The following is a 115,343-nucleotide window of genomic DNA, read 5'->3' on the forward strand; positions in this document are numbered from 1 at the left end:
TTTACCTTTCTTCTCAACCGTTAATAAGCCTTCTTTGATACCGTAGTAAGGAATTGCATGAACAAGATCACGTAATGTGATACCTGGCTGCATTTCACCTTTAAAGCGAACCAAAATAGACTCAGGCATATCAAGTGGCATAACACCTGTTGCTGCTGCGAATGCTACTGCACCTGAACCCGCTGGGAACGAAATACCTAATGGGAAACGAGTATGTGAATCACCACCAGTACCTACGGTATCTGGTAATAACATACGGTTTAACCACGAGTGAATTACACCGTCACCAGGGCGAAGTGAAACACCGCCACGGTTCATGATGAAATCAGGAAGCGTATGGTGCGTGTTTACGTCAATTGGTTTAGGGTAAGCAGAGGTATGACAGAATGACTGCATTGTTAAATCTGCAGAGAAACCTAAACATGCTAAGTCTTTAAGTTCATCACGTGTCATAGGACCAGTAGTATCTTGCGAACCTACAGTAGTCATTTTAGGCTCACAGTATTGGCCTGGGCGAATACCGGCTACGTTACATGCTTTACCAACCATTTTTTGCGCTAGTGTAAAGCCTTTGTCTGACTCTTCAGTCACTGCTGGTACTTTAAATACATCAGTAGCACCTAAACCTAAAGATGTACGTGCTTTGTCTGTTAAACCACGACCAATGATAAGTGGAATACGACCACCAGCACGAACTTCATCAAGGATTACGTCAGACTTAAGTTCGAAAGTAGAGATAACATCATCAGTACCATGGCGTTTAACAACACCTTCGTATGGGTAAATATCAATTTGATCACCCATGTTGAACTCGTCAACATTTAATTCGATTGGTAATGCGCCAGAATCTTCCATTGTGTTAAAGAAGATAGGTGCTATTTTGTTACCTAAACATACACCACCAACACGTTTGTTTGGTACAAATGGGATATCATCACCCATAAACCAAAGCACAGAGTTAGTAGCAGACTTACGAGAAGAACCAGTACCTACAACGTCACCTACATAAGCAAGTGGTAAGCCTTTAGTTTTTAATTCTTCAAGCTGTACGATAGGACCTACTTCACCTGCTTTATCTGGGTTTATGCCATCACGCTCATTTTTTAGCATTGCCAAAGCATGAAGTGGGATATCAGGACGTGACCATGCATCTGGTGCAGGTGATAAGTCATCGGTGTTTGTTTCACCCGTTACTTTAAATACAGTAACAGAGATTTTTTCAGCTACTGCTGGCTTATTTGTAAACCATTCAGCTGCAGCCCAAGATTCGATAATTTGCTTAGCAAACGCATTGCCTGCTTTGGCTTTTTCTTCTACGTCGTAGAAAGCATCAAACATAAGTAATGTGTTTGAAAGGCCTTTTACTACGATTGGCGCTAATGATTCGTCATCAAGTAGGTCAATCATTGGCGCGATGTTGTATCCGCCTAGCATTGTTCCTAATAATTCAGCTGCTTTTTCTTTAGAGATAAGAGAAGTAGTCGCTTCACCTTTAGCTACAGCGGCTAGGAAGCCTGCTTTGATATAAGCAGCGTCATCAACACCTGGTGGTACACGATTGATTAATAAATCTAAAATGAATTCTTCTTCACCTGCCGGTGGGTTTTTTATTAATTCAATAAGATCAGCAGTTTGCTGAGCATCTAATGGCGCTGGTACGATACCTAACGCGGCACGTTCTTCTACGTGTTTACGATATTCTTGTAGCACAATATTGCCCTCTTGGTGACGTGAAAGTATTCGGTAGCGCTTCATGCGCACTTGTTACCCAATACTTATAGTATTCTAACGCGTAATTATAAAGCTTTTATAGATAGATGAAAATCCATCCAGTTACACAACTGATTATACCGACTATAAACACTATGAATAGTAGTTGCGGGAAATTCTATTCCCATGAATACTTATTAAGTAATAATCATTACTATTTAGGTAGACAAGCATAAATAGCGGCCATAAAAAAACCCAGCATAAGCTGGGTTTTTATAATAAAAATAATCTATTAACGTAAAACTTTTACTGTTTTGATTGTTTTGATGTGCGCTTCAACACGACGATTCTCTGCGTGTGCAGCGGCTGTGTTAGCTTCATTTTTAAGGCGCTCTTCACCTAAACCTACCGTAGTAATGCGGTCAGATGCAATACCGTCAGCTATTAATTGCTTAGCTACCGAATCAGCACGCTTTTTAGATAGCATTTTGTTGTAAGTCGCTTTACCTACTGCTGAAGTATGACCTTCTAAAAGCACTGTTGTATCTGGGTAATCTTTTAAGAAAGATGCAACTTGATCGATGTCGTCTAAGTAACGCTGTGATACAGCAGCTTTGTCGTTAGGGAACGTTACTAATAAGCTCACAGTTACTTCTTTATCTTCATATAAAGTACAACCAGTACCATCAACAGCATCTGTCATTGGTGTATTAGGACACTTGTCATCAGCATCTAAAATATTGTCATTGTCGCTGTCTACTGGCTCAACCATAACTTCAACAACCTCTGGCGCAGGCTGTACCGGCTCAGCAGGCATAGTGTTTTGTCCAAAGAAATAGTTAATACCTAATTTAGCGCCAACATCTGTGTAACCTTTATCAATACCTTGGTATACAGCAGTTTCAACGTTAGCGAATAAGTTGTCAGTAATGAAGTGTCTGTAACCAACACCTGCATTTAAGAACGTGTTGTCATCAACAACGTCCATTGATTTAATACCAACTAAACCGTAGAAAGGACCGCCATCTAAATGGTAAAGCGCATCAATACCAAAACGGCTACCGTCGATGTTGTTACGGTTACCAGCGGCTTTGTCGAATGCATTGAAATCAAGATCTGCATACTCTAAACGAGCACTCCAAAAATCGCTGAAGCGGTAACCCGCTTCAAGACCAAAGCCAGTCGACTCGTTTACGTCAAGACCAGCCTGTGCGCTCATATTTTCCCAAGACGCATCGTAGTAGTCGCCAAATGCGCCAATGTAGAAACCTTCTTGCTTGTCAGCAGCAAAAGTAGATACGCTAGTTGCAGCTAACGCAATTGCAATAGTTAGTGATTTTAATTTCATTGTTTTCTTCCCATTTTAACAACTAATAAATTGTGGCTAATTAAGTACTAGCTCACTAAGTTTTATACAGACTAACTCAACTTTTGTTAATCAATACTTAACGAAAAATAAAGTTTATAATTTTTTTCAATGCGATATAACGATATCCAACAAATCAGTTTAGGTGAAATTTAAAACTTTACCTAGCTAGAAACCAACTAGTTGATCATATAAATCGATAATCTGCAGAAGACACAAAGACAACTCAATCAATTGTTCTTGCTCACAATGAAACTAACTTATCTTTATGTTTAGATAGTAACACCGGAATTTGCTTTGCTCAATCAATGAACATCTCTGTGCTAAAATATCGTTATTTATAATCATTAACTTATCTATTTTTACAACACTTAAGTACCACAAAAAGTTTTATAGTCGGTATCATTTGACGGTACCTCTTGAAATTCGGCCATATCATCGCTGAACAGGTACGGTTTATTAGCTACTTTTACAAAACGGCTCATCAGTTTACTTGAACCAAGCTCATTATATTCAGCTAATATTGTTTCAATTATATGATTTCGCGGAATTATACGTGGATTGGCTGCTCGCATGGTTTTGTAGCTATCGTTACTTGTTCGGCTTTGCCACTTATTCGCCCACTCAATTAATTCTTTTGGAATAGTTGCATTGCCATTCACAAACTCCGTCAGTGCATCAAAAGTATTGGTGTAATCAAGATGATGTGCTTGCAATAATGTTAGTAGCTCAGAAACAAGATCTTTGTCGCCCTCTTTTGCACCAGCCAGGCCTAATTTTTTGCTCCACATTACTGTAAATTGAGTATTAAATTGCTCTGAAAAATGATGTATAACTGGAGTAAGTAATGACACAGCTTTTTCTTCATCATCGCTAATTAATGGGATAAGGCTTTCAGCTAAGCGAGCACAATTCCAACTCGCCATATTTGGCTGATTACCAAAAGAGTAGCGGCCTTGCTTGTCTATAGAGCTAAATACGGTGTCAAAATCAAAGCTATCCATCATTGCACACGGGCCATAATCTATAGTTTCGCCACTTACGAGCGTGTTATCGGTGTTCATAACGCCATGAACAAACCCAACGCGCATCCAATTAATAATCAAGTTCACTTGATTGCTAATGACTGCTGTCAAAAAAGCGATATACCGCTCAGGACCTTCACTCGTTATTTCAGGGTAATGGCGTTTAATTGCTAAATCAGCTAATTTTTTTAATCCCTCAGCATCGCCTTGGGTTGCTAAGTATTGAAACGAGCCAACACGAATATGGCTGCTTGCTAGGCGAGTAACAACAGCCCCTGGTTGAGGCGTATTACGGTAAACCGCTTCGCCGGTACCAACCACAGCCAAACAACGAGTAGTGGGAATACCTAATGCGTGCATAGCTTCACTCATTACGTATTCACGAATAGCAGGGCCTAATGCACATCGCCCATCGCCACCTCTAGAATACGGGGTAGCGCCTGAGCCCTTTAACTGAATGTCCCACAGCTGGTTTTTATCGTCATTTATAGCACCAAGCAAATGCGCTCGCCCATCACCCAAGCGCGGCGAAAAATGACCAAACTGGTGCCCAGAATAACCAAGCGCTACCGACTTTATTTGCTGTGATTCATTGCCTGCAAAGGTACTAGGACGCAGCTGCGGCTCAACACCTATATTAAACTGCTTTGCTAACGCTTCGTTCCACAAAAGCAGTTGCGGAGCTGCAACGCTTGATGGTTGATCTTCTATTGCGAAATTATCTGCTATGTCTGTGTATCTCGGCACTAGTTTCATGGTTAATTTCCTGACTGTTGACGTATACCTACGCGATTGTCACCCACACCATAGGCCACAATTAAACTCAGCTCTTGCATACTTAAACCACTTTGCTTTTGCATTTCGTTAAAAAATGCCTGCGCAGCAGTGAGTGATTTTTTAGTTTGCAGCCCACCATCAATAATTTTATGTGCCCTTAGGTAACTTTCTACATCTCGCGAAAGTAAAAAAGTATCTTTACCAAGCGCTCTTAAGGCATACGGGCCAGTATTTCCACCCAAACGGGCGCCGTGTTTTTTTAAATATGCCCATAAACCAATAATGTCATCGCTTGGCCAGTTAGCTACGAACTTGCTAAAACTGCCATATTCCTGTGCTATTTCGTGGATCATGTAGGCATTTTCAGGAATTGTTTTCACTTTTTTATAATTACGAATAATACGCTCATCACTCGCTTTTTGCTCGAGCATATCGGGCGGCATCATTAATAGCTTATCAACGCTGAATTCCCAAAAAACCTCTCTAAAGCCCGGCCATTTGCTGTTTATTACCGACCAGTAAAAACCACTTTGAAAAACTTTTCGGGTAAATTCTTCAAGCCAATCGTCGTCACTTAATGCGCTTAATGCTTTTTTAGATAAGGGTTTTGCGAGTAATAACTTAAGCATTTTTTCAGAGCCTTTTCGCTCTACTGCTCGCTTATAAATATCGCTAAATTTTTCCATACTTATTAAATACCTCGCTGCTCATAGGGTTAGTTTACGAGAAAAGCAGCCAATACGTAACCACCCACATTTTCGATGAACTAATCTGTATCCTGCAACTTGACACCTAGACGGCTAAAATGTTTTAATCGCCGCAATTACCCTATTTAAATTGTATTTTGTTAAACCTTTTGCGGTTAAACAAAATACAAAGGGCTAGAAGAGGTGCGTTATTCAGGTAGCGTATGTTAGGAGCGCAAACTCCAGTGAGCATACGTCAGGGGAATACCGCCGAGAGGTAAACGCTTTTGCGAAGCAATTACTTCGGGCGACTAGGTTGAATCCTAGCGACTGTCACCAATAGCTGTTTTAAAACAGCTTATTAGTTTGGTGGAGAGCTTCTGGTCTTAAATAATAAGGCCGTGCGCCCTATTATTTTAAGCCCATTCGCTCTTCGAATACTGTTCGAACGACGTTAATGCGGCTCACATCATACAGCCCCTTTAATATCTCGAACACCTTATAGGTTCGTAAGAGATGATCAATAATTTCAATTTAGATGACTACGCACTGTGGACAGCGCTTGTTACGCCGTTTGATCAACAAGGTAATGTTGACTACGACACGCTCACAACACTTGTTAGCGAACAAGAAGCAGCACACAACGGTATTTTACTGCTCGGTAGCACAGGTGAAGGTTTAGCCCTTACGCTTAATGAGCAGCAAGGCATTGTTGAGCATGTGTGCCAATTAAAACCCAGTGTACCGCTTATGGTTGCTGTTGGTGGTAGTAATTTAGCTCAACAAAAAGAATGGGTTAGCTACTGTAACCAATTACCTATTCACAGCTACTTATTAGGCTCGCCTCTTTATGCAAAACCAGGGGCTGTAGGTCAAACTCTTTGGTACGAAAGCTTGTTAAACGAAAGCGCGCATCCGTGTATGTTGTACAACGTACCTGGGCGCAGCGGTGTAAGCATTCCTATCGAAACCATTGAAAACTTAAAAGCGCACCCTAAACTGTGGGCTTTAAAAGAAGCCAGTGGCAACATCACCCAATTTGAAGCATACCGACAAGCCGCGCCTAATTTAGCGCTATACAGTGGCGACGATGCACTTATGCCCTACTTTGCCCAAGCAGGTGCAAAAGGCTTAGTATCGGTTGCGGCAAACGCGTGGCCTTTGCAAACACACGAATTTGTAAAACGCAGCTTAAGTGGCCAACACCCCAATTTATTTGCTCAGTGGACTCGCGCTATTAATAGCCTATTTGCTGTAGCAAACCCTATTCCCGTTAAAGTGCTAATGCACCAACAAGGCCGCTTAAGTAGCCCGTTGCTGCGCCCGCCTTTAACGCATCTTGAGTTAACGCAAACCGATTGCATTACCACTGCAAACGACACCATTTTATCTTGGCATTAAATACAGGTTTTTATAATGAGCTGGTTAGAACTACTAAATAATTTAGAATCCGGCGCAGTACGCGCAGCATCACAAAACGAAAGCGGCCAATGGGAAGCTAACGTAGAAGTAAAACAAGGCATTTTAGAAGCCTTTAAAAATGGCACTAACACCGAGTTTGCAGGCGGGTTTGTTGACAAGCACAACCTTGCACCGCAAGAGTTTAGCACTGACGACGGCGTGCGTATGGTACCAGGTGGTTCAAGCGTTCGTCGTGGTGCCTACGTAGCTAAAGGCACTATTATTATGCCACCAGCGTACGTAAATATTGGCGCATACATCGACGAAGGCACTATGGTTGATAGCCACGCGTTAGTGGGCTCGTGTGCACAAGTAGGTAAAAACGTACATTTGAGCGCAGCCGTTCAACTTGGCGGTGTACTTGAGCCAATCGGGGCAAGCCCAGTTGTGGTTGAGGACGATGCGTTTATTGGCGCAGGTTGTGTCATTGTTGAAGGCGTAGTGGTTAAAAAAGGCGCGGTACTTGCACCAGGCGTGCGCTTATCTGCAACCATTCCGGTATACGACTGCGTTAACGAGCGTCAGCTAGATAAAGGCGAGCCAATTCCAGAATACGCAATTGTAATACCTGGCTCTCGCCCGGCGTCTAACGAATGGGCACGTGAGCAAGGCTTAAGCATGTCGTGTGCGTTAATTGTTAAATACCGCGACGAACAGAGCGATGCATCATTATTGCTAGAAGAGGTTTTACGATAATGAGCTTTTTGAGCACGCCAATCAAAACCGCTGTTAATACGCTTACACAGCAGCTTGATACTCCTTTTTTTGTTTACGACTTAGATAAACTAAACGCACACCTTACGCGCTTAGTTGCGCAAACCGATGTAAAACTTTGGTATGCAGTAAAAGCGAACCCGCTTTCTAAGATTATTCAAAGCTTAGATAGCGCAAGCTTTAACTTTGACGTAGCAAGTAAAGGTGAACTTGAACAAGTCCTTGCACAAGGTATTAGTTCGCAGCGCGTGCTCAACACAGGGCCTGCAAAGAGCTCTAAACAAATTAAACACTTTATTGAGCGCGGCGTACGTATTTTTGTTGCCGAAAGCCTCAATCAAGTGCGTTGGTTAAACCAACAAGCGCAGCTGCAAAATACGCAGCTGCAAGTTTTATTGCGTGTGCAACTACGCTGGCCTGAAGGTGAAAAAAACCCACTAGGCGGCGACAGCCTAACTCCGTTTGGGCTTGGCTGTGATGAATGGCAAGCGCTCAATACTGGCGATTACCCAGCACTTAATTTTGATGGCCTGCATATTTTTCAGTGGGGCAACATGCTTAGCACGCAAAAGCTAAGCGAGCTGTGGTCGCAAATGATTGCACCGCTTACCACCTTGGCTAATAACTTAAATATAAACCTTAAAATTCTCGATTTAGGCGGCGGTTTAGGCATTCCTTATACACAAAACGAGACAATCCTTGAGTGGGATGGCCTTATAGCCGCGCTTGCTAAAATTAAAAAAGAGGCGGGTGTAGACGAGCTTTGGATGGAGCTTGGCCGCTACGCTGTAGGCGAATGCGGTCATTATGCTAACCCCGTAGTAGAGTGCAAACAAAACTACGGCCAACAGCAAGTTATTTTAACCGGTGGTATTAACCACTTATTGCGTCCTGCTGTTACAAGCCAAGATTTTCCTGCGGCGTTATTGCGCGAATCAACGGCGCCAGAACAAGCAATGAGCCTATATGGCCCATTATGTACTGCCCTTGATTGCTTAGGCGAGCATACCCTACCAAGCGATTTAAACGAGCAAGACTGGCTGGTGTTTAGCCAATGTGGCGCCTATGGTTTTACCGAAAGCATGCCCTATTTTTTATGCCATGAACTAGCTGCAGAATACGTGTTACAAAATGGCGAGCTCACCTGTGTACGCCAAGCAGAAGATGCCAGTCACTACTTAAGGTAATAAACATGAGCATAACAACACCCATTAGCCAAGAAAACATTGTAGTAGGGGAAGTAGCAAATGGCTTGCCTCTCACTATCCCGGTGTATCGCTTAAAAGGCGACGGCACAGGTCCAAGCGTGTATATTCAAGCCAACATGCATGGCGCCGAGGTACAAGGTAACGCGGTTATTTTTCAGCTGCTAGAGCAGTTAAAACAGCTCAATTTAAAAGGCGACATTACCTTAGTACCATATGCTAACCCTATTGGTTGCAATCAAAAATCAGGGGAGTTTACCCTTGGCCGATTCGACCCTATTACTGGCACTAACTGGAACCGTATGTATCACTACAATAGTGATTTAGTCACCCAGTTTGCCAAAGATCATAGCCAGTACGACGATGCAGCTTTAAAAGATAACTTTAAACAAGCCTTGCTTGATGAAATAGACACCAAACTTAACGGCCCCGCATATTTACTCAATACCGGTAAACGCATTGCGCTTAACCTGCAAAAGCTTGCGCACCAAGCCGACATAGTGCTCGATTTACACACAGGCCCTATTTCAAGTAAGCATTTATATTGCCCAACCTATGCAACAGACAGTGCTCGTTATTTTAATATTGAACATGTACTGCTGATCCCAAGCGACTTTGATGGCGCTATGGATGAAGCTAGCTTTTGCCCATGGTGGCACTTAAGTAATGCACTTAGCGCGCAAGGGCGTTCGTTCAACGTGCAGGTAGAAGCCTTTACAGTTGAGCTAGGTAGCCAAGAAAAAATAGATTTAAAAGAAGCACTCAACGATGCAAAGAGCATATTATGCTACCTAAATCATAAGAACGTATTAGTAGATGCACCGCATAAACCAGCTAATATAACTCGCTATGCGTGTAACCTAGATGACTACTTTGCCTTTTACGCCCCTATTGGCGGCATGGTTGAATATGTAGCACCACTTGGTGGTCATATTAAAGCAGGCGAGCCCATCGCACATATTTTACGTATGGAACGCTATCTAAGTGAACAACCATTACAAACGCTGACTCTTGATTGCGATGCTATCGCTATTTTGCACTTTGCCTCAGCAAGCGTTAATCAAGGCACTGAGTTGTATAAATTTTTTACAAACGTATTTGAGCTATAGCTCACCCTTCTCATTGCGTGAGAGTACATTAATCTCCTAAGTTAATGTACATTAGATAAAGCGGCTTTGGCCGCTTTTCTTTTGATCTGTTAGTACCGCCTTTAACGTAATGTAAACAGTTCAGTAAAAGTTCACTGTACCTAATGTAAAAAGCGTTATAATAAAATAAATCACAACCTACCCAATACTCACAAGGAATTACAATGAGCTGGCGCCACTGGATCACCCTTTCAGCTTTACTAAGTACCGCAGCATTTGCGCAAGACGAAGTACAAACAAACGAGCAAGACAGCAGTATAGAACTCGTTAAGCAATGTATTTTGAATGAAGTGATTGGGGGCGATGGCAAGCAAACACTCGATGAGCTTCGTAAAAAATGTTCTGCACTGGAAGAAAACAAACAACTGACCGCACTCGATAAACGCCAAGCACGTGAAGAGGTTGGTAAAAAAAATCGTAATGTAATCACACCCCACAAACGAAATTACATATTGCCATTATCATACGTATCGCATCCTAACGATCGCCCTTTTGACCGTTTTGATGAGCTCACCGATGAACAAGATGGTGATACGCTCGATAACTTAGAAGCAAAATATCAACTTTCAATCAAGGTTCCCTTGTTTGACGAATTTTCTGACGAAGACCAAGCCTTGTATTTTGGTTTTACGCTGCAGTCCTATTGGCAAATTTATAACTCAGAGATTTCATCGCCATTTCGTGAAACCAACTATGAGCCTGAAATTTTTTGGATAAATTACCTGGATCCAGAAAACGTACTTTGGGGCGATGAAATGGCTATTGTGTTAGGTATTTCACACCAGTCAAATGGTCGAAGCCAACCAAACTCACGCTCGTGGAACCGTATTTACGCCGACTTCATATGGGAAAACCGAGGCTTTGTTTTTAGCTTTAAACCTTGGTATCGCATAGCTGAAGACGAAAAAGAAAACCTGCTAGATGCAAAAGGGGATGATAACCCTGATATTTACAAATACATGGGGTACTTTGAATTTAGCGGTGCATATCGATATCACGATCATGAATTTAGCTTTATGACTCGTAATAACTTAAATTCAGACAATCGTGGTGCACTTCAGCTTGATTGGTCATTTCCTTTGTGGGGCCGCGTTCGTGGCTACGCGCAATACTTTAACGGCTACGGTGAAAGCTTAATTGATTATAACGCTGATGTTGAACGTATAGGTGTAGGTATATTATTAACTGATTTGTTGTAAAATCAGCTTATAAAAAAGCCAAGCATTAATTATTAAGTGCTTGGCTTTTTTAATTAAAAATTACTCGTTATTTTTTTACTGCAAACACACCTTCAAACTCAGCAACTACGTTGTCACCATCATAAATGGTTACCGGTACCACATAACTTGTTTTACCATCGGCTTCTAAATCGCTTAATTTTCCTTTACACGCTTGTAAATCTACACAACCACGCGGATCTGTATTGAGTGGCTTTAAGTACTTAATACTCGCATCGGCTAAAACTATGCTACCTTCAAGTCCCGCTTCTTTGAGCGCCAAATACGTTGCGCCCCAGCCAGTTAATGTGGCTAAACTATAAATAGAACCAGCAAACATGGTGTTATGTAAATTTAAATTAGCGTCTAAATCAGCGCTGGTTGTAAATTGCCAATCTGTGTAACTTTCTACCTTAATGCCCATTGCATCACTAATAGGAATTGATTCTCGCCAGATATTTTGCAGTACTTGAGTCCAATTTGGATGGCGGAACCAACCCGGCTCACTCGGTTTTTGCTTAACCATTTTATAATGTTGTACGTCACCAAACGCCAAGTGCGCTTTTTCTTTTAATTCGTACCCATGACGCTTATAAAATTCAAGCGCTCGCTCACGTGCAAATAACACCAGTTCATCGGCATTTTGTGTCCACGCTATTTTTTCTAAATCATGTAACAGGCGACTACCAATATGCTGATTTCGGTTATCTTCAGCCACAGCCATATAACGAACCTGAGCTTGCTCGTGGTTATTAAAATGTAATCGAGCCACACCTAATACGTCACCCTCTTTATTTTTTATAAAGCGGTGTTCAGCGTCTTGTTCTAAATCATCTTGTTCAGAACCTCTTGGTTCACCCCAAGGCGCGCGTAAAACCTGCCAGCGTAATTGATAATAAGCTTGCCAATCTTCGCTACTTTGTGGGGTACTTACCTGAAACATACTTACTCCTGTTGCTGTAAAAGCCGCATGTAAAAATTTAAAAAGGCCTCAACCTGTTGATGGCAAATACCATACTCCATCTTAACAAAACTGCAAATACGACTTTGGTGAAGCTTTTAAAATACGTAAAAAATTAATGACAGATCCCATTGCGCTTTACTAAAGCTGGTTTATGCTAAATACCATGACCACATACATTGATACCTCAACAGGCCTAATTAACAGTCATTTTATTGAAAACAGCCAAAATGAAGGAACGCTACTTTATTGGCAAAACGTAAATGGCGATCACATTCAAGTTCGCGAGCATGGTAATTTACGCTGGCTGTTAATAAACAACACGTTGCAATCCATTATCGACGTTAATAATCCACGAACTCTGTTGTTCCCTCATTTGCAATATTTAGCAGCGCAATGGCAAACACTGCCACCACCTAATAACGTGCTTGAACTTGGATTAGGCGGTGGGGCTATTCGTAACTATTTACTTAAGCAACACCCTCAAGTAAATATAACGTCAGTTGAAAAAAATGCAGGCATATTGGCATGTTATTCGCAGTTTTTTGCATCAAGCAGTAACGAAAACTTACTATGCAATGATGCGCAGGTGGTACTTACTACTGCGCGTGATATAGATTGGGTTATATTAGATTTATTCTGCCAGATAGATGCGCCCCGATTTTTATTTGAGCACGCATTTTATGAAAAAATTCACGCAGCACTTAACACTACCGGCAAACTATTTATTAACTTTTTATCGCAACACAACTCACAGTTAAAACAGCTCCAAAAGCTATTATTCGATGTATTTGGTTATACTGTATACCCTCAAAAAATTTCAGGTTACGTTAACCATATAGTGGTCATTAGTAAACAACACCCTAAACAGATAAGTTAAACGTAACCGGTCCATCGTTGCATAAACTCACTTGCATGTCGGCACCAAACTCACCGGTGGCGACTCTAATTCCCAGCGCTTTGGCTTGGTCTACAAAATACACATACAACTCATTAGCCTGGGTTGGGGTCGCTGCCGATGAAAAGCTCGGACGCATCCCTTTTTTGGTATTTGCGGCTAACGTAAATTGCGAAACAACTAATAATTCACCACCCATGTCCTTTAAACTTAGATTCATTTTATCGTTTTCGTCGGTAAAAATTCGGTAATTACTGACTTTATGTAAAAGCTTATCAGCTGCCCCTTTATCGTCTGCCTTTTCAACACCTAACAAAAGTAAAATACCTTGCTCTATTTGCCCAATTACCTGGTTGTTAACTTCTACCTTTGCGTGTTTTACGCGCTGTATTAGCCCTTGCATTTAACTTATATCCTTTGATTTAGGTTCTTCTTCCAGTTCTATTTCTGGGGTATCCTCAATATCATTTGGGCTAATACACGCCGTAAATTCGGCGCCCAAAAGTACAACTACCCACGCTAAATACACCCACACAAATAAAATAGGAATTGTTGCTACCGCACCGTAAATAACCTCATATGAAGGAAAGTGGCTAATATAAAGTGCAAACCCTTTTTTTGTTAGCTCAAATAAAAGTGCAGCAAACAATGCCCCTGGCACAGCGGCTCTAAACGATACGCGTGTATTTGGCACTAAGGTATAAAGCATGATGAAGCCCATCATCGAAATTCCATAGGGAAGTAATTTTAATAAAAATCCACTAAACCCCGGAATACCTTGATCAGCAAACGATACCAAAGAAACAATGTATGAAGTTACACCAATACTTGCCCCCAGTAACACTGGGCCTAAACTCAGTACCATCCAATACACTGCAAATGAAATCATCATTGGGCGCTTTTTCTTAATACGCCAAATGCGATTAAGTGTTGCATCTACATTACGTATTAAAAGTAAGGCAACAGCGGCTAAAAAACCTATACCCACTGCAGTCATTTGATTGGCATTGCCTGCAAAGGAGCTAATATGCTCTCTAATCACATCCGTAGAGGTCGGCACAAAGTTAGTAAACAAAAAGCTTTCTATTTCCATACGAGTCGATTCAAACCCCGGGAACGCTGAAAATATTGCAACCCCTACAGCGATAAGCGGTATTAATGAAAGCAGAGTTACGTAAGCAAGGTAACCAGCATTGACTGTAATTTGATCGTCTATACAACGATTAATATATTGCATCCACCAACCGGGTTGCTGGCGCATAAAGGACTTAACTTGCTGTTTGTAATGGGAGAGCTTATCATTCATACAATTGACTTGTGCTTATCGAGTTTTGATTATCATAACAATCAGCACCGGAATTTACAGCACTTACACGTAAATAGGGAATCAAATGAAAAAACAAACACTGTTAAGCGCATCAATACTTGCCCTAACGTTAGCATTATCTGGGTGTCAATCAGCTTACTATTCTGCAATGGAAAAAGTAGGTGTTCACAAACGTGACATTCTTATTGACCGCGTAGAAGAAACCAAAGAGTCACAAGAAGAATCTCAAGAAGAGTTTCAGTCAGCGCTTGAGCGTTTAACTACACTAATTAATTTTGATGGCGGTGAGCTCCAAGATGCTTACAATCAACTAAATGACGATTACGAATCAAGCCTTAAAGCCGCAGACGACGTTACTACCAATATCAATAAAGTAGAGGATGTTGCTGAAGCCTTGTTTGACGAGTGGAGCGATGAATTAGAACAGTACAAAAGCGCTTCGTTAAAACGCGAAAGCAGTAAAAAACTTAATGCCACTAAGCGCCAATTTGATCAGCTTCTTCGTTCTATGCGCAGTGCTGAAAGTAAAATGGAACCAGTACTATCATCACTAAAAGATAACGTTTTGTACTTAAAGCATAATTTAAATGCACAGGCAGTTGCTGCTATAAAAGGTGAATTTACTAACCTTAAACGCGACATTCAGATACTGATGAACGACATGAACAAGTCAATCGCCGATTCAAATAAGTTTATTGAGCAAATGAACAAAGCCTAATAATGCTATTTTTATAACAACTCTAAAAGCCTGTTAATCTTAACGGGCTTTTTTGTGATTATTTTTTGTTACGATTAACACATTGTTTAATAAATAGCTTTTGATAAGCTTTAATTTCTTTAAAACAATAACAACAGTCGAAATGAAATTACATACTCTGTGCTTACTTATTACCTCAAGCTTTTTAGCCGCCTGCAGCGCAAACACTGTAAATGTAATTGCTGGGCAAGACAGCATAACGCCAATTCATGAATCAGGTGAGCGTGAAGGGCGTTATCACAACCTTTATGCGGGCGATAAAACCTATCCGGTTACTTGTGAAGCTGACTGCTACCCACAACACCCGAATGTAATATGCGAAACCACTGCTGAAAATTGCACATTTAACGCTGAGCAATTAAAGCCACAGCTAAACCTTGGCTTTAATATACGCTGGTTAGGCCATGCTGGCTTTATGATCCAAACACCAAATGGACAGCATGTAGTGTTCGACCCCGTAAAAGAGCAGTTTGACTCACCCGTTGATTTAGCATTTAAGCTTGCCTCTGGGTTTTATAGACAACCTGGTGATTGGCTTACTCAAAGCGAACTTAAAAACCTAGATGCCATTATGTATTCGCATATTCATTACGATCATTTTAATAAATCAGACATAGAAGAAATAGGTAATCAACCTCGCTACTTAGCACCATTAGGCATGGCAGATAACTTTCCAAACGCAGGACTTAATATTAGCGAAATGGCGTGGTATGCAAAAACTAAAATTGATGATTTAACCATTCATGCACTACCAGCGCATCACTTTAGCAGCCGTTTATTAGTACCCTTTATTTACGAAGACAACGATAAAGACTTATGGAATGGCTGGCTACTTGAACAAAATGGCAGCACCTTATTTTTTGCAGGCGACACCGGCTACTCCAAACACTTTAGCGATATTCAGCAAAAGTATGGCGATATTGATGTGTGCTTAATGCCGATAGCCTCTTACTACAGCGAAGATAATCCCAAGTGGTATCGTTATGTTCATACAACCCCAGAAGATGCTCTTAAGGCCGCACACGAGCTTAACTGTAAAGTCATGGTACCGTGGGGGTACGGTAACTCATCATGGAAAATGGGCGACCGAAGTAGTCATTCAGCTTTACTACGTTTATTACACATGCATGAAACAATGAAATCACCCGTGCCGCTTTATATTTTAAATGAAGGTGAAAGTATTAAATTTTAAATTGCCCACCAGCTGAAATACATCAACATAATTCGTAATAACCCTCTAGCTGAACTATCTTTAATTAACTAAGCAATGTGGGGTTATTATGTTTCTAGTACGACTAATTTACGCAAGCAAAATTTCAGACGGCTTTGGCCCAAAAGATATAGAAAGTATTTTACAAAGTGCTCGTACCTATAATGTAAAAACACATGTTACCTGCATGCTTTGCTTTAGTAACGAATACTTTTTACAGTGCCTTGAAGGCTCCAGAACCGCAGTAAATAATACCTATCAACAAATATTAAACGACAAACGTCACCACAATGTAATTATGCTTAACTATACCCAAATTCCAGAAAGAGAATTTGAAAAGTGGTCTATGGGTTATGTTCCACAATCTAGAGTAACCCAATCACTGAGTCTGAAATTTTCAGGCTCTGTTGATTTTAATCCATTTAAAATGTCTGGCGAAAGTGCCCACTTATTAATGGTAGCGTTAAAAGGCAGCATTACAGGTGCTATTAGTTAAAATTCACATGTATTATTGTTTTTATTGTTAACTTAAGCCAAGCTAAGCCAACTTTAATTAATGGAACAATTAATGAAAAAAGTACTGTTAGCCACGAGCTTAGTGATCAGCAGCCAAGTAATGGCTGCTGATGTTAAATATACGTCAACCCCTATTAATATTGACGGCGTATCTGAAAGCGCATGGGATAAGGCTGCTTGGCACGATATGCCACATTTAATGGATGGTACATTGCCTTCAAACGATGCCGATTTTAAAGGCCGCTATCGCTTATTATGGGATGAAAAATTCTTATACCTACAAGCCGATATTGTAGATGATGTTTTAATAGACACACACCCAGACCCTACCTATAAATATTGGGATGACGATGCCCTTGAAATATTTATAGATAGCGATGCATCGGGCGGGATTCACCAATTTAACCACACCGCTTTAGCGTACCATATTGGCCTTGATAACCAAGCTGCCGATTACGGCCCTGATAAAAAAGCGCACTTGTATACCGACCACTTAGTTAGCAACTGGAAACGCAATACCACTGCACCCTATAACATTACTTGGGAAGTTGCGATAAAACTCTACCCGAATGATTATAAAGAAGGGGCTAATAACACTCCGATCACCCTAAAGCCAAAACAAGTAATAGGCTTTATGCTCGCGTATTGCGATAACGATGGCAGTGAAACACGCGAGCACTTTATGGGGTCACACGAAGTACAGCCAGTGAACGGTGACAGAAACCGAGGATTTATAGACGCAGATGTATTTGGCAAAATCACCTTACTACCAAAAAAGTGATGTAAGTTAGCGTGTAGGTTGGTTTAAGCGCAGCGAAACACAACGAAAAAACCAACCAACAAAATAGAAGCTTTGAACTATCAGTTGTTCTAGCGCTTGCTCTTTTACTTCTCATTATCTTCTCTTTGTGCAAATATTTTTTAAGCATATTTTTCACCAAGAGGACAAGAGGCGCTGTGCTTTTAGAGCTCAATATTGATAACTAAAAACTGAAAGCTTCTCTTGCTTTAAAAACAAAAAAGCCGCTGTATTTTGCAATACCGCGGCTTTTAAAAATCATTATTCTAAATTAATAGATTATGATTTAGGAGCACGACCCGCACGTTTACGCTCATTTTCAGTTAAATGACGTTTACGAATACGAATGTTCTCAGGTGTAACTTCTACTAACTCATCATCAGCAATAAACTCAAGCGCTTGCTCAAGTGAATAGTTCAGATGTGGTGTAAGTGTTTGTGCTTCATCTGTACCAGATGCACGAACGTTAGTAAGTTGCTTACCTTTAAGCGCGTTAACTGTAAGGTCGTTATCGCGGCTATGAATACCGATAACCATACCTTCATAAACTTCAACACCGTGACCGATGAATAAACGGCCGCGCTCTTGTAAGTTAAATAATGCGTTAGTAAGTGCTTTACCTGTTGCGTTTGCAATCATTACGCCGTTCTTACGAACACCTAGCTCGCCACCTTTGTGCGGACCGTAGTGATCGAACGTATGGTAAAGTAAACCAGAACCCGAAGTAAGTGTCATGAACTCAGTTTGGAAACCGATTAAGCCACGGCTTGGGATCATAAAGTCCATACGCATACGGCCTTTACCATCTGGTGCCATGTCAGTAAGTTCACCCTTACGAAGACCAATTTGCTCCATGATAGAACCTTGGTGCTCTTCTTCACAGTCAATCGTTAGTGTTTCATACGGTTCTTCTAACACGCCATCAACAGTACGTAATATTACTTCTGGACGAGATACAGCAAGCTCATAACCTTCACGACGCATGTTCTCGATTAAGATACCTAGGTGTAATTCACCACGACCTGATACGCGGAAGCTATCTGGGTTATCAGTATCTGCAACACGAAGTGCTACGTTGTGTACTAATTCTTTGTCTAAACGCTCACGAATATTACGTGATGTTACAAACTTACCTTCTTTACCACAGAACGGAGAGTTATTTACAGAGAACGTCATTGTAACTGTAGGCTCATCAACACTTAGTGGTGGTAATGCTTCAACGTTGTTAGGACAACAAAGCGTATCTGAAATCTTAAGCTCACCAAGACCAGTAACGGTTACGATGTTACCAGCATAAGCTTTCTCAGTATCGATACGCTCAAGGCCTAAGTAGCTTTGTACTGAACCAATTTTACCGTTACGAGTCGTGCCGTCAGCGCCAATAACTGTAACTTGTTGGTTAGTCGCAACAGAACCACGTTTGATACGACCAATACCGATTACACCTTTATACGAGTTGTAATCAAGCTGAGAGATTTGCATTTGGAAGTCACCTTCAGGATCTGCATCCGGTGGTGATACTTCGTCAACGATCATCTTGAACATAGGTTCCATGTTGTCTGATGGCTCGTCTAAATCTAATGTTGCCCAGCCGTTGATAGCTGATGCATAGATTACTTTAAAGTCTAACTGTTCATCAGTTGCACCAAGGTTATCGAATAAATCAAAGATTTGATCCATAACCCAATCTGGGCGTGCACCTGGCTTATCAATTTTATTGATAACGACGATTGGCTTTAAGCCTTGCGCGAATGCCTTTTGCGTTACGAAACGCGTTTGTGGCATTGGACCTTCTTGAGCATCAACAAGTAATAATACTGAGTCAGCCATCGAAAGTACGCGTTCAACTTCACCACCGAAATCGGCGTGTCCCGGGGTATCTACGATATTGATGTGGTAGTCATTCCAAGAGATAGCTGTGTTTTTAGCTAAAATGGTAATACCACGTTCTTTCTCAATGTCGTTTGAGTCCATCACGCGCTCTTCGTTACCGCCGCGTGTTTCTAATGTACCTGATTGCTCAAGTAGTTTGTCAACCAGAGTTGTTTTACCGTGGTCAACGTGCGCGATAATCGCTATATTTCTTAACTGTTCGATGCTCATATATTTACTCAGAGAAATTAAATTCTCAATGATCCTGCAAGATCTACGCACTCATCTGCGTTTTCACGAGATGTCCAAGCATAGGATTTAAAAGGGCGCATATTATCCCTCATTAATGACATGGATGAAAGTTTATCCAATACAATTTTCAAAACTTTCTCAATACTTTTACTAAGTATCTGTTTTATATATGACAATTATATGAAATAAATTGCCATTATTTTTTAAAAAATGCAGTTTACACTATTTATACGATATTTTTGGCACTCTTTTACATTTAGGTTATGCTGATTTTGAGCGATTAAATTAACAACAAATTGTAGTGCACATAGCCTGCACCAAAGTGGAATTTAACTGCACCATAATGGTGCTGTTTTATGCCCCACATTGTAGCAACTAAGTTTTTTTAACCTATAAACATAGAGTTATAAAAATGGCACAAAATCAGCTTAATAAATCCCAAAGCAATTATGCAGCAATAATAAAACCCAATAGTTGGAGGACACATGTCACAATCGGTTTTAGATTTTATTAAAGAAAATGACGTTAAGTTCATTGATTTACGCTTTACTGATACAAAGGGTAAAGAGCAACATGTATCTATTCCTCATCACCAAGTTGATGAAGATTTTTTCGAAGACGGTAAAATGTTCGACGGTTCTTCAATTGCTGGTTGGAAAGGCATAAACGAATCAGACATGGTTTTAATGCCTGTTGCTGAATCAGTAAAACTTGACCCTTTCACTGAAGAAACAACATTAATCGTACGTTGTGACGTTGTAGAGCCTTCTACACTTCAAGGTTACGAGCGCGACCCGCGTTCAGTTGCTAAACGTGCTGAAGATTACATGCGCTCTACAGGTATTGCTGATACCGTATTATTTGGCCCAGAGCCAGAGTTCTTCCTTTTTGACGATGTTAAATACAAATCAGACATGTCTGGTTCAATGTACAAAGTTGACGCTGTAGAAGCGGCATGGAACTCAGATAAAGATTATGAAGGCGGCAACACTGGTCACCGTCCAGGTGTTAAAGGCGGTTACTTCCCTTGTTCACCTGTAGATTCTTCACAAGATTGGCGTTCAGCTACCTGTTTAGTACTTGAAGAACTAGGTCAAGTAGTAGAAGCACATCACCACGAAGTAGCAACAGCAGGCCAAAACGAAATTGCAACTCGCTTTAATACTATGGTTTTAAAAGCAGATGAAATCCAAGAAATGAAATACGTTATTCATAACATGGCTCATTTATACGGAAAAACAGCTACATTCATGCCTAAGCCAATTGTTGGTGATAACGGTTCTGGTATGCACTGCCACCAGTCTTTGGCTAAAGACGGTGTTAACTTATTTGCTGGTGATAAATACGGCGGTCTTTCTGAAGAAGCGCTTTACTACATTGGCGGTATTATCAAGCATGCTAAAGCTATTAACGCATTTGCTAACGCATCAACTAACTCGTACAAACGTTTAGTACCAGGCTTTGAAGCGCCAGTAATGCTTGCATACTCTGCACGTAACCGTTCTGCTTCAATCCGTATTCCAGTGGTACCATCTGCGAAAGGTCGTCGTATCGAAGTACGCTTCCCAGATCCAACAGCTAACCCATACCTTGCTTTCTCAGCAATGCTTATGGCTGGTCTTGACGGTATCAAAAACAAGATCCACCCTGGCGATGCAATGGATAAAGATTTATACGACTTACCAGCAGAAGAAGCAGCAGAAATTCCACAAGTTGCATCTTCACTTGGTGAAGCACTAGATGCATTAAGTGCTGACCGCGAGTTCTTAACTCAAGGTGGTGTTTTCACTGACGACCTAATCGATGCTTACATTGCACTTAAAGGCCAAGAAGTTGAAAAACTTAACATGACAACTCACCCAGTTGAGTTCGAAATGTACTACAGCTGTTAATGTGACACTGTAAAAGAATGTGTGTTCTCAAGCCCGCTTAGCGGGCTTTTTTAATGGTAAATTAAATCAAACTCCACTAAAGTTAAGCAATCATAAAAATTGCAGGGTAGCAGTGTGAATAGTAAGATTTTATTGCTAATGATTACTTTAGGATTAAGTAATTATGGTTATGCGGGTGAAAAAAGAATTTACGCTTGGAAAGATCAAAACGGCGTTTTAGTGTTTTCAGATACACCGCGTAAAGGTGCTACAGAGGTAAAACTCTCTAGCCAGAGCTTAACTATGCCCGCTAAAGAGATAGCGACTCTCAGCAGCCAATCCCATACTAAAAAAACAGGGTTTGGTATTGCCATTACGTCACCTGAGCACAATCAAACCATTCATGAAAATACCGGCACAATATACGTCACCAGCCGCGTAATGCCGAGCTTTAAAGCAGGCTATACCATTCAATTGCTTGTTAATGGAGAAGCAAACGGCCCTGCAATAAATAACTCAGTATTTGCAATTGCTGATGTTGAAGCCGGTGAACATATGCTTCAAGTAAGACTGTTTAACGAGAAAAACCAAATTATCGCTGTGAGCGAGCCACGTATATTTAATATGCGCAGAAAAGGCAAAATCCATAGCAATTAAAGCGAAACTTAATACTTAGGCGCAGCAGCTCATTTAAGATAAAACCTGGCCTGTAAACACCTGCGCACTAAAATGGTGCAAACATGATTAATAACAAAAATTTTAGCCCCGAACTGCTTGATGCCATATGGCAAAATCAAACAACGGCAGTTATGCTTCTCGATAAAAATTTTACCGTTTTTTATGCCAATACCAGTACCAGTGAGTTACTTGGGCTTGCCACTAAACGCTTACTCGAACAGCCCTTTGATACCCTTTTTAATTACCATTCAATTGACTTAAAACGCATCGCGCAGTTTTCATTAATTGATGGCGTTGATTGCCAACAACACAGAGCTGACGTAGTCTTTAGCGATTCTCGCCATGCCAAAGTAAGTGTTAATTCAAGGCGAATTAACTTTAAAGGTACTGCGTATATTTTATTAGAATGTCGTCAAACAGACGATGAAATAAAGCACGATCAAGCTTCAAATCAAATGCATCAATACCAAGCAGCACGTAACTTAATAAGAGGCTTGGCACACGAAATTAAAAATCCTTTAGGTGGAATTCGCGGAGCGGCGCAATTATTGCAATATGAGGTTGATCAGCAAGAAAGAAATCAATGCGCTGAGCTCATCATTGAGCAAGCAGACAGATTACGTGAACTAGTAGATAGACTTTTAGGGCCTAACCAACTGCCACAAAAATCTTACGTTAATATACACCAAGCGTTAGAGTCGGTAGTGAAGTTAAGCACACTCGATAATTGTTCAAATATCGAATTAAAAAAAGATTACGATCCTAGTATCCCTAATGTGTTTATTGATCAGAGTAAAATACAACAAGTGGTTTTAAATATTGTTCGTAATGCTCAGCAGGCGCTTACTGAGGGTGGTGAGATAAAAATAAAAACGCGTATTAATCATCAACACCGTCGTCCAGGTAAGGCACCTAAAAAAGCCTTGTTGATCCAAATATCTGATAACGGACCAGGCATAGATCACAGCATACGTGAAACCTTGTTCTACCCTATGATCACCAACAAAGAAGGTGGCTCAGGGCTTGGACTCTCGATTGCACAGACGCTCATTGATCAGCACGATGGCTATATTGAATGTGATAGCTGGCCTGGACATACTGAATTTAATATCTATCTGCCCTTTGCAGATTAATGTTTGGAGTTGCCATGAAAACAGTTTGGCTTGTAGATGATGATGCATCAATTCGTTTTGTACTTGAAAAAGCACTTGAACGCTCTGGTTTTAATGTAGAAAGCTTTGCCAACGCGCAAGATGTACTTAATGCATTGAAGTTTAGTCAACCTACTGTTTTAGTATCGGATGTGAAAATGCCCGGTATGGATGGCATGGCCCTACTTGAACTCATCGCAGAACAAAACCCTGGCTTGCCAGTAATAATAATGACTGCGCACTCAGACCTAGATTCAGCAGTGAACGCCTTTCAAAAAGGGGCATTTGAGTACTTAGCTAAACCATTCGATTTAAATGAAGCCGTTGCACTTGTTGAAAGCGCATTTAGAGCAAATTCCACAAAAAAAACCAAACGTAAGCAAACGCCCCCTAAAAGTGCTCATATCATTGGTGAAGCACCCGCTATGCAAGAGGTCTTTAGAGCAATAGGTAAACTTTCAGCATCTAGCATGAGTGTTTTGATTAATGGTGAGTCGGGCACAGGTAAAGAGCTCGTTGCAAGTGCACTTCACAATCACAGCCCGCGTAAAGAAAACCAATTTATTGCCCTTAATATGGCTGCTATACCTAAAGAATTAGTCGAGTCTGAGCTGTTTGGCCATGAAAAAGGCGCGTTCACCGGTGCAGATACCGTGCGAAAAGGTCGATTTGAACAAGCCAATGGCGGCACTTTATTTTTAGATGAAATTGGCGATATGCCTTTAGATGTGCAAACACGCTTACTTCGCGTACTTGCCGACGGAGAGTTTTACCGTGTTGGTGGTCATCAAAGTATAAAAGTTGATGTACGCATTATTGCCGCAACACATCAAAACTTAGAAGACTTAGTTAAACAAGGTAAGTTTAGGGACGATTTATTCCATCGCTTAAATGTAGTACGCCTTCATTTACCTGCTTTACGTGAACGCACCGAAGATATTGAACGCTTAGCGCAACACTTTTTACATAAAAGCGCTAAAGATCTGCAAGTAGAAAGCAAAGTATTGAGCCCTAAAGCAACCGAGCAACTTCGTTTATTTAACTGGCCAGGCAATGTTCGCCAGCTTGAAAACACTTGTCGTTGGTTAACGGTTATGGCACCAGGCGAGCTTGTTACAGAGCAAGATTTGCCCCCTGAAATTATTGAAGTAACACCAATACAAGAGGAAGGTGATTGGCTGGATGCTTTTCAGCAATGGCTTAATAATGAACTAAAACAAGGTAAAGAAAATATTTGGCCAGACATACAGGCACAACTAGAAACACGCTTAATTAAAACAGCACTTGCTAATTGTTCGGGTCACAAACAAGATGCCGCCATAAAAATAGGCTGGGGTCGCAATACATTGACCCGAAAATTAAAAGAGCGCAATATTAGCTAACAATGTGCATTAAATTTTGATATCGAATGAAATTAATCGAACACATTCCATTGTTCAAACAAATGGAAATAATTAACAGGCTACATTTTTTTAAAGAATTTACGCTTAACGAGCGTCAAATTTTATTAGAATCATATGGCCTATTGTATTTAGTTGGCCAGCACCAATTTTTGTTTAAACAGTTCGATAACGATAAACGATTGTATATTGTACTTAGCGGCGCACTTTTAGTATTTAAGCATAATCACTTACTTGAACTGGGCACAATAGAGCCTGGCGAATTTATAGGTGAAGGCGCATTTATAAATAACAGAGAGCGCAGTACAAGTGCTCGCGCTAAAAGCGATACCATTGTCCTTGCCATCACCCCCGAAGCACTCACTCAGTTACCCAATGTCATTAGAGAAAAAATTAAAGACCGCATTATTGAAGGTATGAGTGAACGAATAACTAAGCTCAGTGACTATATAGAAAATCACGGTTAGCTCAGTGACTATATAGAAAACCACGGTTAGCTCAGTCCATATGAACAACCTGCAATGAGCAATCGAGCCAGCTAGGATTGTTAACATGGGCTGTAAACGTGTAAGTATCTGATGGTTTATCGCCAAAGGGCGTATTTATAAGTGGCTGCGAGTGACGATAAGTTTGCGAATAATTTTTGTAATAAATGACAACGTAACCATATAAAAACTCCCAACCCAACCTCACAACTGCACCACTGGGTAAAGTAAAATCAGCGTATTCTTTGGTAAAGGTAACGATTAAATCATTGTACTTATCTTCACTGCATTGAGTTGTTCGTAACTGTTTAGGCATTACAAAATCAGCATTTTCAGCTGTATTTTTTAAATAAAAACCTATATTGCCATCACCATAAAAATGGTTTGAGCGACTTGTATAATTAACTTGTGGCTCATACCCGAGCGCTTGCATTATGGACGCAAGTTGTTCTGTCTCTTTGGAATAAATTTTATCGCTTGATAAAAGCAACGTTGCTTCACCAAAATCTGATGGGATTTCTAACGTTACATATTCATAGGGAAGAATTTGTGCTTTTAACGCCGCATCAAGCTGGTTACGTTGTTCATCTTGCAAGTTTTCACTAAAAACATAAACAGTGGGTTGCTGGCATGCAACTAACATACATGCCAATACACAAATTAAAAATCCTTTTTTCATAGTCACCTCATTTGATTACACTTGTAGTCTATTAGAGGTATTGCTTTATCGCAAATTAATTTATTTGATTATCTAACCAAGCATCTACACTTTTACGCGTATATAACACTTCTTTGAATAAGCGGTGACGTTCAAATTCCAAAACGCTTTTTTTGTTAGTGTTGCCACTAAGTAACTGGCTGTGTGTATCGTTAAATTTTGAAATAACCGAAAACCCGCGTTCAGGTTTTTGGTCGTGCTTTTTTATTGATTTACTAAGGTGTTCCCTAACGTCATCGGCAGTTAACATGTCTGAATGATTTAAGCCCATTAGCTCTTTTCTCATTGCTAATCTTACGCCCATTTTTTACTCCATGATTCTATGTATTCTAAATTCGACACAGCTATAGCAATTAGTAAGCCACTTACAAACATGACTCGCCGGAGCTTAACTAATAAATACTTCAGTTTTTTTAAAGTGAGTCATTTTTTAAAAAATAACTAATACGTAAATTTGAGTGATTTGGTTTGGTGCATAATTGGCCCTATGCCTTTATACTACAGCCTATGCAAGCCTCCACCGAGAGTAACAATGAACGAAGAATACATAGAAATCGAACTAGAAGAAGAGCCGATAGAGCTCTGTAAATTATTAAAAGTACTTAATTTAGTTGAAGGTGGCGGCCAAGCTAAAAACCTAATCGCCGAAGGCTATGTGGGTGTTAACTATGAAATTTGTACAATAAAGCGGAAAAAATTATACAGTGGTGATGTACTGGAATTTGATGGCGAGCTCTTTCAACTCTCCCTGAGTGAAGATGCAACACCAGCACAAAGACCAAGTGAACAAACACCGGTTGAACCCAAACAAAACATTTCACCGCCTGAAAGCCAACCAGCAAAAAGTAAACGTAAGCGCACTAAAAAGCCAAAGGTCGATGAAAAAACAGGGCGTCGTCCTATTTCATTTGGGTAAGCTTACAAATCGCATTATAAAAAAGCCAACTTGTATAGTTGGCTTTTTTACTCTTTAATAACCTTGTTAATAATAATAAAAAACAAGGTTACACATGTCATCTCACACACCTAAAAACTGGTTTAAACCCGTCGCTTGGGCTGCTCTTATATGGAATTTATTGGGCGTTATAGCATTCATTATGCACATAATGACAAGCCCAGATATGATCAGTAAACTACCATTAGATCAACAAGCTGCATATTCAAACACCCCAATATGGGCCACCATTGCTTTCGCCGTTGCCGTTTTTGGTGGTGCTTTAGGCTGCATTTTTTTACTTGCTAAGAAATCGCTTGCAACACCTACTTTTGCTTTATCGCTCGGCGCGATAATTATACAGCAGTACTACAACTTTTTTATAATTGATAGCATTGCCTTGCTAGGAATAAGCTCGGTTGTAATGCCACTTATGGTAGTTTTTATTGCCTTAGCGCTTATTTATTTAAGTATAAAAGGGAAACAACAAGGCTGGCTAAACTAACTGAATAGGCCAGCTGAACAACGTGCTTTTTCGTTGTCATAGATGGTTTATTGAACTCATAATTTAACACCTTACTTCCTATTACAGCTGCACATAAATGCAGCTATTTAATACTCATTTATCATGGTATGCACTTTGCAACTGCGTAATTACAGAGGTTACTTTTCAAAAAATTTAATTAGTTAAGAAGGGGCAAAATAATGAAAAATAGTTTCGATACCCAACATGAGCTCACAATTAATGGTGAGCAATATAATATTCATTCTCTAAAAGGGCTTGGCGACAAAGCAAAACGACTCCCCTTCTCCTTAAAAGTCTTGCTAGAAAATTTGCTGCGCAACGAAGACGGCGAAAACATCAAAGAACAAGACATTAATGCGCTATTAAATTGGGACCCAAAAGCAAAACCATCATCTGAAGTTGCATTTACCCCTGCACGAGTAGTAATGCAAGATTTTACTGGCGTACCTGCCATTGTTGATTTAGCTGCAATGCGAGATGCAATGGAAAAGCTCGGCGGAGATCCTGCAAAAATAAACCCACTGTCACCGGCCGAACTCGTAATAGACCATTCAGTACAAGTTGACGGCTATGGAAATGATGGTGCCTTTGATTTAAATGCGAAACTTGAATACGACCGCAACAAAGAACGATACGAATTTTTACGCTGGGGCCAAACGGCATTTGATAATTTAAAAGTGGTACCACCCGCAACCGGCATTGTTCACCAAGTTAATTTAGAATACCTGGCTCGCGTTATTTTTAACGAAGATAGCAATGGTAAAAAGTTTGCCTACCCCGATACACTGGTTGGTACTGACTCGCACACAACCATGATTAATGGCTTAGGCGTACTTGGCTGGGGTGTAGGCGGCATTGAGGCTGAAGCTGCAATGCTTGGCCAGCCTATTAGCTTACTTATTCCACAGGTAGTTGGCATGAAGCTTAATGGCCGATTACCAGAAGGCACAACAGCAACTGATTTAGTACTCACGGTAACTGAAATTTTGCGTAACCACGGCGTGGTGGGTAAATTTGTAGAATTTTATGGCGACGGCCTTGCAGATCTCCCCCTTGCCGATAGAGCAACCATTGCTAACATGGCACCTGAATATGGTGCTACATGTGGTATTTTTCCAATTGATGACGAAACGATTAATTATTTACGTCTTACCAACCGTGATGAAGACCAACTAAAGCTTATTGAAGATTATGCAAAACACCAAGGCTTGTGGCGTAACGATGGCGACGAAGCTCGCTATACCGACACACTAGAACTGAAGCTCGATGATGTTGTACCAAGCCTTGCAGGCCCAAAACGCCCACAAGATAGAATAGCGCTTAACAAAGCCGGCGAGGAAATCTCTCAGCACCTAAAAGGTTTTCAAGAAGAGCGTATAGCACATCGAGATAAAAGTGATGACGAGCAATCGCGTATTGAAAGCGAAGGCCCAACAACCAACCCTGATGAACCTGTAAACGAAGCACAATTTATGGGGGCGGCAAAAGTTAACTATAAAGGCCAAGAGTTTGAACTTAACGACGGTGCATGCGTTATTGCAGCTATAACAAGCTGTACCAACACGTCTAATCCAAGTGTTATTTTAGCCGCAGGCCTTGTGGCTAAAAAAGCAAAACAACTAGGTATTAACGTTAAACCTTGGGTTAAAACATCACTGGCACCTGGCTCAAAAGTAGTTACCGACTACTTAGAAAAAGCGGGGTTAATGGACGACTTAGAAAGCCTAGGTTTTAATTTAGTCGGTTACGGTTGTACTACGTGTATAGGCAACTCAGGACCGCTGGCTGATGAAATCTCACAAGCTATTCAAAAACACAAGCTGGTAGTCAGCTCTATCTTATCGGGTAATCGAAATTTTGAAGGGCGTATACACCAAGATGTTAAAATGAACTTTTTAGCCTCTCCTCCTTTGGTTGTTGCCTACGCAATTGCAGGTAGAACAGACATAGATGTTTATAACGAGCCCCTTGCACAAGATGAAAACGGTAACGATATTTACCTTAAAAACATTTGGCCAAGTGTGAAAGAGGTTAGCGACTTAGTAAAAGAAACGGTTACCAAAGAGATGTTTGCAACAAGCTACGCCAATGTTTATGAAGGCGATAGCCGCTGGCAACAAATTCAAATACCTGATGGTAAGTTGTATGATTGGAACGACGCATCTACCTATATTAAAAAAGCACCATTTTTTGATGGCATGACCGTAGAGCCACCGGGTATTCCTACCATTGAAGGGGCTCGCTGTTTAGCCAAGCTAGGAGACTCGGTAACAACCGATCACATCTCTCCTGCAGGCGCGATTAAAGCGGATGCACCTGCTGGTCTTTATCTACAAGAGCACAATGTAGAAAAAGCACAGTTTAATTCTTACGGCTCTCGCCGAGGTAACCATGAAGTAATGATGCGTGGCACCTTTGCTAACGTACGACTTAAAAACTTGTTAGCACCGGGCACTGAAGGCGGTGTAACACGCACGCAACCAGATAATAGCTTAGAAAGTATTTATGATGCAGCTATGGCATATCAAAAAAATGATACACCGCTTATTATTTTAGCCGGAAAAGAATATGGTACTGGCTCGTCACGCGATTGGGCTGCAAAAGGTTCGTTGTTGCTAGGTGTGAAAGCTGTTTTTGCACAAAGCTATGAACGTATTCACCGCTCTAACTTAATTGGAATGGGTGTACTGCCATTACAATTTAAAGAGGGTGAAAGCTATGAGTCGCATGGTTTAACTGGCCAAGAAGAGTTTGATATTCAAGGTCTTTACGATAAAACCGACGAGATTACACTGATAGCAACCAATGCCGAAGGCAAAAAAACAAGCGTAAAAGCCGATGTACGTATTGATACTCCTAAAGAGTGGGATTACTACAAGCATGGCGGTATTTTACAATATGTACTGCGTAACATGCTTAACTAAGCTGCGTAGTGAATGACTCATAGGCCTTATGGTTACAACCATGAGGCCTTTTTTATAACTGCCTTATTATTGCGCTGTATCAATATACAAAACACATAGCCTATTACACTGGCACCATAACCAGTGGAGGCATTATGTCGCATGTAACGATTATTAGAGTACTTAAAACATCTATTGTACTTGGCTTATGCCTTATAGTTACAGGCCATACACTTATCATATCTAATGGATTTAATGAGCAATTTGGTATTAACGGCATTATTGCATCTGCAGCTTGCATCGCTGTGGGTATACTCTTGTCACTACCCACCAAAATATATTTAACCATTTTACTAATGGAAGCTGAAAAACGTTATACCCGCTCTCATACTCATGAATAGCGCTTAAAGTACACTTAAGTTATTAATTTCTTTATTACGTTTTTCTAATTTTTTTTCGATGTTTTCTGCATCTTCAAACAGCTTTTTAATCGATTCAGGATTTAATATTGAAGGGGTTTGCGTATTAGCTGACATCTCACTAGTACTAGACTCTAAGTTTAAAATAGAAGTATCTTCTGCACCAATCACGGTTATATCCTCAGGGTTGAGGGTTAACTCTATGCTTTTACCATGAGGGTTAGGGCTATCTGAATAATGCCATTGGCCTGTTTCATCTTGCCACTTATAAATAGTACTTGAAGAGGTAATCGTTGAGCTGTTGCTTGAAATGCTACTCGTCACTTTATCGCCAGCCTCGTGAATGCCTTTTACAGCTTGATTTAGCGTATTGGTTGATAACGCAACCATTTGCTCTTTAATTTGCTGGGTTTCTTTGCTGATAGTTGAACCTGAAAGCCAAGGTTGGCCGTCTGGCTTTTTTAAATAAAATAATGATATGACAGCAATTACCATCACTGATATTGCTAAATAGGTAAAGTATTTCATAGCGTTCCTGCTTTGTTTGTTCCTTTAATATAATATTAGTGAATAAAGCACTCACTGGCAATTTTATTATCTAAATTTAGATAATAAAAAACGCAGCCTAAGCTGCGTTTAATTGCGGTTAAATAAAGCGTTAAGGTACTAAATACCATCACCATCCATATGAAGACCGCATTCACGGTTTAAACCAAAAAAGCGGGTTTCTTCTTCAGTCATGCCCGGCTCTAGTTTGCGTGTAGTGTGTACATCGCCCATTGATACATACCCTTGCTCCCATAATGGGTGGTAAGGTAAGTCATGCTTAGTTAGGTATTGATATACATCGCGGTTTGACCATTCAATAATCGGGTACACTTTTACCGTACCACGGCTTATTTCTACAAACTGCTTATCTGCACGAGTAGAAGATTGATCGCGACGTAAACCACTAAACCAGGTACCCGCTTCAATTTCTTTTAAAGCGCGAGTCATTGGCTCAACTTTATTAAGCTGATTATATTGCTTAATACCGTCCTCACCTTGCTCCCATAACTTTCCAAACTTAGCTTCTTGCCATGCTGGGCTCAGCTGCGCCTTGTACACTTTTAAATTAAGTGACAAACGCTCGCTCATTTGCTCAATAAACTGGTACGTCTCAGGGAACAAATAACCAGTGTCTGTTAATACAACAGGAATGTCTGGGCGTTGGGTTGTCATTAAATGCAACATCACCGCAGCTTGAATCCCAAAGCTTGACGATAGAAACGCGGTATCGGGTAAATTTTCAAGCGCCCACGCAACACGTTGCTCTGCGCTCATATTTGCTAATACACCATTAGCATCAGCTAACATAGCCGCTTGGCTTTGTTTATCTAGCTGTAATATATTTTTAAATTCACTCATGGAAAATTCCAAGCCTCACCAGCGCCAAGCGCTGGTATCTAATTATGCGTGAAAATCGGTTACTGATACTTTTACTTCAGCAACAATGCCTTTGCGAATTACAAAGTCACCAAAACATTCACCGTCGTTTCGCTCACTTGCCCACTGGCCAATTAGCTTATCAAACGCCTCTAGGTAAACATCTTCACCTACGTTTTCAAGGTACAGTTTAGGAATGCGTGTACCTTCAAGGTTACCGCCTAAGTAAACGTTGTATTTACCAGGCCCTTTACCTACCAGCCCTGCTTCTGCAAGCATTGCGCGGCCACAACCATTAGGACAACCTACAACGCGCATAATAATGCTATCGTCTGGTATCCCGTGTTTAGCGAGTAAAGCTTCAGTTTTTTCAATTAAGCTTGGTAAGTAACGCTCAGCTTCGGCCATTGCAAGCGGGCATGTAGGTAATGCCACACACGCCATTGAGTTTTTACGTTGCTCTGTGTCACCGTCGTCAATCAAACCATGGTTACGAGCAATTTCTTCAATCACTGCTTTTTGATCTGCAGGTACACCGGCAATAATTAAATTTTGGTTTGCCGTCATACGCATATCACCTTGGTGAACTTCTGCAATTTTACGACACCCTGTTTTAAGTGGCTTATCTGGGTAATCTAAAATACGGCCGCTTTGAATAAATAGCGTAAGGTGGTGCTTACCATCAATGCCTTCTACCCAACCAATACGGTCGCCTCGATGAGTAAATTCATATGGGCGGCTAGGTGCAAAGTTTACACCCGCGCGTTTTTCTACTTCTGCTTTAAATACGTCAGACCCAACACGATCTAGTGTGTATTTAGTTTTTGCATTTTTACGGTTAGAGCGGTTACCCCAATCGCGCTGCACTGATACAACGTGCTCAGCAATTTTTAAGGTGTCTTCTAGCGCGATAAAACCAAAGTCGTCAGCTTTACGCGGATACGTAGCCGTATCACCGTGGGTCATAGCAAGGCCACCACCTACAAGTACGTTAAAGCCAACAAGCTTGCCATCTTCAGCAATAGCAACAAAGTTTAAGTCATTCGCATGCACATCGACTTCGTTGTTAGGCGGAATAGTAACCGTGGTTTTAAACTTACGCGGTAAGTAGTTAGAACCTAAAATAGGTTCTTCTGTCGTTTCTGCTTTTTCGCCGTTTAACCAAATTTCAGCATACGCTTTTGTTTTTGGTAATAAATGCTCTGAAATTTTTGCAGCCCACTCATACGCTTCTTGGTGTAGCTCAGACTCAACAGGGTTAGTAGTACACAGCACATTACGGTTTACATCACCTGCGGTAGCAATAGAGTCAATGCCCACGCTATTTAGCATTTGGTGCATGCCTTTAATATTTGGCTTTAAAACACCATGGAACTGAAACGTTTGACGCGTAGTTAAACGAATGCTGCCGTAGCTGGTTTTATCATCAGCAAACTTATCGATTGCTAACCACTGCTCTGGCTTGATAATACCGCCAGGCATACGCGCACGTAGCATTACGTTATGCAGCGGTTCTAATTTTTGCTTTGCACGCTCTGGGCGTATATCGCGATCATCTTGCTGATACATACCGTGAAAACGTATAAGTTGGAAGTTATCGGCTGTAAAACCACCGGTAATTTCATCTTTTAAGTCTTGCTCTATAGTGCCTCGTAAAAAGTTACTTTCTCTTTTCAAACGCTCGTTATCAGAAAGCTTTACGTTTTTATCTTGTTCGCTCATTTTAAATCCTAAATTTGTTACAGTGACGGCTGTTAGCTGTTAATAAAATAAGAAACGTGATTAATACACGTCTTTCTGATAGCGGTTTGCGCTACGCAGGTCTTTTAAATATTGTTCTGCGTCTTCATCATTTTTACCCGTATTTTCTTTAATGATATCAACCAATGCTTGATGTACATCTTTTGCCATACGGTTTGCGTCTCCACATACATAAAAGTGAGCGCCAGCTTCTAACCACTCAAAAATGTCTTTTGAGTTTTTGCGAAGCTTATCTTGTACATAGATTTTTTCGGCTTGGTCACGGCTAAATGCAACATCTACTTTATTAAGTAAACCTGACTTTAAATAACCTTGAATTTCTACTTGGTATAAAAAGTCTTGAGTAAAGTGTGGGTTACCAAAAAACAGCCAGTTTTTACCCTGTGCTTCACGCGAGTCACGCTCTTGTAAAAATGCGCGGAATGGCGCAATACCAGTACCCGGACCCACCATGATAATAGGTGTTTCATCGTTAGCCGGTAAACGGAAGTTGTCATTATGTTCGCTAAATACTTTTACTTTGCAGCCTTCTTCAGCACGACGCGCTAAATAACCAGAACAACCACCTAAGTGCTCGCTGTCAAAAGTATCAAACTCAACAAGTCCAACCGTTAAATGCACTTCGTCTTCAACTTCGCTTTGGCTAGACGCTATAGAATATAAACGAGCCTGAAGCTTACGTAAGCAATCAACTAATGTTTGTGCATCTAGTTTTGCTGGATTTTGACGAATAACATCAAATATTTGGCGTGGCTCAATGTAAGCACGCATTGCAGCTTTATCTTCAACTAGCTTAAGTAGCTCAGGCGTGCCTATTGCTGTTGCGTATTTTTCAACAAAACCTGGATATGACTGCGTTAGCTCTAATTTTTCGATAAGCGCATCACGCACGCTCAATTCTTCATTCGCAACTTTAACGCGACTTGAACCATCAATTTGGGTAAGTTCTAGCACTTCATCAACTAACGCCTCATCATTTAAAAAATATACACCCAGTGAGTCGCCCGGTGTGTAAGTGATATCAGAGCCTTCAAGCGAAATTTCTACATGGCGTACATCTTTTGTTGAATCACGCCCGGTAATTTTTTGAACGGCTAATAATTCGGCTTCAAATGGATTTTGCTTTGTGTACTGGCTAGCTGCAGGTGTTGGTGCACCAAATGGCATAACCGCGGCTTGTCCACCTGCGTTACCCTGTTGCGCTTTTAAATCTGGTTCAAATGCATCCAGTGCGCCTTGAATCCATGTTGCAGCTTCTTCTTCGTAGTCAACATCTAAATCAGCGCGTTGGTAAACTGACTCAGCGCCTAACTTATTTAAACGCTCTTCAAAATCTTTTGCTGTTTGGCAGAAAAACTCATAGCTAGAATCGCCTAGACCAATGACAGCTATTTTAACACCGTCGAGTTTAGGGGCCTTTTTAGTGGCTAAAAATGCGTGCAACGTTTCGCCATCTTCAGGCGGTTCACCTTCACCGTAAGTCGATACAACAACGGTTAAAAACTTTTCTTTTTTCAGGGCCGTTGGTTTGTAATCAGACATACTCACTAATTTGGCTGATAAACCACGCGATTCAGCTTGCTCTTTCATTTGGGTTGCAACACCTTTTGCATTACCCGTTTGTGAGCCATATAAAATAGTTAATACTGCTGCATCGCCCGTTACTGATGTGCCAGCCGTAGGCATACCAAGTGCTGAAGCATTTGCATTAGCTGCTAAGTAACCACTTACCCACGCTTGTTGTATTGGATTAAGCTCAGCCACTAAACCTTGCAGCTTTTGAACTTGCTCTTGCGATAGCGGGCTTGCCGCAGCATTTAGTTGACCTAACAACATGAATCGATTCCCCATAACCCTGAAAATTAAGCACAACACACACCGTGTATTGTTAAAAATGAGTTTTTCCTCAGCCGATATAAGTTTGCTGAGGTTTTCTTACTGTGCAGGATAACGGGCTATCGACTTATCAAAAAAGAATAGAATCTGCTTTGATATTCCATTTAGTTATTAATTTTAAAAAACACCTAAAAAAACAGATTAAAGAGCGATTATTGCTTTTTATTAAATTTTAAATTAACAATTTTGTAACCTAAACAAAGTAATGTATATTATTCACTCATTATAAAAATAGGAACAATCATGTCACACGGGACATATAAAAATAAACTATTCGGAACAGCCTTATTACTTGGCACACTTCCGGTAATGGCAAATGTAGAAAATGGCAGTTTTGAGCAATGGTCAGGCAATACACCTGACGCGTGGAGCACAATAGATAGCGGTATTAGCCTATCGCGCTCAACAAATATTGTTAAAACAGGTAATAGTGCAGCAGCAGTTAATGTAACCACAGGCTCTCAGGCTAACACCGATTTATTACAACAAATAACGGTAGAAGCAGGAAAAACCTATGCGTTTTCAACTGATGTTTACCACACAGAAGGAAAAATTAAAGCCCGTTTATTCGTAGATGGTTACCAAGGCTACTCCAATAATACGCTAACTAATCAATGGCAAACAATTAGCCACAGCTATACAGCAAGTAGCAATAAAACCATTAATGTTGGCCTACGCTTTTATGATGTCAGTGGCTTTGATGGCAATGAACTTGTCTATGTAGATAATTTTCTACCTACAAGTAACGACAGTAGCTCTGGGAGTTGCTCGGGCAATAGTCTCTCTTTTAGTCTGACGACAGATAATTATGGTAGCGAAACAAGCTGGGCTATTAATAATAACCAAGGTAATACAGTTGCAAGCGGGAGTGGCTATGCGTCTAATACACAATATAACGAAGCACTGTGTTTAGGTGATGGCGCCTATACCTTTACTATTAACGACAGCTACGGTGATGGTATCTGTTGTAGTTTTGGTAGCGGTAGTTATGCACTTACTAGTGGTGGGGCAACCCTGGCAAGTGGCGCAAGCTTCAGCAACGCTGAAAGTACTTCATTTTCGCTTGGCGGTGGCTCTGGTGGCACCCCTACAACACCAACAGGTTATTATGTTACAGCACAAGGCCTAACCGGTTACGCATTAAAAACTGAGCTTTATAACATCATTAATAATCATAGCTCGCAGGGGTACTCTGCAATATGGAACTTTTATGATTCATCGGCTCGCGATACATACTTTGAAAACGATAATAGTATTTTAGATATGTACAGTGAAAAGCCAAATGGTAACGATAGCTACACATACACAGCCGTTAGCGATCAATGTGGCAATTACAGTGGCGAAGGTGGTTGTTACAACCGCGAGCATTCGTTCCCTAAAAGTTGGTTTGGCGGTACAAATGAGCCTATGAACTCAGATGTTCATCATATTTATGCAACCGATGGCTATGTAAACTCTAAACGCAGCAACTTTCCGTTTGGTGAAGTGGCAAGCGCCACGTTTACATCAACTAATGGCAGTAAGTTAGGCTCTGCAAGTAGTGCCATTAATTACACGGGCACAGTGTTTGAACCCATTGATGAGTTTAAAGGTGACTTTGCCCGTGCCTATTTTTACATGGCTACACGCTATGAAAATGTGATTGGGACGTGGCAAAATAATACCACTGCAAGTAATGCCGTTCTTAACGGCACCAGTTCGCAGGTATTTGAAAGCTGGGTTGTTGCCATGTTAATCAACTGGCATAACGCAGACCCTGTTAGCCAAATGGAAATAGATCGAAACCAAGCAGCATTTGAATTTCAAGGTAACCGTAATCCGTTTATCGACTACCCTGAATTTGTAGAAATGATTTGGTAGAAAATATAGCCTCAGCCAAGGTTGAGGCTATTTAAAACTCGCCTGACCAAGTGCAATAGACTCATAGCGCTTTCCCGTTAATTTAATCACCCATACGCTGTCTGTAAATGTGCGGCTAAAATATACAGTTTGCCCATTGGGAATATTAGGCATGAAAGACGTAATAGACTGCCAATCGCTATCTACTTTTTCTTTGAGCTTCATGCTCGCATTATAAAAACTTCCTTGTTCATTTGTTTTTACCTCAAGTGCTGTTAGCTGCTCACCGTCGCCTATTTCTATTAATGCGCTTTTATTTAAGTTAGCTAATAACTGAGGTTGGTGAATCGGTTGTAAATTTTTTAATGTTTCATCTATTTTGCTGTCTATAGTTATTTTACTCTCTAGCTTGTAAATAGTGGCTTTAATCGCAAATACTGGCTCTGCAATACACGCTGAGGATAAAAACCCAAAAGTAATCCCCATTACCGCTTTATAAAAGTACATTTTCATTCGTTATACTCCTTTATTATTTAGTCTGCCTAGCATAACCAATTTATCACCTATTAAAACTTAACTTATTAATATTCATAATATTCTTTTAATTCATAGTAATGAATATTGCTTATTGGGCTATTTAAACACACCATTTTTAGCGATAATAAATAGATGAGCATTAAACAAGGTAAGGAAGAAACTTGTCGCTAGGAATTGAACTAAAGCAATTAAGAGCAAATAAAAAATGGACGCAAGCATTTGCTGCACGCGAGATTGGTATTCAACAATCTTACTTATCTAAGCTTGAAAATGGACAATTTATTCCGTCCGCTGAGGTAATTGAAAAGCTCGAACTTTGCTATGGCAAAACGTGTTTAGATAAGTATTTACCATCAAAAACATTACAAAGCACACAGATTAAAAAAAGGCTGTTTGTAAGTTTAATTATGCTTATTACTGGTCTCGTAATGTGGTTATGCGCAACCTATGAAATTTTCTACCCAGAGACTTACTTTACTTATCAGGCCAAATTAGGCGATTTTGTAGCGTTCAACGTCAGTCAGCACTACCAAGGCGAGCAATTTATTGAAGGTGATGTTATTTACCAAATTTTAGGTGAGAGGCAAGTTAGCCGGATTGAAAACCGCTTTTTAATTGTAGGCTCCACGCTTTGTATTTTGCTATCCGTTGTCGTTGCCGCTTTTTCTAAAAAGCATTTATTAATTAAGCCTCTTAATAAAGTTTAAACACACTACTTAATAGGCTTTTTAGCGTTCCACTTATCCATTATTTTATTATATAGAATACGATCGTTATCTTTGCATGGCCTTGGCGATCCTGTTGGCAAGCCTGCTTTACCCATAACACCATTAAAATCAATCTTGTAGCACATACCTTTGTACATTTCCACCCGCTGACTACCATCTGCGCTTTGCCACAATACCGCTGATTTTAAATCACTAGAATGCTCAATTGGAACCGTTATGTGTTGATGATTTTTGCTCTTTGGCGAAGTTGCTATCTGCGGGAAATCAAAGGATACAATAGCATTACTGGAAATTGAAAACGGAGTTATTGATGCGTATGGATCAATTTTTTTAAATGGCTGCTGCTGAGTTTTTGAATTAACCTTATTTTTTTTAGGCTCAATCGCGGCTTTATTTACATTATGCTTTTTTCTATCAGTACTTATGGCAATGCTTTTACTTGTCTGAGTGGCATTCTCTGGTAAATTTAATTTTAATTGCTGAGCATTCTCAAAGTCATGCCCTTTAAGCGGCTTAGGTGTTAACTCACTTGCATCAAGCTCGGTATCATTTTCAGGGAGTGAAGCATTCGGCTGTTTACTTTTTGTATTACTGGGTAATGCTGTAAGGTCCACCATTACATACGCTTTTATCACTTTGCCTGCGTATGGTTGTGCTATCTCAATCGTTTGCCTCGAAACCAAATAAATAACAACAATATGTAAACCAATTGATATACCCCACGCTTTATAGTTACCTTTCAACACATCAACTCCCTGTGAACAGCTTACTTTATGAGTATAACTGGGCAGGTTTAGTTCATTTAAAAGGTGTATTGTCGGTCTAAAAATTATCAATAAGTTACTTTACTGCGGTACTAAATACAAAAAGCCCCAGCTAATGCCGGGGCTTTTTTACAAAACTAACTTAATTAAAAATTAAGCTTGTTTTGGACTAGAAACAACGTCTACTAAAGTCCAAGATTTATTCTTAGAAATTGGTGCACATTCACGGATAGTAACTACGTCACCCGCTTTTGCTGTGTTGTTTTCGTCATGTACGTGTAGCTTAGTTGTACGTTTAATGAATTTCCCATAGATTGGGTGCTTCACGTAACGTGCGATTGCGATAGTGAAAGATTTTTCCATCTTGTCGCTAACTACACGGCCTTGAAGAGTACGAATTTTATCGCTCATTATTGACCTGCCTTCTGGTTAATAATTGTTTTTACACGCGCGATATCGCGACGTACTGTTCTTAGCGTGTGTGTCTGAGCTAACTGACCAGTGCTTGCTTGCATGCGCAGGTTAAACTGCTCACGAAGAAGTCCTAGAAGTTCAGCATTAAGCTCTTCTACGCTTTTGTCTTTTAGTTCGCTTGCTTTCATCACATTACCGTCCGAGTTACGAAAGTTGTTTTGAATGGCAGTTTACGAGCTGCAAGGTCGAATGCTTCACGAGCAAGCTCTTCAGAAACACCTTCCATTTCGTAAAGTACTTTACCAGGCTGAATTTCAGCAACCCAATATTCAACAGAACCTTTACCTTTACCCATACGAACTTCAAGAGGTTTTTCTGTAATCGGTTTGTCAGGGAAGACACGGATCCAAATTTTACCTTGACGTTTCACGTGACGCGTCATAGCACGACGAGCTGCTTCGATTTGACGAGCAGTCATGCGGCCACGGCCAGTAGCTTTCAATCCGAAAGTACCGAAGCTTACTTTGTTACCGTTTTGCGCTAAACCGCGGTTGCGGCCTTTGTGCATTTTACGGAATTTTGTACGTTTTGGCTGTAACATTACTCGCTACCTCTACTTAGCACTTTTCTTGGCTTTCTTTGGTGCGCGTTTAGCTGGCTTCTCTTGCTCTTGTACTAGTGGTAAACCACCAATAACTTCGCCTTTGAAGATCCAAACTTTAACACCAATGATACCATAAGTGGTTAAGGCTTCAGAAGTTGCGTAGTCGATATCAGCACGAAGAGTATGTAGAGGTACACGACCTTCACGATACCATTCTGAACGTGCGATTTCTGCGCCGCCAAGACGACCGCTAACTTCAACTTTAATCCCTTTTGAACCGATGCGCATTGCATTTTGTACCGAACGCTTCATAGCGCGACGGAACATAACACGACGCTCTAGTTGAGAGGCAATGCCGTCTGCTACTAGTTGTGCATCAAGTTCTGGTTTACGTACTTCAGAGATATTAATCTGAGCAGGTACACCAGCGATTTTAGTTACTGCTTGACGTAATTTTTCTACGTCTTCGCCTTTTTTACCGATAACAACACCCGGACGAGCCGTGTGGATTGTTACGCGGATTGATTTTGCTGGACGCTCAATAACGATTTTAGACACAGAAGCTGTTTTTAATTCCTTTGTAAGGAATGCACGAACTTTGTGATCGCCAAAAAGCTGATCAGAGAAATCTTTAGAACTCGCGTACCAGGTAGAAACCCAAGGTTTAGATATACCTAGGCGAATACCAGTAGGATGAACTTTTTGTCCCATTACTTATACTCCTAGCTATCTGAAACCATAACAGTGATATGGCTTGTACGCTTAAGGATGCGGTCTGCGCGTCCTTTAGCACGAGGCATAATACGTTTCATTGTAGGACCATCGTCCACAAAGATCGTAGTTACACGAAGCTCATCAATGTCAGCACCTTCGTTATGCTCTGCGTTAGCAATAGCAGACTCAAGTACTTTCTTAACTAATACAGCCGCTTTTTTCGGGCTGTACGCCAGGATTTCTAGTGCGCGATCGACAGGTAACCCGCGGATCTGATCTGCAACTAGACGTGCTTTTTGCGCCGAACCAGAGGCGAATTTATGTTTAGCTAATGCTTGCATTTATCTTCCCCTCTTAACGTTTCTTCGCTTTCTTATCCGCAGCATGGCCACGGTAAGTGCGAGTTGGTGCAAATTCACCTAGTTTGTGACCGATCATTTCGTCAGAAACGAAAACTGGTACGTGCTGGCGACCATTATGGACAGCAATGGTCAATCCGATCATGTTAGGTATGATCATTGAACGACGGCTCCAAGTTTTAATTGGCTTTTTCTCACCGCTTTCCAAAGCTTTCTCTACCTTCTTCAGCAAGTGTAGGTCTATAAAAGGACCCTTCTTGAGAGAGCGTGGCATGGCTATTCCTCAATATTACTTAGTACGACGACGTACTATAAATTTATCCGTACGCTTGTTCTTACGCGTCTTCGCACCCTTAGTCGGCTTACCCCATGGAGACACAGGATGACGACCACCAGAAGTACGACCTTCACCACCACCGTGTGGGTGATCAACCGGGTTCATGGCAACACCACGAACTGTCGGACGAATACCACGCCAGCGGTTTGCACCTGCTTTACCAAGTGAACGAAGCATATGCTCAGCATTGCCAACTTCACCAAGTGTAGCACGACAATCAGCTTCAACTTTACGTACTTCGCCTGAACGAAGACGTAATGTTACATACTGACCATCACGTGCAAGAATTTGAACGTAAGCACCAGCAGAACGTGCGATTTGTGCACCTTTACCTGGTTTTAATTCTACGTTGTGAACAGTCGAACCTACAGGCATATTACGCATTGGTAGTGCATTACCAGCTTTGATTGGTGCATCAACACCAGACTGGATTGCATCACCAGCTTTTAAGCCTTTAGGTGCGATAATGTAACGACGCTCACCGTCTGCATATAATACAAGAGCGATGTTTGCGCTACGATTTGGATCGTATTCTAAACGTTCAACAGTAGCTGGAATGCCATCTTTAGTACGTTTAAAATCGATTAAACGGTAATGATGTTTATGACCACCACCGATATGACGAACCGTAATACGACCATTGTTATTACGACCACCTGATTTAGAGTTTTTCTCTAAAAGTGGTGCGTATGGCTTACCCTTATGTAAATCAGAGTTAACCACTTTAACTAGGTGACGACGACCCGCAGAAGTAGGCTTACACTTTTGAAGTGCCATAATTCTATCCCCTTATTACTCGGCGCCGCCGACAAAGTCTAGCTCGCTGCCTTCTTTAAGAGTAACGTAAGCTTTCTTCCAGTCGCTACGACGACCGAAACGCATGCCAGTACGTTTTGTTTTACCCTTAACGTTAAGTGTGCGAACACCCGTTACTTCTACTTCAAAAAGCTTCTCAACTGCTGCTTTAATTTCAGCTTTAGTTGCGTCATTTACTACTTTGAAAACAATCGTGTTGTTTTCTTCAGCAGCAATTGTGCTTTTTTCAGAGATGTGTGGAGCAAGGATCACTTTTAAAAGACGTTCTTCACGGATCATGCTAGCGCCTCCTCAAGTTGCTTAACAGCAGCGGCTGTAATAAGTACCTTGTCGAAAGCAATTAAGCTTACAGGATCGATACCAGCTACATCACGCGTGTCAACCTTATAAAGGTTACGTGCTGATAAGAAAAGATTTTCATCTACTTCTTCAGTCACGATAAGTACATCTTTAAGCTCAAGCTCTTTAAGCTTAGCTACTAGATCTTTAGTTTTTGGTGCTTCAAGACCAAAACTTTCAACAACGATTAAACGCTCTTGACGAACTAGTTCAGATAGGATGCTTTTGATCGCACCACGGTACATTTTACGGTTTACTTTTTGGCTGTGGTCTTGTGGTTTAGCTGCGAAGCTAACGCCACCTGAACGCCAAATTGGACTACGGATTGTACCAGCACGTGCACGGCCAGTACCTTTTTGAGCCCATGGTTTTTTACCACCACCGCTTACTTCAGAACGTGTCTTCTGAGCACGAGTACCTTGACGAGCACCTGCTGCGTAAGCAACAACTACTTGGTGTACTAATGCTTCGTTAAACTCACGTCCAAAAGTAGCTTCAGAAACTTCAAGAGCGCCAGAAGCGTCTTTGATTGCTAATTCCATCACTAAATCTCCAGGACTTATGCTTTAACAGCTGGTTTAACGATAACGTCACCGCCGATAGATCCAGGTACTGCACCTTTCACTAAAAGCAAGTTACGCTCAGCGTCAACGCGAACTAGTTCTAAGTTTTGAGTCGTTACACGCTCAGCACCCATATGACCGGCCATTTTCTTACCTTTAAACACCTTACCAGGTGATTGGTTTTGACCGATTGAACCAGGAGCACGGTGAGATAGAGAGTTACCATGTGTAGCGTCTTGCATGCTGAAATTCCAGCGCTTAACACCACCTTGGAAACCTTTACCTTTAGAAGTACCGGTTACGTCAACCTTGTTGATTTCGTTGAATAACTCAACAGTAAGCTCTGCGCCTACTTCAAAATCGCCTTCACCACCGTTAAGGCGGAATTCCCACAGACCGCGACCCGCTTCAACGCCAGCTTTAGCGAAGTGACCCGCTGAAGCTTTGTTTACACGACTTGCTTTTTTAGTGCCTGCGGTTACTTGAAGCGCGTTATAACCGTCTGTTGCGTCAGATTTGATCTGAGCAATGCGGTTAGGTGTCGCTTCAATAACTGTCACAGGGATAGATACACCATCTTCAGTGAAGATTCGTGTCATACCCACTTTACGACCGACTAGACCTAATGCCATTTTCCTAAAACCTCTCTAATCTTCCGATTAACCCAGGCTGATTTGAACATCAACACCAGCAGCAAGATCTAAACGCATAAGCGCGTCAACAGTCTTGTCAGTTGGTTCTACGATGTCTATCAGACGTTTATGGGTGCGGATTTCGTACTGATCACGCGCATCTTTGTTTACGTGCGGTGAAGTAAGTACAGTAAAACGTTCAAAGCGTGTAGGTAGTGGGATTGGACCACGTACTTGTGCGCCAGTGCGTTTCGCAGTTTCCACGATTTCTGCCGTTGATTGGTCAATCAAACGGTGGTCAAAAGCTTTTAGGCGAATACGAATGCGTTGATTTGACATTCTTAACCTCAATATAAAGAGCATTTAAAAGAGCATAAAAAAACGACCGAAACAATCTTAATTATTAAGATGTCGGCTGTTTGATTATATCTACGTTGAGTTCCAAATCGGAACTCCTGTTTATTAGCTTGAAATCCAAGCTTAATTTATCCTTTCAAGTTCCCGGGGGAATTTTGAAAGCCTGCGTATTATAGAGGTATTGGTGATAAATGCAACAACTAATTCAAAACAAAGTATCAATGATTAATTCGTCTAAATAAGTGCCAGCTTATATTATGTGACTATACTGGAACTAAATTTTTCAATGCGAGTCAATAGCTGCATTAACTAATCTCATTTCGTAAAGAAGCGATTTTTTAGATAATATGGTATCCTATCACGCTAATTTTGCTTTTTAACACCCTCAATATGGTGAGTCGATGCGTATTTTTAATTATTGTTTAAACGTTTTATCTGCTGGATTTAGTCGCTTATTTGTTAAAAGCAAAGTCCTTCCAGAAAACCCTATTAAACAGTACGATTTAAATCCTGATTACCCTACATTTTATATAGTGCGTTTAAATTCTCGTTTTGATCTTGCGGCGCTGGCTCATGCTTGTAAAAAACACGGCTTACCTAGTCCTACTGAAGAGCAAATATTAGGTAATGAACATTTAGAGCGATTTATTGGTATTAAAAATCCACCACCTTTATTTGGCGATACAGCAAAACCAACCAATGCACTGGCACAAGGCAAACAAATAATTGATCACCTTATAAATAGTGGCCAAAAAAATGTACAAGTGATACCTGCAACTATTTTATGGGGACGCGATCCAGGTAAAGAAAAACCAGGATTACGTACTTTAATAACGCATTCGGTTACACCAAGCTGGTTTAGAAAGTTTTTTGTTGTGTTGTTTTCTGGTCGCGACAACTTTATTCGCTTTAGCCAACCACTCGACTTATCACTTATTGTAAATGAAAAAGCTGATGTAAATGAGCTACCACAAAAATTACTACGTGTTGCCCGGGTTCACTTTAAGCGTCAAAAACTGGCAGCCACAGGCCCAAAAATGCCATCGCGCGAGCAATTGTTTAACTCTCTTCTTGCTTCACCAACAATAAAAAAAGCCATTCAGGATGAAGCAAAAGCTAAAAATATTAGCCAAACCGAAGCTCGTCAAAATGCGCTTAAGCTACTTGATGAAATAGCCGCAAACTATTCTGAAGCAATGATACGCGTTGCTGATCGCTTTTTAACATGGCTTTGGAATAAGCTATACAACGGCATACACATAAAACACACAGAGCAATTGCATGAACTAACTAATAAAGGCCATGAAATTATTTACATGCCTTGTCATCGTAGCCATATGGACTACTTGCTTCTTACTTACTCTATTTACCATTTAGGTTTGGTGCCACCGCATATAGCCGCAGGTGTTAACCTTAACTTTTTTCCTGCCGGTGGCATATTTCGCCGCTCGGGTGCGTTTTTTATTCGCCGCTCGTTTGCAGGCAATAAACTGTACTCAGCTATTTTTAAAGAATATTTGAGTCAGTTATTTATTAAAGGTTACTCAGTTAAGTTTTACACAGAAGGCGGGCGTAGCCGTACAGGGCGTTTGTTACCGCCCAAAACAGGTATGCTTGCAATGACCTTTCAAGCCATGCTACGCGGTATCGATCGACCAGTATCAATAGTCCCTGTGTATATTGGCTACGAACATGTCATGGAAATAAATACGTACCTTAAAGAGCTTGCTGGAAAAGATAAGAAAGGCGAGTCGGTATTTGGTATTTTTAAAGCGATAAAAAACCTTAAAAACTACGGACGTGGTTACCTAAATTTTGGCGATCCTATTTCGGTTAACCAATATTTAAATGATAACCAACCCGACTGGCGCGACGCGGTTCACCCAACTGACGTACAAAAACCTCAGTGGTTAGGCCCACAAGTTGCAGCCTTAGCAGACCAAGTTATGGTTAAAATTAATAATGCAGCTGCTTTAAATGCTGTTAACTTATTAGCAATGGTATTGCTAGTAAACGACAAGCACGCTTTAAGTAAACCAAAGCTATTAGCTCAGCTCGATTTTTACTTACGCCTGCAGCGTGATGCAAGTTATAGCGATAAAGTAACGGCGCCTGACGAAACGCCTGAGCAACTTCTTACACATGCCTTAAAACTTAACAAATTTGATGTGATAAGTGATGAGTTTGGCGAAATTATTGCCATTAGCGATAAAGAAAAAACACTCTTTAATTATTACCGTAACAATATTTTACATCTATTTGCAGTACCTAGCTTGTTGGCATTGCACTTATTTAAGCAGCACACGACAACAATTAAGCAGTGTGAACAATTAGTACATTCGTTTTATCCACTATTTGCCAAAGAATGGTATTTACAGCCCCTTGATGAAAACTACATTACGCGTATCTTGGCCAATTTTGCTGATCAAAACTTAATTGAATTTGATGGCGACAATATACACATTACTAATACCAACGACTGCTTAGCAAAATTAGAAATGCTAGGGCGAGCATTGAGCTTCACTCTGCAACGCTACGCTATTGTGATTGGTTTTATACAAACGAGTAATGGCATTGAAAAGGCTGAGCTTGAGCGAGAAAGCCAAGTATTAGCAGATCGCTTAGGCACATTACACGGCATTAAAACACCAGAGTTTTTTGATAAAAAAGTACTGGTTGGTTTTATCGATAACTTACGTGGTGAAGGGCTTGTGACAGAAGGCGATAATGGCTTGGTGGGCAGTACGCAATTGTGCGAAACCTATTCACAACTTAAAACATTGCTACCTGCCCGTATATGGCAATCGATTAGCGACATTGTTCAAGATCAGTGTAACTAGCCGCTATACATAGATAGGGTTAGCGCTGACGCATAACCCCTTCTTGAATTGTTGAGGCAACCAAGTTGCCTTGGCGATCAAAAAATTGCCCTCTTACCAGCCCTCTGCCTGAGCTCGCACTCGGGCTGTCTATGGTGTATAAAATCCAGTCGTCTAATCTAAACGAGCGATGAAACCACATTGCATGGTCAATTGTTGCGACCTGCATATTTGGCTGCATAAACGACACGCCATGCGGCTGTAATGCAGTTGGTAAAAACTCAAAGTCAGACGCATAAGCCAATAAGTAATTATGAATACGCTGATCATCGGGCATATCACCATTTGCTCTAAACCAAATATGTTTAACTGGTTCAATCGCTTCTGGTTTAAAGGGGTTATGAAATGTCACAGGGCGCATTTCGATAGGCATTTCGCGAATAAATTTATTACGAATCACCTCGGGTATATGCTCAGCATTTTCTTGATAAAACTCAAGCGACGAACGTAGCTCTTCCGGTTGCGGTACATCTGGCATCGTTGCCTGATGCGAAAGTCCGTCTTCAACCGCCTGAAAAGATGCAGTCATATAAAAAATAGGCTTGCCATATTGAATTGCACTTACACGACGGGTACTAAAGCTTTTGCCATCGCGAATAGTTTCAACATCGTAAACGATAGGTTTAGCAGCATCCCCTGGGCGTAAAAAGTAAGAATGTAAAGAGTGAACAATACGTCCAGCCGGTAGGGTTTCCTTTGCTGCTGATAGCGCTTGCCCCATAACCTGACCACCAAAAACAGCTCTAAAACCCAAATCTTGGCTTTGCCCTCGATATAACCCTTGCTCTATTTCTTCAAGTGTTAATAACGATAATAAATCATCTAAAACTTGGCTCATTATATGTTCCTCAATTCCCTAATAACTTAATGATACTATAGACTACAACTATGTAAATCTTTGTTAGGAATACAACTATGGCTTACTGGCTGTTTAAAACCGAACCCGATGCTTTTTCAATTGACGACCTAAAACACGCACCTAATCAAACAACATTATGGGAAGGTGTACGAAATTACCAAGCCCGAAACTTTTTGCGTGATGATGTTAAAGAAGGCGATTTAGTGATGATTTATCACTCAAGCTGCAAAAACGTAGGTGTAGCGGGTATAGCAAAGATAACAAGCGCGGCCTATCCAGATCCTACTCAATTTGACCTAAATAGCGATTATTATGACCCTAAAGCCACCAGCGATTCACCGCGTTGGGTAGTCGTTGACGTAACCTACCACCAACATTTGAATAAACTGGTTAGCTTAAAATCTATAAAAGCAAACGACAGTATTACAGAGTTGGCACTAAAAAAAGCAGGAAGATTATCGGTTATGCCCGTAACAGAGCATGATTGGAATGAAATTATGAATATGGCTAAAGAGTAAAGTTGTAACGCCGTACTTATTTTTTTACTGCTTTTTTCTTTTTGTGCCCGTGCTTGGGCACAATGGCAAAATACATAATGAGCCCTAACCACGAAAAAAAGATGATACCGATGAGCCAACCGTTTTTTTCGTGGCCTTGCGTACGCTTACTGTTTAGTACAATGACTACAGGTAAAATGTACGCACTTAAAATAACAATTAAAAATATAACTTCATTCATTATTTTTCCAAGCTTGACCAATCAACTTCGCCGCTCAATACACGCTCAACAGAAATATAGTGGAGAATATCACCTTCACTCACTTTATAATCCAAAGGTGGATTTAAGTCCATATTTTGAGCACTCAAGTTATGTGCAACACCCAACAAAATAGCGTCGTGCTCCCTTTTAAAATGATGAAACAAGGTGCCAAATTCCATTTCCTTACAGCCACTGGGTACTTTTAAGCTAAATTGTGTATCACCATGTAATGTAGAAAGCAGCTCTTCTTGTACTCGACTAGAGCCGGGGTCTTGCATTGAACGAACTAATATTTCAGCCGACTTAGCACTGCTACATTCTATATTTTGACAATGCTCCAGTAGCATATCGACCTTGGTTTCATCTAAAAAGTGAGCACTAATATGACACTCATCTTTTACTAAGCGGCTAATACGCAGCGCAGTAGTAAATGTTTGGTCATCGTCTTGCCCATCAATAATTACTTTATCGGCGTGACTTATTGCTACACGCTCTAACTCTGCTAAATCAGTAAAGCTAGAAAGACGCGCAAAATCAACCTGCTCATTAGCTAAAAAAGGATGATCCATCTGCTCTGTTACTGCGAGTAAAATACGACGTTCAGTACGCTTTGTATCCGCCAAAATGTAATCAATCATTTTTTTAGTTCTGGTATCGTGCCAACCAAAAATAATGATGTGGTTATTACTGTGAGCAAAATCTTTATCACCAGTCATAGCGTGCCTAATTAAGTAAGTAACAGTTTGCCCTGCTTTTCCAAGCAAAACACCAAATAAAGCTAAACCAAACGGAATTTGTATTAAAGCAACCACCCATCGACCAAGCTCTGTTGTCGGGCTAAAATCACCATATCCTACTGTTGACGTTGTCACTGTGTAATAGTAAAAAAAAGTGGTTATAGAGGTTAACGCCTGTTCGTTGGCAGCATACAGTAGCAACCAGGTTACGAGCATATGAGTTAAAATTGCAAAGGTCACTGCTTGCCAGCTCAATTGATCAATATGAGCGCGAACAAGTAACGCTAACCTTTTAAATATCACCGGCATAATACAAAATCTTTGTTATTAATTTATCTATAAACAGTACGTTACTGTATGCCTTAGTTTTAATCAACGTTTAAGGCATAGGCAGCATAAAACTCCCCCCTGTAATACTAATTGTGATTTGCACATAACCACATTTCGTGATTAATTAATCTACAAACAAACACTAAACTGTATTTTTATGCTTAATAGAATAGCCACCCCATTTACAAAACTGGTTGAGCGTTACCTACCCGACCCATTTATATTTGTAATTTTGCTTACACTTATTACATTTACCGCTGCCAGTATATTTACCCCTTCCAGCAGTATTAATGTACTGCACGCGTGGGGCAATGGATTTTGGAACCTATTGAGCTTTGCTATGCAAATGCTGCTTGTACTTATTACAGGCTACATGCTGGCAAGTACACCTCTCATTAGCAAAGTATTAGAGAAACTAGCAACCTTAGCCAACACCGCCCCTAAAGCAATTATATTAGTTACTTTTATCTCACTTTTAGCGAGCTGGCTAAACTGGGGATTTGGCCTTGTTATTGGTGCATTGTTTGCCAAAGCTATTGCAAAACATACCCGTGTAGATTATCGATTATTAGTAGCTAGTGCCTATACTGGCTTTGTTGTATGGCATGGCGGCCTTTCAGGTTCAATTCCGCTAACTATTGCAACACCAGGACACTTTTCACAGGCAAGTATTGGTGTTGTTAGTACAGATCAAACCTTATTTGCTGGTTTTAATATTGCCATTTTGATTGGTTTATTTATTATCGTCCCATTAGTAAATCGCTACATGTTACCCAATGACAACGACAGCGTTTATATCGATCCAACCCTATTAAACACCCGCACACCTGCAGCAAGTAAAATAACGCGTCCTTCACAACATTTAGAACAAAGCAAACTGCTAGGTATGGGCATTGGCTTAATGGGGCTTGCCTACTTAAGCTATTACTTTTTTATCTTTGGTGGTGGCTTAAACCTCAATAGTGTAATTGCCCTGTTTTTATTTTTAGCTATTACGCTACATCAAACTCCTCACAATGTGCTTAATAGCTTACAACAAGCAATTCCGAGTGGTGCGGGAATTGTAATTCAGTTCCCTTTTTATGCCGGTATTATGGCGGTCATGGTCGATACAGGATTAGCACAACAAATATCACAAGGCTTTATTGCCATTGCGGATGCCGATAGCTTGCCATTTTATAGTTTTATTAGTGCAGGACTCGTTAATATGTTTGTGCCCTCCGGTGGCGGACAATGGGCTGTACAGGCACCTATTGTAATACCCGCAGCGCAAGAGCTGGGCGCCGATATATCTCGTGTTGCTATGGCTGTGGCATGGGGCGATGCGTGGACCAATTTAATTCAACCTTTTTGGGCACTGCCCGTATTGGCTATAGCGGGCCTAAAGGCAAGAGATATTATGGGCTTTTGCGTGGTACAACTGATTATTACTGGGGTATTTATATCGCTGGTATTGAGCTTTTATTAATAAAGCTTTGCGCGTAGTTAAAAATTAACTGCGCGCACAATTATCAGCTAGACAAAATTGTCATCGGCAAACTGAGTATTGGATTGTCAGAATCTGCAAAATGCATCATCACTGCTACATGCCCTGCAACTACAAGTGCGTACATAACGGCTGAAAAACCTTGTCCGTATTTATCTAGTGGTATTAAATGCGAGTAATGTCGTCCGCGCCATTCAAATATAATTTCCAATGCGCCAACAAATAAAAAGAACACCAGTAACATTAAGCCAAATGTATAACTAAGCCATAAGCCAAAAAACACACCCAGCAAGCATACACTTAGTCCAATCCATGAGCGCATAGAAAAGCTGATACTCTTTAATACATGCCCACCATCTAGCGGTAAAATTGGCAGTAAGTTAAATAAATTAAGCAATGCACTGAGTACCGCAACACCAGCAAATATTTCCATCTCCGTGGCGTAATATAAAACAACACCCAACACAGAGGTTATTAAGCCAAAAGCAGGCCCCATGAGCGATATGACCACATCTTGCCAGCGGGTTGTTATTTTATCGTCACTGACAGCTAAGCCACCCACAAATGGGATTAAGTAAATACCTTTGGTTTTTATGCCAAAGTACTTCATAGCTCTTACATGCCCATACTCATGCACCACTAAACACGCAATAAGCATAAGCGCAAATTCAATGCTAAATAACCAGGCATACCCGGCACCAGATGCACCTGCCAGCGCAGCCTTTACTACTTTTGCGCTTTTAAATAGTTTAAAGCCTAACGCAGCAAAACCTAAAAAACCCCTTTTAGGTTCACCATTAACTGGGGCTGGTAAAGCGAGCTGGGTAGCAAATTGCTCATCTACAAATAACGAAATACTTTGCTCGGCAGTTGTGCTGGTATCTATGCCTATTAATTTATCTTGAAAGTTAAATTGATAGTAATGTTCTCGAGGAGTATCGAACGCAATAGCTTGCTGGTTATGAAATACTTGTACTATTTGCTGCCCAGAAACCATTAATGAAAATGGCTGATCAGCCAAGGTGAGGTCTATTCTTATCATAATTAAAGCCATTTAAAATAATCGCGCTAGTATACCGTTTGGCTAAAAAAACACGAGAGCAGACGTTAACTATTGTATTTAAGTAACTAACAATAGCTAACGTTGCAAGTGAAAGGTTACTTTTCTTCTTTAGGGTGTTCGTCTTCTTCACTTACAATATGCGCACTGCTGGCCAAACGCTTACGCCAGCGTTGCTTTGCCACTGCACGCATATTGGTTGACTGATCGCGTTCGTCGACTATTTCTAAGCCCATTAGTGATTCAATCATATCCTCAAGCGTTACTATGCCGCGCACTTCTCCGTATTCATCCACGACTAAACATATGTGCGTACGCTGAGTTAGTAGCGTTTGCAATAATGACGATACATTTTGAGATGTGGGTACTGTATAAATTGGTTTGATCAGTTTACTGATTTTATAATCGGTGCCTAAACGATGATACGCTAACATAATATCGTTTTTATGCACAAAACCGACAATGTCGTCGGCATCTTTATCGAATATTAATACGCGGGAAAACGATGACGAACCGTGCTCATTTAAATATTGGTTTACTGTTAAGTCTTTATGTACTTTAAAAATAACTGTGCGCGGCGTCATTAAATCAGACAATTTTGCATGCCTAAAATGCAAAAGATTACGAATAATTTCAGACTCATCTTCGTGCAAAGCGCCCGATTCAGTGCCAATATCGGCCATGGCTTCTATTTCTTGGCGAATATAGTAAGCCTCATCGTGCTTTGGCCCCATTAGGTTTGTTAACTTTTGCGCACACCATACAAAGGGCTTTAGCGAAATCACCAAAAACCGTAAAGAGTAGGTAACACTTGGCGTTAAGGCACGCCAGTAATTAGCACCCAGAGTTTTTGGAATAATTTCAGAAAGAACCAATACCAATAAGGTCATAATTGCTGAGGCAATCCCCACTGCAGCATCAGAAAAAACCACGGCCGCTTGCGCCCCTACACCCGCCGCACCCGCTGTATGCGCGATGGTGTTTAAAGTCAAAATGGCTGCCAGTGGCTGATCTATATTATTTTTTAGTTTTTCAAGTTGCTTAGCAAGCACAGGTTGCTCTTTTCTGAGTGATGCAACATAGCTTGGGGAAATGCTTAACAGCACCGCTTCCATCACAGAGCACAAAAACGAAATAACAATGGCCACAACCATATAAACAATCAGTAAAGTCACTTTTTCTCCTTTATATTGGATATGTGAGCATGGTAACAATACATGCTATATTTGACCAAATACCCAATAATAACAGGCACAATAATGAAATTTAATGCACCTTGGTTTTACCGCAACAAGCAATTTAAACGAGCCTTAGGTTTATTAGCCTTTAGCAGTTTAAGCTTTGCAGCAATTGCTGAACCATTGGACAAATCAAAAATGCAATTTATCGGCCCCTTGGCCGAAGATATGCAATTAAAACCTTTTCAAACGCCGCATGGCTCAGCCATTATCAACAACCTTTTGCCACAATTACAAGCAAACTCAGACAGTTTTTCTATTTTCGGTAAAAAACAAAGCTGGCAGCCATTCAATAAAGTAAGCGCACTCACCCTTGGCGGACTACAAGTACTAAAATTTAATATTGAAACAGAGCGTTTTACACAAGGCACCTTAACATTAAAAGGGATTGAAAAGGGGCAATTATTTATTAATGGCGAACCCCAAAAGGGTGATAAAAACAGTTACGAAATTGCGTTAACTAACTCCACTCATAGCGTTATTATTTTGGCGCAACAAGTCGCAAACTGGAATGATGTGGTGATTGATTTCACCCCTAAGAGTGACACTGATAAAATTACGCTAAATACATCATACACAAAGCGCTTATCAGCAAAGCAACTGTTTGATGCGCCAACCATGAGTAATATATCTTTAGCGCCTAACGCAGAGCAATACATAACCACTAAGCGCACTTACGACGATAAAACTCAAAATCAAGCCAACTTGGTTACCGAGTTAAAAAATACAGATAACTCAACTGTATATCGATTTGAAGATGGACAACCAAGTAACATTATTTGGAGCCCAGATAATCAGTACTTAGTGTATTTATTAAAGGGTGAGCTTAAACAGCTTAATCGTAAAAGCTTAGCCATTAAAACACTGGCAAGCGACTTAGCCGGCGCCAGTGGTTTCACCTTTTTTAACGACACCAGCCTAGTATTTAGCTGGTCAAAATCACCAGAAAGCAGCAACAACTTAACCAAGCATTACAAAGGCCTTCAAGATCGTTGGTCGTATGCGCGCACTACCAGCCAACTTTATATGCTTGATACTAAAAGTGGCTTAACAAAAGCACTTAGCCAAGGCCCGCTTTCTCATAGCTTTGAAGATTTAAATAGTACGCGTGGAAAAGTATTAATGAGCCGTTCGGTTATGGCTATGCAAGCGTCTACTCACCCTGAGACAGAGCTCGTTGAACTGGATATAAAATCAAACAAGCTCTTGTCACTTGGTAAATTTAAAACATTTAACCAAGCAAAATACGCAAACAAAGACGTGTATGTTGTTGCAGGTCCCGACTTTAAAAATGGCGCTGGCAGAGCGTTGCCAAAGTCAATGCTTGCTAATAACTACGACGGACAGCTTTACCTGTTAACTAACAACGGTAAAAATGTTACTGCGCTCAGTAAACAATTCGACCCATCGATTAGTCAGCTAAGCGTGTTAGAAAACGGCGATGCAGTACTTAAAGTGACCGAAAAAGACACTCAGCCATTGTATCTATTCGACCTCAGTAAGCAGCGCTTTAAAAAGTTAAATACCAATGTGGATATTGTAGAAAAATTTAGCGTTTCACATGGGCGCAATTCACAAGTGTTAATCACCGGCACAAGTGCTTTAGCACCGCAACAGCTCAAACGCCTTAATATCAGTAAAAACAAAACCGATCTTATTTGGGATTCAAAACCAATTGCTTATGCTAATACAACAATACCCACCCTTGAAGAGTTTAACTTTACTAATAAAAGTGGCGTTGAAATAACCGGGCGTGTTTATGTGCCAAGTAACCTAGATAAAACTAAAAAGTACCCTGCACTTGTTTATTATTACGGTGGTACATCACCTGTTACCCGTGGTTTTACTGGCCGTTACCCATTTAACTTATGGGCCGAAAACGGCTATGTGGTTTATGTAGTGCAACCTACTGGCGCGACTGGTTTTGGACAAAAGTTCTCAGCACAACACGTCAATGCATGGGGTGATTACACCGCCGACGATATTATCGAAGGAACACAGGCTTTTTTGAAACAATACGACTACGTAGATAACACTAAGGTCGGTAATTTAGGTGCCTCTTATGGTGGCTTTATGACCATGCTATTGGCAACAAAAACCGATTTATTTAGCGCTTCTATTTCCCATGCCGGTATTTCAAACTTAACCTCTTATTGGGGCGAAGGTTGGTGGGGCTACTTATACTCTGGTGAAGCATCTAAAAACAGCTTCCCATGGAATAACGCCAATCTGTATAGCCAACATAGTCCGGTATTTCATGCAGACAAAGTAACCACACCATTACTGCTTATTCATGGTGACAGTGATACTAACGTACCAGTAGGCGAGAGCTTAACAATGTACACCGCACTTAAACTACTAAATAAAGACGTGGAGCTTATTGAGTATAAAGGTGCTGATCATCAAATTTTTGCGCGCGATAAGCGCTTTAACTGGTGGAATACTATGTTGGCATATTTTGATAAAAAACTAAAAGACGAGCCACAATGGTGGGATTCTATGTACGAAAATAAGTAATTTAAACCGGAATTTTATATCTTTATGAAAAGCGCCCTTGAATATGGGGCGCTTTTTTGATTTTTTATAATTATTTTAATATTTTTGAAATATTAAGTTACTTAAAACTAGCATGTAACCCCTTCTCAGTATTTACCTAATGGTGCTACCATACAAAGCTACAAGCATTTAAAATAAAGTACTATGGCTATTAATGTTTTATTGGTTGAAGACGATGAAATACTCGTTAAACGCATTCAAAATCACTTTGCAGAGACCGAATTTACAATAGAAGTAGACTCAACTGGCGCTGATGCATTGAGCATCGTTAGGCAGCGAGTAAACCTGCGTGATGCATTTACCCTCGCTATTATTGATATTGTACTGCCTAAAATAGACGGCCTTCAGCTCGCCAAAGAACTTAACACACTAACAGATATTGGTGTTATTGTGCTTTCTAGTCGTGATTCACAAGCAGATCGAATAGCAGGCCTTGCCCAAGGTGCTGACGACTATATTTGTAAGCCTGTTGATTTGCTTGAGCTTGAACTGCGCATGCGCGCTTTGTATAAACGCGTTGCCGTTAATATGGATAGCGACGAAAGCGAAGAGTTTATTGAATACGCCGACTTTAAATTACACCCCGATAATCGCACCCTTATTACCTCCTCGGGTGTTGAATCACGTTTGACTGAAGCAGAGCACAAAGTACTTATTTGCTTAATAAGTAATGCAGGTAAAGCCACTTCACGTGAAAAAATATCTGAAGAAATAGGCCAACCAGATTGGAGCCCTAACGATCGTACAGTCGATGTTCTTATTGGTCGATTACGTAAAAAACTAAACGATGAAAAAGATCAAAAGCGTATTGTCACTGTGCGCGGTAAAGGTTACATGCTCTCTTTATAGCGGCAAGTAAAAAAAGTTTAGCCTCAATTTTAGCTACTTAGTAAGTTGAGCAATTAAGCGCTCAAAGGCTCTGTAATTTAATGCCTCTTTTAAATCGTCTAAGCTAATTTTTTCATTTCCTTTTAAATCACTAATCGTTCGCGCTACTTTAATAACTCTATGATAAGAGCGCGGCGATAAAGACAGCTTTTCACTGGCCTTAGCTAAAAACTGCAGCTCTGCTGGGGCAAGCTCACAGTGAATACTCATTTCTTTATTATTTAGCCGCGCATTCACTTTGCCTTGGCGTTTTAACTGTATGTAATAAGCTGCTTCTACCCGTGCACGCACTTGTGCGCTGGTTTCTTCTTGTTTAGTGCTTTGCAGTTCAACGCTAGTTAACCGTGGTAGCTCTATTTGCAAATCAATACGGTCAACAAATGGGCCTGATACACGAGATAAATAACGTATAACTTGATCGGGTGTTGCTCGTTTATCGGTATGGCTTCCCGTAGGACTTGGGTTTAACGCTGTAATGAGCTGAAACTGCGCAGGAAACTCCATTTGCCGCGCCGCACGCGAAATAGTTACCGTACCGGTTTCCATTGGCTCACGAAGGGAGTCGAGCACTTTACGCTCAAACTCTGGTAGCTCATCTAAAAATAATACCCCATTGTGTGCCAGCGAAATTTCACCCGGCTTAGGGTTTGATGACCCCCCCACTAATGCAACCGCCGAGCAGGTATGATGAGGATTACGAAAAGGGCGTTGCCGCCAGTTTGTTAAATCGATTGAATGACCAATAATTGAATAAAGTGCGGCAGTTGAAAGTGCCTCATCATCAGACATAGCCGGCATTATTGTGGCCATTCGTTGAGCAAGCATTGATTTACCGGTTCCCGGTGGACCTAAAAATAGCAGATTGTGCCCGCCTGCAGCAGCTATTTCTAATACACGTTTAGCGCCGGGTTGACCTTTTACGTCGCTCAAATCGAGTAAAAAGTCAGGTGCTTGCGTACAGTCTGGATACTCTATATTTAACGGCAACGGCTGTTGGTTTAGTAAATCACCCCATACTTCTTGAATAGAGCTTACCGCTTTACGCTTTACGCCATTTACAAGGCTTGCCAGGCTATCATTAGCTATGGGTAAAAAACAGCAGCGGTTTTGTTCCTTAGCTGCAAGCACAGAGGGCAAAATAGCATTTACTCCACGTACCTCACCGTTGAGTGCAAGCTCACCGTAAAACTCATATTTATGAATATCAGGGCACACTATTTGCCCTGATGCTACCAAAATGCCTACGGCAATGGCCAAATCAAACCGGCCACCGTCTTTGGGTAAATCAGCTGGGGCTAAATTAACAGTAATACGTTGATCAGGAAAACCAAATTGAGAGTTTTCAAGCGCGCTGCGCACTCTGTCTTTTGACTCTTTAACAGAGGCTTCGGGAAGGCCTACAATGTGGAATGCGGGTAAACCAGTTCCTAAGTGAACCTCTACAATAACTTCAGGGGCATTAATACCCACCTGAGCACGAGAATATATACGAGCTAATGACATTCCTTATCCTAATCAATCCTATGATTAAGTAAGTTTAGTCAGGATATTTAAAAACGTGTAATGTGATTTTCCATTTTATTGCTGAAAAACGTAAGAATAATGTCATCAACATTGCCAATACCATCGCCAACTCAGTCACAAATGAAAAATACACACTGAGTGTATAAACAATACCACCCGCAATACAGGTAATGGCATAGAGCTCTCCTTTTAACAACATAGGGATTTCGCGAGCGAGTACATCACGTATTAAGCCTCCAAAACAAGCCGTTATGACTCCCATTATGATTGCAGTCATTTCTGGCATACCTGCAAGTAGTGCTTTTTGAGTACCCATTACAGCAAAAAAAGCCAAACCGAATGCGTCTGCTATTTGAAGTGTGTAATACGGAATAGACTTTTGCTTATTAATAAGCCGAGATGTGATAAGTACAGCAGCTAAAATAGCAAAAAAATAGCTTTGATCATGTAGCCAAAATACAGGAGCGTCTAGAATCACATCGCGAACAGTTCCCCCACCAATAGCGGTCACTGTTGCTAATACTACCACCCCAAAACCATCCATTTTTTTCTCGTAGGCCACTAATGTGCCTGAGATAGCAAACACAGCAATGCCGATTAAATCAAACCAGTGATACAGTTCTGTCATGTAAAAGTACACTTAAAAATATTTCAGCCGTTTTAACATACCCAGCACGAGGTGTTAAGTAATAACGAATTTAAAATGATTGGTATAGTATATGTGGCAAATGTAATAACAGCTTTGCTATTAAGAATTACTGAATTTCAGGCATGATAAAACACGCTTTTAGCGTGTTACTTTAATAGTGTTTTTTATTTCAGTGGTTGCGGGAGCTGGATTTTAATAGATGGCCTTTGCTAGCTAATGAAGAGCTGAGACCGACGAGCTACCCATTTCACTGAATTTTAGGCATAAAAAAACACGCTTTTAGCGTGTTACTTTAATAGTGCTTTTTATTTCAGTGGTTGCGGGAGCCGGATTTGAACCGACGACCTTCGGGTTATGAGCCCGACGAGCTACCAGGCTGCTCCATCCCGCGCCTGAAATATGCATACTTATTTAACGTTGCTTACATTACAACGTGGCGTCCAATTTAAGAAATTGGTTGCGGGAGCCGGATTTGAACCGACGACCTTCGGGTTATGAGCCCGACGAGCTACCAGGCTGCTCCATCCCGCGCCTGTATATTTAAAGTCTATCGACTACTTAATTTAATCTCTTAAGTTAGAGTTTACAGTAACCTCACCCCATAAAGGAAATTGGTTGCGGGAGCCGGATTTGAACCGACGACCTTCGGGTTATGAGCCCGACGAGCTACCAGGCTGCTCCATCCCGCGCCTGTAATTTCTTTAAAACATTTTCGTAATATTTACGAGCCTGCCTTGAAGAGAGCGCTACTATATAGGAATAAACTTATAATGCAAGGCTTTAACTACCTAAAACTGTTCAAGTGAACAAAAAGCAATCAAAACTCTATTCTATACTCGCTCTTTGGTGAGGAGTAATCATTTTTTGAAACTCCCAATCAGGGTGGCCCATTACAATAAAGTCTGGGTTTTCAGTGCTCTCACGTTGGTTATAGGTTAAAGGGTTAAACTCTGCATCAGTAATGCAGCCGCCGGCTTCTTCTACAATAACTTGTGAAGCCCCTGTATCCCACTCACCCGTTGGGCCTATTCTTAAAAAGCAGTCCGCTTTACCCTCAGCAACAATACATGCTTTTAACGAGCACGAACCAACTGCAATAGTTGTAAATTGGCTATTTAAGTATTGACTCACCGATTCAATTTTCTGACGGCGACTTACCGCTAGTGTTAAACTTTCAGGCGGAGCTACGTATATTCGTGTGTCGCTCTTTTCTTCACGCTTAAAAGCACCATTTTTAGCACTCGCAAAGTAAGTAATACCTTTTGACGGCCAATGAATTACACCCAACACAGGGTGGTTATTTTCAATAAGCGCAATGTTTACCGCAAAATCACCACTTTCTAAAATAAATTCACCTGTGCCATCCATGGGATCAAGTAACCAATAACGCTGCCAATCTTGCCTATCGGCTAATGCAGGAATAGGTGTTTCTTCCGACATAATAGGAATATCGGGCGCAAGTGCCTTTAAGCCTGCAACAAGCACATCATTTGCAGCTAAATCGGCTTTAGTTACTGGTGTGTGGTCTGACTTTTCTTGTTGGCCAATATCATCTTTTTTGTATATAGCCATAATGGCATCGCCTGCACGTTCGGCTAATTCAATACAAGGTTCTAATAATTTATTCATCGGCAGCTCCAGATGCTAAGTACTTATCTAATAATAGCAAAGCGGCAACACTTCGTGCTTCGGTAAAATCATCTTGCTCTAATAATGACTGCCATTGCGTTAATGGCCACTTAACAACAACTAAAGGCTCAGGTTCGTCGCCTGGAAGTGTTTGCGGATATAATTGCTTAGCAAATAAAATATGCATGGTGGCATTAAAATAACTAGGTGCCATGGTCACTGTTTTTAATGGTTTAAAAAAGTCTGCACCAAAACCTACTTCTTCTTTAAGTTCTCTATTAGCAGCTTGCTCTGGTGTTTCGCCTGGGTCGATCAGTCCTTTAGGAAAGCCTAGCTGGTAGTCATTGGTGCCCGCGCAATACTCACGCACTAGCAGCATTTCGTTATCAGCCGTTATAGGCACAATCATTACAGCGCCTCTACCACCACCTCGAATACGTTCATACTGACGCTCTTCGTCATTCGAAAATTTTAGCTCTAAAGATTCCACAGTAAATAGGCGACTTTTAGCGACAACATTATTACTTAGGATTTGAGGAGGTGTTGGATGCTTTTTCTGTGTCATTGGCGTTAATTTGCTATCATGGCAGTTGTGCTTAATCATAAACTTTTCACAGGGAAAAGCCCATGCTAAATTGGTCAAAAATCGATACCGTTTTACTTGATATGGACGGAACACTCCTCGATTTACATTATGACAGCCATTTTTGGTTAACTGTTCTTCCACAGCAACACGCCTTAGCGAAAAATATAAGCCTGAGCGAAGCAAAAGAAGATATTTTTAAACGCTACCAAGCTGTAAGCGGCCAAATTGAGTGGTATTGCTTAGATTATTGGGAAGATCAGCTTAAATTACCAATTATGGATTTAAAGCGAGAAACACAGCACCTTATAAAAGTTCGTGACGACGTGCCCTATTTTTTAACGGAGCTAAAAAAAGCAGGAAAAGAGCTTATATTGCTTACCAACGCACATCCAGAAAACGTCATGATGAAATTTGAACACACCGCAATCGATAATTATTTAGATGGTGTAGTGTCGACTCATGAATATGGCGTTAGTAAAGAGCAGCAAAGTTTATGGCACCAAGTGCAAAATGATTTAGGATTTAACAAAACACGTACTTTGTTTGTTGATGACAGCATAGCTGTATTAAATGCCGCAAAAGAATACGGCATTGGACACTTACTTGCGGTTGCTAACCCTGATAGCCAACAACCACATAACGAAATAGCCGATTACCTAAGTGTTACCGACTATCGCACTATTATTTGACTCGGTTTTGGATACATTATTTTTTCGATAATGTTTTTCTAAGCCATAGCAGTTGGGTGCATTGAATTTTGATAGCGCCCAGCATAACTTGATACATCAGTGTCCGTTTCAAAAAGAAATAAAGAAGCTATAGGCATACCTGGTACTAATTTATAGTAAAATTCACTCATATTAATCAATTCCAAAGTAATTTTTCCCCTATACCCAGGATCTATTTGACCATCACAAACGTGAGCAAACAAAAATCCTCGAGCAATTGACCCCTTTGTTTGAACTAATCCAAATTTGTCAGTAGGTAATGCAACTTCTTCTTGAGTACACGCTAGTAATTTCCCATTAGGAGGAAGAATAATATCTTGCCCTTCACCTAATGTAGTTGTTGTCGTTTCCATCCTCCTTGGAGGAGTAAAAGCTTCTCCATCATAAGGTGCATATTTAGTGAATTGATTATCTAAATGAAGCCCTATTGATGTAGTATCAACCACAACATTATGGCTTCGTCTGATTACCGCATTATTTTCAACTAGATCTTTGAGTGCAACCTGTGTAAGGATCATTTCATTAAACCTTCGTAATTAAAATTGTAAGGACTGACGTTATAACAGATACGGCTCCGGTTATTACATGCGGTATATGATTACTAAAGAAATCTTTAAATTTGCTGGTTTCAATTGGCTCAATGTTTACAGCATTTCTTGTGCTATTTCCAACAATTGGATGTTCTGTTGTCAAAAAAGTTAGAGAACAAAATTTATCTTTTTTAAACAGTGACACTTTCTTATTGCCTACGTTAAATACTGGTATATTTAATTCTCCTTCGAATAAAGGATCTACCTTCGTATTTGCAACAAGAATCCCCTTTGCACCAAGGCTTCCTTTAGAAGATAAAAAAGCAAACGCATTATTTGGCATTTTTATCCTCTGCTCTGTACGTATAAGCAAGCAACTATTTGGCGAAATTACTACATGACCAGTAATATTTCTCCACTCAGTATCTCCTGCCTTCTTATAAACATCACCAACACTTAGATCGACAGAGACTTGTTCTGCTGAATCAGTGCATAAAGAAGTTATATCTATACTTCTATTTTCCAAGTCCTTTGCAAGTATCATAAACAGTCCTTATTATTTAGTTAGCTTTTGCCTGAACTACCAAAACCACCTTCACCACGTTCAGTCGCATCAAATTCATTAACAACATTAAAACCTACTTGCACTATTGGTAAAAATACAAGCTGAGCTATTCTTTCACCCACTTCAACGGTGTATGTTTTATCACTACGATTCCAAAGAGAAATAAATATTTGCCCTTGGTAGTCTGAGTCAATCAGCCCAACTAAATTACCCATAACTAAACCATGCTTATGACCAGACCCTGAGCGAGGGATTATAGTAGCGGCAAGGCCATTATCTTTCATATGAACTGCAAAACCAGATGGTATAAGCTCAACTTGCCCAGGTTCTAAAACTAGATCGGCTTCAATACAAGCTCTAAGGTCAATACCAGCAGAACCTTCTGTTGCATATTTTGGTAATGGGAATTCAGTGCCTAGGCGCTTATCTATAATTTTTAAATCAATATTTCTCATTTTCACTTTCTACTTTGAATAAGTTTATAAACAGAATAATACAGATAAAATGCTGAAAGTGCATTGCTGTATATTTTTATTAGTGTGCTCATTATGTTTATCGTGAGATGGTAAACTCATGCCATGAATCAATTAAATCAATGAAGTCTTCAAAACCACAACCACTGCTTAAGTCGTTTTCTTCAAGCATTAAATCATCATCTTGATAGGCAATTAAGTCTTCGCTGTCTTGGTGCAGAGCATGAGCCTCAAATAAGGCCTCATCTTTAGATAAAATTAAATCTATTTCTTGCCCTTTTAGAGTGACTGGCTCAAAACTCGTTTTGACCGACACAATAAGTGCTTGCACCATAGCGACTTTGTCTTTGCCAATTTCTTCGTTTAACCAACGACCTATTATTGCGTGTTCGCTGCTTATTTTAATTCGTAAACCACTAATAGGGTCACGTATAAATTGATATTCCATAGCTATTACTTATTAAACGTTAATAACGCGATTATACCCGTAAATTAGCTGTAACGCCGACCCTAAAAAACAAAATAGCGCCATTGGGCGCTATTTTTGTAAAACGTTTAAATACCTAACTTCGCGAGCGGTATCGTGCCGCATCTATTATCGACCATAAATAAATAATAGGGACTAATACAAAACCAACGAGTACGTAAATAAGTGCGTAACTTATAACAATAGCTAGCGCAAAAAATATAGCCGCTAAAATACGCCCTTGTACTAGTTGTCCTAAACCAGGAAAAAATATATTACACAATGCAGCAATCACATTACCGCCAGACCCTTGATCAGCCATACTCACCTCTGTAGTTAATTAATTTTAAATTTTAGTTATCTACTTACTATCACACTTTATGCCAATTTATTAAAGCTTAAAAATCAGTTAGTTAAATTACGACTCACTAATTACTTTGGTATTTTTTACTAAATATAGGTCAATTTGATTATTTTTATTATTAATTTTAGTCACTTATCCACGCCAAAAACTATCCAGCTGATTGGTTTTAGAGGTTATTTTTATAATAGCTGTTCATAAAAACAGTATTTTATTTAGCCTAACAAAAACACCTGTTATACTGCCCTCAATATTGATTAAAAAGGCGTAACGATGGACGTTTCAGAATTACTCGACGGCTTAAATGACAAACAACGCGATGCCGTTGCAGCCCCATTACAAAACATGCTGGTGTTGGCCGGTGCTGGGTCTGGTAAAACACGAGTGTTAGTTCATCGTATCGCGTGGCTTATGCAAGTTGAACAAGCATCAGCTTATAGTATTTTTGCGGTAACTTTTACCAATAAAGCAGCTAAAGAAATGCGTACCCGCGTTGAAGAAACCTTAAAAGCACCGGTTGGCGGGATGTGGATTGGTACTTTCCATGGCTTATCACACCGTATTTTACGCGCTCATCACCGTGAAGCTAACTTACCAGAAGCCTTTCAAATTTTAGATTCTGATGACCAACTTCGTATGATCAAGCGCTTATTAAAATCAATGAATATTGATGATAAAAAGTGGCCTGCAAAACAGTTTGGTTGGTACATAAGCGCTAAAAAAGACGAAGCACTTCGCCCTAAAGATATTCAAGCTTATGATATAAACGAGCAAATGATGCTGCGTGTATATGCCGCCTACCAGGAAGCGTGTGACAGGGCTGGTTTGGTCGATTTTGCTGAAATACTGCTACGCAGCTATGAAGTATTAAAAAATAACCCGACGTTACTTCGCCACTACCAACAGCGCTTTGCCCACATGCTAGTAGACGAGTTTCAAGATACTAATACCATTCAGTACGCATGGTTAAAGTTACTTGCCGGCGACACAAGCAGCATAATGATTGTTGGCGACGACGACCAAAGTATTTACGGCTGGCGCGGCGCTAAAATAGAAAACATAAAACGTTTTTTAACTGACTTTGATGCTGAAACTATTCGCCTTGAACAAAACTACCGTTCAACCGCAACTATTCTTAAAGCATCTAATGCGCTTATAAAAAATAATTCCGAGCGTATGGGAAAAAGCTTATGGACCGATGGTAACGAAGGCGAGCCTATATCAATTTATGCCGCCTTTAACGAGCTAGACGAAGCCCGCTTTGTGAGTAGCAAATTACGTAGTTGGTTAAATGCTGGTAACGCGTTGCAAGACGCCGCTATTTTATACCGTAGTAACGCGCAATCTCGTGTACTCGAGGAAGCCATGCTGCAAGAAGGCTTAAAATATCGCATTTACGGTGGTATGCGATTCTTCGAGCGTCAAGAAATTAAAGATGCGCTATCGTACTTACGCTTAGTAGGTAATCGCCAAGACGATGCCGCATTTGAGCGCGTTATTAATACTCCTGCTCGCGGTATTGGCGATAAAACATTAAGTCATATACGTGATTGCGCTCGTGCTGAGTCACTTCCGCTTTGGTACGCAGCTAAAGCTATTGTTGAACAACAGCACTTATCAGGCCGAGCAGCTGGCGCTGTAACAAAGTTTGTAGAACTTGTTGAGCACATTGAAGACAAAATTAGCGATCTTACTTTACAAGAACAAGCTAAATATACAATTCAAACCTCTGGCCTTATGGCTATGTACCAAGCTGAAAAAGGCGAAAAAGGCCGTGCCCGCGTAGAAAACTTAGAAGAGCTTATAAGTGCCTGCGATCAGTACGAACTCCCTGAAGAAGAAGAGTTTAGCTCACCACTACAAGGCTTTTTAGCCTATACCTCGCTTGAATCTGGTGAAGGCCAAGCCGATGAGCACGAAGACGCGGTACAAATGATGACGCTTCACTCAGCTAAAGGCTTAGAGTTCCCGCTTGTGTTTATGGTGGGCGTTGAAGAAGGCATGTTCCCTTCGCAGCAAAGTAATGAAGAGTCTGGCCGTTTGGAAGAAGAACGTCGCCTTTGTTATGTAGGCATGACCCGTGCAATGGATAAACTATACATTAGCCACGCCGAAAGCCGCCGCCTTTATGGACAAGAGAAATACCATAGTCCTTCACGTTTCTTACGCGAAATCCCTGAAGACTGCGTAGAAGAAATTCGTATTAAAACGCAAGTTTCGCGACCACCGGCAGCAGGTCGCTTTAGTGCATCGGTAAGCCATGCCGCCTTTGAAGACAGCGGCTTTAACTTAGGTCAACGTGTACTGCATGCTAAGTTTGGTATTGGCACGGTACTTAACTATGAAGGTAGCGGTGCACAATCGCGTGTACAGGTAAACTTTGACGACCTTGGCAGTAAATGGCTAGTAACGGCTTATGCACGATTACAAGCTGTATAAAGCTCACATAAACTCACTAGAAAAAACACTGGTTGGCGCTAATCATCGCCAACTAGTGCTTATTACTGGCAGTACTGTTTGGTGCTACGAGCTGTTAGGTGAATTACTTCAAACTGAAAACACACTCGTCGTTTCTAAAAATAGCACATTAAATAACGCGCAGTGGCCTAATCGTACTCATCAAATTTTAGGGCAAGAATATTCACACGCCGTATATGATGGCTTTAGTGGCTTGCACCCTGATAAATTAGCAGCTATTGCAGGCACTGTAAAAGCAGGCGGTATTTTATATTTACTGCTACCAGAGCTAAGCGAACTTTCAACTTGGCCAGATCCTGCGCTAAGCACAGTGCAGTCTCACGGGTATAAAGTAAGCTATAGCTTTTTTAATGAACGCATTGCCCGCGTTGTGCAATCGTTACCCGCTTATCACTTTAGTGAATTACATGGCTGTACAGGTAATATCAGCAGAGAAAGCTCTGCCAATAAAATAGATTTTGAACCGCAACAGCATTGTGTAGAAAATATAATTAAAGTGGCTCATGGTCGCGCCAATCGCCCTTTACTCATTAATGCCGACAGAGGTCGTGGTAAATCAGCAGCGCTTGGACTTGCTGCCGCCAAGCTTATCGATAAAAAAATACTACTTTGCAGTACACAATTTAAAGCCACTCATAGCAGCTTTAAACATTTAAGTAATGAGTTAAACATACCCTTCGATGGTAAAAGTAAGCAACTTGCTAATTTGCAGTATATTGCTCCAGATTCATTATTAGACTCGTTGCCAGAGTGTGATTTATTACTTGTTGACGAGGCGGCTGCCATTCCTGTTCCTCTGTTATTAAAAATGCTAAAACAGTATCCGCGCATTGTATTTGCAAGTACTTTAGTAGGTTATGAGGGTAATGGTAGAGGCTATACAATTAGGTTTAGTCAGTACATTAAAGCAAAGTATAAAGCCGCTAATATTATCACACTTGATGAACCGTTAAGGTTTGCAAAAGCCGACCCGCTAGAGCGCCATATACGCACTTTGCTCGCACTCGAAGCACAGTACGAAGAAATACAAAGTAATGGCTTAAATAACCTAGTCCACAGTGAAATTACTCAGCAACAACTCACAAATGACGAGCTGTTACTTGAGCAGGTTATTGCATTACTTGCCTTAGCACATTACCAAAGTAGCGTTAACGATTTACGCCAACTACTTGATGCACCCTCACAACGATTGTTCATAACCCAAACACATAATCACTTAGTGGGGGTGTGTTTAGTTACAATAGAAGGCGGGTTACCCCTCGAGCTAACTGAGCAGGTGCTTAAAGGTGAACGCCGCCCACAAGGGCACCTAATGGCACAAACTCTCTCGCAGCTAAGCAGTGATCCCCAGTGCCTTACCCAACTCTCTGCTCGAGTAGTAAGAATTGCTGTTGCCCCTAATCTTCACAGTCAAGGAGTAGGTAAAGCCCTACTGAGTTTTTGCGAATCAAGAGTAAGTAATGAGTGCCATTGGTTTGGTGCTAGTTTTGGCGCTACGGCTGAGCTATTAAAATTTTGGCAAAGCCAAGGGTTTAGCACTATAAAGCTGGGTTATCAAAAAGATAAAAGCACTGGCGAGCATTCAGCACTCGTTGTGAAATGTTTAAACAACAATACGGGTACACTGAAACTATTAAAAGCTGAATTTCAAACCGATATATTTTATGCTTTACTCACACACTTTAAACACCTTGATTGGCAGCTTGTAAATGTACTTTTTTCCTCGTTTACAGATAGACCTATCAGTTCAGACATCAAAAAACGTTTAATACGACAACTTAATAATCACTTTTCTCGATTTAGTATTACAGCTACTATTTGGCAAGTTGTAACTCTGGCACCCTCTGTTGTTAATTGTTTAACGCAAAGTGATAAGCAACTATTAATTAGCTTAATTTTGCAAAATGAAAGCGATGCAAACGTCATTGAGCAATTAAATATACAAGGCAAAAAAGAGCTTGAAACATGCTTTAAACAAGCAGTGTTAAAACTAGCTAAAGCCATCAAATAACTCACCCCCTTAATACAATGATTAATTACCACAGTTACTTAAGCTATTTGGTAGATTTGTTCTATTCTTAATACATTAATGGGTAAATTAAGATAAAGGCATGGAATTAATAAACTTTAAAGTGGGCTGCAAAACCATTTCACTGAAAATACTTGATATCTTATTAACCGAGCGCTTTGATAATAATCTCACAACACTACCAAACAACAACAAAAGCTTTATTGGTGTTAAAGATTATATGGATATCCCTACGCCAGTTTTCGATTTAGGAATTATCTTAAATAATATATCAACAGAGCAAAGCAACAAACATATTTTAAAACAGCTAAGATCCTGGCAAGAAAAACAAACCAAATGGTTTAATACACTCGAAACAAACCTCTTAAATCAATCAGAAAAATTAGTTATTAATGAAACTGAGCTTCAAGACTTTATTGTTTTTTTCCAGGAGTTCAATACAGACAACCCTGATTTGAAGCTTACTATCTCACGCTTTAATGAGCCTTTTGAATTATTACTAGAACAAGCTAGACAAGCTGTAACTGCTCACAGGCAAGGTGAACATAAACAGGTAAGCTATTTACTTAGTAAGATAAAACGTAGCAGTCTTGCTCAGTTAGAGAGACTGTTTGAATCAGCACAAGAGCAAATAACTTTGGATTACAAACCAATTATTGTATTCACAACGAAAGACGGTATAAACCCTCATGTGGGGTTGCTGGTCGATAAAGTTGAAGACAGCCTAGATTATAAAAAAGAAGATATAAAACCATTAGATAAGCTAACTGATATAGGCTTTGATATAGACCCACAAACTAAAGGTATGATGCGAGGCTTAATAAAAATGGCAGAAAATCATAGTGTGCTTATCGATCCAAGTTCCATATTTAAGCCGACTGAACTACAGGTAGAAACTGAAAATACGGAAGCGTATGGCTTATTTTAGACACAAAAAAGCCGAGATAGCCTCGGCTTTTTAATAAAGTTTTTTATGCTATACGGTTGTTATAATATCTTCTACCGCTAAACGCGCCTTTGGCAAACCATGGTTCCAGTCTTCGTCGGTATTAGGGTAACCCATTGCTAGTGCAACTTCACAAATATGACCGTCAAGTTCAGCATTAAACTTCTCACTAATTAGCTCTGGGTCAACGCCTTCCATTGGAGTCGACGCTATGTTCAATCGCGCTAATGTATGCAGCACGTTACCAAGTGCTAAGTAAACCTGCGCTTTAGTCCAACTACCGTTGTAACCATTCTCATCTGTGTTCATTTCAGCGAACGCATATGCACCCATAAAGTTATCACGCATATCTGCTGGTAAATGACCAGAGCTGACTTCTACATCAACACGCTTAGAAAATTTTTCTTTCGTAAACTTAGGATCATAAGCAAGTAATAATGTATGCGATGCTTCTTTAGCATGATGCTGATTAAACTGGTGTTTGTTAGCAAATGTATCGTGTAAGCGTTGTTTACCTTCTTCACTTTCAACCAAAATAAACTTCCAAGGTTGCGAGTTAATTGAAGAAGCTGACAAGCGAATAGCCTCTTTAATTACTTCAATATCTTCATCAGAAATACGTTTTGATGAATCATATTGCTTAGCAGTATAACGATTGTGTAAATCTTTGATAATTTGATGAGCCATGTTTTTCTCCAAAACTTATACTAAGTAAATATTTTATGAAGTTAGTTTAATTGGAAAGGATCATTTTGATAATAGTGAATACAGTTAAAAGACTATATAGAAAATATTGATTGAATCGCCCCGAGTTCATCGGAGACCAGTTTGTTTAAGTCAGGCCACTTTACCTGACTCGTTTAAATTATCATAGTAGTCTGTTTCATATTGAGCTGGTGAAATATACCCAATTGAAGATAATAAGCGTTGATTATTAAACCAATTGACCCACTCTAACGTTGCGTATTCAACAGCATCAACATTCTTCCACGGGCCATTTCTGCGAATAATCTCTGTTTTAAATAATCCATTTATTGTTTCAGCCAATGCATTGTCATAAGAGTCACCCACACTGCCTACAGACGCTTGAATTCCAGCTTCAGCAAGTCGCTCAGTGTATCGTATAGACAAATATTGGCTGCCTCTGTCGCTGTGGTGAATTAACCCTTCGGGGTTGCCACGATGCCAAATAGCTTGCTCTAACGCATCAAGAATAAGCTCTGTGTGCATTGTCGTTGATACACGCCAACCTACAATGTATCGTGAAAAAACATCTATCACGAAAGCGACATAAACAAACCCACTCCATGTGGCAACATAGGTGATGTCAGCTACCCAAAGTTGATTTGGCTGCTCAGCAGTAAATTGACGATTAACTAAATCAAGTGGCTTATCTTGTTGCTCGTCAGGTATCGTTGTCTTATGTGCTTTACCCCGACGAACACCTTGAATTCCCATAACTCGCATCAATCGTTCGACTGTACAGCGGGCGACTTGATGGTCGTCAAGCTGTAGCTGCTTCCATATTTTTCTTGCACCATAAACTGACATATTATCCTCCCACACTTCGCGAATGAGTATTATCAGCTCAGCATCACGCTTTTTGCGGTTAGACAGTCGCTCAGGCTCTCTTTGTATCTGTTTATGAGAATAATACGTTGATGGTGCAATCGGCAATTCCTTGCAAATTGACTCGACACCGTAATGCTCTCTGCAAGCATCAATAAAATCCACTATTACTTCTGTTTGCGGTCGAGCTCCGCTTGGGCGAAAAAAGCGGCAGCTTGCCTCAGGATATCATTCGTTCGCTTGAGCTCTTTATTCTCGCGCTCTAAGACGGCAAGGCGTTCTTCAGTTGATTGCGTATTAGAAGAGGGTTTAGACGGTTGAGCTTGAGATTTCTTGACCCATGCTCTAAGTGTTTCTGGGGTACATCCCAGTTTATCTGAAATCGATACTAGCGCAGCCCAAAGAGAAGGGTATTCATGCTGTTGTGTGGTAACAAGCCTAATTGCACGTTCACGAAATTCTGATGTATAGCGATTTGATTTTTTCATAGTTCCAGTTTCTCAAGTTATTGAGTCTCTGGCAAACACGGGGCGATTCAGATAATTAAAATAGCCTAGGCGACCATTCAATTATTATGTAAGCATGTACTAAAAGTTCGGTATAGTTTGGCCATTTACTAAATCCCAGACAGAAAGAAACCCGTCACATTGCTGCAACGGATTTCTCTTATTTGAGGCTTGGTAATGTCATGGTGCCCACAGCGGTGAAGAGTCACAGTGAAATGTTATCTAACATAGGCCAGTGTATTGAATAACCAAAACACTGTTCACAAAGAGACGCTTTGCTCAGGAGACGCTACGCTTTAGAGAAGAAAATGTTAAATATTACTTTTCTGTGGACGTAAAAAAGCCGCTTCATTTCTGAAGCGGCTTTCTACAATTTGAAGCCTGGTAATGTCCTACTTTCACATAGCAAATGCTACACTATCATCGGCGCTGTTTCGTTTCACTACTGAGTTCGGCATGGAGTCAGGTGGGTCCAAAACGCTATTGTCACCAAGCAAATTTGGGCGTTAATCCGTATTTCTACGCACTAACTGAATTTGGAAAATATCTGATAATATTTTTTAAGTCTTTCTGTCAGTAATATCTACTTTAGTTATTAACTTCTGTCTTAACTGTCACACAAAACGCGTTTGGCGTTGTATGGTTAAGCCTCACGGGTAATTAGTACAAGTTAGCTTAATGGCTCACACCACTTCCACATCTTGCCTATCAACGTTGTAGTCTTCAACGGCCCTTCAGAGACTTTAAAAGTCTAGTGAGAACTCATCTCGAGGCCTGCTTCGCGCTTAGATGCTTTCAGCGCTTATCAGTTCCGAACGTAGCTACCGGGCAATGCCATTGGCATGACAACCCGAACACCAGCGGTTCGTTCACTCCGGTCCTCTCGTACTAGGAGCAACCCCTCTCAATTCTCAAACGCCCACGGCAGATAGGGACCGAACTGTCTCACGACGTTCTAAACCCAGCTCGCGTACCACTTTAAATGGCGAACAGCCATACCCTTGGGACCGACTTCAGCCCCAGGATGTGATGAGCCGACATCGAGGTGCCAAACACCGCCGTCGATATGAACTCTTGGGCGGTATCAGCCTGTTATCCCCGGAGTACCTTTTATCCGTTGAGCGATGGCCCTTCCATTCAGAACCACCGGATCACTATGACCTACTTTCGTACCTGCTCGACGTGTCTGTCTCGCAGTTAAGCTGGCTTCTACCATTACACTAACCGTACGATGTCCGACCGTACTTAGCCAACCTTCGTGCTCCTCCGTTACTCTTTGGGAGGAGACCGCCCCAGTCAAACTACCCACCAGGCACTGTCCGTAACCCCGATTCAGGGGCCAACGTTAGAACATCAAAACTACAAGGGTGGTATTTCAAGGACGACTCCAACAAGACTAGCGTCTCATCTTCAAAGTCTCCCACCTATCCTACACATGTAGGTTCAATGTTCAGTGCCAAGCTGTAGTAAAGGTTCACGGGGTCTTTCCGTCTAGCCGCGGGTACACAGCATCTTCACTGCGATTTCAATTTCACTGAGTCTCGGGTGGAGACAGCGTGGCCATGGTTACACCATTCGTGCAGGTCGGAACTTACCCGACAAGGAATTTCGCTACCTTAGGACCGTTATAGTTACGGCCGCCGTTTACCGGGGCTTCGATCAAGAGCTTCTCCGAAGATAACCCCATCAATTAACCTTCCGGCACCGGGCAGGTGTCACACCGTATACGTCATCTTGCGATTTTGCACAGTGCTGTGTTTTTAATAAACAGTCCCAGCCACCTGGTCACTGCGGCTCCCGTCCGCTTAGAGAGCAAGTCTCATCACAGATAGGAGCGTACCTTCTCCCGAAGTTACGGTACGATTTTGCCTAGTTCCTTCACCCGAGTTCTCTCAAGCGCCTTAGTATTCTCTACCTGACCACCTGTGTCGGTTTGGGGTACGATTCGGTATAATCTGAAGCTTAGAGGCTTTTCCTGGAAGTATGGCATCAGCAACTTCATCACCGTAGTGACTCGTCTCGTGTCTCAGGTTTAATGTTCGTCCGGATTTACCTAAACAAACGCCCTACTCACTTTCACATGGACAACCATCGCCATGCTTGCTTAGCCTTCTCCGTCCCCCCATCGCAATTATACCAAGTACGGAAATATTAATCCGTTTCCCATCGACTACGCCTTTCGGCCTCGCCTTAGGGGTCGACTTACCCTACCCTGATTAACATGGGATAGGAACCCTTGGTCTTCCGGCGTGCGGGTTTTTCACCCGCATTATCGTTACTCATGTCAGCATTCGCACTTCTGATACGTCCAGCATACCTCCCGGTACACCTTCAACCGCTTACAGAACGCTCCCCTACCACTCATACAAAGTATGAATCCGCAGCTTCGGTGCATAGTTTAGCCCCGTTACATCTTCCGCGCAGACCGACTCGACCAGTGAGCTATTACGCTTTCTTTAAAGGATGGCTGCTTCTAAGCCAACCTCCTGGCTGTCTGGGCCTTTCCACATCGTTTCCCACTTAACTATGACTTTGGGACCTTAGCTGGCGGTCTGGGTTGTTTCCCTCTTCACGACGGACGTTAGCACCCGCCGTGTGTCTCCCGGATATTACTTTACGGTATTCGGAGTTTGCAAAGGGTTGGTAAGTCGGGATGACCCCCTAGCCTTAACAGTGCTCTACCCCCGTAAGTATTCGTCCGAGGCTCTACCTAAATAGATTTCGGGGAGAACCAGCTATCTCCCGGTTTGATTAGCCTTTCACTCCTAGCCACAGGTCATCCCCTAACTTTTCAACGTTAGTGGGTTCGGTCCTCCAGTTGATGTTACTCAACCTTCAACCTGCCCATGGCTAGATCACCGGGTTTCGGGTCTATACCTTGCAACTATTCGCCCAGTTAAGACTCGGTTTCCCTACGGCTACCCTAATCGGTTAACCTCGCTACAAAATATAAGTCGCTGACCCATTATACAAAAGGTACGCAGTCACAGAACAAGTCTGCTCCTACTGCTTGTACGTACACGGTTTCAGGTTCTATTTCACTCCCCTCACAGGGGTTCTTTTCGCCTTTCCCTCACGGTACTGGTTCACTATCGGTCAGTTGGGAGTATTTAGCCTTAGATGATGGTCCACCTATATTCAGTCAAAGTTTCACGTGCTCCGACCTACTCGATTTCACTTAAAATGTCTTTTCATGTACGGGACTATCACCCTGTATCGTGGCACTTTCCAGAGCCTTCCATTAACACATAATAAGCTTAAGGGCTGTTCCGATTTCGCTCGCCGCTACTTTCGGAATCTCGGTTGATTTCTTTTCCTACGGGTACTTAGATGTTTCAGTTCTCCGCGTTCGCCTCGTTAACCTATGTATTCAGTTAACGATACCTGCAAGCAGGTGGGTTTCCCCATTCGGAAATCCTAGTCTCAAGTGCTTTTTACTAGCTTGACTAGGCTTATCGCAAGTTAATACGTCCTTCATCGCCTCCAACTGCCAAGGCATCCACCGTGTACGCTTAGTCACTTAACCATACAACCCAAACGGGTCTTTGTTTTGTGACAGTTTAACTTCGCCAGAAGTTAATATTGAATACTAAAGTAGATACCAATCAATCAACTCAAAGAGTGATTAAATGGCACTGAATGATACTGCTATCATTCTTTTTTACTTTTGAAAACTCTGTACAAATAACAATGTTATTCATACGAATTTTATTATCAGCTTTTCCAAATTTTTAAAGAGCATATTAATTAACTAAGCCAGTGGCTTAACTAATTAACAATCATCTGTGTGGACACTACGAACAAATAAGTTCTAAATCGTATAAGGAGGTGATCCAGCCCCAGGTTCCCCTAGGGCTACCTTGTTACGACTTCACCCCAGTCATGAATCACTCCGTGGTAAACGTCCTCCCGAGGGTTAGACTATCTACTTCTGGAGCAACCCACTCCCATGGTGTGACGGGCGGTGTGTACAAGGCCCGGGAACGTATTCACCGCGTCATTCTGATACGCGATTACTAGCGATTCCGACTTCATGGAGTCGAGTTGCAGACTCCAATCCGGACTACGACGCACTTTAAGTGATTCGCTTACCTTCGCAGGTTCGCAGCACTCTGTATGCGCCATTGTAGCACGTGTGTAGCCCTACACGTAAGGGCCATGATGACTTGACGTCGTCCCCACCTTCCTCCGGTTTATCACCGGCAGTCTCCTTAGAGTTCTCAGCATTACCTGCTAGCAACTAAGGATAGGGGTTGCGCTCGTTGCGGGACTTAACCCAACATCTCACAACACGAGCTGACGACAGCCATGCAGCACCTGTATCAGAGTTCCCGAAGGCACCAATCTATCTCTAGAAAGTTCTCTGTATGTCAAGTGTAGGTAAGGTTCTTCGCGTTGCATCGAATTAAACCACATGCTCCACCGCTTGTGCGGGCCCCCGTCAATTCATTTGAGTTTTAACCTTGCGGCCGTACTCCCCAGGCGGTCTACTTAATGCGTTAGCTTTGAAAAACAGAACCGAGGTTCCGAGCTTCTAGTAGACATCGTTTACGGCGTGGACTACCGGGGTATCTAATCCCGTTTGCTCCCCACGCTTTCGTACATGAGCGTCAGTGTTGACCCAGGTGGCTGCCTTCGCCATCGGTATTCCTTCAGATCTCTACGCATTTCACCGCTACACCTGAAATTCTACCACCCTCTATCACACTCTAGTTTGCCAGTTCGAAATGCAGTTCCCAGGTTGAGCCCGGGGCTTTCACATCTCGCTTAACAAACCGCCTGCGTACGCTTTACGCCCAGTAATTCCGATTAACGCTCGCACCCTCCGTATTACCGCGGCTGCTGGCACGGAGTTAGCCGGTGCTTCTTCTGTCAGTAACGTCACAGATATGAGGTATTAACTCACACCCTTTCCTCCTGACTGAAAGTGCTTTACAACCCGAAGGCCTTCTTCACACACGCGGCATGGCTGCATCAGGCTTTCGCCCATTGTGCAATATTCCCCACTGCTGCCTCCCGTAGGAGTCTGGACCGTGTCTCAGTTCCAGTGTGGCTGATCATCCTCTCAAACCAGCTAGGGATCGTTGCCTTGGTGAGCCATTACCTCACCAACTAGCTAATCCCACTTGGGCCAATCTAAAGGCGAGAGCCGAAGCCCCCTTTGGTCCGTAGACATTATGCGGTATTAGCAGTCGTTTCCAACTGTTGTCCCCCACCTCAAGGCATGTTCCCAAGCATTACTCACCCGTCCGCCGCTCGTCAGCAAAGTAGCAAGCTACTTTCTGTTACCGCTCGACTTGCATGTGTTAGGCCTGCCGCCAGCGTTCAATCTGAGCCATGATCAAACTCTTCAATTAAAAAGTTTTGTGTCTTTCGACAGCTCAATGAATTCTGAATTTATTTAATATCTTTCGATATTGAATTGACTGTGCTGCAATTCTTTTCTTAAGTAAAACCTAAGTAAGTTATTGCTGTTGGTCACTCAGTTTCAATTGAGACTCTAATTTGTTTGCCTCACTACCTAAGTAGCTTGGCTGTTAGAACTCAATCTGTACGAGTGCCCACACAGATGATTGCTTTATATTGTTAAAGAACGTTTGAGTTGCCTTAGCGACTCAAGGGAAGCGAATCTTACGCTTTCCTGTGTTTTTGTCAACACTTAATTTTAAACTTTATAAAAATCTAAACTCAAGTTTTACTCGACTCACTAAGTGGTTTGCTTGCCTCGCTAAGCGTTGCCTGCTCTGCCGTCTCAGTGGGGTCGCATTATAGGGAGATCCGAAAACAGATCAACCCTTTTTTGAAGAAAACTTGAAAAAACGTGTCGTTCGCGCATATTTTCATCGAAACGGTTACTTTAAACACTAAAAAGGCCCACAAGGGCCTTTTTACTCAATGAACGATAAGCTTCCAACCAAGTTTACTTTGCTGTTTAGACTCTTGTTGTAGTTCACTTGCCATTAATGGATGTTCTTTTAACCAGTTATTTTCGAATGTTAATGTTAAAACTTCATTCTTAGCGGTTAATTCAAAATGTGGCAGAACATCGTCCTGTCGTCTCATCGACAAAATAACGGATACTCGAAGTAATCTTACAATGTACTGCGCAAGAAGGTTGTTTGCACCTAGCGCGTTGAAGCTGTCTTTTGGTATATCAGAACGATGTGCATCGGCTACTGCCACAATTAACCTGTGCTCTGATTGCGAAAAACCAGGCATGTCGGTATTTTCTAGGATATACGCTGTATGCTTATGATACTGCTTATACTCTATTAGTAAGCCGATTTCATGTAACTGTGCAACGGCTTTTAATAGGGGTAAGCCATTTAAGTGATTAATTGGCCAATCTTCATTGATGCTTTGTGCGAGCTCAATTGCCAAACTAGAAACTCGTGATGCTTGTTTTTGGTCAACATGGTATCGACTCATAAACCCATCAACTGTTCGCTTTCTTATATCGCTATTATGAAACTCTGGCACCATGCTATATAAAACACCTTCACGAAGTGCGCCGCCTGCAAGTCCCATTTTTTCAATTTCTAACGATTCAAACAAAGCAATCAAGATAGCAAGGCCCGATACAAATACCAATCGACGATCTTCGCTTAAACCTGGAAGGTCTAACGCTGCAATGGATTTAAATGCAATTGATTGCTCTTTTATTGAATTAAGCTTTTCTAAAGTAAGAAGATCATCAAGGTTTTGTGCCACCATAATTTCTTGAATTGCTTGTACTGTACCTGATGCGCCTGATGCTATTTGCCATCCTGCGGCTTTGTATTCAGGAGCTATATTATCAATAACAGTTCGAGCAGCCTTTATAGCGGTATTGAAATTGCTATGTGTTAATAAGCAATCTTTAAAGTAACGCTCAAGGTAAGTAACACACCCCATGTTGAGGCTCTTGTATAAAAGTGCATCAAACTCTTTACCAATCACTACTTCAGTGCTTGCACCACCAATGTCAATAACAAGCTGTTTGCCAGTACATGCAGAAGTATGCGCTACACCTTTGTATATGGTACGCGCTTCTAATTCACCACTGATAACATTGATTTTATGGCCAAGAATTTTTTCAGCCTGCGCTTTAAATATTTCAGCATTGGTTGCTAAGCGTAATGTAGCCGTAGCTACTATTGTAATATTTTGATTTGGAATATCTTGTAAACGCTCAGCAAAAAGCGCGAGGCATTCCCAGCCTCGTTGCATAGCCTCGGTGCTTAATATGTTATTTTTATCAAGCCCTGCGGCTAACCTGACCTTGCGTTTTACGCGACCAATAGTTTGTAAACCGCCAGCCACTGATTTGGCAATAAGCATATGAAAGCTATTTGATCCCAAATCAATAACTGCGTATACATTTTTTTGCGGTATAAGTTGCCCCACCGTTCAAAAACCTCTAGTTACTACTACTTATACAAACGGTCTATTACGACCGTCCTTTTTGGTAACTATTATTTGGTCGACGTCCGTTATTGTTACTACGATTACGAGGACCATTTGAATAGTTGCGCTTTCTTTGAATAATAGGCTTAGTTAAATCGTCTAACAAAGCGGCTTTATCGTAATGCGATAAAGGAATGCTATGCTCTATGTATTCTTCAATTTCATGTAGGTTGTATGCATATTGTTCACACGCAAAACTTATTGCATGTCCTGATGCACCTGCACGACCTGTTCGACCAATACGATGAACATAATCCTCACAGTCGTCTGGTAAGTCAAAGTTAAATACATGACTTACTTCTGGGATATGCAACCCACGCGCTGCAACATCGGTTGCAACTAAAAAGTCTAATTCGCCTTTGCTAAATTGCGCTAAAATGCTTTGACGTTTTTTCTGGTTTACATCACCCGTTAGCATACCAACACGATGACCATCAGCTTTTAACCACGCATACACGGTTTCACAGCTGTGCTTAGTGTTTGCAAACACAATGGCTTTATCAGGCCACTCTTCTTCAATTAACGTTAATAAAAGCTTAATTTTATCTTCTTGTGAAGGGTGAAATAGCTCTTCTTTTATGCGTTTACCGGTTTTTACGTCTGGCTCAATTTGTACATGCTCTGGGTTGGTCATGTGTTCAAAAGCAAGTTCTTGCACGCGGTACGATAAAGTCGCAGAAAATAATAAGTTTAATCGCTTTGACGTATCTGGCATACGATCAAACATATAACGTATATCTTTTATGAAGCCCAAATCGAACATACGATCAGCTTCATCAAGCACAACAACCTCAATTTCATTAAGGGTGTAACAGCCTTGCTTGTACAAATCGATTAAACGACCTGTGGTGCCAATTAAAATATCTACGCCTTTTTCTAATTGTGCACGTTGTTTTTCGTAATCTTCGCCACCATATACTAAACCTAAGTTAAGATTACAGTGTGGCGCTAAAATTTTTGCATCTTTGTGTATCTGAATCGCAAGCTCCCGAGTAGGGGCCATGATCAGGGCTCTTGGATGTTTACTAGGTGCTTTGCTAGATTGTAACAACCGATGGCACGTAGCAGTTAAAAATGCCAACGTTTTGCCTGTACCTGTTTGTGCTTGGCCCGCAATATCGCGTCCATCACAAATAAAAGGTAGGCATTTTGCTTGAATAGGTGTGCAATATTCAAACCCATTCTCGGTTAGACCGGCAACCACTTCCGGTGCGATAGCAAAGTCTGAAAACTTTTTATCGGTTAAATGTGTCTTAGTCATAGCGTTTAAGCATAACGTTTAAACTTGCAATAAGAAACAAGAGTGTTTAAATACGCACTAAATATTTCGCCTAACTAAATCGGAGAGCGCAATGAGCGAGAAAATAATCCAAATTACTGACGATAGCTTTGAAGCTGACGTATTACAATCAGACAAGCCTGTACTAGTAGACTTCTGGGCTGAATGGTGCGGACCTTGTAAAATGATCGCCCCTATCCTTAATGAAGTTGCTGATGAATACGACGGTCGTGTTGCTGTTGCTAAACTTAATATTGACCAAAATGCTGGCACTCCGCCTAAATTTGGTATTCGCGGCATCCCTACTTTGCTTCTTTTTAAAGATGGCCAAGTTGCTGCAACTAAAGTTGGTGCACTTTCAAAAACACAACTTATCGAGTTTTTAGATAACAACATCTAATAGACTAGAACTAAAAAAGGGCTTTTTGCCCTTTTTTTGAATTTATTTTGTATAAACACTGGACGCTATGCCAGTGAACTGCTAGTTTATAAAGCCAACTAATCCTTAGTTATATTCAACCAACCTCACTCAACGATCAAAGCGACTTTGAGTATGACAATTGTAATAAAGAACCCACCAATATGCATTTACGCGAATTAAAAGACAAGTCTATAAAAGAACTTGTAAACTTAGCTGAGTCCATGGGGCTCGAAAACGTAGCCCGCTTAAGAAAGCAAGATATCATTTTTACCATATTAAAATCCCATGCCAAAGGCGGAGAAAATATCTTCGGCGGTGGTGTCCTTGAGATTTTGCAAGATGGTTTTGGCTTTTTAAGATCATCAGAAGCTTCTTACTTAGCTGGCCCAGATGACATTTATGTATCACCGAGCCAAATTCGCCGCTTCAGTATGCGTACTGGCGACTCAATTTCAGGCCTTATTCGTCCACCAAAAGATGGTGAACGTTACTTTGCATTACTTAAAGTAAACGAAGTTAACTTTGATAAACCTGAAAATTCTCGCACCAAAATTCTTTTTGAAAACTTAACGCCACTGCATGCAAACGAACGTTTCCGCATGGAACGTGGTAACGGTAGTAAAGAAGATATCACTGCTCGTGTACTTGATTTAGCATCACCAATTGGCCGTGGCCAACGTGGTTTATTAGTAGCACCGCCAAAAGCGGGTAAAACAATGCTACTGCAAAACATTGCACAATCAATTACGCATAATCATCCTGATGTAACGTTAATGGTTTTACTAATTGACGAACGTCCTGAGGAAGTAACTGAAATGCAACGCCTTGTTAAAGGTGAAGTTATTGCATCAACGTTTGATGAGCCTGCATCTCGTCACGTACAAGTTGCCGAAATGGTTATCGAAAAAGCAAAACGTTTAGTTGAGCATAAAAAAGACGTTGTTATTTTACTTGATTCAATCACGCGTTTAGCACGTGCTTACAACACCGTTATTCCTTCATCAGGTAAAGTACTTACCGGTGGTGTTGACGCTAATGCACTACACAAACCTAAGCGTTTCTTCGGTGCCGCACGTAACGTTGAAGAAGGTGGTAGCTTAACAATTATAGCCACTGCACTTATCGATACTGGCTCTAAAATGGATGAAGTTATCTACGAAGAATTTAAAGGTACTGGTAACATGGAATTACATCTAAACCGCAAAATTGCGGAAAGACGTGTATTCCCAGCTATCGACTTTAACCGCTCTGGTACTCGCCGTGAAGAACTACTTACTAAGCCAGATGAGCTGCAAAAGCTATGGATTTTACGTAAAATCGTTCATGAAATGTCAGAGATTGACGCCATGGAATTTTTAATCGATAAACTATCAATGAGTAAAACCAATGATGAGTTTTTTGATTCGATGAAACGCCAATAAACGCATTTAAGTAATACAAAAAAAGCGCCCTGGGCGCTTTTTTTATATTTGTTATAATGTGTACTTACGTTTCATTATATTTGTGTAATACAGCCTGGAGCTCTGACACAAGCTGATTAATATATTTCATATCTTTTTCGCCTTTTTGCAATAAGGCGCTGTCTAAATTTTTCGCAGCTGAAGCTATTTCCTCTAAGGCGAACATTTGTGCTGCACCTAATATTCGGTGGCTATCTTTTTGCAAAGCGTCAAAGTCTTCACTTAGAAAATGCTGTGTAATATTTTCGCTTTCTAAACCAAAACTTTGTTTAAAACTTATTACTAAATCACTGATGTCTATCTCACTTGGTACATTAGGTTCGTCCGAATGAACTTGGTCTAAATTTTCTGACAAGGTTTTATAAAATAAGTCTTTATCCAATGGCTTTGCAAGGTAACCGTTAAACCCTAATGTAAGGTAGTCGTCAATTTCGTGACTCATTGCGTTTGCAGTGAGCGCAAATATTGGCCGTTGAAAACCACATTTTTTCAATAGCTCAAAGGCCGCTCGTCCATCCATTATAGGCATTTGAATGTCGAGTAATACAAGATCTGGGTACTCTTGTAAGCAACGCTCTACAGCTTGCTCACCGTTTTCTACCGCAATTACATCAAGCCCTAATGAACGCAAGTAACGGCTAATAAACCTACGGTTATCTGCATGATCCTCTGCAAGCAGGACAGTACCGCTTAGTTGCACTTTATTTTGCTCTATTTGCCCAATATCGCTTTGATCACTAGAAACTTGCGCACAAGGTAAAAAGAACGAAAATTGACTTCCTTTTTTATATTCACTTTGCACGCTAATATACCCGCCCATCATAGAAGCGAGCTGCTGCGATAAACTAAGCCCCAAACCTGTACCACCAAAACGTCGGCTAATACTGTTATCTGCTTGGCTAAAGTATTCAAAAATGAGCTTTAATTGCGATGAGTTCATACCTATACCGGTATCTTTAACAATCAGTACAATACCCTGATCTGTTTTATTTAATGCAATTAATACCTGCCCTGATTGGGTAAACTTAATTGCATTTGCACACAAATTAATGAGAATTTGTTTTACTCGCATTATATCAAGGCGGGTGTAAAACTCATCGCCCACCTTATTTTCAAGCACAAGCCTGAGATTTTTTGCTTTTGCCTGAGGGTTAAACATTGCGTGCACATCGTTAACCAGTTGAACCATGTCAAAACAAGAAACATTAAGCTCTAACCTATTCGCTTCTATTTTACTTAAATCAAGTACATCGTTGATCAAACTTTTTAAATGGTTACTGTGCCGCTGAATAATAGCTAACTCATCTTTTAGCTGTTCAGGCTCGTATAAACCATTCATTAAGTCGTCTGTTTGTCCGAGAATCGCCGTTAGTGGTGTTCTTATTTCATGGCTAACATTAGCCAAAAATTGACTTTTAACATCATTAGCTGCTCTTAACTCTTGGGCAACAGCTTGAAGCTCTGCTGTGCGTTGCGCCACTTGCTCAGCTAAATATTGTTTTGCCCGTTTTTCTGCGCCGCGTCGGTATAAAGCAACCCCTGTCACTATGACTAAAAATAACAGTACAAAAATAAACACCGTTAACTGCGAACGCTGATGCATTTTTAGTTCTTGTAATTTACGGTCTTGTTTCAGCTCTTTAATTTCTTGATTCAATTGTGTGGCTTTAAATTGTTTTTCTAGCACGGCTAGGGCTTTAACAATAGAGTCGCTTCTTAATTTACGTAATTCGTTATTGTACTTTTCATGCAACTGCATTGCATTTTCGTAGTTTCCCCTGCTCGCTTCAATCAAAGCGTGGGTGCCAAGTCCATCTCGCATTATGCGATCATTACTATGCTCTTCAAGTAATTCAAAAACGCGTTCAATATTCGTTTTTGCCTCATCTAACATTCCCCTTACAAGCTGAACTTTTGCAAGAGTTTGCAGTGCAGTAAGTTCTAAGTTTTTATTATCAATTTTAAGTGAATACTCTATCGCTAATTGCGCTTGCTCATAGGCTAATTCCACTTTATTGAGAATAATATTGACGTTTGCAATGTTAGTGTACTGAGTCGCTAACTTATTCATATTGTTGACGGATAGGTAATAACGGGTTGCTAATTGGTAGTAATGCATCGCTAAATCTAGCTGGTTGCTTTCAAAATAAACCACCCCCATATTATTATGCACCATAGCAATACCCAAATTATCATCTAACTTGCGAAAGATTTTTAACACGTCTTGATAAATACTCATGGCATTTTCATAACGAGATAAGCGTATATAAACGCCTGCTATGTTAATTAAAATATCGCCTTTATCCTGTTCACTACCCACTTTTTCGTAAATCTCTTTTGCTTTTAGGTAGTAATCAAGCGTTGCTACTAATTTATGCATATTAAAATAAGCTAAACCAATATTATTCAATAAATTTGCTTGTTCTAATGGTTGGTTATTAATTTTTGCAATATCAAGTGCACGCGTATATTGAGTAATTGCTTGTTTAAATAAGCCTTGATAAAAAAGTGCAACACCTTGCATTTTAATTGCACGAAAGTGCTCGCTAGGAAGAAGTGATCCAGAAGTTTCTTGCTCTAATAATTTAAAGTAATTAAAAGCATCGCTAAAGTGGCCGCTCGACAGCGCAGTATCGGCAAGGCCTGCATATATTACAGCACGACTTTGAGCTGTAATACGTTGGTTATTAAGTAAGGCGTTACCTAATTCAAGCTTTGCATCCCATTGTTGTTGTTGTTTAAACTCTTCTAATAATGGTTCTGATTGTTGAGCATAACTTGGCAAATAGAACAAACTGCATACAATGAATAAGAGGCACTTGAGCTTGCCATGCATAATTTTAATCCTTCAAATTGTTACGTGTAACAATGTAATCTGTACTGAAGATACACTAAATACTAGGACCTAAACAATGCTTAACCCACTGATTGACCGAATATTTGACTTAATATTAACCCAAAAAGTGTGGCAAGTTCATATCCTAGCAGCTGAGCTTATTAATTGTGGCGCAATTAAGCCACTTGATAAAAACCCTGAACGTGATTTATTTAAGCGTAATTTTTTAATTATGAATGCATTGTATCAACTACAGGAACAACTTCACCCTAAAAGTCTCTTAATATCAACACTTCATATAGAACTCATTGAAACAAGCATAGAAAGCCCTACAACGGTTAAATCAAACTTAAAAGATTATTATTTAGACTGGGGGAATTACGAAGCAAGCGAAGAGCAAATTAATGAGCTACTCACAAGTTTTTGGCAAAAGTTTAAGAGGGTAAATAGCGCGCCAGCTTTAGCAGAAGATCACTTTGACACACTGTTGGCAAAGTGGCAGCTAACAAATGATTTTTCACTTAAAGAATTACAAAAACGTTGGCGACAGCTTGCACTGGCGAACCACCCAGACAAACCTACTGGCTGCGAGAATGCATTTAAGCAAATAAAAGTAGAGTACGAGCAGCTTAAACCGGCTGCTCGCTCATAAATTGATTAACGCGTTAGGCGACGAGCACGAATTTTACGCCCTTTTATATTACCTTCGGTTAATTTACGAAGTGCCGGTTTAGACGCATTACGTTCAACAGCTACAAATGCGACGTTATCAAGAACATTAATTTTACCTACTTGACGCCCAGCAATACCGTCTTTACCCGTTAACGCACCTAAAATATCACCTGCACGCACTTTTTGCTTTTTACCTGAATCTATCATCAGAGTGACCATGTCTGGTTTGTACGGTGGTTTGTCCAACAAATTATATGAAGGCATTGGCTCTGGCTCAAAGTCGCGCTCATAGTGATCACCAATTTGCGCTACTTTAAATTGCTCTGCATCACCATAAATTGAGCAAGCAATTCCTTTTTTACCCGCGCGGCCTGTTCGCCCAACTCGGTGAACGTGCGTTTGCGGATCATGCGCTAAATGGTAGTTGATTACCATGTCCATATCGTCAATATCTAAACCACGTGCGGCAACGTCTGTCGCGACTAAAATAGACGCACTTTTATTAGCAAAATGAATCAGAGTGCGCTCACGGTCACGTTGTTCTAAATCACCATGCAATGCCACGGCGCTGAAACCTTCATCGGCTAAATCATCGCACACTTGCTGCGTTTCTACCTTGGTGTTACAAAACACAACACAACTTTGTGGTGTAAATTTAAGTAATAGTAACTTAAGTGTTGGATAGCGCTGTTTATTGTTATCCATTTTGTAGAAGTATTGTTTTATTGTGCTTTTTTCTTGCTCTTCTTCTACTTTAATCATCTCTGGGTTACTAAGTACACGCTTTGCTATCGCTTCGATTGCGCGTGGAAAAGTAGCACTAAACAAAAGCGTTTGGCGGTTTTCTGGAATACATTCAATAATCGCATCAAGGGTATCTTGAAAGCCCATATCAAGCATTTGATCGGCTTCGTCTAATACTAATGTTTCTACATCGTCTAACCGTAAAGTCCCTTTGCGAATATGGTCATCTACGCGCCCTGGTGTACCAACAATGATGTGTGCACCGTGTTCAAGCGACCCAATTTGCGGCCCAATTGATACACCACCACATAGCGTTAATATTTTAATATTATGGATACCACGCGCAAGCTTACGCATTTCAACAGCCACTTGTTCAGCAAGTTCACGTGTTGGACATAAAACTAGCGATTGAATTCTAAAACGTTTTACGTTTAATTTAGCAAGCACACCTAAACTAAACGCAGCCGTTTTACCTGAGCCGGTTTTTGCCTGCGCAATGATGTCTTTACCTTCAAGTACAGGTGGCAAACTTTGCGCCTGTACAGGTGTCATGTGGGCGTAGCCAAGCGTCGATAAATTATCAACAAGTCCAGCTGGTAAAGCCAAAGATGAAAAAGCAGTTGAAGTCACAGTAAATTCCATAGCAGTAAAAATAACGCAGGATAAAGTCCCACTAAATATGCCGCTAATAATAGCAGAATTCGTTATTGGCAACCATTAGCAAACACATTATAAAATATTGTTAATAAAAACATATTGCAAATGATATTTATTTTCATTAAGATTGCGCTTCACTTTTTATTCACATATTGAGCTGGAAGCATCAAATGAAACTGAGTTCACTTTACATCGCACTATTAGCAACAATAACAACAAACACATATGCAAACTCTACCGACCTTGAACATATTGAAGTCAAAGGAAGTTTCTTTAATGACTACAAAGTAGATAACGCAAATGGTGCAATGAGAACATCAACTTCATTACTTGATACTGCTCAATCAGTGACTGTAATTAGCGATATTATTATTAACGAACAACTTGCGACAACACTAGGTGAAGTACTTTCAAACGATGCAAGCTTAACGGCTGGTTCTAAACAACGTAACCGTGAAGTATTTAACTTACGTGGTTTTGAGCTTAGCTCATCAACGGGTTACTTACGCGATGGTCATCAGCACTGGTCGCACTATCAACAACCCATTGAAATTTTACAGCAAGTAGAAGTTATTAAAGGTCCATCGAGCATTTTATATGGTCAATCAGGCCCTGGCGGACTAGTTAATATGGTCACTAAAAAGCCAACAGCACAAACTTTGTTCAATGCCAGTGCTGATGTAGATCAACACGGTTCAACGCGGTTTATGCTTGATGCTAGCGGAGCATTAACGGATGCAGAAGATTTACGTGCACGCGGTATTTTAGTTAAGCAAGATGTTGATTACTGGCGCGAATACCAAAATGGTGAAAACCGCGAGCGTGACCGCTTTTTAGGTGCATTTATTGTTGATTACGACATTAGTGATAATGCCTTAGTACGTGTGCATTACGACCGCACAGACGACGAAGCAGGTTTAGACACCGGTGCATGGATAGACGACAACGCCAACGTTATTGGCGACGATAAAACTATTCGCGATATGTCTTGGGCGTTTACCGACATAACGGTAGAAAATGCGGGCATAGATTTTAAAGTGTTTTTAAACGATAACTGGCAAGTAAAACTTGGTTATAACGAACAAACATTTGAGCGCCAACGTTTTGAGTCAGCGCCACGTAAGCCGGGTAATTTTGTTGAAGGCGACAGCTATGAGTCTCGCCCGTACGACCGATTCGACGACTGGCAATTTAAAACAGCATTTATCGACTTCATTGGTGAATTTGAAACAGCCGGTGTTCATCATCAATTATTAATTGGTGCTAACTCACTTGATTATTATTATGGCCAGCGTCGCACCTCAGCTGATTCATTTAATTTTATAGCAGGCCAAGCAGAACCAAGTCGCCCAACTGTCAGTTACAAAACTGACGACACTATTAGCGAAACAGAATACGACTATTACGGTATTTATGTGCAAGACTTAATCACGTTTTCGCCACAATGGCAGCTATCGCTTGGTGGTCGCTACGATAAGCAAACACGTGAAGATGCAAATAATGAATCGTTTGTGCCAAAAGTAGGTGTTCTTTATCACCCTAATGCATCAGCTACCATATACGCGAGTTACTCTGAAGGCTTTGAGCCTCAAGGAAGCGATACTCTTGTAAACGAAGACGATATAAATAATGGTATGAAGCTTGACGCCGTTACCTCTGAGCAAAAAGAAATTGGCGTTAAGTGGCAATTGTTTGATGATCGCTTAATGCTAAGTGGTGCACTTTTCGATATAAGTAAAAATGGCACACTAGTTACAGAAACACTTGATATACCAGTGGGTGATTTAATCTCTGAAACAAACCAAATTGGTGAACAGCGCCACAAAGGCGTTGAACTAACAGCGCAAGGTGCGGCAACTGACCGTTTATTCGTAATGGCATCGACTATGTATTTAGATGCAAATTACGAGCGTGACGAAGATTTAGAAGGCAAGCGCCCTACTGATGCGCCTAAATGGTCTGCATCTCTTTGGACACGTTACGAATTAAACGACGCGATTGCATTTAATGCGGGTGCATTTTACGAAGGTGAGCGCTTTGCAGATAGTGCCAACACGATTACTAAAGATGCCTACACACGCGTAGATGTAGGTGCAACTTACAAACTTAAAGTAAGCAAAACCGATGTTAACTTACGCCTAAACATAGAAAACTTATTTGATGAAGATTATCTAGCCGGTGGCGGAACAAATAACGTAACAATAGGTGAAGGTACTAACGTAAGACTGGCTGCCCAGTTTAGCTTTTAATTAAGCGCTTTAATTACCAGCCCGCGCTTAAAATACGCGGGCTTTTTGCGCTTTAAAGCCGCTCATTCATCTCATTCTATTTTTTACGTCTTTATTACATGTTTTAATAGCCGCAATTACAAACAAGGCTAATTACCATGAAAAACCTCATCACCGCGCTACTGCTTACCATTAGCATGGCAGCCACTGCCAGCAGCAACGAATTTACACCAAAGCAATTACAACAAGTAGATGAAGTGCGTACCACTGCACTTAATAGCCACCTAAGCTATGAGCTATTAGAGTCACTAACAACAGAAGTTGGCCCGCGCTTACCAGGCACCGAAAACGACAAAAAAGCCGTTGCATGGGCGCAAGCTAAATTTAAAGAACTCGGTTTTGACAAGGTATGGCTTGAAGAGGCGACGTTCCCAGAGTGGCGCCGCTACAGCGAAAGTGGAAAAATATTAACGCCTAGCGAACAACCCCTTCATTTAACCGCGCTAGGTAATAGCATAAGCACACCCAAAGAAGGTATTAGCGCACCCATTGAATTATTCGAAACACTTGATGAGCTAAAAGCTGCACCGGCTAATAGCTTAAAGGGTAAAATTGCTTACATTAATTACCGAATGAATCGCGATATAGACGGTAATGGTTATGGGCCCGCTGTTAAAGCACGTGCCACTGGAGCAATTGAAGCTTCTAAAAAAGGGGCTGTGGCCTACATGATGCGCTCAGTAAGTACAGGTCATCACCGTTTTGCCCACACTGGCGGTAGTTATTACAAAGAAGGTGTTAAAAAAATACCTAATGTAACCATTGCCAACCCCGATGCCGATCAAATTGCCCGTTTAGTCGCTTTAGGTAAAAATGTATCGGTAAATATAAATGTACAAACCGAAAACCTTGGCGAAGGCACTAGTTACAATGTTATAGGCCAATTCAACGGGACTGAAACCCCTGAACAATACGTATTAATTGGCGGACATTTAGACTCATGGGATTTAGGCACGGGCGCACTTGATGACGGCGCCGGCGTTGCATTAACTATGGCGGCTGCTAAACATATTAGCGATGTAAAACGCCCTAAACGCAGTATTCGCGTTGTCCTTTTTGCCGCAGAAGAGCTTGGTTTATGGGGTGCAAAAGCTTACTTTGCGAAACATAAAAACGATTTACACAATATTGTTGCTGCCGCAGAGTCTGATTTTGGCGCTGATGTAGTTTACGGTTTTGAATCAAATGTAGATGCAACGTCACTGCCTGTAGTGCGTGCTATCGCGAAAGAACTTGCTCCTTTAAATGTTGAGTACATTGGTAAAAACCAAGCTAACGGCGGACCCGATCTAATTCCATTTAAAAATGCAGTCTCGGCACCTATTTTTGAACTAGCCCAAGATGGTACAGACTACTTTGATTATCACCACACTGCTGACGACACGCTTGATAAAGTGACGCCAGCAAAGCTTCGTCAAAATACAGCAACCTATGCGGTATTTGCACTTATGGCAGCAGATGCAAAAGCAACAATTAAACCAAAAGTAACAACAAAAGAGTAGCAGACATACTTACTTACAGTTTGCTGCTTTAAAAAATATGCCCCTTGATTTACTTTAGTAGAAATTAAAACTCGGGGCATTATTGCATGCTGCTTTTCAACACCAGTCAGTCCTTTCCTCACTTTTCACAAACGCAGTGCTGCCCAAACTGCCAAAGCGATAGCTATCACTTAGTAAACCATAGCCGTTACTTACGTTTTACGATTATTCCTATCGTACCTTTAAAGCTAAACTACAACCGCGAATGCTACCAATGTGGGCATAACGAAGCCATTAATTTAAAAAAGCTCCCCTTAATTGAAAAACTAAGCCTGCCAAAATACGGGATTGGCTTAATTTTATTATTGTGGGTAATGGTATATTTTTTTCAACAATACACCGACAACCAAGCACTCAAATACAACTACTTAAATAACCCACAGGCATTTGATACATACTTAGTTCACGCTGATAAATTTACTCACGAACCATGGACGCTAACAAATTTAAAAGTGGCCCAAGTGCTAAGCTTTGACGAGCAATTTATTACTTTTCAAGTAAGCAACTATAGCTATAAACGCAACCGAGGCATAACCACGGCGATGCGCACCAGCTTATTAGTGCAACGCGATTATTTTTCAACAAGCACAATTACCTTACCGCGTGATGAGGTAAAGCGCTTATATGACAGTGACGTGATTTACGATGTACTACGCCCACACGCTAATAGCTTGTATGGCGGGTTTGTGATGTTTCCGCCTAAACCTAAGCCTTTATACAAAGGTTTAAAGCTAGATAAAAATAACCAGCAAGGCATTATGTACTTTAAAGATGGGCAATTTGAAGAAGCCTTAGAGAGCTTTAAACTTGCTGCAGAGTCAGGCTCTCAATGGGGTCAGCTTAACCTTGCACAAATGTACCGAGACGGGCAAGGTGCAGACAAAAACACACAACAAGCTATTTACTGGTATAAAAAAGCAATTGCTCAAGGTAATAGTAAAGCAGCCTACGAGCTTGAGCAGTTGTGTAAATTTATAACGTGCTAATTAAAAAGCCAGTTGTAAATTGGCTTTTTGTAATAAGGATATCTGCAATAGACTAAAAACTCATGTGTTGCTCTAAAAAACTAAGCACTTGTTTGTAATAACGAGACCGATGTTCTTCTTTATAAAAACCATGTCCCTCATCTTCTAAAAGCTCGTATATATAAGGATGCTTATATTTTTTCAGAGCCGTAACTAGCGACTCAGCCTGCTCTATAGGTGCTCGACGATCTTCACCACCATGAACAATGAGAACCGGCGCTTTTAACTTGTCAATATTATAGCTAGGGGAAAACTGTTTGAGTTTCTCTTGATTCGTTCCAATCGCACGTTCAAGATAGCGTTGACCTCTTTCTTGTTCTGCAATATCGCCCTCATCAAACATAAGTGGTAAATCATACACTCCAACAACTCCAATGGCGCATTTGAACATATCAGGCTCTATAATGGCGCTTTGTAAAGCTGAGTACCCCCCAAAACTAGCCCCCATTATACAAATGTTATCTTTATCAACAGTACCCTTGTTGATTAGATCTTTTACACCATCAATAATGTCAAATTGTATTTCGCTACCCCATTTTAAATGACCTGTATGCTCAAAATTACGACCAAAACCACCTGAGCCTCTAAAGTTAATCTTTAAGACTGCGATACCTCTATTAGCTAACAGCTGTGCATCAGGATCATAACCCCACCAGTCCCTTATTCCATGAGGACCACCATGTGGCATAACAACCAGTGGCATATTTTCTTCTTCCATATTATTAGGAACAGTTAAATAACCATGTATAGTTAACCCATCACGTGCTGTATAGTTTATAGGCTTGGTAATTGCCATTTCATGCGGTTTAATCCAGCTACGAGAAGAAAACAAAAAGCGTAAATTGTTTTGAGTCGAGTCGAATAAGTAATAATCACCTGGGTTAGTATCACTTGAAGCATAAATTACACTGACGCTACCATCTAATGTACTGCTTACAAGTTGTACTTGATTACCCTTCAATGATTGTAGCAATGCCTTTAAGTAAGTACTTTTTTGTGAACTACCACCAACAAAAGAGTAGGTGGGATAGCCTAACTCATGTTCAATCGCAAAAAGCTCTTTCGATACTTCATCCACCCAAACTCTCTTAGGGGATACGAACTTATCTTTATGTAATAGTTCGAATTTTTTTGTATTTAAATTAAGTTTATAAAGTCCTTCTGCCTCGCCGGCCTGAGATGCAGTGACATAAACTGAGTCACCTGAATCATCAAAAGCTCTAAGATTAACATCACCATATGGAAGACCACCTAAGTCAAGTTTTGTCCATTTACCACCTGATTTACCACGCGTATAGATACTTTGGTCAATATAATTTTCGTTTGAAACAGCCACACGAACATTGCCATCATTATCAGTTAAGAAACCAGCCATCTTAGCAGGCGAACGCACAACTCTCTTTCGGTGTCCTTTATAAACATCTACTTCATATACTATAGTGTTTGGCTCGTTTGAAGCTGTCCAAGGTATTGTATATACAAGCATTTTACGGCGATTACTTAGTAAAGGGTCAAGAACAAAAGAAGTCCCTCTGACTGAAGTTGCTTTTTTTATATTACTCCCTGTTTGCATTTCACCTTGATAACCAACTAAATATTTACCCTGGCTACCATCTGCATTTACACCAAATAATTCACCGTGATACTCAGGCTGCTCCTTCCAGCCTCTTAAATACTCTTTAGCAAGAACGATTCGTTCATTATTTACCCAGTTGTAATTACCTACTTGCCCATTGCCTGGGAACTGAACTGCATGCATTGGTTTAAAAGTAGCAACATCTAAAATCATGAGAACTTTTTTACCCTCTGGACGAGTAATAACAGCAAGATACTTACCATCTGGCGATAACTTAACGCCATCAAACTCAGTTGCCTTACTAAAGCTTTCAATAGACAAATGATTAGTTTTAGCTTGTGCGCTAGTTATTAAGACAGCAAATAACAAAAAAACAGATAGGAGTTTACTCATAAAAATCCTTTTTTAAAAATTAGTTAGAACATAACTTTACAAAAAATACACATAAATAACAATAGTTTAATATTGAAATGAAATTATTTAATGTTGGCTACTCTCCTGCACAATAAATCAAACAAAACAATAACCAGCCCGGCAACAACGCCTAACAACCCATCAAAAATAAGCGGAGCTAATACCTCACCTATATTGCCTAGTATTGATTGCGCATAGCCAATCATATTAAGTTGTGTGTGGTGCAGTAACTCAATACCATGAGATAAAATACCCCCTCCCACCAAAAACATAGCAACAGTACCTGCAAACGCTAAAAATTGCATAAGTCGCGGTGCTGCTGCAAGTAAGCCTTTACCTATAAACTCTTTAACCGTACTGCCAGAGACTTTAGATTGATTCACCAAATACAAGCCAGCATCATCAAGTTTTACAATGGCAGCCACAAGTCCGTAAACACCTATAGTCATAACAATGGCTATTACACAAAGCACTAAAGATTGATTAAGCAATGTTTGACCTGCAACAGTGCCGAGCGTAATAACAATAATTTCAGCCGATAGAATAAAGTCCGTTCGTATCGCGCCTTTTATTTTTTGCTTTTCATATTCAACTAAATCAGGCGTTTCGTCGCCATCGGCAATATCATCGTGATGAGGTAAAAATCGCGCAAATACTTTTTCAGCCCCTTCAAAACATAAAAACAAACCACCTAAAATTAAAAGTGGTGTAATTAGCCATGGCAGCCAAACGCTGATCATTAAAGCCGCTGGAACAAGAATGGCTTTGTTTAAAAATGACCCTTTTGCTACCGCCCATACAACAGGTAGCTCTCTGTCGGCTGACACACCCGTTACTTGCTGTGCATTGAGTGCTAAGTCGTCTCCTAAAACACCCGCCGTTTTTTTTGTCGCAATTTTACTCATGGTTGCAATGTCATCGAGTAAAGCCGTTATATCATCTAATAATGTTAAAAGGTTAGTGCCTGCCATTGTGCTTCCTAAGGTCTGTTGTTCTTTCAATGTTAATTTGCAGCAGCCGGTTTGGTTCTTCCTAGGGGCTACTTACTCTTTGTTGCTCGGCTTTTACTTAGTCCACTAGGTTACAAACTTCGCGCCGCGATTAAATAGCCCTTAGTGTGGACAAATTTCAAGCCGAAAAGATCAACAGACCCTATCTTATAAATAATTTAATCAACATAACGTAAAGCACGTCTTTCACCAACGGTTAATTTTGCTCTGTTATTCTGAAATAGAATAGCCGGTGAAAAATAAAGGAAGGGGAAATGAAAGCAACAATCGTTTTAGTAGTTTATTTACTGTGTTTAATAGGGTGCAATGACAAAACAACAACCACACACTATGTATGCAATGATAATAAAGCCGTGCTTAATGTCTTAGCAAACGAAAAGGCAGAACTCACTTTTAAAAATAAAACCTATCATCTTAAGTATGAAAAAAGCGCCTCTGGTAATAAATACATTAGTAACAAAGTCCTTTTTTGGGGGAAAGGCACTGAAGCTATGCTTATAATTTCAGGGAATAAACACCTATGCAGCACAAAATAACAACCTACTAACAACATATTAAAAAACTTGCTATACTAACAAAAGTCTTAATTTTGTTGATGAAGTTATGCGTTCTATTGCCATTAAACATAAAATAATTTTAGCCTTTTCTGCCATTGGCTTACTAATGCTTATTAGTAGCTTATTTTTTTACTGGTCCTTAAATAAAATAAGCACCACAACTTCACGTATAGAAAACCTTGCCGTACCAGCCCAACAAGTAAGTAAAGACTTAAGGCTATCGCTTCTTTCTATTACCAAATTCAATGCTCTAGCTTATAGCCAAACAAAACCTGATTTATTACTGACCAATAAAAAAGAAGCTCTTAGCGAGCAACAAGAATTCAGTAATATGCTCAATGCACTTAAGCCGCAATTAACGGGTCAGCAAAACATGCAAACTTTGCTAGTTGACGCTTCAAAAAACTTTGAGCAACTAAGCAAAACAAGCGCAAACATGTTTAATGCCAAAGAACAGCGTTTTAGTGCGCAGTCGGCTGCCGCTCTATTAATTACAGAGTTTGGTGTTGAGCTCAGCAATCTCAGTAATGGCTTACTCGATATAGAACTCATAGAGGTCAGTGCAAAGCAGCAATCTTTACTCAGCTCTGTATTTGGCACTGCAACACGCATAGACGACTTACTATTTAATTTAAGCAACAATATTAAAAGTATTACGCAAACTACCAGTATTAACGACTTAAATGCCCATCAACAAGATACCCAATTTTTACTTGATAACATCCAGCCAAACTTTGTGTATTTAGAACAGCAAGCCACTCCCTTTGGTGACAATTTAAACGCGGCTCAATTCACCGAGCAATTTAATAACTTAAGATCACGATTGAATGGACCCGATGGTATTTACGCTCAGCAAAATAAAGCGCTTAAAAACACCCAAATGGCACAGCAAAGTTTTGAGCGCTTTCAACAAGAATTTATAGACACAGAAAGCCAATTATTACAGCTTAATAAGCTAGCTGACGAGCGTTTTCAAACACTGCAAAACAGTGCCAAGTCGGCCATTAACATGGGCTCTAGCTCTGTTGTTATAATTGCGATTGTACTTATTGGATTACTTATTGTTATTTCAATATTTACAACTAATGCCATGCTAAAACCGCTTAAAAAAGTAAATAGCGATTTAGCACGTATTGCCTCGGGTGATTTTTCTAAACGCAGCCAACCGCGCAGCAAAGATGAGTTTGGCACTTTACTTAACAACATCAATAAGCTCAGTGACGATTTATCACACCTTATAAAAGCAATTAGTAATGATGCCCACGAGCTTGATAAATCGGCCATTCAAACAAGTGAAAAAGGTCAACAAATGACCATTGTTGCTCAGCAACAATTAGAACGAAGCGCACAAGCCACAGACCTTGCACATAGCATGTTAAATAATTCGCAAGCGGTTTATGAGCAGGCCGATAATGCATCTAACGAGATCACCAACGCCTCTCAGTTTGCAAACGACGTCAACCAAATAGCTAACGACAACAGTTTAAGTATTGAAGCACTCTTAAATCGACTCGATAAAGCGGTAAGTAGCACAGAAGAGCTGGCTGAGTTTACAGATTTAATAGGCGCAATTGTAAACACTATTAGCAGCATTGCAGAGCAAACTAATCTACTTGCATTAAATGCAGCAATAGAAGCGGCAAGAGCCGGAGAAAATGGCCGAGGTTTCGCGGTGGTTGCTGACGAGGTCCGCTCATTAGCGGCACGCACACAAAGCTCCACAAGTGAAATTCACACTATGATTCAAACGCTGCAACAACACACAAAAACGACGCAAAAAGAAATTAACGATGGCCAACAACAAGCTAAACAGTGTGTTGAAAACAGTGCTGAACTAAATAAAGCGGTTGAGCGTATAAAAGGAACATTACTTTCAATTAACCACATGAGTGAGCAAATTGCTACGGCTTCTCATGAACAGTTAACAAACAGTGATGATATTCAAAAAATAATGGCTAAGGTGACCGAACAAGCCACTTTAAATGCCAATAACGCAACCACCCTAGCAAGCGAAAGTGAAGACGTAAATCAACTTGCACACTCTTTAACAAGTGCCGTAGAGCGCTTTAAGTTTTAAGTACAGGTGTAATGACTTGCTTTGCATGAAATGGGTATAATAGTTCAACTCTTTTGCTTAATAGCGGCCCATAATGAAATATAAAGATCTGCGCGATTTTATCAATTTACTTGAAAAAAAAGGTGAGCTTAAACGCATCACCCAAGAAATTGACCCGTATCTTGAAATGACCGAAATTTCCGACCGCACACTGCGTGCAAAAGGTCCTGCCTTATTATTCGAAAACCCAAAAGGGCACAGCATGCCGGTGCTTACCAATTTATTTGGAACACCGAAGCGAGTGGCTATGGGGATGGGCCAAACAGACGTAAATGAACTTCGTGAGGTGGGTAAACTACTCGCGTTTTTAAAAGAGCCCGAGCCCCCAAAAGGCATTAAAGAAGCACTTGGATCTATTCCTGTGTTTAAAAAAGTGCTGAATATGCCAGCTAAAGAAGTTAAAAAAGCACCTTGTCAGCAAGTAGTTTTAGAAGGCGATGACGTTGATTTAACAAAGCTACCTATTCAACACTGCTGGCCGGGCGATGCAGCCCCTTTAATTACGTGGGGTTTAACCGTAACAAAAGGGCCATACAAAAAACGTCAAAATCTGGGTATTTATCGCCAACAGCTATTAGGTAAAAATAAAATAATTATGCGCTGGTTGTCGCATCGTGGTGGCGCGCTCGACTTTCAAGAGTGGTGTAAAGAAAATCCTGGCCAGCCTTATCCTGTGTCGGTGGCGTTAGGTGCTGATCCGGCGACCATTTTAGGTGCGGTAACTCCTGTTCCTGATACGCTTAGCGAATATGCATTTGCTGGGTTATTACGTGGAAGCCGAACTGAAGTAGTAAAGTCGATTTCAAATGACTTGCAAGTACCTGCCAGTGCCGAAATAGTACTAGAAGGCCATATTATGCCAGGCGAAATGGCGCCAGAAGGCCCCTATGGCGACCACACTGGTTACTACAACGAAGTAGATGACTTCCCTGTTATGACCGTAACTCACATTACACACCGTAAAGATCCTATTTATCACAGCACATTTACTGGCCGTCCGCCAGATGAGCCGGCTATCCTGGGTGTTGCACTAAACGAAGTATTTGTTCCAATATTACAAAAACAGTTTCCCGAAATTGTCGATTTTTATTTACCGCCTGAAGGGTGTTCGTACCGCATGGCAGTAGTCACAATGAAAAAACAATACCCTGGTCACGCCAAGCGCGTAATGATGGGAGTATGGTCTTTTTTACGCCAATTTATGTATACCAAGTTTGTAATTGTGTGCGACGACGATATAAATGCACGCGACTGGGAAGATGTTATTTGGGCCATAACAACTCGTATGGACCCAGCGCGTGATACAACGTTGATTGAAAACACTCCAATAGATTACCTAGATTTTGCCTCTCCGGTATCGGGCCTCGGCTCTAAAATGGGTATGGACGCGACTAATAAATGGGTAGGCGAAACCGACCGTGAATGGGGTGAACCAATAGTAATGGATAAAGCCACCAAAGAACGCGTTGATGATATTTGGGATAGCCTTAAAATTCTCTAACAACTAAACAAACCCAGCGATGGTCAATAATTTATTCACCATCGTTCGAGTAAGCTATAAACAGGCTATAAAATAATCCTATAGGTATGCTAGAATCGATTCATTCAATTGCGTATCTGCTGTCAAAAGCGCTGCTAAAAGGTAAAAAATGCAAACATTAAAAGCTGAAGTTGTAGCTATCAGCCCACTTACAGAATTTGTTAACAAAGTAACTTTAAAGCCACAAGAGCCTGTGACCTTTGAAGCGGGCCAATACATGCAACTCGTGTTAAGTGAAAAAGACAAACGCGCTTTTTCTATTGCTAGCCGCCCATCTCAATGTGACGAAATAGAACTACACATTGGTGCTTCGGGTGCAGACTCATACGCAATGCAATCGCTTGAACACTTACGCAATGCACATGCAAACAACACAATGGTTGATATAGAGGCCGGGTTAGGTGTTTCCCAACTTCGTTTGCAATGTAACCGACCTATTATTTTACTTGCCGGTGGCACTGGTTTTTCGTATGTAAAATCAATGGCTGATCACTTAGCTGAAATAAACTGTGACCGCCCTGTATTATTTTATTGGGGTGTTAAAGAAGAGTCTGCTTTGTACGCACATGAAGAAATGAAATTATGGGCAGAGAGCCATGAACATTTTGAATTTATTCCTGTTGTCGAAAACCCATCAGCTAATTGGCAAGGTCACACTGGTTTTGTGCACAAAGCAGTAATGCAAGATATTGTATCACTTGAACCTTACGACATTTACATGGCGGGTCGTTTTGACATGATAGGGATTGTACGTGACGACTTTATAGCTCATGGCGCTATTCGTGAAAACATGTACGCCGATGCATTTGCATTTATTAAGTAAACTCATCGCATAGTTTAATAATAAGCACCTACGGGTGCTTTTTTTATGACTTTAAATTTTTAATAGTTTAAACCTATCATATTCATCAATATAAACAATTTCCTAAAATCCAATCTATAAACCATACTTTGTACAGAACATCAGCGGGAGAGACCCAAATGCTAAATACAAAAGTAAAAGATTTTATGCAACGTAAGTTGCCAAACATAACACCAGACACCGAAATGACGACAGCCATAGCCGAGTTACAAAAATTTAAATTACTTGGTGCGCCTGTATTCGACAACGAAAAGTGCCTTGTCGGATTTATTTCAGAGCAAGAGTTATTAAAGCCTTTAATGCAGAGCAGTTATTTTTGCGAAGGGGTTGTAAAAGTGTCGCAGCTTATGCAAACCAATGTAGTCACAGTAAGTAGCGATTTAAACATTATTGAACTGGCTGAACAAATGCAGCCGGGTAAGCCTAAAAACTACCCAGTGGTAGAAGGCGTAAAAGTGGTAGGAATGATAAATCGTGCCGATGTACTCAAAGCGCTCTACGATAACTACCTAAGCTGTCAAGAACACTAATTTAAACCTGAGCGTTAGACAGTAAACCTCTTATTAACTAGCGCTCAAGTTAAGTCTATAAATATGCGGCTTCAAAGCGGCATATTTATTTGTATTGCTTAACGTGCACTCACTTGTGCTAATAATGCTTTTTTATCGCCGTCGCTTAAAAATGCAATTTCCAACGCATTCGCTTGGGCTTTTTCTATATCAGCCTGAGATAAGCCAGCCTTTGGTGCTGCAATAGTATATTCATGCTCTATTTCTATACCTTCAACAGCCGGGTCATCTGTATTAAGGCAAGCAAGAATGCCATGATCTAAAAACTGTTTAAGCGGATGCGTAGCTAGGTCAGTAACTGTACTGGTTTGAATATTACTGGTTAAACATGACTCAATACCAATACGGTTATCACGCAGGTAATCCATTAACGTTGGGTCTTCAATTGCTTTTACACCATGGCCAATTCTACTTGCACCTAGCTCGTTAATCGCTTGCCAAATACTGGGCGCGCCAAGTGCTTCACCGGCATGAATGGTTGACGCTAAATACGCATCACGCACTTGCTTAAAGTGCTCAATAAATAACTCTCCTGGAAAGCCAATTTCATCGCCCGCTAAATCAACAGCCACTAAATCATTTTTAAACGCAAGTAATGCATCAAGCTCATGTTGGCAGGTTTTAACACCATAAGTACGCGATAAGATACCAATTAAATTAGCTTTAATATTGGCATTTTTTGTTGCTGATTTAATACCATCAACCACAGCTTCGACAACACCTTGTGGATGTAAGCCTTGGCTTTGAGCCATGTAGTAAGGGCTGAAACGAAGCTCAACGTAATCAAGACCTTGTGCTTGTGCATCTTCAATATTTTCAATAGCTATACGGCGGCATGCATCGTAATCGCCAAGTACCGTAACACCCCAGTCTAGCTTTTGTAAGAAAGCGACAAGGTTTGGCTCTGGATCTATCACTTGAACATGAGGAATTAATTGTTCAACGTTATCTGCGGGTAAATCAATATTAAACTGACGACCAAGTTCTAGTATGGTTTGCGCGCGAACATTACCATCTAAATGACGGTGAATATCTAGCAAAGGTAGTTTTCTATTGATCATAGTAGCACCCAGTTTAATTAAATTTTTGCGCATAATACGCAGATAGAGTTATTTTTCAAGTCTATACGCTTTGTAATATTATTAAGCGGTCATATGTCTGCTTTTTGTGCAAATATTCACGCACTTAACAATAATATGTATAAAATAGTCTCGCCTTACTTTTTATTGTTTCGCTAAATTTAAAAAATACCTATAAAAAAGCACAGGTAAAGCATTTATACAACGCCTATAACCTGTGCCTAAAATATATAACTAATCAGCTAGTAAACTTATTTGTTATATAAAACGAGCGCCTTTTCAGCCTGTGCCGTGTTTTTGTAACTCAAAGCTGCTTGGTCTGCAAAATGGTGTTTATTATCACCATTAAGTGCTTTATCGAACACACGTGCCGCTAAATCATAATCACTTTGTGCATTAGCAAGGCACGCAAGCGACAACAGCAGTGCTGTATTAGTGTCGTCTTTTTTAAGGCGATCTTGAATACTGGCTTGTAATTTGTGCGCTTCGCCATGGTTTGCATTATTTAAAATAGTAGCAAGCTCATCATGTTGGCTGGCTTGCTTAACCATTTTAGTTAAATCGCCCTCAATAACAGCAAGCTGACCTGTTGCAGCCATTTGAGTTAAATACGCAGTATGCGCATAAGTTTGAAGTTTTCGTGGTAATTGTTTGTATTTATTTGTTAGTTCATCAGCTGATTGAGCCGAAAAATAGGCAGTAAATACACGCGTCCACTGATCACTAGAAAACACTTTTTTACGCAGTAGCTTGGGTAAAAACTCTTCTAGCACGCTAAAGTGCTGCTGTTGTACCAGTACCTCAGTGTACAGTTTAAGCTCAAGTGCAGTGGCTTTTTTAGCTTCTGCATTAACGCGCAACTGCGATTCAATTGCACTGCTATCGCCACTTGCCAACCATAGTTTTGCTACTTTCAATTGCTGCTCAGGGCTTATTTCAAATAATCGTTCTAGTGCTTTATCTGCCTCGTTGTTAGCAAGTGCCGCTTTAGCCAATAGTGCTAAACGAATATCATCAAATTTATCTGGCACACTGTTGCCAGAAAGCGCGCGCTCTACTTGTTCGTAATCGTCGTTTATAGCACTGAAAAGGGCTTGTTCAATTGCGGCGAATTTACGCTCTTCACTGCGGGCAAAAAAACCATGTTTGGTATTTCTATAAATTGATAATAAATAGCGTATTAGTTTATACGTAAAGTATAAAGTTGCTGCAGTCATTGCAGCCATAATACAAAACGAAACAATGGTGCCTTCAATTGTTGTGTTATTAAACGAGATAAGCACGTAGCCTTTTTCGTCCAGTACAAAAGGGGTTACCGCAAGTACAACAACAATAGCTACAATTAAGATTATTAGGCCTATCATTGCACCCACTCCTTAACCGTTTGTGTACTTTGCAGAGTGACCTCTTGGCTAAAATTGAGCTGCTCTTTTTCTAATTTAGATAGCGTATTTAGTACTGATTTTGTGGCGTCATCGTCTTGCTTAAAGTACTCGCTAGTTAAGCGCTTAGCTTCGCTTAACGCACTAAAGTATATACTCGCTTGCTTACTTAATAGTGCGTCCTGCGCCTGTGCTATATTTAATTTAATTCGTTGATTAATTAAATTACGCTCTTGATCGGTTAGTAAAGGTTCAATAGCAATCCCTTCATGGCGCCTAATAGTAATAAAACTATCAACAATTTTATTCCAACTATTACTGATATTTTGCTGCCAGTCGTTAATATCTTCGCTAAGTGCATGTTCATCAATTACCAATGTTTCCTCTGGTAAGTTGACCGCGTTAAACACCAATTCGTCAATTCGGTTAATAACACTATTTAACTGTAAATAAATGGCCTCGGTAGCAACCGGTTTTAAACTATCCAGCGTTTGTATGTCTTGCATAATGGCTTGGCGAACTTCAATTGTGCCAGGGTGCTCACTTAACAGTCCGTCTAAACGTTTTAGTACAGCGCTTGCGCCTTGGTAATCTTTTTCGGCCCACAGTTTAAACTCAGCCATTCGTTGTAAGCTGGTGACCTCTTGTGGGTTTAAAGATGAACCTTGCTGCTGCGCTTTTTGCAGCGCAGCTTTTAATGCTTGCTGATTTTCAAGAGTGCTTTGCGTTAATGCCTCAGATACTTTTTCTTCGCTATTAAATAACGCTTGTTGTAAGCTCATTTGAGAAGATTTAAGTGCAGCAAGCTCTTGCTGGAGCAGCTTGTTTTGCTCGCTAAGTTCATTAACAATTGTGTTTTGCGCTTTACCTGCATTTAGCTTTTGATAAAACTCGTAGCCAACTCCAGAGGCCACAACTAACGATATTAACAATGCAAGTGAAGCCACTTTACTTACTTTTTGTTTGTCATTTGCTGGTTTGTTTTTTACGTTTGCTTGCTCATTTTTAACTGCTGTTGAACTCGAAGCTGTTGATGTTGTGTTTTCTGTTGTTATTGACTTAGGTTGTTCACTCATGCTGCTACCTTGCTGATTAATACAGGTAAACATAGCGTTATCGCTAGCCCCTGCTGCAATATGGATATTTGCCAAACTAACATGTTGTTGCTGTAAATATGCGGCTATGCGCTCGCTGGCAACATAAAAGTGGCACTGTTGTAACCATTGTAATTGTTGTGCAGCAAGGGGGGTAAACATGGCATCAACTGCTGCATTACTTGTTATGACTATACCGTGTACATTGCTGCTTTTCCAGTGGTCAGTCCAGTTACTGGTTAAATCTGGCACTGGCTCACGTTCATAAACAACACAATTATTTAAAAACGCGCCACGCTCTTTAAGTACCTTGGCGATGTCTGGGCGACCACCTTGCCCTTTAACCAATACAATATTGCTACCATCAACCTGAGCCAACGACTTAAGAGCCAATATCCCTTCTGAATCGAACTGCTTAGGCGTGGCTGCACGCACACCAAATAATTCATATATTGTATCGGCAGTTTGCTGCCCTACAGCATAAAACTGCGCTTTAATGTTTATATCGGGCTTTAATTGTGCCAGTGCTTTAACAGCGTCCTGAGAGATAAAAATAATTTTATCTGCATTAATAAGTGGGCTTAGTTGAGTACTAGAGGGCGTTAAATAGTTAATATTTAAAACAGGAAACAATGACGCCTGATAACCCGCTTGCTCAAGTTGCTCTGCAAGGGCTGCGCCTTTTCCTTCGGGCCGAGTTATCAGAATATGTGTCATTTATGCATCTCTGTATACGTCAGCTAAAATTTTATCTGCGCCTTGAGCAAGTAATTTTTCAGCCAGCTCTATTCCGAGTTTTTCGGCATCGTTAATATGACCCGCAACTTCGTCACGTAAAATTTCGCTGCCATCGATTGCGCCTACAAGCCCTCGTAAATGGACCTCTTCGCCATCAACTAACGCATAGGCACCTATTGGCACCTGACAACCACCTTCTAAACGGCGGTTCATTGCACGCTCTGCATTAACACGAATACGTGTATGTGTGTGCTCAAGCGGTGCTAATAACGCTTTAGTTACTTCATCTTCAATCCGACACTCAATACCTACAGCACCTTGCCCATTTGCAGGCAGCGATACTTCTGGTTCAATGTAGTCAGCAATACGCTCGCCCATTTCTAAACGAATAAGCCCTGCCGCTGCTAAAATAATCGCATCGTATTGCCCAGCATCTAATTTAGCTAGGCGTGTATTTACGTTTCCGCGTAGATCACGGATTTCTAAGTCAGGTCTCAGTGCTCTAATTTGGCATTGGCGGCGCAAGCTTGATGTACCTACTACCGCTCCTTCTGGTAACTCATTCAAGTTAGCAAAGTGATTTGATACAAACGCATCGCGCGGATCTTCACGCTCACAAATGGTATGAAGGGCTAATCCTTCTGGAAACTCCACCGGCACATCTTTCATTGAGTGTACGGCAATATCAGCTCGACCATCTAGCATAGCTTGCTCAAGCTCTTTAACAAATAAGCCTTTACCGCCAATTTTAGCAAGTGGTGTATCTAAAATAATATCCCCTTGGGTCGACATAGGGACTAACTCAACACGCACGTCATCATGAAAATGCTCTAGCTGCGCTTTTACAAATTCGGCTTGCCATAGCGCCAGAGCGCTTTTACGGGTTGCTATACGTACTAATTTTGTTTTTTCTGTCATAGGGGTATCCAATTAATTACTGCGGTTAGCATTAGTTAGCTAACACTCTAAATTCTTTTTGAGCTATTAAATTACCTTGCTCATCAACAACAGCTACACGCCAATGGCCTGTTTGCGTGTTCATAATATTTTTTGTTGAATAAGTTCTGTAGCGTGGCGAAGTAACATTAAGTGAAATTTCGGCCATTGTTTCACTTTCAAAAGACCAAACATGTTTTACGCGCTGGCCTTGCAGTCCTTTAAGCTCACTAAAAAATGATAACGAACCTTCAAACTGACTTAAACGCACGTCGGCTGCAAACACATTAGTAGGTTCGCGTTTTGCTACACTGCGTGTAAGCACTGCGCGGCTTATTTTACTGGTATCAATCTGAGCACCGAGTGCCACGCTAGCAATATGGGCATCTTCAGCAAATTGGTCTGTAACAGGTTGTGCATCAATATTACTCTCTGGCTCTAATGCGATTGTGCCAAGCTCAGAAGTTTGCTCTGACGCAGGTACAGATACAGTTTCACTTGTTGTATCAGCGCTTATTGCATTAGTGACCAACGCATCGTTTTTACTGTTATCAACTGTATTCGTTTTTTCAGTTATTGAGTCAACTGTTGATTGGGTTACTGTCGGCTCATCTGAGATTGGCGCAACGGTTACTGACTCAGCGTTTTCAAGTAAGGCATTGGTAATGTCAGCCTCTTGAGTTGTTGGTAGTTGCTCAGCAGGCAGTGTTTCAGCATGCTCAGTCTCTATATGCAATTGGTTGCTGGGTGCATTATGTGTTTCGCTTTCAGTTACTTCATCACCTTGTGTGCTATCAGTAATTAAAAGCTCTGTTTGTTCATTGGGATGTGCGCCCTGATCTGCATTTACTGAGCTGGTTAAACCATATATCACAGCCGCAGACGTCATTACTATCAACATAGCCAAACTCACAATTCGACGCCAATGCCATTCATAGCTTACCGTAGGTAGGCTGTTTTGTGGTTCGCGTTTTACATTTGCTTTAATAACTATTTTTTGACTCATATTGACCTCAGCGGCTCCAAAATTAGCTTAAACGGGCAATTAACCATTGGCGAATAGCGTGTAACTCTTCTGCACACACTTGGTGTGCCATTGGGTATTCTTGCCAGCTTACATCCATGTTATGTGCTGTTAATACATCAAATGCACTTTTACCTGCACTCATTGGTACCACATTATCGTGACTACCATGTGCCATAAATACATTTAAATCGGTATGCTTTGCTTCATCTGTAAATTTATGCGGCGCGCACATATAAGTAGACAGTGCCATAACACCCGCTAACTTTTGTTCAAAGCGCGGAGCTAAGTGAAGCGACACAACACCACCTTGTGAAAAACCAGCCAAAATAATTTTGTTAGCAGGTATTCCGTTGGCTATTTCTGTATTTATTAACGCCTCTACTTTCTCGGCAGACTCCCTAACCCCTTCTTCATCGGCACGTTTATCAAGCTCTATTGACTTAATGTCGTACCAAGAACGCATTTCCATACCACCATTTATGGTGACCGGTTGCACAGGCGCATGTGGGAAAACAAAACGCACGCCCAACTCGGCTGGTAAATTTAATTGCGGCGCTACAGGGGCAAACCCATCACCCGAATCACCTAAGCCATGTAACCAAATAACTGTCGCTTTATGCGCGCTCTGCGCGGGGTATTGAACAAACTCTAAACTCATAATGATGATTGCCACTTAATTTCTTGGCCAGCTTGGCGAGTTGACGCTTCGTTAATGAATTCCCAAAACTCTGCACCAGAGCGGTTATCAATCCATTGACCGTCACGCATTTCAAAATGGTGACCATTGAATTTAGTTGCTACCCACACTTGATGAAGAGGCGCTTGCTTATTGATGACAATTTTACTCTTATCAGGAAAAATAATTTCTAAAATACCTTGCGCTGATTCGTAATCTAAATCGGCTTCACAATCATCAATTTGCTCTTCAATTGTGAACATAAGAGCTTCGGCTAATTGGTGATATTCGTGTTCAGTCATTGTTGATTCCTTTGCAGGCGGGCCGCCTAATATTGGGTACGTAATTGCGTTAAAAATATGCAGCTAGTGTAACAGGAATAAAATCATCCGCGAATAGCTGCATTTTTTAGATATTCTGTTACTCTGCGATTATAAAGCCAGCAACAATATTAATCTAATGAAAGCGACACATACCTTACAATTAAAAAAACTATTAATTTGCACGGCCCTATTTAGCGCATTAACTGGCTGCGGACAAAGCGGCCCATTATATTTACCTGAACAACAGGCCGAGCAAAACCAACCAGAAAACACTATGGCGCCTACCACAGAGGCCAAGCAACCTACAACACCAGTAAAACAGGAGCAATAAATGGATTTTTTTAACTATAAAAACAATCAATTGTTTGCTGAAGATGTGAGTATTGCCGCTATTGCTCAGCAATATGGTACGCCTTGCTATGTGTATTCTCGTGCAACGTTTGAGCGCCACTATCTTGCGTTTGCCAATGCGACTAAAAACCATAAAAGCTTGGTATGTTATGCCGTAAAAGCAAACTCTAATATTGCTGTATTAAATATTCTAGCCCGCCTTGGTTCGGGTTTTGACATTGTATCTAAAGGTGAGCTGGCGCGTGTAATTAAAGCAGGAGGAGACGCCGGTAAAGTAGTATTTTCAGGCGTTGCTAAAACCGCTGACGAAATAGCGTATGCATTAAAATTAGGGATTAAATGTTTTAACGTTGAGTCGGCCTCTGAATTAGAGCGTATTTCAGAGGTTGCGTGTGAGCTTAACTTAGTAGCACCAATTTCTATTCGCGTTAACCCCGATATAGATGCAAAAACGCACCCTTATATTTCTACTGGCCTTAAAGAAAACAAATTTGGCATTGATATTCAAACCGCTGTAAGTGTTTATCAACAAGCCGCTGCTTTACCTGGCTTAAATGTAATAGGCGTAGATTGCCATATTGGTTCGCAGTTAACCGAAGTAAAGCCGTTTTTAGAAGCGCTCGACAAACTCCTTGCGCTAATAGATGAGCTAAAAAATATCGGGATAGAATTAAGCCATTTAGACATAGGTGGTGGGTTAGGTGTTCCTTACGACAACGAACAACCACCTCATCCTAGTGAATACGCAGAGCAAGTAACGGCTCGCCTAGAAAACTACCGCCATTTAGAACTTATTTTTGAACCAGGTCGTGCCATTGCTGCAAACGCAGGGGTATTAATTACGCAAGTTGAGTTTATTAAACAAAACCAAAGTAAATTTTTTGCCATTGTTGATGCTGGCATGAACGATATGCTTCGCCCTTCTCTTTATCAAGCGTGGCAAAAAATTATACCTGTGTCGGTTCGTGATGACGATACGCCAACTCACAACTTTGATATTGTTGGCCCCGTGTGCGAAACCGGTGACTTTTTAGGAAAAGACCGAGAACTGGCGCTGAAACAAGGCGATTTACTCGCCCAGCGAAGTGCTGGCGCATATGGCTTTACTATGAGTTCAAACTATAACTCTCGCCCACGCGTAGCTGAAATAATGGTAGACGGTGAACAGCACCATCTTATTCGCGAACGTGAAACCATTGAGAGTCTTTATCAAGGTGAGAAAATTTTACCATAAACGTTTTTGCCAACTAGCTGCTCTGTGGCATGATTACCACAGAGCAAACACGAATTAGAGCGCTATGTTAGTTAATTTTTCCAAAATGCACGGCTTAGGCAACGACTTTGTTGTTATTGATAACATTACACAAAATGTATTTTTATCACGAGATCAAATAAAAAAACTGGCTGATCGCCACTTTGGCATTGGCTTTGACCAATTACTCATGGTTGAAGCACCATACTCTCCCGATCTTGATTTTCATTATCGTATTTTTAATGCCGATGGTACCGAAGTAGAACAGTGCGGTAATGGTGCACGTTGCTTTGCACGTTTTGTGCGTATGAAAGGCCTGACTAACAAACATAAAATTAGTGTATCAACCAAATCAGGTAACTTAACGCTCTATATAGAAAAAGACGGCCAAGTTACGGTTAACATGGGGCACCCTAATTTCGAGCCAAGCAAAATACCGCTTAAAGCCAGCAAACGTGAACTCACCTACATTATAAGGGCTGAAGAACACACCGTATTTAGTGGCGCAGTATCTATGGGGAACCCACACTGTGTACTTGAAGTTGACGATATTACGACAGCGCAGGTCGATGTATTAGGTCCACTGCTTGAAAACCACGAACGTTTTCCACAGCGCGCTAATATTGGGTTTATGCAAGTTATATCGCAAGAGCATATAAAGCTAAGAGTATGGGAGCGCGGCGTAAACGAAACGCTCGCATGCGGCACTGGCGCGTGTGCAGCGATGGTCATTGGCCATATGCAAAGCAAGCTTTCAAGCGCGGTACAAGTCGACCTACCTGGTGGAACACTTCAAATACGTTGGAGTGGAGAAGGTCATCCAGTACGAATGACAGGCCCTGCTGAACACGTATTCGATGGACAAGTCGCGTTATGAGCGAGCTAAATGAAGAGCAAATTACTAGCTACTTACTCGCAAATCCTGACTTTTTAGTTAAACACCCAAACGTGCTTGCTCAGCTAGACCTTCAGCAGCAAGCGCAAGGGGCAACGTCATTAGTACATATTCAACAGCGCCAATTGCGTGAACACAATACGCGTTTAAAAAATCAAATCGATACAATGAGTCAGCACGCAGTTCAAAATGAGCTCGTATACCGTCTCCTCAGCCAATGCCATCGCCAGCTTTGGAGCCATGACGACTTTGATACCATCGCTAAAAATTTACACACGATTGTGTGTTCAAATAACGACATAAGTGACTTTAAATTAATAAAATACAGCACTGACTACGACGAGCTAATTGAACACCGCCTTACAAACTCTGGGCATTACTTAGGCCGTATTACAGCACAAGAACGGGCTCTATTATTTAGTGATGACACGCAATCTGCGGCTATATATTTAATTGGTGATAAAAAGCAACCGATTGCCATACTCGCGTTTGGCAGCAACAACGTGAACCATTTTGAACCCGCACAAGACAACCTGTTCGTTCTGGATTTTATTAGTGCCCTGCAGTTAAGGTTACAAAAACTCGCATGAGTGATGATGCGCCTAATATAAGCGAATTAAGTGACAACTGGCGAACACCCATTACGCTATTTAGCGACTACCTAAAATTTGAAAAACAATTTTCAGCGCACACTGTAAATCAGTATGTTAGCCAACTTGGTTTTGCAGCCCTTTATTTTAATAAATTATGCGATGACTGGTTTGGCGTACAAGCAGAGCATATTCGCCGTTACAGTATGGCTTTACGCGCTAAACAATTAAGTGGCCGAACCATTAGCTTAAAATTGAGCTGTATCAGAAGTTTATATAAGTTTTTAAAAGCTAAAAATATTGCGCAGCAATCGCATTATCACAATCCTGCTACCGGCATTAAAGGCCCCAAATTTGCCAAGCCTTTACCTAAAAACCTCGACGTTGATCAAATGGCTCGCTTGCTCGAAATTCCTGACGACGACCCTTTGGCAATAAGAGACAAAGCTATGATGGAACTTATGTATTCATCAGGTTTACGTATTAGCGAGTTAGTTGGCGCTAACATGCAAGATATTAATGCCAAAAGTGGCGAAATATTAGTTCGCGGTAAAGGTAATAAAGAACGCCTTATTCCCGTGGGAACAAAGGCATTAGACGCATTAAAAAAATGGTTAACCGTGCGCCCTCAGTTTGCAAAGCCAGACGAGCCAGGTGTATTTTTAAGTAGCCAAAAAAATCGTATTTCAATTCGCCAAGTGCGTTTGCGTATGCAAGAGTGGGGAATAAAGCAAGGTATTAGCTCACAGGTGCATCCGCATAAATTACGCCATTCATTTGCATCACATATTTTAGAATCGTCGGGTGATTTACGTGCTGTACAAGAATTGCTTGGCCACAGTAGCTTGTCGGCCACACAAGTGTATACCCATTTAGATTTTCAGCATTTAGCCAAAGTGTACGACAACACCCACCCGCGCGCTAAAAAACAAACTGATTAGGAAATTATAATGATCCGATTTAATCGTGCAATACGCCCTTTTTCTGTCATGAGCTTTGATTTAGACGACACGCTATACAACAACCACCCAATTATAAAAGCAGCCGTTAGCGCCCAACAAAATTACTTAAATGCATTACCACGCTACCAAGAACAAGGCCCTCAATACTGGCAACAATGCCGGCAACTTGCCGCACTGCAACAGCCAGAGCTAAAAGACAATGTAACGCAGTGGCGCAAGCACACATTGCGTTTAGCACTATCAAAGTTAGGATTTACTGAACAAGAAGTAGCACTGCACGCTAGTAACGCCTATAACGCATTTGCCGATGCACGCAGTAACATTGTAGTCAGCGACGACGTATTAGTGCTACTTGATAACTTAGCGCAACATTTTACCTTAATCGCCATAACCAATGGCAATGTTGAAATAGAACGCTTTAATTTACACAATAAGTTTGAGCTAGTGCTACAAGCGGGCATGCACGGTAAAGCTAAACCTCATAGCACCTTATTTGACAAAGCAGCTGCGCACTTAAAAGTCACCAAAAGCGACATACTTCATATTGGTGATAGCCTAGATACCGACGTACAAGGCGCCAATAACACAGGTTGCCAATCAGTGTGGTTAAACGATCAAAACGCTAAGTATAACTACAAAGGCCTAGCCGACGTAGAAATCACCAATATTCACGCATTAACGCATTTTATTCGTTCATAAATTGCTACGAGTAAATTAGCCTTATAAATTAAATTTAGGGAACAATTATGACTTTAAACGAATACCTTAAATCACTTGCTGAAAACCCAAAAAACATTCAATTTACCGATACAATGGCGGTGATTGAAGCCAATTACGATTTTACTGCTTGTGCCTTTAATAACCACGGGTTGCTGAGTTCAGCGAGTGAAAATAACGGCTCATGTAAAATTTTTGCGTTTGCAAAACTCAATGGGCTTAGCAAGCAAAACACTCTTGATTGCTTTGGTAAGTTTTACCGCGATGAGGTGCTTAAAAACCCTAACGGCGACGACCACATGAACATTCGCACGTTTATGTTAGCGCCAGAGGCGACACCATTTTTAGGTGTTACGTTTGAGGGCGAGCCTTTAACAGCGAAGTAACTGGGCTCCGATTAAAAAACTTGAGTTATGTTATAAATTAAAGTGGTTTTTCCATAAAATAGCGGGTGCCGCAAAGTGGGTAGTTATCAAGTTGATACTTTACGCTGTATCCGCGCTTTTCATAAAAAGGTTTTGCTTGAAAGTCGAGAGTGTCTAGCTGGGCTTTTTTAGCGCCAAGCAATATTGCAGCTTGCTCTAATTCTGTGAGCAACTGCCCTGCAAGGCCTTCATTACGAGCGATTTCACTGCACCAAAGCCAATTTATAATTAGCCAATTGCCAAATACGCAACCACTAATACCAGCCATTAGTTCGTTATTATTATCAACAAATTTATAGCCGAGTGGCACTCTTTGCGCATCAAAATGCTTAGCATTAAAATCAACTATTTTATTACGTAAAGTTGAGTTTAACGCATCACTGTTATCAGATTTTAATTGATACATATACCGCTCCTAAAAAAGCGATATTAGCAAACACACTTAATTAAAAAAGATTATTTTTACCGAAAGGCACTTCAAGTAAGTTGCTTGACGTTTTTTCGGGCTGCCCGCACATTTCATCGTATGCGCTTGTGTGGCGAAGCATCATTTGTGCGTACGCTATTTTTTCAAACCGCTTTTGTACATGCAGCGGGCTTACAGCTCTTACAAATTCGCCGTCTTCCTCTGTTACATAATATTCAACATTATTAATGATCACAGAAACCTGATAAAGCGCCATTTCAAGTGAGTGAACAACTACTTTTTGTAGCGGCTCATGATTTTTTAGTTCAGAAAATTTCATACCCATTTTTGTTCACCTTAATTAAATATCGCTCTATCGATACGCAGCTTTGCTATAATCGCGATCAGTTTTTTATTGCCAACTAACGAGAACACTTTATGAGCACCAAAATCCGCCTTGCTAAATACATTGCTCATGCAGGCGTGTGCTCGCGTAAACAGGCATCGCGTTTAATAGATGAAGGGGTAGTAACGGTAAATAATCGCCCAGCCAATCATATTGATCACGTTGATGA

The 115,343-nt window shown here is 40.8% G+C and carries 107 protein-coding genes, 3 tRNA genes, 3 rRNA genes, 1 riboswitch and 1 other annotated feature (2 of these 115 running past the window's edge); of the genes, 49 read left to right on the top strand and 64 right to left on the bottom strand.

Translation table 11 applies throughout. The annotated features are described in order from the left end of the window. From acnB to MTP24_RS14915, 4 genes are all read right to left on the bottom strand, one after another. Window positions 1–1,710 carry the 5' portion of a bifunctional aconitate hydratase 2/2-methylisocitrate dehydratase gene (gene acnB, locus MTP24_RS14900; RefSeq protein ID WP_006791315.1) on the bottom strand. 888 nt of this gene lie to the left of the window's left edge, so the window shows 1,710 of its 2,598 coding nt (coding positions 1–1,710); the start codon lies at window positions 1,708–1,710; its stop codon lies off the left edge, out of view. A 292-nt stretch (window positions 1,711–2,002) separates the two neighbouring features. Further along, window positions 2,003–3,058, bottom strand: a complete 1,056-nt coding sequence (locus tag MTP24_RS14905) for an OmpA family protein (protein ID WP_006791316.1) — start codon at window positions 3,056–3,058, stop codon at window positions 2,003–2,005. Between the two features lie 389 nt (window positions 3,059–3,447). Further along, window positions 3,448–4,857 (bottom strand): protein adenylyltransferase SelO family protein, encoded by a 1,410-nt coding sequence (locus MTP24_RS14910; protein WP_203985378.1) that lies wholly within the window; start codon window positions 4,855–4,857, stop codon window positions 3,448–3,450. A gap of 2 nt (window positions 4,858–4,859) precedes the next feature. Continuing rightward, window positions 4,860–5,564: a DNA-3-methyladenine glycosylase I gene (locus MTP24_RS14915; RefSeq protein ID WP_243531945.1), complete on the bottom strand. Its 705-nt coding sequence runs from the start codon at window positions 5,562–5,564 to the stop codon at window positions 4,860–4,862. Window positions 5,565–5,755: 191 nt separating this feature from the next. Beyond that, window positions 5,756–5,952: riboswitch (Lysine riboswitch) on the top strand. A 128-nt stretch (window positions 5,953–6,080) separates the two neighbouring features. Between MTP24_RS14915 and dapA the strand changes: the two genes are divergently transcribed. The 5 genes from dapA to MTP24_RS14940 all read left to right on the top strand — a co-directional run bounded on the left by dapA (window position 6,081) and on the right by MTP24_RS14940 (window position 11,291). Next, window positions 6,081–6,965 carry a 4-hydroxy-tetrahydrodipicolinate synthase gene (gene dapA, locus MTP24_RS14920; RefSeq protein ID WP_243531947.1) on the top strand — a complete coding sequence of 295 codons (885 nt, stop codon included), beginning with the start codon at window positions 6,081–6,083 and terminating at the stop codon, window positions 6,963–6,965. 15 nt (window positions 6,966–6,980) lie between these two features. Continuing rightward, on the top strand, window positions 6,981–7,721 hold the full coding sequence (locus tag MTP24_RS14925; RefSeq protein WP_006791320.1) for a 2,3,4,5-tetrahydropyridine-2,6-dicarboxylate N-succinyltransferase: 741 nt from the start codon (window positions 6,981–6,983) through the stop codon (window positions 7,719–7,721). Then, complete coding sequence (locus MTP24_RS14930) at window positions 7,721–8,926, top strand: PLP-dependent decarboxylase (RefSeq protein WP_243531949.1); 1,206 nt, start codon at window positions 7,721–7,723, stop codon at window positions 8,924–8,926. Before MTP24_RS14925 ends, MTP24_RS14930 begins: the two co-directional genes overlap by 1 nt. Before the next feature lie 5 nt (window positions 8,927–8,931). Next, window positions 8,932–10,053, top strand: coding sequence for a succinylglutamate desuccinylase/aspartoacylase family protein (locus MTP24_RS14935; protein ID WP_243531951.1), 1,122 nt, complete (start codon window positions 8,932–8,934; stop codon window positions 10,051–10,053). A 203-nt stretch (window positions 10,054–10,256) separates the two neighbouring features. Next, on the top strand, window positions 10,257–11,291 hold the full coding sequence (locus MTP24_RS14940) for a phospholipase A (RefSeq protein WP_006791323.1): 1,035 nt from the start codon (window positions 10,257–10,259) through the stop codon (window positions 11,289–11,291). A gap of 67 nt (window positions 11,292–11,358) precedes the next feature. Here the strand turns inward: MTP24_RS14940 and MTP24_RS14945 are convergent, their stop codons facing one another. After that, complete coding sequence (locus MTP24_RS14945; RefSeq protein WP_243531953.1) at window positions 11,359–12,252, bottom strand: bifunctional GNAT family N-acetyltransferase/hotdog fold thioesterase; 894 nt, start codon at window positions 12,250–12,252, stop codon at window positions 11,359–11,361. A 172-nt stretch (window positions 12,253–12,424) separates the two neighbouring features. On the opposite strand from MTP24_RS14945, the gene MTP24_RS14950 reads away from it, so the two are divergent. Continuing rightward, window positions 12,425–13,150 (top strand): methyltransferase, encoded by a 726-nt coding sequence (locus tag MTP24_RS14950; protein ID WP_243531955.1) that lies wholly within the window; start codon window positions 12,425–12,427, stop codon window positions 13,148–13,150. Here the strand turns inward: MTP24_RS14950 and dtd are convergent. Next, window positions 13,134–13,571, bottom strand: coding sequence for a D-aminoacyl-tRNA deacylase (gene dtd, locus MTP24_RS14955; RefSeq protein ID WP_006791326.1), 438 nt, complete (start codon window positions 13,569–13,571; stop codon window positions 13,134–13,136). The genes MTP24_RS14950 and dtd overlap by 17 nt on opposite strands. Beyond that, window positions 13,572–14,474, bottom strand: coding sequence for a virulence factor BrkB family protein (locus MTP24_RS14960; RefSeq protein ID WP_008127015.1), 903 nt, complete (start codon window positions 14,472–14,474; stop codon window positions 13,572–13,574). Window positions 14,475–14,559: 85 nt separating this feature from the next. Here MTP24_RS14960 and MTP24_RS14965 point away from each other — a divergent pair, with 85 nt between their 5' ends. The 4 genes from MTP24_RS14965 (at window position 14,560) to MTP24_RS14980 (ending at window position 17,759) form a co-directional block, all read left to right on the top strand. Then, window positions 14,560–15,213, top strand: coding sequence for a DUF2959 domain-containing protein (locus tag MTP24_RS14965; RefSeq protein WP_006791329.1), 654 nt, complete (start codon window positions 14,560–14,562; stop codon window positions 15,211–15,213). Between the two features lie 142 nt (window positions 15,214–15,355). After that, on the top strand, window positions 15,356–16,444 hold the full coding sequence (locus tag MTP24_RS14970) for an MBL fold metallo-hydrolase (RefSeq protein ID WP_243531958.1): 1,089 nt from the start codon (window positions 15,356–15,358) through the stop codon (window positions 16,442–16,444). 88 nt (window positions 16,445–16,532) lie between these two features. Next, window positions 16,533–16,958, top strand: coding sequence for a BLUF domain-containing protein (locus MTP24_RS14975; RefSeq protein WP_138740540.1), 426 nt, complete (start codon window positions 16,533–16,535; stop codon window positions 16,956–16,958). Between the two features lie 72 nt (window positions 16,959–17,030). Next, a complete protein-coding gene (locus tag MTP24_RS14980; RefSeq protein ID WP_243531960.1) occupies window positions 17,031–17,759 on the top strand; it encodes a CBM9 family sugar-binding protein in 729 nt (242 codons plus the stop codon). Window positions 17,760–18,056: 297 nt separating this feature from the next. Here the strand turns inward: MTP24_RS14980 and typA are convergent, their stop codons facing one another. Further along, window positions 18,057–19,880: a translational GTPase TypA gene (typA, locus tag MTP24_RS14985; protein WP_243531963.1), complete on the bottom strand. Its 1,824-nt coding sequence runs from the start codon at window positions 19,878–19,880 to the stop codon at window positions 18,057–18,059. 506 nt (window positions 19,881–20,386) lie between these two features. On the opposite strand from typA, the gene glnA reads away from it, so the two are divergent. From glnA to MTP24_RS15010, 5 genes are all read left to right on the top strand, one after another. Further along, window positions 20,387–21,793, top strand: coding sequence for a glutamate--ammonia ligase (gene glnA, locus MTP24_RS14990; RefSeq protein ID WP_243531968.1), 1,407 nt, complete (start codon window positions 20,387–20,389; stop codon window positions 21,791–21,793). Window positions 21,794–21,907: 114 nt separating this feature from the next. Beyond that, window positions 21,908–22,429: a DUF4124 domain-containing protein gene (locus MTP24_RS14995; RefSeq protein ID WP_279388986.1), complete on the top strand. Its 522-nt coding sequence runs from the start codon at window positions 21,908–21,910 to the stop codon at window positions 22,427–22,429. A gap of 83 nt (window positions 22,430–22,512) precedes the next feature. After that, complete coding sequence (glnL, locus tag MTP24_RS15000; RefSeq protein WP_008127000.1) at window positions 22,513–23,583, top strand: nitrogen regulation protein NR(II); 1,071 nt, start codon at window positions 22,513–22,515, stop codon at window positions 23,581–23,583. A gap of 14 nt (window positions 23,584–23,597) precedes the next feature. Further along, a complete protein-coding gene (gene ntrC / locus MTP24_RS15005) occupies window positions 23,598–24,983 on the top strand; it encodes a nitrogen regulation protein NR(I) (RefSeq protein WP_138740538.1) in 1,386 nt (461 codons plus the stop codon). A gap of 26 nt (window positions 24,984–25,009) precedes the next feature. Next, window positions 25,010–25,468: a cyclic nucleotide-binding domain-containing protein gene (locus tag MTP24_RS15010; RefSeq protein WP_243531970.1), complete on the top strand. Its 459-nt coding sequence runs from the start codon at window positions 25,010–25,012 to the stop codon at window positions 25,466–25,468. Window positions 25,469–25,499: 31 nt separating this feature from the next. On the opposite strand, the gene MTP24_RS15015 is transcribed toward MTP24_RS15010, so the two are convergent. Together MTP24_RS15015 and MTP24_RS15020 are read right to left on the bottom strand one after the other, a co-directional pair. Next, on the bottom strand, window positions 25,500–26,165 hold the full coding sequence (locus MTP24_RS15015; protein WP_243531972.1) for a hypothetical protein: 666 nt from the start codon (window positions 26,163–26,165) through the stop codon (window positions 25,500–25,502). Between the two features lie 55 nt (window positions 26,166–26,220). Beyond that, a complete protein-coding gene (locus tag MTP24_RS15020; protein ID WP_008127106.1) occupies window positions 26,221–26,508 on the bottom strand; it encodes a hypothetical protein in 288 nt (95 codons plus the stop codon). A 228-nt stretch (window positions 26,509–26,736) separates the two neighbouring features. On the opposite strand from MTP24_RS15020, the gene MTP24_RS15025 reads away from it, so the two are divergent. The 4 genes from MTP24_RS15025 (at window position 26,737) to MTP24_RS15040 (ending at window position 30,968) form a co-directional block, all read left to right on the top strand. After that, window positions 26,737–27,120, top strand: coding sequence for an RNA-binding S4 domain-containing protein (locus MTP24_RS15025; protein ID WP_243531974.1), 384 nt, complete (start codon window positions 26,737–26,739; stop codon window positions 27,118–27,120). Window positions 27,121–27,214: 94 nt separating this feature from the next. Continuing rightward, window positions 27,215–27,643 carry a hypothetical protein gene (locus tag MTP24_RS15030; protein WP_058429979.1) on the top strand — a complete coding sequence of 143 codons (429 nt, stop codon included), beginning with the start codon at window positions 27,215–27,217 and terminating at the stop codon, window positions 27,641–27,643. A 200-nt stretch (window positions 27,644–27,843) separates the two neighbouring features. Further along, window positions 27,844–30,588 carry an aconitate hydratase AcnA gene (gene acnA / locus MTP24_RS15035; RefSeq protein WP_243531976.1) on the top strand — a complete coding sequence of 915 codons (2,745 nt, stop codon included), beginning with the start codon at window positions 27,844–27,846 and terminating at the stop codon, window positions 30,586–30,588. Window positions 30,589–30,722: 134 nt separating this feature from the next. Further along, window positions 30,723–30,968 (top strand): hypothetical protein, encoded by a 246-nt coding sequence (locus tag MTP24_RS15040; RefSeq protein WP_243531978.1) that lies wholly within the window; start codon window positions 30,723–30,725, stop codon window positions 30,966–30,968. Window positions 30,969–30,971: 3 nt separating this feature from the next. Here MTP24_RS15040 and MTP24_RS15045 read toward each other — a convergent pair whose 3' ends face one another. The 4 genes from MTP24_RS15045 to MTP24_RS15060 form a co-directional block, all read right to left on the bottom strand. Beyond that, window positions 30,972–31,514 carry a DUF4124 domain-containing protein gene (locus MTP24_RS15045; RefSeq protein ID WP_243531980.1) on the bottom strand — a complete coding sequence of 181 codons (543 nt, stop codon included), beginning with the start codon at window positions 31,512–31,514 and terminating at the stop codon, window positions 30,972–30,974. 138 nt (window positions 31,515–31,652) lie between these two features. After that, window positions 31,653–32,393, bottom strand: coding sequence for a phosphoadenylyl-sulfate reductase (locus tag MTP24_RS15050; protein WP_006791348.1), 741 nt, complete (start codon window positions 32,391–32,393; stop codon window positions 31,653–31,655). A 42-nt stretch (window positions 32,394–32,435) separates the two neighbouring features. Next, window positions 32,436–34,133 (bottom strand): assimilatory sulfite reductase (NADPH) hemoprotein subunit, encoded by a 1,698-nt coding sequence (gene cysI, locus MTP24_RS15055; protein WP_010557646.1) that lies wholly within the window; start codon window positions 34,131–34,133, stop codon window positions 32,436–32,438. A gap of 60 nt (window positions 34,134–34,193) precedes the next feature. After that, window positions 34,194–36,008: an assimilatory sulfite reductase (NADPH) flavoprotein subunit gene (locus tag MTP24_RS15060; protein WP_243531982.1), complete on the bottom strand. Its 1,815-nt coding sequence runs from the start codon at window positions 36,006–36,008 to the stop codon at window positions 34,194–34,196. 303 nt (window positions 36,009–36,311) lie between these two features. On the opposite strand from MTP24_RS15060, the gene MTP24_RS15065 reads away from it, so the two are divergent. Next, window positions 36,312–37,928, top strand: coding sequence for an endonuclease (locus tag MTP24_RS15065; protein WP_243531984.1), 1,617 nt, complete (start codon window positions 36,312–36,314; stop codon window positions 37,926–37,928). 27 nt (window positions 37,929–37,955) lie between these two features. Here the strand turns inward: MTP24_RS15065 and MTP24_RS15070 are convergent, their stop codons facing one another. After that, the gene (locus MTP24_RS15070; RefSeq protein ID WP_006791352.1) at window positions 37,956–38,420 is read right to left on the bottom strand and encodes a hypothetical protein; all 465 of its coding nucleotides are present in this window, start codon (window positions 38,418–38,420) and stop codon (window positions 37,956–37,958) included. A 185-nt stretch (window positions 38,421–38,605) separates the two neighbouring features. On the opposite strand from MTP24_RS15070, the gene MTP24_RS15075 reads away from it, so the two are divergent. Beyond that, on the top strand, window positions 38,606–39,151 hold the full coding sequence (locus MTP24_RS15075) for a helix-turn-helix transcriptional regulator (protein WP_243531986.1): 546 nt from the start codon (window positions 38,606–38,608) through the stop codon (window positions 39,149–39,151). A gap of 5 nt (window positions 39,152–39,156) precedes the next feature. Here the strand turns inward: MTP24_RS15075 and MTP24_RS15080 are convergent, their stop codons facing one another. The 12 genes from MTP24_RS15080 to rpsJ all read right to left on the bottom strand — a co-directional run bounded on the left by MTP24_RS15080 (window position 39,157) and on the right by rpsJ (window position 45,053). Next, a complete protein-coding gene (locus tag MTP24_RS15080; protein WP_243531988.1) occupies window positions 39,157–39,918 on the bottom strand; it encodes a hypothetical protein in 762 nt (253 codons plus the stop codon). A gap of 171 nt (window positions 39,919–40,089) precedes the next feature. Then, window positions 40,090–40,347, bottom strand: coding sequence for a 30S ribosomal protein S17 (gene rpsQ, locus MTP24_RS15085; RefSeq protein WP_006791355.1), 258 nt, complete (start codon window positions 40,345–40,347; stop codon window positions 40,090–40,092). Then, window positions 40,347–40,538 (bottom strand): 50S ribosomal protein L29, encoded by a 192-nt coding sequence (rpmC, locus tag MTP24_RS15090; RefSeq protein WP_004588692.1) that lies wholly within the window; start codon window positions 40,536–40,538, stop codon window positions 40,347–40,349. The genes rpsQ and rpmC overlap by 1 nt, the downstream gene beginning before the upstream one ends. Next, window positions 40,538–40,951 (bottom strand): 50S ribosomal protein L16, encoded by a 414-nt coding sequence (gene rplP, locus MTP24_RS15095; RefSeq protein ID WP_002957890.1) that lies wholly within the window; start codon window positions 40,949–40,951, stop codon window positions 40,538–40,540. Before rplP ends, rpmC begins: the two co-directional genes overlap by 1 nt. Window positions 40,952–40,963: 12 nt before the next feature. Beyond that, on the bottom strand, window positions 40,964–41,665 hold the full coding sequence (gene rpsC / locus MTP24_RS15100; RefSeq protein WP_006791356.1) for a 30S ribosomal protein S3: 702 nt from the start codon (window positions 41,663–41,665) through the stop codon (window positions 40,964–40,966). Between the two features lie 11 nt (window positions 41,666–41,676). After that, the gene (gene rplV, locus MTP24_RS15105) at window positions 41,677–42,009 is read right to left on the bottom strand and encodes a 50S ribosomal protein L22 (protein ID WP_006791357.1); all 333 of its coding nucleotides are present in this window, start codon (window positions 42,007–42,009) and stop codon (window positions 41,677–41,679) included. 13 nt (window positions 42,010–42,022) lie between these two features. Beyond that, a complete protein-coding gene (gene rpsS, locus MTP24_RS15110; RefSeq protein ID WP_004588689.1) occupies window positions 42,023–42,301 on the bottom strand; it encodes a 30S ribosomal protein S19 in 279 nt (92 codons plus the stop codon). 15 nt (window positions 42,302–42,316) lie between these two features. Continuing rightward, a complete protein-coding gene (rplB, locus tag MTP24_RS15115; protein ID WP_006791358.1) occupies window positions 42,317–43,141 on the bottom strand; it encodes a 50S ribosomal protein L2 in 825 nt (274 codons plus the stop codon). Window positions 43,142–43,156: 15 nt separating this feature from the next. Continuing rightward, on the bottom strand, window positions 43,157–43,459 hold the full coding sequence (gene rplW / locus MTP24_RS15120; protein WP_006791359.1) for a 50S ribosomal protein L23: 303 nt from the start codon (window positions 43,457–43,459) through the stop codon (window positions 43,157–43,159). Further along, on the bottom strand, window positions 43,456–44,061 hold the full coding sequence (gene rplD / locus MTP24_RS15125) for a 50S ribosomal protein L4 (RefSeq protein WP_006791360.1): 606 nt from the start codon (window positions 44,059–44,061) through the stop codon (window positions 43,456–43,458). Before rplD ends, rplW begins: the two co-directional genes overlap by 4 nt. Before the next feature lie 17 nt (window positions 44,062–44,078). Beyond that, window positions 44,079–44,714 carry a 50S ribosomal protein L3 gene (rplC, locus tag MTP24_RS15130; protein ID WP_006791361.1) on the bottom strand — a complete coding sequence of 212 codons (636 nt, stop codon included), beginning with the start codon at window positions 44,712–44,714 and terminating at the stop codon, window positions 44,079–44,081. A gap of 27 nt (window positions 44,715–44,741) precedes the next feature. Beyond that, window positions 44,742–45,053: a 30S ribosomal protein S10 gene (gene rpsJ / locus MTP24_RS15135; RefSeq protein ID WP_002957900.1), complete on the bottom strand. Its 312-nt coding sequence runs from the start codon at window positions 45,051–45,053 to the stop codon at window positions 44,742–44,744. Between the two features lie 419 nt (window positions 45,054–45,472). Here rpsJ and plsB point away from each other — a divergent pair, with 419 nt between their 5' ends. Next, the gene (gene plsB, locus MTP24_RS15140) at window positions 45,473–47,911 is read left to right on the top strand and encodes a glycerol-3-phosphate 1-O-acyltransferase PlsB (protein ID WP_243531991.1); all 2,439 of its coding nucleotides are present in this window, start codon (window positions 45,473–45,475) and stop codon (window positions 47,909–47,911) included. 19 nt (window positions 47,912–47,930) lie between these two features. Here plsB and tesB read toward each other — a convergent pair whose 3' ends face one another. Next, window positions 47,931–48,788 carry an acyl-CoA thioesterase II gene (gene tesB, locus MTP24_RS15145; RefSeq protein ID WP_006791363.1) on the bottom strand — a complete coding sequence of 286 codons (858 nt, stop codon included), beginning with the start codon at window positions 48,786–48,788 and terminating at the stop codon, window positions 47,931–47,933. 77 nt (window positions 48,789–48,865) lie between these two features. Here tesB and MTP24_RS15150 point away from each other — a divergent pair, with 77 nt between their 5' ends. After that, the gene (locus MTP24_RS15150) at window positions 48,866–49,327 is read left to right on the top strand and encodes an EVE domain-containing protein (protein WP_058429970.1); all 462 of its coding nucleotides are present in this window, start codon (window positions 48,866–48,868) and stop codon (window positions 49,325–49,327) included. A gap of 16 nt (window positions 49,328–49,343) precedes the next feature. Here the strand turns inward: MTP24_RS15150 and MTP24_RS15155 are convergent, their stop codons facing one another. After that, window positions 49,344–49,547 (bottom strand): PLDc N-terminal domain-containing protein, encoded by a 204-nt coding sequence (locus tag MTP24_RS15155; protein ID WP_006791365.1) that lies wholly within the window; start codon window positions 49,545–49,547, stop codon window positions 49,344–49,346. Further along, a complete protein-coding gene (locus MTP24_RS15160) occupies window positions 49,547–50,614 on the bottom strand; it encodes a potassium channel family protein (protein WP_243531993.1) in 1,068 nt (355 codons plus the stop codon). Before MTP24_RS15160 ends, MTP24_RS15155 begins: the two co-directional genes overlap by 1 nt. Before the next feature lie 178 nt (window positions 50,615–50,792). Between MTP24_RS15160 and MTP24_RS15165 the strand changes: the two genes are divergently transcribed. Continuing rightward, window positions 50,793–52,103, top strand: coding sequence for a short-chain fatty acid transporter (locus tag MTP24_RS15165; protein WP_243531995.1), 1,311 nt, complete (start codon window positions 50,793–50,795; stop codon window positions 52,101–52,103). A gap of 43 nt (window positions 52,104–52,146) precedes the next feature. On the opposite strand, the gene MTP24_RS15170 is transcribed toward MTP24_RS15165, so the two are convergent. Further along, window positions 52,147–53,163, bottom strand: coding sequence for a site-2 protease family protein (locus MTP24_RS15170; protein WP_243531997.1), 1,017 nt, complete (start codon window positions 53,161–53,163; stop codon window positions 52,147–52,149). Window positions 53,164–53,279: 116 nt separating this feature from the next. Beyond that, window positions 53,280–54,356: a hemolysin family protein gene (locus tag MTP24_RS15175; protein WP_006791371.1), complete on the bottom strand. Its 1,077-nt coding sequence runs from the start codon at window positions 54,354–54,356 to the stop codon at window positions 53,280–53,282. 84 nt (window positions 54,357–54,440) lie between these two features. Here MTP24_RS15175 and MTP24_RS15180 point away from each other — a divergent pair, with 84 nt between their 5' ends. Next, window positions 54,441–56,936 carry a prolyl oligopeptidase family serine peptidase gene (locus MTP24_RS15180; RefSeq protein ID WP_243531999.1) on the top strand — a complete coding sequence of 832 codons (2,496 nt, stop codon included), beginning with the start codon at window positions 54,441–54,443 and terminating at the stop codon, window positions 56,934–56,936. Between the two features lie 183 nt (window positions 56,937–57,119). Next, window positions 57,120–57,824: a response regulator transcription factor gene (locus MTP24_RS15185; RefSeq protein ID WP_006791373.1), complete on the top strand. Its 705-nt coding sequence runs from the start codon at window positions 57,120–57,122 to the stop codon at window positions 57,822–57,824. Between the two features lie 33 nt (window positions 57,825–57,857). Here the strand turns inward: MTP24_RS15185 and MTP24_RS15190 are convergent, their stop codons facing one another. The 7 genes from MTP24_RS15190 to nudE form a co-directional block, all read right to left on the bottom strand. Continuing rightward, a complete protein-coding gene (locus MTP24_RS15190) occupies window positions 57,858–59,366 on the bottom strand; it encodes a YifB family Mg chelatase-like AAA ATPase (RefSeq protein ID WP_006791374.1) in 1,509 nt (502 codons plus the stop codon). A gap of 34 nt (window positions 59,367–59,400) precedes the next feature. Then, complete coding sequence (locus MTP24_RS15195; protein ID WP_243532001.1) at window positions 59,401–60,015, bottom strand: trimeric intracellular cation channel family protein; 615 nt, start codon at window positions 60,013–60,015, stop codon at window positions 59,401–59,403. A 335-nt stretch (window positions 60,016–60,350) separates the two neighbouring features. Beyond that, a tRNA-Met gene (locus tag MTP24_RS15200) sits at window positions 60,351–60,427 on the bottom strand. A 63-nt stretch (window positions 60,428–60,490) separates the two neighbouring features. Beyond that, window positions 60,491–60,567: transfer RNA gene (locus tag MTP24_RS15205), tRNA-Met, on the bottom strand. Window positions 60,568–60,648: 81 nt separating this feature from the next. Then, window positions 60,649–60,725: transfer RNA gene (locus tag MTP24_RS15210), tRNA-Met, on the bottom strand. Between the two features lie 136 nt (window positions 60,726–60,861). Next, complete coding sequence (cysQ, locus tag MTP24_RS15215; protein ID WP_006791377.1) at window positions 60,862–61,665, bottom strand: 3'(2'),5'-bisphosphate nucleotidase CysQ; 804 nt, start codon at window positions 61,663–61,665, stop codon at window positions 60,862–60,864. Next, window positions 61,658–62,230 carry an ADP compounds hydrolase NudE gene (gene nudE, locus MTP24_RS15220; protein ID WP_033035276.1) on the bottom strand — a complete coding sequence of 191 codons (573 nt, stop codon included), beginning with the start codon at window positions 62,228–62,230 and terminating at the stop codon, window positions 61,658–61,660. The genes cysQ and nudE overlap by 8 nt, the downstream gene beginning before the upstream one ends. 62 nt (window positions 62,231–62,292) lie before the next feature. Between nudE and yrfG the strand changes: the two genes are divergently transcribed. After that, window positions 62,293–62,940 carry a GMP/IMP nucleotidase gene (yrfG, locus tag MTP24_RS15225; RefSeq protein WP_243532003.1) on the top strand — a complete coding sequence of 216 codons (648 nt, stop codon included), beginning with the start codon at window positions 62,293–62,295 and terminating at the stop codon, window positions 62,938–62,940. A 38-nt stretch (window positions 62,941–62,978) separates the two neighbouring features. Here yrfG and dcd read toward each other — a convergent pair whose 3' ends face one another. The 5 genes from dcd to MTP24_RS15250 form a co-directional block, all read right to left on the bottom strand. Next, the gene (dcd, locus tag MTP24_RS15230) at window positions 62,979–63,497 is read right to left on the bottom strand and encodes a dCTP deaminase (RefSeq protein WP_243532005.1); all 519 of its coding nucleotides are present in this window, start codon (window positions 63,495–63,497) and stop codon (window positions 62,979–62,981) included. 4 nt (window positions 63,498–63,501) lie between these two features. Beyond that, complete coding sequence (locus MTP24_RS15235; protein ID WP_243532007.1) at window positions 63,502–64,053, bottom strand: hypothetical protein; 552 nt, start codon at window positions 64,051–64,053, stop codon at window positions 63,502–63,504. A 20-nt stretch (window positions 64,054–64,073) separates the two neighbouring features. Then, entirely contained in the window at window positions 64,074–64,529 is a 456-nt protein-coding gene (gene dut / locus MTP24_RS15240; protein ID WP_243532009.1) for a dUTP diphosphatase, read from the bottom strand. 97 nt (window positions 64,530–64,626) lie between these two features. Then, window positions 64,627–64,995, bottom strand: a complete 369-nt coding sequence (locus tag MTP24_RS15245; RefSeq protein ID WP_243532011.1) for a YacL family protein — start codon at window positions 64,993–64,995, stop codon at window positions 64,627–64,629. A gap of 115 nt (window positions 64,996–65,110) precedes the next feature. Beyond that, window positions 65,111–65,335, bottom strand: coding sequence for a hypothetical protein (locus tag MTP24_RS15250; RefSeq protein ID WP_006791382.1), 225 nt, complete (start codon window positions 65,333–65,335; stop codon window positions 65,111–65,113). Window positions 65,336–65,647: 312 nt separating this feature from the next. Between MTP24_RS15250 and uvrD the strand changes: the two genes are divergently transcribed. The 3 genes from uvrD to MTP24_RS15265 all read left to right on the top strand — a co-directional run bounded on the left by uvrD (window position 65,648) and on the right by MTP24_RS15265 (window position 70,809). After that, complete coding sequence (gene uvrD, locus MTP24_RS15255) at window positions 65,648–67,813, top strand: DNA helicase II (protein WP_006791383.1); 2,166 nt, start codon at window positions 65,648–65,650, stop codon at window positions 67,811–67,813. Continuing rightward, window positions 67,791–69,863, top strand: coding sequence for a GNAT family N-acetyltransferase (locus MTP24_RS15260; protein ID WP_243532014.1), 2,073 nt, complete (start codon window positions 67,791–67,793; stop codon window positions 69,861–69,863). Before uvrD ends, MTP24_RS15260 begins: the two co-directional genes overlap by 23 nt. 100 nt (window positions 69,864–69,963) lie before the next feature. Then, entirely contained in the window at window positions 69,964–70,809 is an 846-nt protein-coding gene (locus tag MTP24_RS15265; RefSeq protein ID WP_243532016.1) for a chemotaxis protein, read from the top strand. A 48-nt stretch (window positions 70,810–70,857) separates the two neighbouring features. On the opposite strand, the gene MTP24_RS15270 is transcribed toward MTP24_RS15265, so the two are convergent. The 7 genes from MTP24_RS15270 to rhlB form a co-directional block, all read right to left on the bottom strand. Continuing rightward, window positions 70,858–71,514 (bottom strand): nitroreductase family protein, encoded by a 657-nt coding sequence (locus MTP24_RS15270; RefSeq protein WP_243532018.1) that lies wholly within the window; start codon window positions 71,512–71,514, stop codon window positions 70,858–70,860. Window positions 71,515–71,664: 150 nt separating this feature from the next. Beyond that, window positions 71,665–72,884 (bottom strand): IS3 family transposase gene (locus MTP24_RS15275; RefSeq protein WP_223230517.1). Its coding sequence is split into 2 segments (ribosomal slippage): window positions 71,665–72,596 and window positions 72,596–72,884, totalling 1,221 coding nucleotides; the frame shifts between segments, so codons are not numbered across the junction. Next, window positions 72,490–72,606, bottom strand: a sequence feature (AL1L pseudoknot). (Overlaps the previous gene by 117 nt.) A gap of 397 nt (window positions 72,885–73,281) precedes the next feature. Continuing rightward, a 5S ribosomal RNA gene (rrf, locus tag MTP24_RS15280) occupies window positions 73,282–73,396 on the bottom strand. Window positions 73,397–73,541: 145 nt separating this feature from the next. Continuing rightward, window positions 73,542–76,428: ribosomal RNA gene (locus MTP24_RS15285) — 23S ribosomal RNA — on the bottom strand. Between the two features lie 295 nt (window positions 76,429–76,723). After that, a 16S ribosomal RNA gene (locus tag MTP24_RS15290) occupies window positions 76,724–78,259 on the bottom strand. Together the 16S, 23S and 5S rRNA genes form the textbook arrangement of a ribosomal RNA operon. A gap of 535 nt (window positions 78,260–78,794) precedes the next feature. After that, window positions 78,795–80,288, bottom strand: a complete 1,494-nt coding sequence (gene gppA, locus MTP24_RS15295; RefSeq protein WP_243532021.1) for a guanosine-5'-triphosphate,3'-diphosphate diphosphatase — start codon at window positions 80,286–80,288, stop codon at window positions 78,795–78,797. A gap of 43 nt (window positions 80,289–80,331) precedes the next feature. Further along, window positions 80,332–81,609 (bottom strand): ATP-dependent RNA helicase RhlB, encoded by a 1,278-nt coding sequence (gene rhlB, locus MTP24_RS15300; RefSeq protein WP_006792443.1) that lies wholly within the window; start codon window positions 81,607–81,609, stop codon window positions 80,332–80,334. Between the two features lie 91 nt (window positions 81,610–81,700). Here rhlB and trxA point away from each other — a divergent pair, with 91 nt between their 5' ends. After that, window positions 81,701–82,027, top strand: coding sequence for a thioredoxin TrxA (gene trxA, locus MTP24_RS15305; protein ID WP_006792444.1), 327 nt, complete (start codon window positions 81,701–81,703; stop codon window positions 82,025–82,027). A 182-nt stretch (window positions 82,028–82,209) separates the two neighbouring features. Continuing rightward, window positions 82,210–83,469 carry a transcription termination factor Rho gene (gene rho / locus MTP24_RS15310; protein WP_006792445.1) on the top strand — a complete coding sequence of 420 codons (1,260 nt, stop codon included), beginning with the start codon at window positions 82,210–82,212 and terminating at the stop codon, window positions 83,467–83,469. 64 nt (window positions 83,470–83,533) lie between these two features. On the opposite strand, the gene MTP24_RS15315 is transcribed toward rho, so the two are convergent. Continuing rightward, entirely contained in the window at window positions 83,534–86,344 is a 2,811-nt protein-coding gene (locus tag MTP24_RS15315) for an ATP-binding protein (protein WP_243532023.1), read from the bottom strand. Between the two features lie 76 nt (window positions 86,345–86,420). Here MTP24_RS15315 and MTP24_RS15320 point away from each other — a divergent pair, with 76 nt between their 5' ends. Next, window positions 86,421–86,996 (top strand): DNA-J related domain-containing protein, encoded by a 576-nt coding sequence (locus MTP24_RS15320; protein WP_243532025.1) that lies wholly within the window; start codon window positions 86,421–86,423, stop codon window positions 86,994–86,996. Between the two features lie 5 nt (window positions 86,997–87,001). Here MTP24_RS15320 and dbpA read toward each other — a convergent pair whose 3' ends face one another. Then, entirely contained in the window at window positions 87,002–88,390 is a 1,389-nt protein-coding gene (dbpA, locus tag MTP24_RS15325; protein ID WP_008129499.1) for an ATP-dependent RNA helicase DbpA, read from the bottom strand. Between the two features lie 197 nt (window positions 88,391–88,587). Between dbpA and MTP24_RS15330 the strand changes: the two genes are divergently transcribed. The 3 genes from MTP24_RS15330 (at window position 88,588) to MTP24_RS15340 (ending at window position 93,232) form a co-directional block, all read left to right on the top strand. Beyond that, window positions 88,588–90,666: a TonB-dependent receptor gene (locus MTP24_RS15330; RefSeq protein ID WP_008129497.1), complete on the top strand. Its 2,079-nt coding sequence runs from the start codon at window positions 88,588–88,590 to the stop codon at window positions 90,664–90,666. A 137-nt stretch (window positions 90,667–90,803) separates the two neighbouring features. Continuing rightward, on the top strand, window positions 90,804–92,207 hold the full coding sequence (locus tag MTP24_RS15335) for a M20/M25/M40 family metallo-hydrolase (RefSeq protein WP_243532028.1): 1,404 nt from the start codon (window positions 90,804–90,806) through the stop codon (window positions 92,205–92,207). Window positions 92,208–92,293: 86 nt separating this feature from the next. Beyond that, window positions 92,294–93,232, top strand: coding sequence for a tetratricopeptide repeat protein (locus MTP24_RS15340; protein WP_243532029.1), 939 nt, complete (start codon window positions 92,294–92,296; stop codon window positions 93,230–93,232). A gap of 52 nt (window positions 93,233–93,284) precedes the next feature. Here MTP24_RS15340 and MTP24_RS15345 read toward each other — a convergent pair whose 3' ends face one another. Next, window positions 93,285–95,240 (bottom strand): S9 family peptidase, encoded by a 1,956-nt coding sequence (locus MTP24_RS15345; protein WP_138740641.1) that lies wholly within the window; start codon window positions 95,238–95,240, stop codon window positions 93,285–93,287. Between the two features lie 83 nt (window positions 95,241–95,323). Beyond that, a complete protein-coding gene (locus MTP24_RS15350; protein WP_008129486.1) occupies window positions 95,324–96,232 on the bottom strand; it encodes a DUF808 domain-containing protein in 909 nt (302 codons plus the stop codon). 293 nt (window positions 96,233–96,525) lie between these two features. Here MTP24_RS15350 and MTP24_RS15355 point away from each other — a divergent pair, with 293 nt between their 5' ends. From MTP24_RS15355 to MTP24_RS15375, 5 genes are all read left to right on the top strand, one after another. Then, complete coding sequence (locus tag MTP24_RS15355; RefSeq protein WP_008129485.1) at window positions 96,526–96,807, top strand: MliC family protein; 282 nt, start codon at window positions 96,526–96,528, stop codon at window positions 96,805–96,807. A 67-nt stretch (window positions 96,808–96,874) separates the two neighbouring features. Then, window positions 96,875–98,905, top strand: coding sequence for a methyl-accepting chemotaxis protein (locus MTP24_RS15360; RefSeq protein WP_010557941.1), 2,031 nt, complete (start codon window positions 96,875–96,877; stop codon window positions 98,903–98,905). A gap of 73 nt (window positions 98,906–98,978) precedes the next feature. Beyond that, a complete protein-coding gene (ubiD, locus tag MTP24_RS15365; protein ID WP_243532031.1) occupies window positions 98,979–100,445 on the top strand; it encodes a 4-hydroxy-3-polyprenylbenzoate decarboxylase in 1,467 nt (488 codons plus the stop codon). A gap of 148 nt (window positions 100,446–100,593) precedes the next feature. Beyond that, entirely contained in the window at window positions 100,594–101,307 is a 714-nt protein-coding gene (fre, locus tag MTP24_RS15370) for an NAD(P)H-flavin reductase (RefSeq protein WP_243532033.1), read from the top strand. A gap of 158 nt (window positions 101,308–101,465) precedes the next feature. After that, window positions 101,466–101,876 (top strand): CBS domain-containing protein, encoded by a 411-nt coding sequence (locus MTP24_RS15375; RefSeq protein ID WP_006792457.1) that lies wholly within the window; start codon window positions 101,466–101,468, stop codon window positions 101,874–101,876. Window positions 101,877–101,974: 98 nt separating this feature from the next. On the opposite strand, the gene add is transcribed toward MTP24_RS15375, so the two are convergent. From add to cyaY, 7 genes are all read right to left on the bottom strand, one after another. Beyond that, window positions 101,975–102,976: an adenosine deaminase gene (gene add / locus MTP24_RS15380; RefSeq protein ID WP_010557938.1), complete on the bottom strand. Its 1,002-nt coding sequence runs from the start codon at window positions 102,974–102,976 to the stop codon at window positions 101,975–101,977. 269 nt (window positions 102,977–103,245) lie between these two features. Beyond that, window positions 103,246–104,358 carry a heme biosynthesis HemY N-terminal domain-containing protein gene (locus MTP24_RS15385; protein WP_243532035.1) on the bottom strand — a complete coding sequence of 371 codons (1,113 nt, stop codon included), beginning with the start codon at window positions 104,356–104,358 and terminating at the stop codon, window positions 103,246–103,248. Continuing rightward, complete coding sequence (locus tag MTP24_RS15390) at window positions 104,355–106,187, bottom strand: uroporphyrinogen-III synthase (protein WP_243532037.1); 1,833 nt, start codon at window positions 106,185–106,187, stop codon at window positions 104,355–104,357. The genes MTP24_RS15385 and MTP24_RS15390 overlap by 4 nt, the downstream gene beginning before the upstream one ends. Beyond that, window positions 106,188–107,126, bottom strand: a complete 939-nt coding sequence (hemC, locus tag MTP24_RS15395) for a hydroxymethylbilane synthase (protein ID WP_243532039.1) — start codon at window positions 107,124–107,126, stop codon at window positions 106,188–106,190. Window positions 107,127–107,157: 31 nt separating this feature from the next. Beyond that, on the bottom strand, window positions 107,158–108,150 hold the full coding sequence (locus MTP24_RS15400; RefSeq protein ID WP_243532042.1) for a DUF2914 domain-containing protein: 993 nt from the start codon (window positions 108,148–108,150) through the stop codon (window positions 107,158–107,160). A 22-nt stretch (window positions 108,151–108,172) separates the two neighbouring features. Further along, window positions 108,173–108,829 (bottom strand): dienelactone hydrolase family protein, encoded by a 657-nt coding sequence (locus MTP24_RS15405; RefSeq protein WP_006792463.1) that lies wholly within the window; start codon window positions 108,827–108,829, stop codon window positions 108,173–108,175. Next, the gene (gene cyaY, locus MTP24_RS15410) at window positions 108,826–109,149 is read right to left on the bottom strand and encodes an iron donor protein CyaY (protein ID WP_006792464.1); all 324 of its coding nucleotides are present in this window, start codon (window positions 109,147–109,149) and stop codon (window positions 108,826–108,828) included. The genes MTP24_RS15405 and cyaY overlap by 4 nt, the downstream gene beginning before the upstream one ends. A 157-nt stretch (window positions 109,150–109,306) precedes the next feature. Here cyaY and MTP24_RS15415 point away from each other — a divergent pair, with 157 nt between their 5' ends. The 7 genes from MTP24_RS15415 (at window position 109,307) to MTP24_RS15445 (ending at window position 114,323) form a co-directional block, all read left to right on the top strand. Then, on the top strand, window positions 109,307–109,501 hold the full coding sequence (locus tag MTP24_RS15415) for a lipoprotein (protein ID WP_243532044.1): 195 nt from the start codon (window positions 109,307–109,309) through the stop codon (window positions 109,499–109,501). Then, on the top strand, window positions 109,502–110,755 hold the full coding sequence (gene lysA / locus MTP24_RS15420) for a diaminopimelate decarboxylase (protein ID WP_243532046.1): 1,254 nt from the start codon (window positions 109,502–109,504) through the stop codon (window positions 110,753–110,755). A 64-nt stretch (window positions 110,756–110,819) separates the two neighbouring features. Next, window positions 110,820–111,650: a diaminopimelate epimerase gene (gene dapF, locus MTP24_RS15425; protein WP_010557932.1), complete on the top strand. Its 831-nt coding sequence runs from the start codon at window positions 110,820–110,822 to the stop codon at window positions 111,648–111,650. Beyond that, window positions 111,647–112,258: a DUF484 family protein gene (locus MTP24_RS15430; protein WP_243532049.1), complete on the top strand. Its 612-nt coding sequence runs from the start codon at window positions 111,647–111,649 to the stop codon at window positions 112,256–112,258. Before dapF ends, MTP24_RS15430 begins: the two co-directional genes overlap by 4 nt. Then, entirely contained in the window at window positions 112,255–113,199 is a 945-nt protein-coding gene (locus tag MTP24_RS15435; RefSeq protein ID WP_243532051.1) for a tyrosine recombinase XerC, read from the top strand. The genes MTP24_RS15430 and MTP24_RS15435 overlap by 4 nt, the downstream gene beginning before the upstream one ends. Window positions 113,200–113,208: 9 nt before the next feature. Continuing rightward, the gene (locus MTP24_RS15440) at window positions 113,209–113,919 is read left to right on the top strand and encodes an HAD-IA family hydrolase (protein ID WP_010557929.1); all 711 of its coding nucleotides are present in this window, start codon (window positions 113,209–113,211) and stop codon (window positions 113,917–113,919) included. A 47-nt stretch (window positions 113,920–113,966) separates the two neighbouring features. Beyond that, window positions 113,967–114,323, top strand: a complete 357-nt coding sequence (locus MTP24_RS15445) for a HopJ type III effector protein (protein WP_006792471.1) — start codon at window positions 113,967–113,969, stop codon at window positions 114,321–114,323. A 37-nt stretch (window positions 114,324–114,360) separates the two neighbouring features. Here the strand turns inward: MTP24_RS15445 and MTP24_RS15450 are convergent, their stop codons facing one another. Beyond that, entirely contained in the window at window positions 114,361–114,768 is a 408-nt protein-coding gene (locus MTP24_RS15450) for a GNAT family N-acetyltransferase (protein ID WP_008129452.1), read from the bottom strand. A 40-nt stretch (window positions 114,769–114,808) separates the two neighbouring features. Then, the gene (locus MTP24_RS15455; protein ID WP_006792473.1) at window positions 114,809–115,114 is read right to left on the bottom strand and encodes a DUF6482 family protein; all 306 of its coding nucleotides are present in this window, start codon (window positions 115,112–115,114) and stop codon (window positions 114,809–114,811) included. A 92-nt stretch (window positions 115,115–115,206) separates the two neighbouring features. Between MTP24_RS15455 and MTP24_RS15460 the strand changes: the two genes are divergently transcribed. Then, a protein-coding gene (locus MTP24_RS15460) for a pseudouridine synthase (protein ID WP_243532053.1) crosses the window boundary here: on the top strand, window positions 115,207–115,343 show its 5' portion. The gene runs 556 nt beyond the window's last position; the window shows 137 of its 693 coding nt (coding positions 1–137); the start codon lies at window positions 115,207–115,209; its stop codon lies beyond the right edge, outside the window.

This window comes from Pseudoalteromonas sp. APM04 (assembly GCF_022809815.1).
GTDB classification, from domain to species: domain Bacteria; phylum Pseudomonadota; class Gammaproteobacteria; order Enterobacterales; family Alteromonadaceae; genus Pseudoalteromonas; species Pseudoalteromonas marina.

Excerpts from the sequence above, each read along its gene's own strand:
- MTP24_RS14905 (WP_006791316.1), bottom strand. The coding sequence starts at position 3,058 with ATGAAATTAAAATCACTAACTATTGCAATTGCGTTAGCTGCAACTAGC.
- MTP24_RS14910 (WP_203985378.1), bottom strand. The coding sequence starts at position 4,857 with ATGAAACTAGTGCCGAGATACACAGACATAGCAGATAATTTCGCAATA.
- MTP24_RS14915 (WP_243531945.1), bottom strand. The coding sequence starts at position 5,564 with ATGGAAAAATTTAGCGATATTTATAAGCGAGCAGTAGAGCGAAAAGGC.
- dapA (WP_243531947.1), top strand. The coding sequence starts at position 6,081 with ATGATCAATAATTTCAATTTAGATGACTACGCACTGTGGACAGCGCTT.
- MTP24_RS14925 (WP_006791320.1), top strand. The coding sequence starts at position 6,981 with ATGAGCTGGTTAGAACTACTAAATAATTTAGAATCCGGCGCAGTACGC.
- MTP24_RS14930 (WP_243531949.1), top strand. The coding sequence starts at position 7,721 with ATGAGCTTTTTGAGCACGCCAATCAAAACCGCTGTTAATACGCTTACA.
- MTP24_RS14935 (WP_243531951.1), top strand. The coding sequence starts at position 8,932 with ATGAGCATAACAACACCCATTAGCCAAGAAAACATTGTAGTAGGGGAA.
- MTP24_RS14940 (WP_006791323.1), top strand. The coding sequence starts at position 10,257 with ATGAGCTGGCGCCACTGGATCACCCTTTCAGCTTTACTAAGTACCGCA.
- MTP24_RS14945 (WP_243531953.1), bottom strand. The coding sequence starts at position 12,252 with ATGTTTCAGGTAAGTACCCCACAAAGTAGCGAAGATTGGCAAGCTTAT.
- MTP24_RS14950 (WP_243531955.1), top strand. The coding sequence starts at position 12,425 with ATGCTAAATACCATGACCACATACATTGATACCTCAACAGGCCTAATT.
- dtd (WP_006791326.1), bottom strand. The coding sequence starts at position 13,571 with ATGCAAGGGCTAATACAGCGCGTAAAACACGCAAAGGTAGAAGTTAAC.
- MTP24_RS14960 (WP_008127015.1), bottom strand. The coding sequence starts at position 14,474 with ATGAATGATAAGCTCTCCCATTACAAACAGCAAGTTAAGTCCTTTATG.
- MTP24_RS14965 (WP_006791329.1), top strand. The coding sequence starts at position 14,560 with ATGAAAAAACAAACACTGTTAAGCGCATCAATACTTGCCCTAACGTTA.
- MTP24_RS14970 (WP_243531958.1), top strand. The coding sequence starts at position 15,356 with ATGAAATTACATACTCTGTGCTTACTTATTACCTCAAGCTTTTTAGCC.
- MTP24_RS14975 (WP_138740540.1), top strand. The coding sequence starts at position 16,533 with ATGTTTCTAGTACGACTAATTTACGCAAGCAAAATTTCAGACGGCTTT.
- MTP24_RS14980 (WP_243531960.1), top strand. The coding sequence starts at position 17,031 with ATGAAAAAAGTACTGTTAGCCACGAGCTTAGTGATCAGCAGCCAAGTA.
- typA (WP_243531963.1), bottom strand. The coding sequence starts at position 19,880 with ATGAGCATCGAACAGTTAAGAAATATAGCGATTATCGCGCACGTTGAC.
- glnA (WP_243531968.1), top strand. The coding sequence starts at position 20,387 with ATGTCACAATCGGTTTTAGATTTTATTAAAGAAAATGACGTTAAGTTC.
- glnL (WP_008127000.1), top strand. The coding sequence starts at position 22,513 with ATGATTAATAACAAAAATTTTAGCCCCGAACTGCTTGATGCCATATGG.
- ntrC (WP_138740538.1), top strand. The coding sequence starts at position 23,598 with ATGAAAACAGTTTGGCTTGTAGATGATGATGCATCAATTCGTTTTGTA.
- MTP24_RS15010 (WP_243531970.1), top strand. The coding sequence starts at position 25,010 with ATGAAATTAATCGAACACATTCCATTGTTCAAACAAATGGAAATAATT.
- MTP24_RS15015 (WP_243531972.1), bottom strand. The coding sequence starts at position 26,165 with ATGAAAAAAGGATTTTTAATTTGTGTATTGGCATGTATGTTAGTTGCA.
- MTP24_RS15020 (WP_008127106.1), bottom strand. The coding sequence starts at position 26,508 with ATGGGCGTAAGATTAGCAATGAGAAAAGAGCTAATGGGCTTAAATCAT.
- MTP24_RS15025 (WP_243531974.1), top strand. The coding sequence starts at position 26,737 with ATGAACGAAGAATACATAGAAATCGAACTAGAAGAAGAGCCGATAGAG.
- MTP24_RS15030 (WP_058429979.1), top strand. The coding sequence starts at position 27,215 with ATGTCATCTCACACACCTAAAAACTGGTTTAAACCCGTCGCTTGGGCT.
- acnA (WP_243531976.1), top strand. The coding sequence starts at position 27,844 with ATGAAAAATAGTTTCGATACCCAACATGAGCTCACAATTAATGGTGAG.
- MTP24_RS15040 (WP_243531978.1), top strand. The coding sequence starts at position 30,723 with ATGTCGCATGTAACGATTATTAGAGTACTTAAAACATCTATTGTACTT.
- MTP24_RS15045 (WP_243531980.1), bottom strand. The coding sequence starts at position 31,514 with ATGAAATACTTTACCTATTTAGCAATATCAGTGATGGTAATTGCTGTC.
- MTP24_RS15050 (WP_006791348.1), bottom strand. The coding sequence starts at position 32,393 with ATGAGTGAATTTAAAAATATATTACAGCTAGATAAACAAAGCCAAGCG.
- cysI (WP_010557646.1), bottom strand. The coding sequence starts at position 34,133 with ATGAGCGAACAAGATAAAAACGTAAAGCTTTCTGATAACGAGCGTTTG.
- MTP24_RS15060 (WP_243531982.1), bottom strand. The coding sequence starts at position 36,008 with ATGTTGTTAGGTCAACTAAATGCTGCGGCAAGCCCGCTATCGCAAGAG.
- MTP24_RS15065 (WP_243531984.1), top strand. The coding sequence starts at position 36,312 with ATGTCACACGGGACATATAAAAATAAACTATTCGGAACAGCCTTATTA.
- MTP24_RS15070 (WP_006791352.1), bottom strand. The coding sequence starts at position 38,420 with ATGAAAATGTACTTTTATAAAGCGGTAATGGGGATTACTTTTGGGTTT.
- rpsQ (WP_006791355.1), bottom strand. The coding sequence starts at position 40,347 with ATGAGCGATAAAATTCGTACTCTTCAAGGCCGTGTAGTTAGCGACAAG.
- rpmC (WP_004588692.1), bottom strand. The coding sequence starts at position 40,538 with ATGAAAGCAAGCGAACTAAAAGACAAAAGCGTAGAAGAGCTTAATGCT.
- rplP (WP_002957890.1), bottom strand. The coding sequence starts at position 40,951 with ATGTTACAGCCAAAACGTACAAAATTCCGTAAAATGCACAAAGGCCGC.
- rpsC (WP_006791356.1), bottom strand. The coding sequence starts at position 41,665 with ATGGGACAAAAAGTTCATCCTACTGGTATTCGCCTAGGTATATCTAAA.
- rplV (WP_006791357.1), bottom strand. The coding sequence starts at position 42,009 with ATGCAAGCATTAGCTAAACATAAATTCGCCTCTGGTTCGGCGCAAAAA.
- rpsS (WP_004588689.1), bottom strand. The coding sequence starts at position 42,301 with ATGCCACGCTCTCTCAAGAAGGGTCCTTTTATAGACCTACACTTGCTG.
- rplB (WP_006791358.1), bottom strand. The coding sequence starts at position 43,141 with ATGGCACTTCAAAAGTGTAAGCCTACTTCTGCGGGTCGTCGTCACCTA.
- rplW (WP_006791359.1), bottom strand. The coding sequence starts at position 43,459 with ATGATCCGTGAAGAACGTCTTTTAAAAGTGATCCTTGCTCCACACATC.
- rplD (WP_006791360.1), bottom strand. The coding sequence starts at position 44,061 with ATGGAATTAGCAATCAAAGACGCTTCTGGCGCTCTTGAAGTTTCTGAA.
- rplC (WP_006791361.1), bottom strand. The coding sequence starts at position 44,714 with ATGGCATTAGGTCTAGTCGGTCGTAAAGTGGGTATGACACGAATCTTC.
- rpsJ (WP_002957900.1), bottom strand. The coding sequence starts at position 45,053 with ATGTCAAATCAACGCATTCGTATTCGCCTAAAAGCTTTTGACCACCGT.
- plsB (WP_243531991.1), top strand. The coding sequence starts at position 45,473 with ATGCGTATTTTTAATTATTGTTTAAACGTTTTATCTGCTGGATTTAGT.
- tesB (WP_006791363.1), bottom strand. The coding sequence starts at position 48,788 with ATGAGCCAAGTTTTAGATGATTTATTATCGTTATTAACACTTGAAGAA.
- MTP24_RS15150 (WP_058429970.1), top strand. The coding sequence starts at position 48,866 with ATGGCTTACTGGCTGTTTAAAACCGAACCCGATGCTTTTTCAATTGAC.
- MTP24_RS15155 (WP_006791365.1), bottom strand. The coding sequence starts at position 49,547 with ATGAATGAAGTTATATTTTTAATTGTTATTTTAAGTGCGTACATTTTA.
- MTP24_RS15160 (WP_243531993.1), bottom strand. The coding sequence starts at position 50,614 with ATGCCGGTGATATTTAAAAGGTTAGCGTTACTTGTTCGCGCTCATATT.
- MTP24_RS15165 (WP_243531995.1), top strand. The coding sequence starts at position 50,793 with ATGCTTAATAGAATAGCCACCCCATTTACAAAACTGGTTGAGCGTTAC.
- MTP24_RS15170 (WP_243531997.1), bottom strand. The coding sequence starts at position 53,163 with ATGATAAGAATAGACCTCACCTTGGCTGATCAGCCATTTTCATTAATG.
- MTP24_RS15180 (WP_243531999.1), top strand. The coding sequence starts at position 54,441 with ATGAAATTTAATGCACCTTGGTTTTACCGCAACAAGCAATTTAAACGA.
- MTP24_RS15185 (WP_006791373.1), top strand. The coding sequence starts at position 57,120 with ATGGCTATTAATGTTTTATTGGTTGAAGACGATGAAATACTCGTTAAA.
- MTP24_RS15190 (WP_006791374.1), bottom strand. The coding sequence starts at position 59,366 with ATGTCATTAGCTCGTATATATTCTCGTGCTCAGGTGGGTATTAATGCC.
- MTP24_RS15195 (WP_243532001.1), bottom strand. The coding sequence starts at position 60,015 with ATGACAGAACTGTATCACTGGTTTGATTTAATCGGCATTGCTGTGTTT.
- cysQ (WP_006791377.1), bottom strand. The coding sequence starts at position 61,665 with ATGAATAAATTATTAGAACCTTGTATTGAATTAGCCGAACGTGCAGGC.
- nudE (WP_033035276.1), bottom strand. The coding sequence starts at position 62,230 with ATGACACAGAAAAAGCATCCAACACCTCCTCAAATCCTAAGTAATAAT.
- yrfG (WP_243532003.1), top strand. The coding sequence starts at position 62,293 with ATGCTAAATTGGTCAAAAATCGATACCGTTTTACTTGATATGGACGGA.
- dcd (WP_243532005.1), bottom strand. The coding sequence starts at position 63,497 with ATGATCCTTACACAGGTTGCACTCAAAGATCTAGTTGAAAATAATGCG.
- MTP24_RS15235 (WP_243532007.1), bottom strand. The coding sequence starts at position 64,053 with ATGATACTTGCAAAGGACTTGGAAAATAGAAGTATAGATATAACTTCT.
- dut (WP_243532009.1), bottom strand. The coding sequence starts at position 64,529 with ATGAGAAATATTGATTTAAAAATTATAGATAAGCGCCTAGGCACTGAA.
- MTP24_RS15245 (WP_243532011.1), bottom strand. The coding sequence starts at position 64,995 with ATGGAATATCAATTTATACGTGACCCTATTAGTGGTTTACGAATTAAA.
- MTP24_RS15250 (WP_006791382.1), bottom strand. The coding sequence starts at position 65,335 with ATGGCTGATCAAGGGTCTGGCGGTAATGTGATTGCTGCATTGTGTAAT.
- uvrD (WP_006791383.1), top strand. The coding sequence starts at position 65,648 with ATGGACGTTTCAGAATTACTCGACGGCTTAAATGACAAACAACGCGAT.
- MTP24_RS15260 (WP_243532014.1), top strand. The coding sequence starts at position 67,791 with ATGCACGATTACAAGCTGTATAAAGCTCACATAAACTCACTAGAAAAA.
- MTP24_RS15265 (WP_243532016.1), top strand. The coding sequence starts at position 69,964 with ATGGAATTAATAAACTTTAAAGTGGGCTGCAAAACCATTTCACTGAAA.
- MTP24_RS15270 (WP_243532018.1), bottom strand. The coding sequence starts at position 71,514 with ATGGCTCATCAAATTATCAAAGATTTACACAATCGTTATACTGCTAAG.
- rhlB (WP_006792443.1), bottom strand. The coding sequence starts at position 81,609 with ATGACTAAGACACATTTAACCGATAAAAAGTTTTCAGACTTTGCTATC.
- trxA (WP_006792444.1), top strand. The coding sequence starts at position 81,701 with ATGAGCGAGAAAATAATCCAAATTACTGACGATAGCTTTGAAGCTGAC.
- rho (WP_006792445.1), top strand. The coding sequence starts at position 82,210 with ATGCATTTACGCGAATTAAAAGACAAGTCTATAAAAGAACTTGTAAAC.
- MTP24_RS15315 (WP_243532023.1), bottom strand. The coding sequence starts at position 86,344 with ATGCATGGCAAGCTCAAGTGCCTCTTATTCATTGTATGCAGTTTGTTC.
- MTP24_RS15320 (WP_243532025.1), top strand. The coding sequence starts at position 86,421 with ATGCTTAACCCACTGATTGACCGAATATTTGACTTAATATTAACCCAA.
- MTP24_RS15330 (WP_008129497.1), top strand. The coding sequence starts at position 88,588 with ATGAAACTGAGTTCACTTTACATCGCACTATTAGCAACAATAACAACA.
- MTP24_RS15335 (WP_243532028.1), top strand. The coding sequence starts at position 90,804 with ATGAAAAACCTCATCACCGCGCTACTGCTTACCATTAGCATGGCAGCC.
- MTP24_RS15340 (WP_243532029.1), top strand. The coding sequence starts at position 92,294 with ATGCTGCTTTTCAACACCAGTCAGTCCTTTCCTCACTTTTCACAAACG.
- MTP24_RS15345 (WP_138740641.1), bottom strand. The coding sequence starts at position 95,240 with ATGAGTAAACTCCTATCTGTTTTTTTGTTATTTGCTGTCTTAATAACT.
- MTP24_RS15350 (WP_008129486.1), bottom strand. The coding sequence starts at position 96,232 with ATGGCAGGCACTAACCTTTTAACATTATTAGATGATATAACGGCTTTA.
- MTP24_RS15355 (WP_008129485.1), top strand. The coding sequence starts at position 96,526 with ATGAAAGCAACAATCGTTTTAGTAGTTTATTTACTGTGTTTAATAGGG.
- MTP24_RS15360 (WP_010557941.1), top strand. The coding sequence starts at position 96,875 with ATGCGTTCTATTGCCATTAAACATAAAATAATTTTAGCCTTTTCTGCC.
- ubiD (WP_243532031.1), top strand. The coding sequence starts at position 98,979 with ATGAAATATAAAGATCTGCGCGATTTTATCAATTTACTTGAAAAAAAA.
- fre (WP_243532033.1), top strand. The coding sequence starts at position 100,594 with ATGCAAACATTAAAAGCTGAAGTTGTAGCTATCAGCCCACTTACAGAA.
- MTP24_RS15375 (WP_006792457.1), top strand. The coding sequence starts at position 101,466 with ATGCTAAATACAAAAGTAAAAGATTTTATGCAACGTAAGTTGCCAAAC.
- add (WP_010557938.1), bottom strand. The coding sequence starts at position 102,976 with ATGATCAATAGAAAACTACCTTTGCTAGATATTCACCGTCATTTAGAT.
- MTP24_RS15385 (WP_243532035.1), bottom strand. The coding sequence starts at position 104,358 with ATGATAGGCCTAATAATCTTAATTGTAGCTATTGTTGTTGTACTTGCG.
- MTP24_RS15390 (WP_243532037.1), bottom strand. The coding sequence starts at position 106,187 with ATGACACATATTCTGATAACTCGGCCCGAAGGAAAAGGCGCAGCCCTT.
- hemC (WP_243532039.1), bottom strand. The coding sequence starts at position 107,126 with ATGACAGAAAAAACAAAATTAGTACGTATAGCAACCCGTAAAAGCGCT.
- MTP24_RS15400 (WP_243532042.1), bottom strand. The coding sequence starts at position 108,150 with ATGAGTCAAAAAATAGTTATTAAAGCAAATGTAAAACGCGAACCACAA.
- MTP24_RS15405 (WP_006792463.1), bottom strand. The coding sequence starts at position 108,829 with ATGAGTTTAGAGTTTGTTCAATACCCCGCGCAGAGCGCGCATAAAGCG.
- cyaY (WP_006792464.1), bottom strand. The coding sequence starts at position 109,149 with ATGACTGAACACGAATATCACCAATTAGCCGAAGCTCTTATGTTCACA.
- MTP24_RS15415 (WP_243532044.1), top strand. The coding sequence starts at position 109,307 with ATGAAAGCGACACATACCTTACAATTAAAAAAACTATTAATTTGCACG.
- lysA (WP_243532046.1), top strand. The coding sequence starts at position 109,502 with ATGGATTTTTTTAACTATAAAAACAATCAATTGTTTGCTGAAGATGTG.
- dapF (WP_010557932.1), top strand. The coding sequence starts at position 110,820 with ATGTTAGTTAATTTTTCCAAAATGCACGGCTTAGGCAACGACTTTGTT.
- MTP24_RS15430 (WP_243532049.1), top strand. The coding sequence starts at position 111,647 with ATGAGCGAGCTAAATGAAGAGCAAATTACTAGCTACTTACTCGCAAAT.
- MTP24_RS15435 (WP_243532051.1), top strand. The coding sequence starts at position 112,255 with ATGAGTGATGATGCGCCTAATATAAGCGAATTAAGTGACAACTGGCGA.
- MTP24_RS15440 (WP_010557929.1), top strand. The coding sequence starts at position 113,209 with ATGATCCGATTTAATCGTGCAATACGCCCTTTTTCTGTCATGAGCTTT.
- MTP24_RS15445 (WP_006792471.1), top strand. The coding sequence starts at position 113,967 with ATGACTTTAAACGAATACCTTAAATCACTTGCTGAAAACCCAAAAAAC.
- MTP24_RS15450 (WP_008129452.1), bottom strand. The coding sequence starts at position 114,768 with ATGTATCAATTAAAATCTGATAACAGTGATGCGTTAAACTCAACTTTA.
- MTP24_RS15455 (WP_006792473.1), bottom strand. The coding sequence starts at position 115,114 with ATGGGTATGAAATTTTCTGAACTAAAAAATCATGAGCCGCTACAAAAA.